Annotated in this window: 110 protein-coding genes, 1 tRNA gene and 1 pseudogene; 67 read left to right on the top strand and 45 right to left on the bottom strand. The window is 57.6% G+C overall.

From position 1 onward, the window contains the following. The first annotated feature begins 77 nt into the window (after positions 1-77). The 4 genes from rpoE (at position 78) to ACM6IN_RS02850 (ending at position 3,895) form a co-directional block, all read left to right on the top strand. Entirely contained in the window at positions 78-659 is a 582-nt protein-coding gene (gene rpoE, locus ACM6IN_RS02865) for an RNA polymerase sigma factor RpoE (protein ID WP_003172477.1), read from the top strand. 30 nt (positions 660-689) lie between these two features. Beyond that, on the top strand, positions 690-1,277 hold the full coding sequence (locus ACM6IN_RS02860; RefSeq protein ID WP_007911408.1) for a sigma-E factor negative regulatory protein: 588 nt from the start codon (positions 690-692) through the stop codon (positions 1,275-1,277). A gap of 8 nt (positions 1,278-1,285) precedes the next feature. Continuing rightward, complete coding sequence (locus ACM6IN_RS02855; RefSeq protein ID WP_007911407.1) at positions 1,286-2,251, top strand: MucB/RseB C-terminal domain-containing protein; 966 nt, start codon at positions 1,286-1,288, stop codon at positions 2,249-2,251. A 210-nt stretch (positions 2,252-2,461) separates the two neighbouring features. Continuing rightward, positions 2,462-3,895, top strand: a complete 1,434-nt coding sequence (locus tag ACM6IN_RS02850; RefSeq protein ID WP_007911403.1) for a DegQ family serine endoprotease — start codon at positions 2,462-2,464, stop codon at positions 3,893-3,895. Between the two features lie 81 nt (positions 3,896-3,976). Here the strand turns inward: ACM6IN_RS02850 and ACM6IN_RS02845 are convergent, their stop codons facing one another. Further along, positions 3,977-5,410, bottom strand: coding sequence for a M48 family metalloprotease (locus ACM6IN_RS02845; RefSeq protein ID WP_016984698.1), 1,434 nt, complete (start codon positions 5,408-5,410; stop codon positions 3,977-3,979). A 98-nt stretch (positions 5,411-5,508) separates the two neighbouring features. Between ACM6IN_RS02845 and ACM6IN_RS02840 the strand changes: the two genes are divergently transcribed. Then, positions 5,509-5,748, top strand: a complete 240-nt coding sequence (locus ACM6IN_RS02840; protein ID WP_007911399.1) for a sulfurtransferase TusA family protein — start codon at positions 5,509-5,511, stop codon at positions 5,746-5,748. 30 nt (positions 5,749-5,778) lie between these two features. After that, positions 5,779-6,849, top strand: coding sequence for an AI-2E family transporter (locus ACM6IN_RS02835; protein ID WP_034153151.1), 1,071 nt, complete (start codon positions 5,779-5,781; stop codon positions 6,847-6,849). 139 nt (positions 6,850-6,988) lie between these two features. Here ACM6IN_RS02835 and ACM6IN_RS02830 read toward each other — a convergent pair whose 3' ends face one another. Both ACM6IN_RS02830 and ACM6IN_RS02825 read right to left on the bottom strand, forming a co-directional pair. Further along, complete coding sequence (locus ACM6IN_RS02830; protein ID WP_414915370.1) at positions 6,989-7,462, bottom strand: peroxiredoxin; 474 nt, start codon at positions 7,460-7,462, stop codon at positions 6,989-6,991. A gap of 10 nt (positions 7,463-7,472) precedes the next feature. Then, on the bottom strand, positions 7,473-8,033 hold the full coding sequence (locus ACM6IN_RS02825; RefSeq protein WP_007911394.1) for a glycine cleavage system protein R: 561 nt from the start codon (positions 8,031-8,033) through the stop codon (positions 7,473-7,475). Positions 8,034-8,361: 328 nt separating this feature from the next. Here ACM6IN_RS02825 and dapA point away from each other — a divergent pair, with 328 nt between their 5' ends. The 5 genes from dapA (at position 8,362) to ACM6IN_RS02800 (ending at position 12,056) form a co-directional block, all read left to right on the top strand. Continuing rightward, entirely contained in the window at positions 8,362-9,240 is an 879-nt protein-coding gene (gene dapA / locus ACM6IN_RS02820) for a 4-hydroxy-tetrahydrodipicolinate synthase (RefSeq protein ID WP_007911392.1), read from the top strand. Between the two features lie 17 nt (positions 9,241-9,257). Next, on the top strand, positions 9,258-10,373 hold the full coding sequence (gene bamC, locus ACM6IN_RS02815; protein WP_095113787.1) for an outer membrane protein assembly factor BamC: 1,116 nt from the start codon (positions 9,258-9,260) through the stop codon (positions 10,371-10,373). A gap of 6 nt (positions 10,374-10,379) precedes the next feature. Beyond that, positions 10,380-11,141, top strand: a complete 762-nt coding sequence (locus ACM6IN_RS02810) for an MBL fold metallo-hydrolase (RefSeq protein WP_007911390.1) — start codon at positions 10,380-10,382, stop codon at positions 11,139-11,141. A 28-nt stretch (positions 11,142-11,169) separates the two neighbouring features. Continuing rightward, positions 11,170-11,883 carry a phosphoribosylaminoimidazolesuccinocarboxamide synthase gene (purC, locus tag ACM6IN_RS02805; RefSeq protein WP_007911389.1) on the top strand — a complete coding sequence of 238 codons (714 nt, stop codon included), beginning with the start codon at positions 11,170-11,172 and terminating at the stop codon, positions 11,881-11,883. Positions 11,884-11,966: 83 nt separating this feature from the next. After that, positions 11,967-12,056 (top strand) — tRNA-Ser (locus ACM6IN_RS02800). A gap of 551 nt (positions 12,057-12,607) precedes the next feature. Here the strand turns inward: ACM6IN_RS02800 and ACM6IN_RS02795 are convergent. Both ACM6IN_RS02795 and ACM6IN_RS02790 read right to left on the bottom strand, forming a co-directional pair. Beyond that, a complete protein-coding gene (locus tag ACM6IN_RS02795; RefSeq protein ID WP_414915369.1) occupies positions 12,608-14,605 on the bottom strand; it encodes an acyltransferase family protein in 1,998 nt (665 codons plus the stop codon). A 438-nt stretch (positions 14,606-15,043) separates the two neighbouring features. Beyond that, positions 15,044-15,235, bottom strand: coding sequence for a YegP family protein (locus ACM6IN_RS02790; RefSeq protein WP_007911387.1), 192 nt, complete (start codon positions 15,233-15,235; stop codon positions 15,044-15,046). A 276-nt stretch (positions 15,236-15,511) separates the two neighbouring features. Between ACM6IN_RS02790 and ACM6IN_RS02785 the strand changes: the two genes are divergently transcribed. The 6 genes from ACM6IN_RS02785 (at position 15,512) to ACM6IN_RS02760 (ending at position 21,192) form a co-directional block, all read left to right on the top strand. Further along, positions 15,512-16,477 carry a glycosyltransferase family 2 protein gene (locus ACM6IN_RS02785; protein ID WP_414915368.1) on the top strand — a complete coding sequence of 322 codons (966 nt, stop codon included), beginning with the start codon at positions 15,512-15,514 and terminating at the stop codon, positions 16,475-16,477. A 3-nt stretch (positions 16,478-16,480) separates the two neighbouring features. Beyond that, on the top strand, positions 16,481-17,191 hold the full coding sequence (locus tag ACM6IN_RS02780; protein ID WP_414893542.1) for a class I SAM-dependent methyltransferase: 711 nt from the start codon (positions 16,481-16,483) through the stop codon (positions 17,189-17,191). Further along, on the top strand, positions 17,188-17,574 hold the full coding sequence (locus ACM6IN_RS02775) for a GtrA family protein (protein WP_095113770.1): 387 nt from the start codon (positions 17,188-17,190) through the stop codon (positions 17,572-17,574). The genes ACM6IN_RS02780 and ACM6IN_RS02775 overlap by 4 nt, the downstream gene beginning before the upstream one ends. Next, the gene (locus ACM6IN_RS02770; protein WP_414915367.1) at positions 17,571-19,667 is read left to right on the top strand and encodes a DUF6311 domain-containing protein; all 2,097 of its coding nucleotides are present in this window, start codon (positions 17,571-17,573) and stop codon (positions 19,665-19,667) included. The genes ACM6IN_RS02775 and ACM6IN_RS02770 overlap by 4 nt, the downstream gene beginning before the upstream one ends. Before the next feature lie 73 nt (positions 19,668-19,740). Next, a complete protein-coding gene (locus tag ACM6IN_RS02765; protein ID WP_007911372.1) occupies positions 19,741-20,661 on the top strand; it encodes a LysR substrate-binding domain-containing protein in 921 nt (306 codons plus the stop codon). A 165-nt stretch (positions 20,662-20,826) separates the two neighbouring features. Further along, the gene (locus ACM6IN_RS02760) at positions 20,827-21,192 is read left to right on the top strand and encodes a 5-carboxymethyl-2-hydroxymuconate Delta-isomerase (protein ID WP_093438263.1); all 366 of its coding nucleotides are present in this window, start codon (positions 20,827-20,829) and stop codon (positions 21,190-21,192) included. 3 nt (positions 21,193-21,195) lie between these two features. Here the strand turns inward: ACM6IN_RS02760 and ACM6IN_RS02755 are convergent, their stop codons facing one another. Both ACM6IN_RS02755 and ACM6IN_RS02750 read right to left on the bottom strand, forming a co-directional pair. Continuing rightward, on the bottom strand, positions 21,196-22,131 hold the full coding sequence (locus ACM6IN_RS02755; RefSeq protein ID WP_007911368.1) for a LysR family transcriptional regulator: 936 nt from the start codon (positions 22,129-22,131) through the stop codon (positions 21,196-21,198). Positions 22,132-22,307: 176 nt separating this feature from the next. Beyond that, on the bottom strand, positions 22,308-23,501 hold the full coding sequence (locus ACM6IN_RS02750; RefSeq protein ID WP_095113767.1) for a cyanate transporter: 1,194 nt from the start codon (positions 23,499-23,501) through the stop codon (positions 22,308-22,310). Positions 23,502-23,906: 405 nt separating this feature from the next. Between ACM6IN_RS02750 and ACM6IN_RS02745 the strand changes: the two genes are divergently transcribed. The 4 genes from ACM6IN_RS02745 to ACM6IN_RS02730 all read left to right on the top strand — a co-directional run bounded on the left by ACM6IN_RS02745 (position 23,907) and on the right by ACM6IN_RS02730 (position 28,180). Next, a complete protein-coding gene (locus ACM6IN_RS02745; protein ID WP_414915366.1) occupies positions 23,907-25,556 on the top strand; it encodes a phosphoethanolamine transferase in 1,650 nt (549 codons plus the stop codon). A gap of 163 nt (positions 25,557-25,719) precedes the next feature. Continuing rightward, positions 25,720-26,853, top strand: a complete 1,134-nt coding sequence (rnd, locus tag ACM6IN_RS02740) for a ribonuclease D (RefSeq protein ID WP_414915365.1) — start codon at positions 25,720-25,722, stop codon at positions 26,851-26,853. Further along, the gene (locus ACM6IN_RS02735) at positions 26,850-27,143 is read left to right on the top strand and encodes a YcgL domain-containing protein (RefSeq protein WP_007911350.1); all 294 of its coding nucleotides are present in this window, start codon (positions 26,850-26,852) and stop codon (positions 27,141-27,143) included. The genes rnd and ACM6IN_RS02735 overlap by 4 nt, the downstream gene beginning before the upstream one ends. A 104-nt stretch (positions 27,144-27,247) precedes the next feature. Then, positions 27,248-28,180, top strand: a complete 933-nt coding sequence (locus ACM6IN_RS02730) for a D-2-hydroxyacid dehydrogenase (RefSeq protein WP_414915364.1) — start codon at positions 27,248-27,250, stop codon at positions 28,178-28,180. Between the two features lie 132 nt (positions 28,181-28,312). Here the strand turns inward: ACM6IN_RS02730 and ACM6IN_RS02725 are convergent, their stop codons facing one another. After that, the gene (locus ACM6IN_RS02725) at positions 28,313-28,906 is read right to left on the bottom strand and encodes a nitroreductase family protein (protein ID WP_007911345.1); all 594 of its coding nucleotides are present in this window, start codon (positions 28,904-28,906) and stop codon (positions 28,313-28,315) included. Positions 28,907-29,185: 279 nt separating this feature from the next. Between ACM6IN_RS02725 and ACM6IN_RS02720 the strand changes: the two genes are divergently transcribed. Both ACM6IN_RS02720 and ACM6IN_RS02715 read left to right on the top strand, forming a co-directional pair. Then, the gene (locus ACM6IN_RS02720; RefSeq protein WP_414915363.1) at positions 29,186-29,635 is read left to right on the top strand and encodes a YcgN family cysteine cluster protein; all 450 of its coding nucleotides are present in this window, start codon (positions 29,186-29,188) and stop codon (positions 29,633-29,635) included. Positions 29,636-29,669: 34 nt separating this feature from the next. Further along, the gene (locus ACM6IN_RS02715) at positions 29,670-30,899 is read left to right on the top strand and encodes a hypothetical protein (RefSeq protein ID WP_414915362.1); all 1,230 of its coding nucleotides are present in this window, start codon (positions 29,670-29,672) and stop codon (positions 30,897-30,899) included. Between the two features lie 169 nt (positions 30,900-31,068). Here the strand turns inward: ACM6IN_RS02715 and ACM6IN_RS02710 are convergent, their stop codons facing one another. The 4 genes from ACM6IN_RS02710 to ACM6IN_RS02695 form a co-directional block, all read right to left on the bottom strand. Beyond that, complete coding sequence (locus ACM6IN_RS02710; RefSeq protein WP_007911338.1) at positions 31,069-31,446, bottom strand: DUF2892 domain-containing protein; 378 nt, start codon at positions 31,444-31,446, stop codon at positions 31,069-31,071. Positions 31,447-31,527: 81 nt separating this feature from the next. Next, the gene (locus tag ACM6IN_RS02705) at positions 31,528-31,998 is read right to left on the bottom strand and encodes an RNA methyltransferase (RefSeq protein WP_007911337.1); all 471 of its coding nucleotides are present in this window, start codon (positions 31,996-31,998) and stop codon (positions 31,528-31,530) included. Positions 31,999-32,203: 205 nt separating this feature from the next. Beyond that, positions 32,204-32,575: a YajD family HNH nuclease gene (locus tag ACM6IN_RS02700; RefSeq protein ID WP_007911336.1), complete on the bottom strand. Its 372-nt coding sequence runs from the start codon at positions 32,573-32,575 to the stop codon at positions 32,204-32,206. 48 nt (positions 32,576-32,623) lie between these two features. Beyond that, complete coding sequence (locus ACM6IN_RS02695) at positions 32,624-33,310, bottom strand: spermidine synthase (RefSeq protein ID WP_007911335.1); 687 nt, start codon at positions 33,308-33,310, stop codon at positions 32,624-32,626. Positions 33,311-33,390: 80 nt separating this feature from the next. On the opposite strand from ACM6IN_RS02695, the gene ACM6IN_RS02690 reads away from it, so the two are divergent. Continuing rightward, positions 33,391-33,675 carry a hypothetical protein gene (locus ACM6IN_RS02690; RefSeq protein ID WP_414915361.1) on the top strand — a complete coding sequence of 95 codons (285 nt, stop codon included), beginning with the start codon at positions 33,391-33,393 and terminating at the stop codon, positions 33,673-33,675. Here ACM6IN_RS02690 and ACM6IN_RS02685 read toward each other — a convergent pair. Further along, positions 33,672-34,145, bottom strand: a complete 474-nt coding sequence (locus tag ACM6IN_RS02685; RefSeq protein ID WP_008085900.1) for a Crp/Fnr family transcriptional regulator — start codon at positions 34,143-34,145, stop codon at positions 33,672-33,674. The genes ACM6IN_RS02690 and ACM6IN_RS02685 overlap by 4 nt on opposite strands. A gap of 198 nt (positions 34,146-34,343) precedes the next feature. Then, the gene (locus ACM6IN_RS02680) at positions 34,344-36,398 is read right to left on the bottom strand and encodes a S9 family peptidase (protein WP_414915360.1); all 2,055 of its coding nucleotides are present in this window, start codon (positions 36,396-36,398) and stop codon (positions 34,344-34,346) included. Positions 36,399-36,623: 225 nt separating this feature from the next. On the opposite strand from ACM6IN_RS02680, the gene ACM6IN_RS02675 reads away from it, so the two are divergent. From ACM6IN_RS02675 to ACM6IN_RS02665, 3 genes are read left to right on the top strand one after another with little or no spacing between them, the layout of a single operon-like run. Continuing rightward, positions 36,624-37,121, top strand: a complete 498-nt coding sequence (locus ACM6IN_RS02675) for a hypothetical protein (protein ID WP_007911323.1) — start codon at positions 36,624-36,626, stop codon at positions 37,119-37,121. 15 nt (positions 37,122-37,136) lie between these two features. Then, a complete protein-coding gene (locus tag ACM6IN_RS02670) occupies positions 37,137-37,913 on the top strand; it encodes a class II glutamine amidotransferase (RefSeq protein WP_007911322.1) in 777 nt (258 codons plus the stop codon). 12 nt (positions 37,914-37,925) lie between these two features. Further along, positions 37,926-38,468 carry a DUF2937 family protein gene (locus ACM6IN_RS02665; protein WP_007911321.1) on the top strand — a complete coding sequence of 181 codons (543 nt, stop codon included), beginning with the start codon at positions 37,926-37,928 and terminating at the stop codon, positions 38,466-38,468. 109 nt (positions 38,469-38,577) lie between these two features. Here ACM6IN_RS02665 and ACM6IN_RS02660 read toward each other — a convergent pair whose 3' ends face one another. Continuing rightward, positions 38,578-39,492 (bottom strand): LysR family transcriptional regulator, encoded by a 915-nt coding sequence (locus ACM6IN_RS02660; RefSeq protein ID WP_007911319.1) that lies wholly within the window; start codon positions 39,490-39,492, stop codon positions 38,578-38,580. 159 nt (positions 39,493-39,651) lie between these two features. On the opposite strand from ACM6IN_RS02660, the gene ACM6IN_RS02655 reads away from it, so the two are divergent. From ACM6IN_RS02655 to ACM6IN_RS02630, 6 genes are all read left to right on the top strand, one after another. Beyond that, positions 39,652-40,938, top strand: coding sequence for an MFS transporter (locus ACM6IN_RS02655; RefSeq protein ID WP_007911315.1), 1,287 nt, complete (start codon positions 39,652-39,654; stop codon positions 40,936-40,938). A 62-nt stretch (positions 40,939-41,000) separates the two neighbouring features. After that, entirely contained in the window at positions 41,001-41,753 is a 753-nt protein-coding gene (locus ACM6IN_RS02650; protein WP_007911313.1) for a 5-oxoprolinase subunit PxpA, read from the top strand. After that, complete coding sequence (gene pxpB, locus ACM6IN_RS02645) at positions 41,750-42,454, top strand: 5-oxoprolinase subunit PxpB (protein ID WP_414915359.1); 705 nt, start codon at positions 41,750-41,752, stop codon at positions 42,452-42,454. The genes ACM6IN_RS02650 and pxpB overlap by 4 nt, the downstream gene beginning before the upstream one ends. Continuing rightward, complete coding sequence (locus ACM6IN_RS02640) at positions 42,451-43,368, top strand: biotin-dependent carboxyltransferase family protein (RefSeq protein WP_414915358.1); 918 nt, start codon at positions 42,451-42,453, stop codon at positions 43,366-43,368. Before pxpB ends, ACM6IN_RS02640 begins: the two co-directional genes overlap by 4 nt. A 118-nt stretch (positions 43,369-43,486) precedes the next feature. Continuing rightward, on the top strand, positions 43,487-43,627 hold the full coding sequence (locus ACM6IN_RS02635; RefSeq protein WP_414915357.1) for a hypothetical protein: 141 nt from the start codon (positions 43,487-43,489) through the stop codon (positions 43,625-43,627). A 54-nt stretch (positions 43,628-43,681) separates the two neighbouring features. Continuing rightward, entirely contained in the window at positions 43,682-44,035 is a 354-nt protein-coding gene (locus ACM6IN_RS02630; RefSeq protein ID WP_414915356.1) for a hypothetical protein, read from the top strand. A 64-nt stretch (positions 44,036-44,099) separates the two neighbouring features. Here the strand turns inward: ACM6IN_RS02630 and ACM6IN_RS02625 are convergent, their stop codons facing one another. After that, on the bottom strand, positions 44,100-45,278 hold the full coding sequence (locus ACM6IN_RS02625; protein ID WP_414915355.1) for a vWA domain-containing protein: 1,179 nt from the start codon (positions 45,276-45,278) through the stop codon (positions 44,100-44,102). 12 nt (positions 45,279-45,290) lie between these two features. Next, positions 45,291-46,136: an AAA family ATPase gene (locus ACM6IN_RS02620; RefSeq protein WP_016986801.1), complete on the bottom strand. Its 846-nt coding sequence runs from the start codon at positions 46,134-46,136 to the stop codon at positions 45,291-45,293. A 279-nt stretch (positions 46,137-46,415) separates the two neighbouring features. Here ACM6IN_RS02620 and ACM6IN_RS02615 point away from each other — a divergent pair. Continuing rightward, positions 46,416-46,673: pseudogene (locus tag ACM6IN_RS02615) on the top strand (DUF2442 domain-containing protein); the annotation flags it as partial. A 7-nt stretch (positions 46,674-46,680) separates the two neighbouring features. Here ACM6IN_RS02615 and ACM6IN_RS02610 read toward each other — a convergent pair. Beyond that, on the bottom strand, positions 46,681-47,757 hold the full coding sequence (locus ACM6IN_RS02610) for a DUF748 domain-containing protein (RefSeq protein ID WP_414915354.1): 1,077 nt from the start codon (positions 47,755-47,757) through the stop codon (positions 46,681-46,683). Between the two features lie 127 nt (positions 47,758-47,884). Here ACM6IN_RS02610 and cysK point away from each other — a divergent pair, with 127 nt between their 5' ends. Further along, positions 47,885-48,859, top strand: a complete 975-nt coding sequence (gene cysK, locus ACM6IN_RS02605) for a cysteine synthase A (protein WP_007911289.1) — start codon at positions 47,885-47,887, stop codon at positions 48,857-48,859. A gap of 184 nt (positions 48,860-49,043) precedes the next feature. Next, positions 49,044-49,982, top strand: a complete 939-nt coding sequence (locus ACM6IN_RS02600; RefSeq protein WP_007911288.1) for an aspartyl/asparaginyl beta-hydroxylase domain-containing protein — start codon at positions 49,044-49,046, stop codon at positions 49,980-49,982. 44 nt (positions 49,983-50,026) lie between these two features. Here ACM6IN_RS02600 and ACM6IN_RS02595 read toward each other — a convergent pair whose 3' ends face one another. Beyond that, positions 50,027-50,446, bottom strand: a complete 420-nt coding sequence (locus ACM6IN_RS02595; protein ID WP_414915353.1) for a hypothetical protein — start codon at positions 50,444-50,446, stop codon at positions 50,027-50,029. A gap of 470 nt (positions 50,447-50,916) precedes the next feature. On the opposite strand from ACM6IN_RS02595, the gene ACM6IN_RS02590 reads away from it, so the two are divergent. After that, positions 50,917-51,780, top strand: coding sequence for a DMT family transporter (locus tag ACM6IN_RS02590; RefSeq protein ID WP_414915352.1), 864 nt, complete (start codon positions 50,917-50,919; stop codon positions 51,778-51,780). An 88-nt stretch (positions 51,781-51,868) separates the two neighbouring features. Here ACM6IN_RS02590 and ACM6IN_RS02585 read toward each other — a convergent pair whose 3' ends face one another. Next, positions 51,869-52,777 (bottom strand): DMT family transporter, encoded by a 909-nt coding sequence (locus ACM6IN_RS02585; protein ID WP_123376303.1) that lies wholly within the window; start codon positions 52,775-52,777, stop codon positions 51,869-51,871. Between the two features lie 85 nt (positions 52,778-52,862). After that, positions 52,863-54,488: a methyl-accepting chemotaxis protein gene (locus tag ACM6IN_RS02580; RefSeq protein ID WP_095113752.1), complete on the bottom strand. Its 1,626-nt coding sequence runs from the start codon at positions 54,486-54,488 to the stop codon at positions 52,863-52,865. A gap of 398 nt (positions 54,489-54,886) precedes the next feature. Here ACM6IN_RS02580 and aceK point away from each other — a divergent pair, with 398 nt between their 5' ends. From aceK to ACM6IN_RS02555, 5 genes are all read left to right on the top strand, one after another. Beyond that, the gene (aceK, locus tag ACM6IN_RS02575; RefSeq protein ID WP_414915351.1) at positions 54,887-56,608 is read left to right on the top strand and encodes a bifunctional isocitrate dehydrogenase kinase/phosphatase; all 1,722 of its coding nucleotides are present in this window, start codon (positions 54,887-54,889) and stop codon (positions 56,606-56,608) included. A gap of 274 nt (positions 56,609-56,882) precedes the next feature. Then, on the top strand, positions 56,883-60,794 hold the full coding sequence (gene hrpA / locus ACM6IN_RS02570) for an ATP-dependent RNA helicase HrpA (protein WP_414915350.1): 3,912 nt from the start codon (positions 56,883-56,885) through the stop codon (positions 60,792-60,794). A 319-nt stretch (positions 60,795-61,113) separates the two neighbouring features. After that, the gene (locus ACM6IN_RS02565) at positions 61,114-62,235 is read left to right on the top strand and encodes a beta-ketoacyl-ACP synthase III (RefSeq protein WP_007914423.1); all 1,122 of its coding nucleotides are present in this window, start codon (positions 61,114-61,116) and stop codon (positions 62,233-62,235) included. 137 nt (positions 62,236-62,372) lie between these two features. Further along, positions 62,373-62,984: an RNA polymerase sigma factor gene (locus ACM6IN_RS02560; RefSeq protein ID WP_414915349.1), complete on the top strand. Its 612-nt coding sequence runs from the start codon at positions 62,373-62,375 to the stop codon at positions 62,982-62,984. Next, complete coding sequence (locus tag ACM6IN_RS02555; RefSeq protein WP_095113749.1) at positions 62,978-63,217, top strand: anti-sigma factor family protein; 240 nt, start codon at positions 62,978-62,980, stop codon at positions 63,215-63,217. Before ACM6IN_RS02560 ends, ACM6IN_RS02555 begins: the two co-directional genes overlap by 7 nt. 195 nt (positions 63,218-63,412) lie before the next feature. Here ACM6IN_RS02555 and ACM6IN_RS02550 read toward each other — a convergent pair whose 3' ends face one another. Continuing rightward, positions 63,413-64,735 (bottom strand): putative porin, encoded by a 1,323-nt coding sequence (locus ACM6IN_RS02550; protein WP_007914428.1) that lies wholly within the window; start codon positions 64,733-64,735, stop codon positions 63,413-63,415. Positions 64,736-65,018: 283 nt separating this feature from the next. Between ACM6IN_RS02550 and ACM6IN_RS02545 the strand changes: the two genes are divergently transcribed. Beyond that, positions 65,019-66,143, top strand: coding sequence for a GNAT family N-acetyltransferase (locus tag ACM6IN_RS02545; protein WP_414915348.1), 1,125 nt, complete (start codon positions 65,019-65,021; stop codon positions 66,141-66,143). Positions 66,144-66,198: 55 nt separating this feature from the next. Here ACM6IN_RS02545 and aqpZ read toward each other — a convergent pair whose 3' ends face one another. From aqpZ to ACM6IN_RS02520, 5 genes are all read right to left on the bottom strand, one after another. Further along, positions 66,199-66,894, bottom strand: coding sequence for an aquaporin Z (gene aqpZ / locus ACM6IN_RS02540; protein WP_064586473.1), 696 nt, complete (start codon positions 66,892-66,894; stop codon positions 66,199-66,201). 194 nt (positions 66,895-67,088) lie between these two features. Continuing rightward, the gene (locus tag ACM6IN_RS02535; protein WP_007914438.1) at positions 67,089-68,921 is read right to left on the bottom strand and encodes an ABC transporter ATP-binding protein; all 1,833 of its coding nucleotides are present in this window, start codon (positions 68,919-68,921) and stop codon (positions 67,089-67,091) included. Between the two features lie 88 nt (positions 68,922-69,009). After that, a complete protein-coding gene (locus ACM6IN_RS02530) occupies positions 69,010-69,567 on the bottom strand; it encodes a peptidylprolyl isomerase A (protein ID WP_007914440.1) in 558 nt (185 codons plus the stop codon). Positions 69,568-69,570: 3 nt separating this feature from the next. After that, the gene (locus tag ACM6IN_RS02525; RefSeq protein ID WP_095113747.1) at positions 69,571-70,374 is read right to left on the bottom strand and encodes an alpha/beta fold hydrolase; all 804 of its coding nucleotides are present in this window, start codon (positions 70,372-70,374) and stop codon (positions 69,571-69,573) included. Positions 70,375-70,388: 14 nt separating this feature from the next. Beyond that, positions 70,389-71,312, bottom strand: a complete 924-nt coding sequence (locus ACM6IN_RS02520; protein WP_007914443.1) for a LysR family transcriptional regulator — start codon at positions 71,310-71,312, stop codon at positions 70,389-70,391. A gap of 49 nt (positions 71,313-71,361) precedes the next feature. On the opposite strand from ACM6IN_RS02520, the gene ACM6IN_RS02515 reads away from it, so the two are divergent. From ACM6IN_RS02515 to ACM6IN_RS02505, 3 genes are all read left to right on the top strand, one after another. Continuing rightward, positions 71,362-71,676, top strand: coding sequence for a 3-phosphoglycerate kinase (locus ACM6IN_RS02515; protein WP_095113746.1), 315 nt, complete (start codon positions 71,362-71,364; stop codon positions 71,674-71,676). Between the two features lie 229 nt (positions 71,677-71,905). Then, entirely contained in the window at positions 71,906-72,505 is a 600-nt protein-coding gene (locus ACM6IN_RS02510) for an FMN-dependent NADH-azoreductase (protein ID WP_414915347.1), read from the top strand. A gap of 271 nt (positions 72,506-72,776) precedes the next feature. Next, positions 72,777-73,643: a carboxylate/amino acid/amine transporter gene (locus ACM6IN_RS02505; protein WP_007914446.1), complete on the top strand. Its 867-nt coding sequence runs from the start codon at positions 72,777-72,779 to the stop codon at positions 73,641-73,643. Positions 73,644-73,663: 20 nt separating this feature from the next. Here ACM6IN_RS02505 and ACM6IN_RS02500 read toward each other — a convergent pair whose 3' ends face one another. After that, positions 73,664-74,962 carry a mechanosensitive ion channel family protein gene (locus ACM6IN_RS02500; protein WP_414915346.1) on the bottom strand — a complete coding sequence of 433 codons (1,299 nt, stop codon included), beginning with the start codon at positions 74,960-74,962 and terminating at the stop codon, positions 73,664-73,666. 524 nt (positions 74,963-75,486) lie between these two features. Here ACM6IN_RS02500 and speD point away from each other — a divergent pair. The 12 genes from speD (at position 75,487) to ACM6IN_RS02440 (ending at position 88,404) form a co-directional block, all read left to right on the top strand. Next, positions 75,487-75,849, top strand: coding sequence for an adenosylmethionine decarboxylase (speD, locus tag ACM6IN_RS02495; protein WP_007914448.1), 363 nt, complete (start codon positions 75,487-75,489; stop codon positions 75,847-75,849). Between the two features lie 61 nt (positions 75,850-75,910). Then, positions 75,911-76,783 (top strand): spermidine synthase, encoded by an 873-nt coding sequence (locus tag ACM6IN_RS02490; RefSeq protein WP_007914449.1) that lies wholly within the window; start codon positions 75,911-75,913, stop codon positions 76,781-76,783. Positions 76,784-76,785: 2 nt separating this feature from the next. After that, positions 76,786-77,892, top strand: coding sequence for an amidinotransferase (locus ACM6IN_RS02485; protein WP_007914450.1), 1,107 nt, complete (start codon positions 76,786-76,788; stop codon positions 77,890-77,892). Positions 77,893-77,909: 17 nt separating this feature from the next. Next, positions 77,910-78,824, top strand: a complete 915-nt coding sequence (locus tag ACM6IN_RS02480; RefSeq protein WP_414915345.1) for a fatty acid desaturase family protein — start codon at positions 77,910-77,912, stop codon at positions 78,822-78,824. Continuing rightward, entirely contained in the window at positions 78,821-79,987 is a 1,167-nt protein-coding gene (locus ACM6IN_RS02475; RefSeq protein WP_414915344.1) for a diaminopimelate decarboxylase, read from the top strand. Before ACM6IN_RS02480 ends, ACM6IN_RS02475 begins: the two co-directional genes overlap by 4 nt. Further along, on the top strand, positions 79,980-80,891 hold the full coding sequence (locus tag ACM6IN_RS02470; protein ID WP_414915343.1) for a hypothetical protein: 912 nt from the start codon (positions 79,980-79,982) through the stop codon (positions 80,889-80,891). Before ACM6IN_RS02475 ends, ACM6IN_RS02470 begins: the two co-directional genes overlap by 8 nt. Positions 80,892-80,895: 4 nt before the next feature. Next, positions 80,896-82,320 carry a phenylacetate--CoA ligase family protein gene (locus ACM6IN_RS02465; protein ID WP_414915342.1) on the top strand — a complete coding sequence of 475 codons (1,425 nt, stop codon included), beginning with the start codon at positions 80,896-80,898 and terminating at the stop codon, positions 82,318-82,320. Further along, positions 82,307-83,791 (top strand): ABC-F family ATP-binding cassette domain-containing protein, encoded by a 1,485-nt coding sequence (locus tag ACM6IN_RS02460; protein WP_007914462.1) that lies wholly within the window; start codon positions 82,307-82,309, stop codon positions 83,789-83,791. Before ACM6IN_RS02465 ends, ACM6IN_RS02460 begins: the two co-directional genes overlap by 14 nt. After that, entirely contained in the window at positions 83,772-84,728 is a 957-nt protein-coding gene (locus ACM6IN_RS02455; RefSeq protein WP_007914464.1) for a fatty acid desaturase family protein, read from the top strand. Before ACM6IN_RS02460 ends, ACM6IN_RS02455 begins: the two co-directional genes overlap by 20 nt. After that, positions 84,725-85,552: a dimethylarginine dimethylaminohydrolase family protein gene (locus ACM6IN_RS02450; protein ID WP_414915341.1), complete on the top strand. Its 828-nt coding sequence runs from the start codon at positions 84,725-84,727 to the stop codon at positions 85,550-85,552. Before ACM6IN_RS02455 ends, ACM6IN_RS02450 begins: the two co-directional genes overlap by 4 nt. Next, positions 85,552-86,892 (top strand): MATE family efflux transporter, encoded by a 1,341-nt coding sequence (locus ACM6IN_RS02445; protein WP_414915340.1) that lies wholly within the window; start codon positions 85,552-85,554, stop codon positions 86,890-86,892. The genes ACM6IN_RS02450 and ACM6IN_RS02445 overlap by 1 nt, the downstream gene beginning before the upstream one ends. Before the next feature lie 171 nt (positions 86,893-87,063). Beyond that, positions 87,064-88,404: a DEAD/DEAH box helicase gene (locus ACM6IN_RS02440; RefSeq protein ID WP_007914470.1), complete on the top strand. Its 1,341-nt coding sequence runs from the start codon at positions 87,064-87,066 to the stop codon at positions 88,402-88,404. 54 nt (positions 88,405-88,458) lie between these two features. Here ACM6IN_RS02440 and ACM6IN_RS02435 read toward each other — a convergent pair whose 3' ends face one another. The 4 genes from ACM6IN_RS02435 to ACM6IN_RS02420 form a co-directional block, all read right to left on the bottom strand. After that, entirely contained in the window at positions 88,459-89,058 is a 600-nt protein-coding gene (locus ACM6IN_RS02435) for a hypothetical protein (RefSeq protein WP_007914471.1), read from the bottom strand. A gap of 12 nt (positions 89,059-89,070) precedes the next feature. Further along, positions 89,071-89,655 carry a papain-like cysteine protease family protein gene (locus ACM6IN_RS02430; protein WP_007914472.1) on the bottom strand — a complete coding sequence of 195 codons (585 nt, stop codon included), beginning with the start codon at positions 89,653-89,655 and terminating at the stop codon, positions 89,071-89,073. A 263-nt stretch (positions 89,656-89,918) separates the two neighbouring features. Then, on the bottom strand, positions 89,919-90,194 hold the full coding sequence (locus ACM6IN_RS02425) for a hypothetical protein (protein ID WP_007914473.1): 276 nt from the start codon (positions 90,192-90,194) through the stop codon (positions 89,919-89,921). Positions 90,195-90,265: 71 nt separating this feature from the next. Beyond that, positions 90,266-91,003 (bottom strand): DUF899 domain-containing protein, encoded by a 738-nt coding sequence (locus ACM6IN_RS02420; RefSeq protein WP_007914474.1) that lies wholly within the window; start codon positions 91,001-91,003, stop codon positions 90,266-90,268. 175 nt (positions 91,004-91,178) lie between these two features. On the opposite strand from ACM6IN_RS02420, the gene ACM6IN_RS02415 reads away from it, so the two are divergent. Further along, a complete protein-coding gene (locus ACM6IN_RS02415; protein WP_123376295.1) occupies positions 91,179-91,571 on the top strand; it encodes a transcriptional regulator in 393 nt (130 codons plus the stop codon). Positions 91,572-91,658: 87 nt separating this feature from the next. On the opposite strand, the gene ACM6IN_RS02410 is transcribed toward ACM6IN_RS02415, so the two are convergent. The 3 genes from ACM6IN_RS02410 to ACM6IN_RS02400 all read right to left on the bottom strand — a co-directional run bounded on the left by ACM6IN_RS02410 (position 91,659) and on the right by ACM6IN_RS02400 (position 93,718). Further along, complete coding sequence (locus ACM6IN_RS02410; RefSeq protein WP_007914478.1) at positions 91,659-92,528, bottom strand: DUF6279 family lipoprotein; 870 nt, start codon at positions 92,526-92,528, stop codon at positions 91,659-91,661. A gap of 78 nt (positions 92,529-92,606) precedes the next feature. Continuing rightward, positions 92,607-93,323, bottom strand: coding sequence for a TorF family putative porin (locus tag ACM6IN_RS02405; RefSeq protein WP_007914480.1), 717 nt, complete (start codon positions 93,321-93,323; stop codon positions 92,607-92,609). 206 nt (positions 93,324-93,529) lie between these two features. Continuing rightward, positions 93,530-93,718, bottom strand: coding sequence for a hypothetical protein (locus ACM6IN_RS02400; protein ID WP_016985943.1), 189 nt, complete (start codon positions 93,716-93,718; stop codon positions 93,530-93,532). A gap of 341 nt (positions 93,719-94,059) precedes the next feature. Between ACM6IN_RS02400 and ACM6IN_RS02395 the strand changes: the two genes are divergently transcribed. The 3 genes from ACM6IN_RS02395 to ACM6IN_RS02385 all read left to right on the top strand — a co-directional run bounded on the left by ACM6IN_RS02395 (position 94,060) and on the right by ACM6IN_RS02385 (position 96,543). Beyond that, positions 94,060-94,896, top strand: a complete 837-nt coding sequence (locus tag ACM6IN_RS02395; protein ID WP_007914483.1) for a S1 RNA-binding domain-containing protein — start codon at positions 94,060-94,062, stop codon at positions 94,894-94,896. Positions 94,897-94,942: 46 nt separating this feature from the next. Continuing rightward, positions 94,943-95,344, top strand: coding sequence for a DUF2177 family protein (locus tag ACM6IN_RS02390; RefSeq protein ID WP_007914485.1), 402 nt, complete (start codon positions 94,943-94,945; stop codon positions 95,342-95,344). 266 nt (positions 95,345-95,610) lie between these two features. Beyond that, a complete protein-coding gene (locus ACM6IN_RS02385) occupies positions 95,611-96,543 on the top strand; it encodes a DMT family transporter (RefSeq protein ID WP_095113742.1) in 933 nt (310 codons plus the stop codon). Here the strand turns inward: ACM6IN_RS02385 and ACM6IN_RS02380 are convergent. Further along, entirely contained in the window at positions 96,488-97,669 is a 1,182-nt protein-coding gene (locus ACM6IN_RS02380; RefSeq protein WP_414915339.1) for an MFS transporter, read from the bottom strand. The genes ACM6IN_RS02385 and ACM6IN_RS02380 overlap by 56 nt on opposite strands. Before the next feature lie 104 nt (positions 97,670-97,773). Between ACM6IN_RS02380 and ptrR the strand changes: the two genes are divergently transcribed. Then, complete coding sequence (ptrR, locus tag ACM6IN_RS02375) at positions 97,774-98,667, top strand: putrescine utilization regulator PtrR (protein WP_007914490.1); 894 nt, start codon at positions 97,774-97,776, stop codon at positions 98,665-98,667. 142 nt (positions 98,668-98,809) lie between these two features. Further along, on the top strand, positions 98,810-98,938 hold the full coding sequence (locus ACM6IN_RS02370; RefSeq protein ID WP_007914492.1) for a PA1414 family protein: 129 nt from the start codon (positions 98,810-98,812) through the stop codon (positions 98,936-98,938). A 105-nt stretch (positions 98,939-99,043) separates the two neighbouring features. On the opposite strand, the gene ACM6IN_RS02365 is transcribed toward ACM6IN_RS02370, so the two are convergent. The 6 genes from ACM6IN_RS02365 to speB all read right to left on the bottom strand — a co-directional run bounded on the left by ACM6IN_RS02365 (position 99,044) and on the right by speB (position 104,618). After that, on the bottom strand, positions 99,044-99,292 hold the full coding sequence (locus ACM6IN_RS02365; protein ID WP_095113740.1) for a phosphopantetheine-containing protein: 249 nt from the start codon (positions 99,290-99,292) through the stop codon (positions 99,044-99,046). 42 nt (positions 99,293-99,334) lie between these two features. Further along, complete coding sequence (locus ACM6IN_RS02360; protein ID WP_123376291.1) at positions 99,335-100,060, bottom strand: MBL fold metallo-hydrolase; 726 nt, start codon at positions 100,058-100,060, stop codon at positions 99,335-99,337. An 85-nt stretch (positions 100,061-100,145) separates the two neighbouring features. Then, positions 100,146-101,525 (bottom strand): sodium:solute symporter, encoded by a 1,380-nt coding sequence (locus ACM6IN_RS02355; RefSeq protein WP_414915338.1) that lies wholly within the window; start codon positions 101,523-101,525, stop codon positions 100,146-100,148. 151 nt (positions 101,526-101,676) lie between these two features. Then, on the bottom strand, positions 101,677-103,179 hold the full coding sequence (locus ACM6IN_RS02350) for a purine-cytosine permease family protein (protein WP_123376290.1): 1,503 nt from the start codon (positions 103,177-103,179) through the stop codon (positions 101,677-101,679). A gap of 55 nt (positions 103,180-103,234) precedes the next feature. Further along, positions 103,235-103,657 (bottom strand): YybH family protein, encoded by a 423-nt coding sequence (locus ACM6IN_RS02345; protein ID WP_123376289.1) that lies wholly within the window; start codon positions 103,655-103,657, stop codon positions 103,235-103,237. Positions 103,658-103,667: 10 nt separating this feature from the next. After that, a complete protein-coding gene (gene speB / locus ACM6IN_RS02340; RefSeq protein WP_003222717.1) occupies positions 103,668-104,618 on the bottom strand; it encodes an agmatinase in 951 nt (316 codons plus the stop codon). Between the two features lie 396 nt (positions 104,619-105,014). Here speB and ACM6IN_RS02335 point away from each other — a divergent pair, with 396 nt between their 5' ends. Together ACM6IN_RS02335 and ACM6IN_RS02330 are read left to right on the top strand one after the other, a co-directional pair. Further along, positions 105,015-105,908: a LysR family transcriptional regulator gene (locus ACM6IN_RS02335; RefSeq protein ID WP_007914510.1), complete on the top strand. Its 894-nt coding sequence runs from the start codon at positions 105,015-105,017 to the stop codon at positions 105,906-105,908. A 5-nt stretch (positions 105,909-105,913) separates the two neighbouring features. Further along, positions 105,914-106,510, top strand: a complete 597-nt coding sequence (locus ACM6IN_RS02330) for a tRNA-uridine aminocarboxypropyltransferase (protein ID WP_007914512.1) — start codon at positions 105,914-105,916, stop codon at positions 106,508-106,510. 144 nt (positions 106,511-106,654) lie between these two features. On the opposite strand, the gene ACM6IN_RS02325 is transcribed toward ACM6IN_RS02330, so the two are convergent. From ACM6IN_RS02325 to ACM6IN_RS02315, 3 genes are all read right to left on the bottom strand, one after another. Further along, entirely contained in the window at positions 106,655-108,016 is a 1,362-nt protein-coding gene (locus ACM6IN_RS02325; RefSeq protein WP_007914514.1) for an HlyD family type I secretion periplasmic adaptor subunit, read from the bottom strand. A gap of 10 nt (positions 108,017-108,026) precedes the next feature. Continuing rightward, the gene (locus tag ACM6IN_RS02320) at positions 108,027-110,186 is read right to left on the bottom strand and encodes a type I secretion system permease/ATPase (protein ID WP_007914521.1); all 2,160 of its coding nucleotides are present in this window, start codon (positions 110,184-110,186) and stop codon (positions 108,027-108,029) included. A 193-nt stretch (positions 110,187-110,379) separates the two neighbouring features. Beyond that, a complete protein-coding gene (locus tag ACM6IN_RS02315; RefSeq protein WP_095049304.1) occupies positions 110,380-111,738 on the bottom strand; it encodes a TolC family outer membrane protein in 1,359 nt (452 codons plus the stop codon). Positions 111,739-112,270: 532 nt separating this feature from the next. Here ACM6IN_RS02315 and ACM6IN_RS02310 point away from each other — a divergent pair. Continuing rightward, positions 112,271-113,470, top strand: a 1,200-nt coding sequence (locus ACM6IN_RS02310) for a retention module-containing protein (RefSeq protein WP_414915337.1), incomplete at its 3' end; no start/stop codon positions are given.

Raw genomic sequence — 113,470 nt, 5'->3', positions numbered from 1 at the left:
CGAAAAGCCCGAGTCTATGTTTGCAAGTCTGGTCGTTTAGTTATGCAAGTCTCCTTCGGGCTTATCGAGGAGTGTTCATGCTAACCCAGGAAGAGGATCAGCAGCTGGTCGAGCGCGTTCAACGCGGCGACAAGCGAGCTTTCGATCTGTTGGTGCTGAAATATCAGCACAAGATTCTCGGGTTGATCGTGCGTTTCGTGCACGACACCCATGAAGCCCAGGACGTGGCTCAGGAAGCCTTTATCAAGGCGTATCGAGCACTTGGAAACTTTCGCGGCGACAGTGCGTTTTATACGTGGCTGTACCGTATTGCCATTAACACGGCGAAGAATTACCTGGTTTCACGCGGCCGTCGGCCGCCGGACAGCGATGTAAGTTCCGAGGATGCAGAGTTCTACGATGGCGATCACGGCCTCAAGGATCTCGAATCACCAGAACGTGCACTGCTGCGGGATGAGATCGAAGGCACCGTCCATCGAACCATCCAGCAACTGCCAGAGGATTTGCGTACAGCTTTAACTTTACGTGAATTCGATGGTCTGAGTTACGAGGACATTGCGAGCGTCATGCAATGTCCGGTGGGTACCGTGCGCTCCCGGATTTTCCGCGCCCGGGAGGCCATCGATAAAGCCCTGCAGCCGTTGTTGCAGGAAAACTGAGACAGCGGCGACAGCCAAGAGAGGAACGCCATGAGTCGTGAAGCCCTGCAGGAATCGCTGTCCGCAGTGATGGATAACGAAGCGGACGAACTGGAATTGCGTCGGGTGCTCAATGCACTGGACGACGTAGAAACCCGTGAGACCTGGGCTCGTTACCAGATCGCTCGGGCAGCCATGCACAAGGATCTGCTGCTGCCACGTCTGGACATCGCTGCGGCAGTGTCTGCTGCACTGGAAGACGAAACGGCTCCGGCCAAAGTATCGCGCAGCCCATGGCGTAACCTTGGCCGTCTGGCTGTTGCAGCCTCGGTGACTGTTGCCGTTCTGGCCGGTGTTCGCCTGTACAACCAGGACGAAATCGCTGGTGTCGAACTGGCTCAGCAATCCAATCAGCCAACTCTGGCGACCCCACAGGTCAAAGGCCCGGCTGTTCTGGCAGGCTATAGTGAGAGTTCGGAAGCCACTGGCCCGATGGCCAACGGCGTACTGCAAGGTCAGCCAGGCTGGCACGATCAGCGTCTGCCAGGCTACCTGCGTCAGCACGCTCAGCAGGCTGCACTGAAAGGTACTGAAAGCGCGTTGCCATACGCACGTGCTGCAAGCCTGGAAAACCGTTAAGGAGGATCATGCGCGCCATACCTCTACTTTCGCTTCTGCTCAGTGGCTGGTTCATTGTTCCAGCCCACGCTGATGAGGCCCAGGACTGGTTGACCCGTCTGGGCCAGGCCGAGCAGCAGCAAAGCTTTCACGGCACATTCGTTTACGAGCGTAACGGTAGCTTTTCTACCCATAACATCTGGCATCGCGTCCAGAATGGCCAGGTCCGCGAGCGTTTACTTCAGCTCGATGGTTCGGCGCAGGAAGTCGTGCGCATTGATGGACACACTCAATGCGTCAGCGGCACCCTGATTGCCGGTCTGGGGGATTCTCCCAACTCGGCCGCTCGTCCTCTCGATCCGCAAAAGCTGAAAAACTGGTATGACCTCGCCGTGATTGGCAAGTCGCGTGTGGCTGGGCGGGACGCAGTGATTGTTTCGCTGACGCCTCGCGATCAGCATCGTTACGGTTTTGAGTTGCATCTGGACAAGAAAACGGGCTTGCCGCTGAAGTCGTTACTGCTAAACGACAAGGGGCAGTTGCTCGAGCGCTTCCAGTTCACCAGTCTTGATACTGATGAAGTCCCGTCTGACAAAGATTTGCAGGCTGACGCTGACTGCAAGGCAGTTACTTTGGACAGCGACAAGGCTTCGGCGGTCAAGGCCGCTCAGGTATGGCACTCTGAATGGTTGCCGCCGGGCTTCGAACTGACCAGCAGTACTTCGCACAAAGATCCGGAAACCAAGACTCAGGTCAACAGCTTGCTGTATGACGACGGTCTGGCGCGTTTTTCGGTTTTCCTTGAGCCATTGAACGGCGAAACCGTCACTGACACGCGGACACAGCTGGGCCCGACCGTTGCCGTTTCCCGCCGCCTGACCACGCCTGAGGGCGAAATGATGGTCACCGTGGTCGGTGAGATCCCGATTGGTACTGCCGAACGAATTGCTCTGTCGATGCGTAATACCGATGGCACTGCAACCAGCAAGCAGTGAGCTGATTTCAGTCGTTACCACTTCTTTGTCGAGACGTAGATGAAATGTTTGCTGAGCATTTTCATTTGCAAATACCCTGAAAATTTTTTATAGGTCAGAGCCTCACGGCTCTGGCCTTGTTTGTTGTTGCCGGAACAAAAATGCCGGTCGGTGGTTTCCGGTGTTCCTTGCTCCATATCGCTTAACCCTGCTCGTCGTAACGGGAGCTGTATGTCGATACCAAGTTTGAAATCTTATCTCTCCATTTTCGCCACCGTGCTGTTGCTCGGTCAGGCTGTACCTGCTGCGCAAGCAGCCGATCTGCCTGACTTCACCCAATTGGTCGAACAAGCGTCGCCAGCCGTGGTGAACATCAGTACCACGCAGAAACTGCCGGATCGCAAAGTGAACCAGCAGATGCCTGATCTGGAAGGCCTGCCGCCGATGCTGCGCGAGTTCTTCGAACGTGGCATGCCGCCTCAACAGCGTTCGCCGGGCGGTGGTGGTCGTCAGCGTGAAGCGCAGTCGCTGGGCTCGGGCTTCATCATCTCTCCGGATGGCTACATCCTGACCAACAACCACGTGATTGCCGATGCCGACGAAATTCTCGTCCGCCTCGCCGACCGCAGCGAAATGAAAGCCAAGCTGATCGGCACCGACCCACGTTCCGACGTGGCGCTGCTGAAAATCGAAGGTAAGGATCTGCCGGTATTGAAGCTTGGCAAATCCCAGGACCTGAAAGCCGGCCAGTGGGTCGTCGCTATCGGTTCGCCGTTCGGCTTCGACCACACCGTGACCCAAGGCATCGTCAGTGCCGTCGGTCGTAGTCTGCCGAACGAAAACTATGTGCCGTTCATTCAGACTGACGTGCCGATCAACCCGGGCAACTCCGGTGGTCCGCTGTTCAACCTGAGCGGTGAAGTGGTCGGCATCAACTCGCAGATCTACACCCGTTCGGGCGGCTTCATGGGCGTATCGTTCGCGATTCCTATCGACGTGGCAATGGATGTGTCCAACCAACTGAAGAGCGGTGGCAAGGTCAGCCGTGGCTGGCTGGGCGTGGTCATCCAGGAAGTGAACAAGGATCTCGCCGAGTCGTTCGGTCTGGATAAACCGGCCGGCGCGCTGGTTGCCCAGATTCAGGATGACGGCCCGGCAGCCAAGGGCGGTCTGCAAGTCGGTGACGTGATCCTGAGCATGAACGGCCAGCCGATCGTCATGTCTGCTGACCTGCCACATCTGGTCGGCGCGCTGAAGGCTGGCGCCAAAGCCAATCTGGAAGTGATTCGTGAAGGCAAGCGCAAGAACGTCGAACTGACGGTTGGCGCGATCCCGGACGAAGACAAAGAACTGGATGCACTGCCAAAGTCTGGCGCTGAAACCACCAGCAACCGTCTCGGTGTTGCCGTGGGCGAACTGACTGCCGAGCAGAAGAAAACCTACGACCTTAAAGGTGGTGTGGTGATCAAGGAAGTGCAGGACGGTCCTGCAGCGTTGATCGGTCTGCAACCAGGTGACGTGATTACTCACCTGAACAACCAGGCCATCGGCTCCAGCAAGGAGTTCGGTGAGATCGCCAAAGCGCTGCCGAAGAACCGCTCGGTGTCGATGCGCGTGCTGCGTCAAGGCCGTGCCAGCTTCATCACCTTCAAGCTGGCTGAATAACCCAGCGGTAAGGTAAAAAAGAAACCGCCTCGAAAGAGGCGGTTTTTTTATGCCTGAAGCTTTTGTCTTGGTGGGTAACGATCAGCCCATCATGTCCTTGATCATCCGCTCCTGCTCCATCAGCTCACGCTGACGGGCGTCAATCCGCGAGGACAGCGGGAAGTTGCTGCCAGCCTTGCGCTTGGCGAAGTCCAGTTGCTGGATGGCTTGGCGGTAGTCGCCGACCAGTGCGAAGTATTCTGCGCGCGCCTGGTGCAGGCCGATGATATTGCCCGACAAGCCACGAGTCTCTGCGACCTGATACCAGACGTCCGGATCATCCGGACGTGACTTGAGTAATGCTTCCAGTGCTTTCTCGGCATCCGGCGCGCGATTCTGTTTCAGTAGCAGATCCACCCGAACCTGATTCAGGGGATAGTTGCCCGGATATTGCGTGAGCATGCGGTCAACCCGCGATTGCGCATCCGGCAAACGATTATTGGTAATGTCCAGATCGACCTGAGCAAGGTTGTAGATGATTTCGTTAGGCGATGTTGCCAGCAATTGCTTGAGGTTCTCACGCGCCTCATTCAATTGGCCGCCCTTGATCTGTGCAATCGCCAGACCGTAGCGCGCCACATCGTTTTTCGGATTCTCATCCAGCTGCGCACGGAAACGCTTGGCGCCCAGGCCCGGGGTTTCTTCGTAGATCAACTGCACGCGCGCGCGGATCAACTGATAGCGCTTGGAGTCTTCAATGCCGCCCGGTTTGGCCTGTTCGGCGCGGTTGCGGGTGTCGGCGATACGCGATTCGGTCACCGGGTGAGTCAGCAGGAATTCCGGTGGCTTGGCGTCGAAACGATATTGACGCATCAAGCGTTCGAACATGGTCGGCATCGAGCGCGGGTCATACCCGGCCTTTTCCAGATTGAGAATGCCGATACGGTCGGCTTCCTGTTCGTTCTGACGGGAGAAGGTCCGCTGCGATTGAATCGCCGCCGCCTGAGTGCCGGCGATGGTCGCGATACCGGCGTCACCGCCGCCGGCTGCCGCAATGACGATCCCGGCCAGCAGCGCGGCCATCATCGGCACCTGCATCCGTTGCGAAGCCTCTACACCACGAGCAAAGTGGCGTTGCGACAAGTGCGCCAATTCGTGGGCAAGAACCGAGGCATATTCACCCTCGGTCTGCGCGTTGAGGAACAAGCCGCCGTTGACCCCGACCACACCACCCGGCGCGGCAAAAGCGTTGAGCTGCGGGCTGTTGATCAGAATGAATTCAAGGCGCCGGTCAGTGACCTGGCTGGTCTCCACCAACTTGTACACGCTGGATTCGACGTAGTCTTTGAGCTGTGGATCGTTGAGCTGTGAAACCTGGCTGCGCAACATCGCCAGCCAGGCGCGGCCGAGCTGGTATTCCTGTTGCGGCGAGACAATGGCAGAACTGGCGTCGCCGAGTGACGGCAGATCGTCGGCAAAGCCTGGTGAGGCGAGCAGGCAAGCGAGCGTCAGCAGGGTAGGGCGCAGAAAAGTCATGCACAAAGCCTTAGAAGACAAAGACCTTACTGTAGCCGGACACCGGAGCTGCGACCAGATATTCTAGGCAGCTCGACGACCCGAACCGGAGTGACGCAATGACTGACGCTGTAGCCCATGACGTGGAACTGGACGCCAGTGGCCTGAATTGTCCGTTGCCGTTGCTCAAGGCAAAAATGGAACTCAACAAGCTCCAGAGTGGCGCTGTTCTCAAAGTCATCGCGACTGATGCGGGTTCACAGCGCGACTTTCGCACCTTTGCCAAGTTGGCCGGTCATACGCTGCTGCGCGAAGAAGACGAAGCAGGCGTCTATCGTTACTGGTTGAAAAAGGCCTGAAACCGACAGCGTTAAATCTAAGGATTATTGATGTTCAAAGTGTTACGCGACTGGATTCAGCGCTACTTCTCCGATGAAGAAGCCGTGGTGCTGGCGGTGCTGCTGTTTCTCGCCTTCACGGCCGTGCTCACGCTTGGCGGCATGCTCGCGCCAGTGTTGGCGGGGATGGTGCTGGCGTATCTGATGCAGGGCCTGGTGGTCACGCTGGAACGTCTGCGCGTGCCGGGTGGCGTGGCGGTAGGGTTGGTGTTTGCGCTGTTCATGGGCGTGCTGATGCTGTTTATCGTCGTGGTGCTGCCGTTGCTCTGGCATCAGTTGATCACGCTGTTCAACGAGCTGCCCGGGATGCTCGCCAAATGGCAATCGCTGCTGTTGCTGTTGCCCGAGCGCTATCCGCATCTGGTGTCCGACGAGCAGGTTTTGCAGGCGATCGAGGCCGCGCGCGGCGAGATCGGCAAGTTCGGCCAGTGGGCGCTGACATTCTCGCTGTCGAGTCTGCCGCTGCTGGTGAACATCATGATCTACCTGGTGCTGGTGCCGATTCTGGTGTTCTTCTTCCTGAAGGACCGGGCGATGATCGGCGAGTGGGTGCGTGGTTATCTGCCACGTGAGCGCGCGCTGATCACTCGGGTTGCGCAGGAAATGAACCGGCAGATCGCCAACTACATTCGTGGCAAGGTCATTGAAATCGTGATTTGTGGCGGTGTGACCTACATCGCCTTTGTCGCCCTTGGGCTCAACTATGCCGCACTGCTGGCGTTGCTGGTCGGTGTGTCGGTGGTGGTGCCGTATGTCGGCGCTGTGGTCGTGACCGTGCCGGTGCTGTTGATCGCATTGTTCCAGTGGGGCTGGAGTGATCAGTTCATCTATCTGATGGCGGTGTACGGCATCATTCAGACACTGGATGGCAACGTGCTGGTGCCATTGCTGTTCTCGGAGGCGGTCAACCTGCACCCGGTGGCAATTATCTGCGCGGTGCTGTTGTTTGGCGGGTTGTGGGGATTCTGGGGCGTGTTCTTTGCGATCCCGCTGGCGACGCTGTTCAAGGCGGTGCTGGATGCGTGGCCGCGCCAAGAGCCGGCGGTGGCGCCACTGCTGTAGCGGTTGATGCAAATTGTTTGGTGACACTTAGGGCCCATTCGCGAGCAAGCTCGCTCCCACATTGGACTTGTGAGCGCCACAGATCCAATCTGGGAGCGAGCCTGCTCGCGAAGGCGTCAGTAAAAATGACGCAAAACCATCAGGCTTTATTCAGATCCTGAGCAGCAGCCAATACGGCATCCACATGCCCCGGCACTTTCACACCGCGCCATTCCTGACGCAGCACACCGTCCTTATCAATCAGGAACGTGCTGCGATCAACGCCCAGGTATTCCTTGCCGTACAGCTTTTTCAACTTGATCACGTCGAACAATTGGCAGACAGCCTCGTCCTTGTCACTGATCAGCTCAAACGGAAATTCCTGCTTGCACTTGAAGTTCTCGTGGGACTTCAGGCTGTCGCGGGAGATACCGAATATCTCGGTATTGGCTGCCTGGAACGCGGCGTACTGATCACGAAAGCCCTGACCTTCAGTGGTGCAGCCCGGCGTGCTGTCCTTAGGGTAAAAGTAGATCACCACTTGCTGGCCCTTCAGGGCAGACAGGCTGACGGTCTGCCCGCTAGTGGCAGGCGCTTCGAAATCGGCAACCGGTTGGTCGATGACAACGGCCATGAAAGCTTCCTTACATTGGGTTTTGTGGGCGCCAAGGCTCGATCAGTGCATCCAGGTTCATCGCATCGGAGAAATCGAGGAACTGGTCGCGCAGCCAGCTGATCTGGGTGCCGGCCGGCAGGGTCACGGTGAACGTGGCGTTGAGCATGGTGCCGCCGGTCTGCGGCGCCTGATAGGTGTCGCAGGTCAGGTTTTCCAGTTCGACGTTGTGATCCATGAAGAACTGGCACAGCTCATTGATGATGTCCGGGCGATACGCCGAACTCACATACGCCACGTACGGCAGCGCCTGCGGACGATTTTCCAGCGGCGCGCTGCGCACTACGTTGACGGTGAAAGCATGTTTCTTGGACAGGCCCGACAGACTGCCTTCCAGGCGAGCAAGGGCGTCCCAGCTGCCGGAGACCTCAAGGATCAGCGCACTGCACTCGCCATGGCGAGTCAGGCGCGAAGTAACCACGGCGCAGCGATTTTCATGGCTGGCGCGGCACAGGACGTTAGTCAGCTCCATGGGGTTGGCGCCGAGGGCACTGATGACAAGGAATTGTTCGCGAACTGTGGGGGTGGACATGCAGCATTCCTAAAGCGATGAGCGGTCGGTAGGTTTACGGGCGTTGGCTGCCGTGGAGTGCCTGTTCTGGCGGTCCGTACAAAGAGGCCCGGCAAGCTCGCGGCTCGCTCCACTATAGCGGGAGCGCGCCGATGCGACGCAGGAACGGGGTCTGGGAGGCCGAAAAGGGAGGCTGGAACCCGGCGTACAAGCTGATCAGTACCGATCAAAGTCTGAAGGGTAGCGAAAAGCGGCGCCAAGGGGAATGGCGGCAGCGCAGTACTTCGCTTGTGCAAGCATCTTGGCGCCAGTACCATTACCGCTCTCTTTTTCCGGCAGGAGCGGTTTCATGATTGCGGGCAGTATGGTGGCACTGGTCACTCCCATGGATGCACAAGGGCGTCTTGACTGGGACAGCCTCAGCAAACTCGTGGACTTCCATCTCAAGAACGGCACCCATGCCATTGTCGCGGTCGGTACTACCGGCGAGTCGGCAACCCTTGATGTAGAAGAACACATCGCCGTCATCAAAGCCGTGGTCAAACAGGTTGCCGGGCGCATCCCGGTCATCGCCGGCACCGGCGCCAACTCGACCCGCGAAGCCGTCGAGCTGACCCGCAACGCCAAAGAAGCCGGCGCCGATGCCTGCCTGCTGGTCGTTCCGTACTACAACAAGCCGACTCAGGAAGGCCTGTACCAGCACTTCAAACACATCGCCGAGTCTGTCGACATTCCACAGATTCTCTATAACGTTCCTGGCCGCACCTCTTGCGACATGCAGGCCGAGACCGTGATCCGCCTGTCCACCGTGCCGAACATCATCGGTATCAAGGAAGCCACCGGCGACCTGAAACGTGCCAAAGCGATCATTGATGGCGTGAGCAAGGACTTCATCGTGCTGTCCGGCGATGATCCGACCGCCGTTGAACTGATCCTGCTGGGCGGCAAAGGCAACATCTCGGTGACCGCCAACGTCGCTCCGCGCGAAATGGCTGATCTGTGCGAGGCCGCGCTGAAAGGCGACGCTGACACCGCACGGGCGATCAACGAAAAACTGATGCCGCTGCACAAAGACCTGTTCATCGAAGCCAACCCGATTCCGGTGAAGTGGGCTTTGGTTGAAATGGGCCTGATGCACGAAGGCATCCGCCTGCCACTGACCTGGCTGAGCACCCCTTGTCATGAAACGCTGCGCTCGGCCCTGCGCCAGTGCAGCGTCCTGGTTTAATTGAGGAAGTACAACGCATGAAGCGAATGGCCGGACTTTCCGCACTTGCCTTGATTATCTCCAGCACCAGTGGCTGCGGATGGGTCTGGGGCCCGGAAGGTTATTTCCGTGACCGTGGTAGCGATTACCTGGAAGCGCAACAGACTGCACCGATGCAACTGCCACCGGATGTCAGCACTTCCAAGCGTCTGGATCCGCTGTTGCCGATCCCGCGCAACGTTGCTGATGACACCGCCAAGGGCGAATACATTGTGCCGCGTCCTCAGCCGCTGTCGGCCGTTGCCGATGCCAGCGATTACTCGCTGCAGAAGAGCGGTGATTCGCGTTGGGTCGTAGCCCAGCACCCACCGGCCGAAGTCTGGCCAGTGGCGGTGCAGTTCTTCCAGGACAACGGTTTCCGTCTGGATGAACAGCGCCCGCAAACCGGCGAATTCACCACCACCTGGCAGCATTCCGACGAACTGTCCGCGTCCATGGCCAAGCGCCTGAGCGCAGCCGGTATCGCCAGCGACAGCGAAACCCGCGTACGTGTGCGTATCGAGCCGGGCGTGCAGCGCAACACCAGTGAAATCTACGTGGTCAGCGCCGAGCGTCCTGCCGGTAGCACTGCCGATGTGGCCTTCACCAACCGTTCGGTCAACACGGGTCTGGACGCGGCGCTGGTCGATGACATGCTCGCAAGCATGAGCCGGATCTCCGAGAAGGGCGGTTCGGTGTCGATGCTGGCCTCGCGTGATTTCGATACGCCGAGCCGTGTCAGCCTCAGCGAAGACGGCAGCGGTAACCCGGTGTTGAACGTCGGTAACGATCTGGACCGTGCCTGGTCGAGCGTTGGCCGTGCACTGGAACAAGGCGAATGGCGCGTTGAAGACATCAACCGCAGCCTCGGCCTGTACTACATCAACCTGGCCGAAAAAGCCGAGAAGAAAGACGACAAGCCTGGTTTCTTCAGCAGCCTGTTCGGCAGCGCGCCGAGCAAGGAAGAAGTTGAAGCCCGTGCCGAGCGTTATCAGGTTCGCCTGAGCAAGGTTGGCGAGAACATTCAGGTCACCGTCGAGAAAAACATCAACACCGTCGCGCCGGCTGAAGTGGCACGCAAAGTGTTGAGCGTGATTCAGGACAACCTGGGCTGATCAACCATGCGTTTTGCCGTTCTCGGCAGCGGTAGCCAAGGGAACGGCACGCTGATCGCCAGTGCTGATACGTACGTGCTGGTGGATTGTGGTTTTTCCCTGCGGGAAACCGAAAAACGCCTGTTGCGCCTGGGTGTAAACCCGGCGCAACTGAGCGCGATACTCGTAACCCACGAACATGCCGACCACGTGCATGGCGTGGGTTTGCTGTCTCGGCGCTACAATCTACCGGTCTACCTCAGTCGCGGCACACTGCGCGGGATGCGCAAACCGATTGAACCCGCGGGCTTTCTGGCCGGCGGCGAGCAACTGCAGATCGGCGCACTGAACATCGGGGTCATTGCCGTGGCCCATGATGCGCAGGAACCGACCCAGTATGTCTTCAGTGATCACGAGCAGCGGCGTTTCGGCCTGCTGACGGACCTGGGGTCCTACTGCGAGCGGGTGCTGGACGGTTATCGGGACCTCGATGCGTTGATGATCGAGTCCAACCATTGTCGTGACATGCTGGCCCGTGGTCATTACCCGTACTTTCTCAAGCAACGGGTGGGCGGCGAGCTGGGACATTTGAACAACCATCAGGCGGCATTCCTGGTGTCCGAGTTGGGCTGGCAGGGCTTGCAACATCTGGTCCTGGCCCACCTGAGCAGCAAGAACAACCTGCCGCAGCTGGCCCGGCAATGTTTTGTCGACACCCTCGGGTGCGACCCGGACTGGCTGCAACTGGCCGATCAAGATTCAGGGCTCGACTGGCGCCACATCGCCTAGCCCACCTACTTAGCAAGCGGAGCCCATCATGGAAAAACGTGAAGAACTCTACCGCGGCAAAGCCAAATCGGTTTACAAGACCGACGACGCTGACCGCTTGATCCTGCTGTTTCGCAACGACACCTCGGCGTTCGACGGCAAGCGCATCGAGCAGCTCGACCGCAAAGGCATGGTCAACAACAAGTTCAACGCCTTCATCATGCAGAAACTCGAAGCGGCCGGCGTACCGACCCAATTCGACAAACTGCTGGCCGACAACGAAGTCCTGGTGAAGAAGCTCGACATGATCCCGGTCGAGTGCGTCGTGCGCAACTACGCCGCCGGCAGCCTGGTCAAGCGTCTGGGTGTCGAAGAAGGCCTGAAGCTCAACCCTTACACCTTCGAACTGTTCCTGAAGGACGACGCCAAGGGCGACCCGTTCATCAACGAATCCCACGTTGTGGCATTCGGTTGGGGCACCGCCGAGCAACTGGTTCGCATGAAAGAACTGTCGCTCAAGGTCAACGAAGTCCTGACCAAGCTGTTCGACGACGCCGGCCTGCTGCTGGTCGACTTCAAGCTTGAATTCGGCGTGTTCAGCGACGGCTCCATCGTCCTCGGCGACGAGTTCAGCCCGGACGGCTGCCGTCTGTGGGACAAGGACACCAAGAAGAAGATGGACAAAGACCGCTTCCGCCAGGGCCTCGGTGATGTCATCGAAGCCTACGAAGAAGTCGCCAATCGTCTGGGCGTACCGCTTTAATCGACGCAAGCATCTGATAGCACGAAGAAATTTTCGAAAGAGGGTTTGCTTTCGGTAAAAGTGTTGTTATGATGCGCGCCGTTGGAGAGATGCCAGAGTGGCCGAATGGGACGGATTCGAAATCCGTTGTACCTTCACCGGTACCTAGGGTTCGAATCCCTATCTCTCCGCCATTATTGAACAAGACGAAGCCCCCGTAATCATTGCTGATTACGGGGGCTTTTTCGTTTTCGGGCTTTCGTTCAGGGCGTTTCCAGGGCAAAAGGAACCGTAAGGGCGCTTTGGGGTGTTGCGCGGTTCCCTACACTGCAGCCTGGCTCTGTTCGGCAATGAGCGACTGCTGCGCATCCCTGAGCTGCTTGAGCGGCTGCAAGGGGGGCTCTGAGTCGGTCGCGTATATTGGGTGGCGTTCGAGCTGCACTCGCTGGCAGATCGGGAGGGGGCGAGGTTATCGCTCGTAAGACAGTGGTGGCCCCAATGGGCTGGCAGATTGACTGGAGTTATGGGGCATCAGAGACATCGGCGAACGGGGGCTGATTGCACCCCGTCTGTGCCAAGCTTTTATCAATGTAATCCGTTTGCGCTCGCATTGATCATGTCAGTGCTGTCCTGGCCAAAGACGGCGTGCATTCAGCAATCTTTCCCGAGTGCATGAAGTTTCATATTGTCATCCTTGAATTCAGCCAGTTCAGCTCTGCCCGGGTCAATCATCCATCCATATCGACTAAAGCTGCGTGGTGCGCTCATTTTTCTCGTGGCGCAGGGACTTTAGAATGTACGGAGCAACGTATTGCGAGCCGTACATAGATAGGTGGTTTCTGTCGTTGTATAGAACTTTTCCGCCCTTCGCAGCGTAGCAACTGTCGGAATCGCAGAACAACGACGCTAAGTCGATTATTTTTACGTTGGTAAAGTCTTTTGCCACGCGTTGAACAATTTCGTTATAGGCGGAATTTACGCTGTCCTGATCGTAAACTTTCCTTGGGAATGAGCAGCCATCATTCTTTTCAGTAATTCGGAAAGGGCGTGTGACACATGCCGATGGGTCAAACGGCAGGGTTGGGTTGTCTAGCACCACCACAATATTCTTCTTGGCGTCAGATAGCATTTCGAAGGATCTCCTCATGCCTGATTCCAGAACTTTTCTGAAATCCTTCTCGCCAGGATTTCGAATGTCTACAGCGTCCTCCCAAGAACATTTTGGGTTATGCGCAAGAAGTACGTTTACTACGCTGCTGTTTTTTGAGGCGTAATCATATGCCTCATTGATGAGGCGATAGGCATTCGCGCGAACCTTCGCGGCGGCTTTGTCCTTTTGTGCAGTAGATGTATCGTAAAATGGCGCAGCGCAACTGGCCGGAAAAACAGCTAAACCCTTGTCGGCCTTAGAGTAGGTGCTTAGACCTGCAAACAGGTGTGCCGCATGTGAGTCGCCTATGACTGCGCTGGTAATCAAGCCATCCTGAATCAGGCACGGGTTATCAGTCATGGTGTTCCAGTCGGGAAATCTGGTTGCGCAGTTCGTCAGCGAAATTGCGGTATTTATCTCGATGGCTCGGGCTACTTCGTTTTTGGTCTCCAGCGGGGTAGCGGCTGGGTGTTTATAGGTTGCAAATCCGCCAATCGCGATAACTATCATCAACCCGACAAAAGCCGGGGTTTGGCGCGGCTGCTTTACTATTCCGGCGCGAAGCGGCTTCTCGATTAATGAATAAGTAATCCATGCTAGTAATATTGATGCTGCGACCGCCGCCGATCTTATCTCGATACTGGTTTCTTCACTTTGGACTATGCGGGCGAACGCAAGCAGAGGCCAGTGCCAGAGGTACAGCGGAAAGCTGATCAAACCTATGGCGACAGCCACCCGTGTTGAGAAAATTCTTCGGTTAATTACAGATGAAGGTCCTGCTGCTATTAGGAGTACCGACCCCAGCACAGGAAGTATTGCGCGCCAGCCGGGGAATTGATCGCTCGGCTTGAAGCTAAATAGTGCGAAGAATATGAGTGCGAGCCCGGCAGCGCTGAGCGCGTCATTGAGTCTGGATTGCTGTCCTTCGAACTTCGACGCCCACCACGGCTGTAAACAGGCCCAAGCCAGCAAGGTGCCTGCCAGCAGTTCCCATGCGCGGGTCGGCAGTAGGTAGAATGTGGCGTTTGGATCTACACCTATGAAGTAGAGATTCAAAATCAGTGATACTAATCCAATAGCCAAAATTAGCTTGATAGCGCTAAGTCTTACCTTCCAGGCCGCCCAAAGTATCATGGGGAAAAGCAGGTAGAATTGCTCTTCAATTGCGAGTGACCATAGATGCAGTAATGGTTTTAGTTCTGCTGCGGTGTCGAAATATCCACTCTCGTACCAGAATGCAAAATTTGCTACAAATCCTGCGCCTGCTGCGATGTGCTTGGAGAGTTCGGTCATCTCATTCGGTAACAAGACAAGCTTTCCAACAACCCAGCAAGTTATTAGCACCAGGGTCAGGGCTGGAAAGATTCGACGTATCCTTCTGGCGTAAAAATCTGAAAAACTGAAAGTGCCTCGGTCAATGCTTTTAAGTAGTATGGTGCCGATTAAAAAGCCGGATATGACAAAGAATATATCAACGCCTACGAATCCCCCAGGCACCAGAGTCGGGAATGCGTGAAAAATCACAACAGAAATAACAGCCAGCGCGCGGAGGCCGTCTATGTCTCTTCTGTATTTTAAATTGGGGTTTGTCATTGACGTTGGCTCATTTTCTTGCTAGTTGCAGGGTGAGGGCGGGAGGTCGCGATAGTGCCATTATTTCGTTGCCAAGGAAACTCCGGTCGAATTGCCGCGACGAGCAGCAAAAGGAAAACAGCTTAGGCGTTTAGTGAAATCTGCTGCGAAAGGGAGATTTCGTCAGGGGGTTAATAAGGGCGGCGAATCCCTACCTCTTCGCCATTACACGGAAAAAGCCCCGTAGATGAAAATCTATGGGGCTTTCTCATTTCAGCAGAAGCAACATCGCCTCCACATCAGGCATTCACGACTGCGAATGCACCAGCTTCCGTTTGATCAAGTCATACACATCGCTATGCGTCGAGTTATGCAGCGCCTTGTCCTTGCATACCGATCTTAATAAGTTTTTTCACTTCTTCCCTGGCATGGGGACTAAGACTGCATCGACCCGCGCGGTTAAATCTCCTTAACCGGCGTCTCCCCCTGCACAGCCTTGATCAGTCCGATCACATGCAAACAATCCGCCTTGTTCACATAAGACTCGCCACTGGCAATGGTCTCGTGGTTGCCCGCCCTCAACCTCCAGCGCCATTGTCCTTTGCCGGTGCTCGGGGTGCCTTTGGATTGCCTGTAAATCTCGAAATACATTCAGTTCGCTCCATGCGATTCATTGTGCGACAGCCTGTGTGGCGCATGGTCGCAAGCCTAGCGCAGACGGTTTTTTTGGCTATCGGACATTTGTTTCCAATCGTTGGCGGATGTTTCTGAAGAGCGCGGGCTAGAGCGCAGCAATAGGCCGGTGGATTGGCCAAAATGACGCCGTCTGATCCTTGCAACGTTGTCGACGCTGCTGCTTAATACGGAACGGCTCATGGCGTCGAATATCGTTCGGCGACCGACAATCACTATAAAAAGAGCACTCCTTTGACTGAGCACGGAACGCAGCAGGCCGGGCAGGTGACGTTATCGCTGGTGGTCCCCGTTTTTAACGAGGAGGACAGCCTCGACACGTTTTTGCGGCGCATCAATGAAGTCTTTCAGACGCAGACGTCAATCGATCTTGAACTGGTGTTCGTCAATGACGGCAGCACCGATACCACGCTCGAACGCCTGCTCGAGCATCAGCGTCAGGATGTGCGCCTGCGTATCGTCGACCTGAGCCGCAACTTCGGCAAAGAAGCGGCGCTGTCCGCCGGTTTGCAGATCGCGACTGGACAGATCGTGGTACCCATCGATGCCGATTTGCAGGACCCGCCGGAAGTCATTCTGCTGATGATCGAGCTCTGGCGAGAAGGCTTTGAAGTGGTGCTCGGTCACCGCATCAGCCGCCGCAGCGACACCTGGGCGAAGCAGACTTCCGCCCACTGGTTCTATCGCCTGCACAACAAAATTGCAGAACAGCCTTTACCCGAGAACGTCGGTGATTTTCGCTTGATGGATCGCTGCGTGGTCGATGCCTTGCTGACCTTGCCCGAATCCCGACGCTTCATGAAAGGCCTGTTCGCGTGGGTCGGCTTTCGCACCACCCACGTCGATTACGAGCGTCCGGAGCGGGTGGCGGGGCAGAGCAAGTTCAATGGTTGGCGGTTGTGGAATTTCGCGCTGGAGGGCATCACCAGTTTCAGCACCGAGCCATTGCGGGTCTGGACGTATGTCGGTGCGCTAGTGTCGCTGGTGTCGTTTGCCTTCGCCATTTTCATTGTCTTGCGCACATTGATCCACGGTGTCGACATGCCCGGTTATGCCTCGCTGATGGTGGCCGTGACCTTTCTCGGTGGGCTGCAATTGATCGGCATCGGAGTGCTCGGCGAGTACCTGGGCCGCACGTATATCGAATCCAAACGCCGGCCGGTTTTTCTGGTGCGTCGCGTCTACGACCCCAAGGACTGATACATGGATCTCAAGGAAACCGACATCCTCGGCGACGCCATCAACGAGCATTGGTATTACTGCTCGAAAGCCGCAGCCACCACACGGATGCTCGGTGAAGCACCGATCAAGCGAATCCTCGATGTCGGCGCCGGTTCGGGATTTTTCTCCCACCATTTGCTGACGCACACCGATGCACGCGAAGCGTGGTGCGTGGATATAAGTTATCCCGCCGACTCCAGCGCGACCACCGCCGGCAAACCGGTGCACTACCGTCGCGGGATCGAAACCATCGATGCCGATCTGGTGTTGTTGATGGACGTACTGGAGCATGTCGATGACGATCTCGGTTTGCTCAAGATGTACGTCGATAAAGTGCCCTCGGGCAGTCGATTCCTGATGACAGTGCCGGCGTTCCAGTTCTTGTGGAGCGGTCACGACGACTTTCTCGAACACAAACGCCGCTACACCCTGGCGCAGTTTGAAACACTGGCGCGTGACGCGGGTTTGACGGTGCAGCGCGGTGCCTATTATTTCGGCGCGGTGTTTCCGATTGCGGCGGCGTTGCGCTTGCTGCCGCAAGGCGCGCAAGCCCAGCCGCCGCGTTCGCAACTCAAGCGTCATCATCCGCTGGTGAACGGTGTCCTCAAGGCCTTGTGCCGCCTCGAACTGCCGTTGCTGGGCATGAACCGCTTGGCCGGGTTGAGCGTGTTCGTGCTGGCTCAAAAACCGTGACCTCGGCGCAAAAATCAGCCTTGATCCAGCGTGGTGTGCGCTTTGCCGTGACCGGGCTGTTCGTCACCGCGCTGCATGCGCTGGTGGCGGTGCTGTTCATCAACTTCATCGCCGCGCAACCGCCGCTGGCCAACGGCGTGGCATTTGCCGTGGCGACGGTGGTGTCCTACGTGATCAACACCACCTGGAGTTTTTCTGCCCGTTTGCACGGCCGAACGCTGCTGCGCTTCCTGCTGGTATCCGTGGGCGGTTTTTTCCTGGCGATGTTCGTTGCCTGGGCTGCGCAGATTGCCGGGTTGCACTATCTGCTGGGTATTGTTGCGGTGGCACTGACGATTCCAGCGTTCACCTTTGTCTTGCACAATTTCTGGACGTATCGATGAAGGCTTCACCAAACCATCCGGTGCTCGGTCTTTTGCCGTTGTTGCTCGGCGTATTGGCGTTTTTCTGCGTAATCGGGCCGCAAGCGCTGGATCCGCAAAACATTGCCTGGCTGGAGCAGGGCGATCCGGCGACGCATTATCTGGGCTGGGCATATTTCCGGCACTCCCCCTGGACCTTTCCGCTCGGGCTTAACCCGTTCTATGGTCTGGAGTTGGGCAATTCGATTATTTTCTCCGACTCCAATCCGCTGCTGGCGTTGCTGTTCAAACCGTTCAACGCGTGGTTACCGGCGACCTTCCAGTACTTCGGCCTGTGGCTGCTGGCGTGTTTCGTCTTGCAAGCGTGGTTTGGCTGGAAACTGCTGGGGCTGATGACGGGGAATCCGCTGATTCGCTTGCTGGGCACAGGTTTATTGGTGTTTTCGCCGCCGATGTTCCTGCGTATGGGCGGGCACCTTTCCCTGTCCGGGCATTTCCTGATTCTGGCGGCGCTGTACCTGGCGTTATTACCGAACCCGTATCGACGTCGTCTGGCCTGGGGTGCGCTGTTGGCGGTCACCGCCATGGTGCATGCGTACCTGCTGGCGATGGTGGCGCTGATCTGGGTGGCGGATCTGCTCGGCAAGACCTTCAGCCAACAATTGACGCGGCGACAGGGTCTGCTCGAAGGCGTTTCGCTGTTTGCCGTGGTGAGTGTGTGTTGCTGGCAGGTCGGTTACTTCGCTATTGCCGATGGCGCGCAATCCGGCGGTTTCGGTTTGTACCGGATGAACCTGCTGTCGCCATTGGATCCGGCCGGCTGGTCGTTGATTTTGCCGGACCTGCCAAAAGCCAGCGGCGATTACGAAGGCTTCAATTATCCGGGCCTTGGCGTGTTGTTGCTGGTGCCGTTGGCGCTGATTGCCTGGCTGAGAAACCGCCAACCGCTGAAGGATGAGCTTCGCGTTCGCCCTTGGCTAATGCTGGCGTTGATCGGTTTATCGTTGTTTGCGCTATCGAACCAGATCGGCGTCGGCGCACACACGTTCAGCTACCCGCTACCGAAAATCGCCATCAAACTGGCGAACGTTTTTCGCGCCTCGGGGCGGATGTTCTGGCCGGTGTTGTACGCGCTCATCCTGATGGTGATGTTCCTGCTGGTGCGCGGTTACCGGCCACGCATCGTCGTCGCGCTGCTGGCGCTGGCGTTGACGTTGCAGGTCGTCGACACGCGCAACGGCTGGATGGGCTTGCGCAACGGCAAGATGATGACGCCGTCCGCAGAATGGGCAACGCCGATGCGTGATCCGTTCTGGGCGAGTGCGGCGGCGCATTACCCGAATATCCGCAGTCTGATGCCGCAGAATCAGTCTGAGCGCTGGCAAGTGATCGCCGATTTTGCCGCGACTCACGGCCTGAAAACCGACGCCGTTTATCTGGGGCGCATGAGTTCCACTGCGCTTGAGCAGGCCCGGCAGAAAACGCAGCGCATGCTCGAATCAGGGCAGTACGATGCCGACTCGTTGTACATCCTCGACGATACGGTGCTGGCCGATGCCGCCAAAAGCGTCAACAGTGAAACGGATCTGCTGACCCGAGTGGATGGTCTGGTGGTGCTCGCGCCGGGCTGGAAGCGTTGTTCGCAGTGTCTGAGCATGCCGGATGAAGGGCGGCGGATGTCACTACTGGCATTGATGTGTCCCGGTCAGACGCTGATCTTCAACTACTCCGCCCGGCAGTTGGTCAGCGGCTGGTCGACCGCGGAAAACTGGGGAACATGGTCGGCGGGGCAGCAGGCGCAACTCGACTTACGGGTGACACCCGAGGCGCGCTCGATTGCGCTGGATGTCATGGCATTCGTTTTGCCGCAACACCCGGCGCAGCGAGTGATCGTCAGTGTGAATGGCGAGCAGGTGCTGACTACGCGCCTGGTGCAACATCAGGGTAATCATCTGGACATACCGATCAGTCCTGCGATCCGTCAGCACCTAGCGGACGATGATCGCCTGACGATCGAGTTTCATTTGCCCGATGCCATCAGTCCGCAACAATTGGGCCTGAACGACGATTCCCGGGTCATGGGGCTTGGCTTGAAGCGCTTGACGGTGAACTGACGCACCGTGGCGATGGACGCCGGGGCTTCGGCCTTTCTACACTGCCGGTATTCCGGGGGGCAGGGGGCAATGGATGAACCGCAATGAACTTCGCAAGGCCGACATCAACCTGATGGTGGTGTTCGAGACCTTGATGCTCGAACGCAACGTGACCCGGGCGGCCGAGAAGCTGTTCCTTGGCCAGCCGACCATCAGCTCGGCGCTCAATCGTTTGCGCACGATGCTCAACGATCCGCTGTTTATCCGCGTCGGCCATCGCATGGAACCGACGGCCCGTGCCGAAGATATTTTCCGCCACCTCAAGCCGGCGCTGGATTCACTTTCGGTCGCGCTGAGTCTGACCCGCGATTTCGACCCGGCCGTCAGCACCATGACCTTCCGCATTGGCCTTTCCGATGACGTCGAGTTCGGCCTGCTGCCGCCGCTGTTGCGTGCGCTGCGCCAGGAAGCGCCGAACGTGGTGTTTGTGGTGCAACACGTTGATTACTGGCGCATCCCCGACCTGCTCGCGGCGGGTGATATCACGGTCGGCATCAGCCAGACCCGAGGTCTGCCGGCCAATGCCAAACGCAAATTGCTGCGGCACATCCAGCCGAGCATCCTGCGCGCCGACGCTAGCGATACGCCGCTGACGCTGGATGAATATTGCGCGCGGCCGCACGTGCTGGTTTCGCACACGGCCAACGTCAGTGGGTTTGCCGATGAGTGGCTGGCAGAGCTGGGGCGCACGCGTCAGGTGGTGCTGTCGGTGCCGCAATACAGTGCGTTGCCGGCGCTGCTGGCCGGCACCGACCTGATTGCCAGCCTGCCGGATTACACCGCAGCGGCCATGGCCACTTCGGGGCTGCTGTTCAAGGAACCCTTTCCGTTCAAGACGCCGACGCTGGATTTGTCGATGGTCTGGCTCAGCCATGTGGATAGCGATCCGGCCGAACGCTGGTTGCGTTCGCGGCTGGAGCAATTCATGAGCGAACGACCACTGACCCCATCCTGAGCCACAACACCGTGTAGGAGCTGCGGCACGCTGCGATCTTTTGATCTTCAAATCTCAAGATCAAAAGTTCGCAGCCTCGTTTCACTCGACAGCTCCTACAGGGATTGGTAATGAGCTGCATGTGCTATATGTACGACCTTTCTGCCAACTCACCGGGGATCTGCAATGCCACACCTGCACATGGAATACACCGCCAACCTGCCGCAGTTGAACGCCGACGTCGCGTTGATGCGGCTCAACAACACCTTGGTGGGCTCCGGTCAGTTCGCGGCGGAGTTCGATATCAAGAGCCGTGCGGTAAAAGTCGAGACCTTCAAGGTCGGTACCGCTATGGCCGAGCGCGCCTTCGTCTATGTGAAGCTAGCGCTGCTCAGCGGGCGTTCGCCGCAGATCAAGAAGCAGTTGTCAGAAAGCCTGTTGGCAGTCTTGCAGGACCTGTGCGAATGGCCGGCCGGTGTCGAGGTGCAGCTGTGCGTTGAGCTGGTCGACATGGATCGCGAGTCCTACAGCAAAACCGCGATTGGCGTGTAGGACTCAGGCCGCTTCGAGTTCGCTGCACACCTTGACCACCTGCTCACGCAACCACAGGTTGGCGCTGTCCTGATCAACGCTCTGGCTCCACTGCATGTCGAGGGTGAAGCCCGGCAAGCCGTTCGGTGCCTCACAGTGATTGAACACCGCTTCGTTGGTCAGCAAGCGCTGGATGCGGCGGGGCAGGGTGAGGATGAAGTCAGTCCCGGTGATCATTTTCAATGCCGCGCTGTAGCTGTTCGAGCGCGCGACGATCTGGCGTTTTTGCGCCTGCCGAGCGAGCCAGCCGTCGACCATGTTGGTGGTCGATGTCCACGGCGTCGGAAACACATGCCGACGTTCGGTAAAGGCCTGCAGGCTCAGGCGCGGTTCCAGTGGCGTGGCGCGTTTGTCGAAAACGCAGACCAGATCATCCTCCAGCAGCATCCGTGATTTCAGGTCAGTGTGATGGCGGTGGAAATTGGGACCGAAACTGATCACCAGATCAAGGCTGCCGTCGCGCAGTTCATCCGCCGGGACGTCGGTCTCGAACTTGTGCATGTTGACCATCACCGGTAAGTCATCGAAATCGAAACGTTTCAACAGGCGCGGCAGAATCAGTTGCTCGAAGTATTCCGGCGCGCAGATGTTGAAGGTGACGGCTTGCCGGGTCGGGTCGAACGTGGGGGCGCCGGCGTGGCACAGGTTGATGCTTTCGAGGATCTTCTGCACATGGCCATACATGGTGCTGGCCTTGTAGGTCGGACGCATGCCGGTGCGGGTGTTGATGAACAGTTCGTCTTCGAAACTGGTGCGCAGTTTTTTCAAACAGTAACTGACGGTGGACTGGCTGACGAACAGGGTTTCTGACACATCGGTAACGCTGCTTTGCTCATAAACAGCGATAAACACCATGAGATCCTGCATGTCGAGCTTTCGAAGCAAGTTACTGTTCAGCATCCGTTCTGTCTCGCTGTGCTCCTTGCGCTGAATCCGCGCAAACGTGTGCGAACGATCCTAACGGAACGATGGTGCCAGGACAAAGCCCTGTAGGACGTTTCACAGTCAGTTGTGGGACAGAAAGTTTTAGTAACACGACGTCGCTACTCAAACCGCTGAAAGATGGCCAGAAGCCTTTAGCTCGACGAGGGAAAGTGTCGGGCGTAATGCCTGGGATCGAAGCGCCACACCATCAACAGCATCACTCCCATCACAACGGTCAGCGACCACCAGGCCCACTCGAAACTCCCGAGCCAATCGCGGATCATTCCGGCCAGCAGCGGCGAAAGGCCGGCGATCAAGTAACCGATGCCCTGCACGAATGCGGTCAGCCCACCGGCACGTTGCGGGTTGTCGAGGTGATCGAGCGAGACGATCAGGCTCATCGGAAACAAACCGCCAATGCCCAGCCCTAACAGGCAGGGCCACAGCAGGCTGAGCTGTTGCGGGCTGAGGATCAGGCCGCAAAACCCGGCGATGATCAGCATCAGTAACGCCATCAGCATCACCCGCCGATCCCGGCTGCGATTGGCGATCGCGGGCACCACCAGGCCGGAAATCACCTCCATGGCCGTCAGAAAACCTAACAACAGCCCGGCGTCTTGTTCGCTCCAGCCTTTTTCCACGTAGTACGGCGCGAGCCAGGCCAGCACGCAGGTATAGGACGCCGTCCCCAGACCAAAGAAGATGGCCAGTAACCAGGCGCGGGAATGGGCAAACAACGAATCTTTCCTGGTTGCCGCCATCACCGTGGATGACAGTTGGCTGCGTTGCGACCACCAGAACAGCAACGCGAGCAATGCCAGAATCGCCCAGATGGCCAAACCGCTGCGCCAGCTCCCGGTCTGCACCATCACCAGCGGTGCGAACGAGGCCGCAATGGCGGCGCCGCCCATGATCGACGTGACATACAAGCCCATGCACAGAGCGACGTTGTCGGCGAAGCGCGATTTGATCAGCGCCGGCATCAATGCCTGAATCAGCGCAATGCCGAGGCCGGCGAACACGGCGCTGACGATCAGTTCGGCTGCCGATTCGATAAACAGCCGCGACAGCGTCGCCAGGCCAATGATCAGCAGTGACAGGAAAACCGTCCGTTGCTCGCCCAGCCGCTGACTGATGCCAATGCCGAAAAACATCGCCAGCCCCATGGCCATCACCGGCAGCATGGTCAGCAGTGACGCGACGCTGAAACTCAGCGGGATGTCAGCGCGAATGGCCGACAGTAACGGGCCGACCGCCGCCATCGACGGACGTAGATTGAGGGCGACGAGCATGATCGCGAGCATCAGCCAGACAGCGGGGCGAGCAGTGGCGCGGACGTTTTCCATCATCAGACCTTTGAGCGGGGCCGACGATTAGGCGCGGAACCGTCTGCTTCGGGCAAACCAGAAAATCCACAGCCCTTTCTAAAAATCAAATACCGATCCCTGTAGGAGCTGTCGAGTGCAACGAGGCTGCGATCTTTTGATCTGGCTTTAAAGATCAAGATCAAAAGATCGCAGCCTGCGGCAGCTCCTACAGGGGCCGCATTGTTTACTGAATAAAAGCTGAACCATTCTCAAATACTTCGCAAGTTTAAGCGCATTGCCAAAAGCCAACTATTCGTTGGCGTCTTTTTCACAAAAAATTGATGCTTGCCTGCTTAAAGTTTCTCGTGCCTTAGTTAATGAAATTTTCACAATTGAAATTTCTTTCATGGACCGAGGCTCTTCTTTTCAGGAATCGCCCTTTCTATGTTGAAGTTAAAAGCCGTGCGCCCGGAATGGGTGACGTTGATTGCCAGTGCCTTTCTTTTAATCGGCTGCAATGTTGTCCTTTGGCAACATCTGTTCGAGATTACCGGCGCCGATGGCAAGGGCATCGCCATACGCGTGGCGTTCGGGGTAATGATCCTCGCGGCATTCAACATTGTGCTGACGTTTCTGGCCTTTCGTCCGCTGCTCAAACCGCTGTTGACGCTGATATTCCTGGTCAGCGCCGGCGTGGCTTACTTCATGAGTCAATATGGCGTCATGATCGATGCCGGCATGTTCCGTAACTTTGCCGAAACCAATGCAACGGAAGTGCGAGATCTGCTCTCGTTAAAGTTGTTTGCTTATCTTCTGTTGCTCGGTGTCTTGCCTTCATTTTTGTTGTGGAAGTTACCGATTAATTATCGTCGCTGGCACCGTGAGTTGCTCAGTAAAGTTATTGTCAGTGTCGCCTCGGTCGCGGTAATTGGCGGCGTAGCCCTGGCCAACTATCAGGGCTTGTCTTCATTGTTTCGCAACCATCACGAAATTCGCCTGATGTTGGTGCCCAGCAATTACATTGGCGCTTCGGCTGGTTACCTGCGTGAGCAAGTGGTTTCGGCGCAGCAACCGTTCGTCAAGATCGGCGAAGACGCCCAGCGTAATCCCGATCTGAAACTCCAGCCGCGCAAATCCCTGACCGTGCTGGTTGTGGGTGAGAGCGCCCGTGCGGAGAACTTCGGCATTCTTGGCTACAACCGCGATACAACGCCGCAACTCGATAAGGAAGCCGGGTTGATTGCCTTCACCGATGTACATTCCTGCGGCACGGAAACGGCTGTTTCGGTGCCGTGCATGTTCTCCAACATGGGTCGCAAGGATTACGACGCCAGCAAGGCGAAGAATGAAGAAGGTCTGCTCGACGTGCTCAAGCGTGCCGGTATCGACGTGATCTGGCGTGACAACCAGTCCGGCTGCAAAGGCACTTGCGATCGCGTCACCCTGCAAGATGTCAGCAACGTGAAAGACCCGGCGCTGTGCGCCAACAGCGAGTGCCGCGACGAAATCCTCCTGCAAGGCCTGCAGAGTTTTATCGATCATCTCGACAAGGACACCGTTCTGGTTCTGCATCAAATGGGCAGCCATGGCCCGGAATACTTCAAGCGTTATCCGAAGGAATACGAGCACTTCACCCCGGTATGTGAAAGTAACGCGCTGAATAACTGCAGCCGCGAAAGTATCGTCAACGGTTACGACAACACGCTGGTGTATACCGACCATGTGCTGTCGAGCCTGATCGATGTATTGCGCAGCAATCAGGACAAAGTCGATACCGCCATGTTGTACCTGTCGGACCACGGTGAGTCGCTTGGTGAATACAACCTGTTCCTGCACGGCACGCCTTACATGCTGGCGCCGGAGCAACAAAAGCATGTCGCGATGCTGGCGTGGTTCTCCGATAACTATCAGAAGGCTTATTCGGTCGACACCCATTGCCTGCAGATGAGCCGCGACAAACCGCTGAGCCAGGACAACCTGTTCCACTCGATGCTGGGTCTGCTGGAGGTCAAGAGCAAGGTCTATCAGCCGGATCTGGACATGTTTGCCGGTTGCCGTGGCGCGGTGATCGACGGCGTGCTCGCCAAGGAATGAGTCCAATCAACTCCGTCGTGCTGACGCGTCGGGCCTGTCTGTTTCCACTGTCAGACTATTCTTGCTCTCTGGCAGGACATTTCGTTACAGCTCTTGCCCTTCACAGGCGCGTAAATCGCCGGTGGCGATATATACTGCGCGCCATTCTTCAAGGGAGAGCCGTGTGGCCATCGATATTCACTGGATTCGCGACAACGAAAGCCTCGCGCAGTTTTGCGCCGAGTGGCAGCAGCTGCCGTTCGTTGCCCTCGACACCGAATTCATGCGGGTCGACACCTTCTACCCGATTGCCGGCCTGCTGCAGGTGGGCGACGGCAAACGCGCCTACCTGATTGATCCGCTGACCATCAATGCCTGGCAACCGCTGGCCGCGTTGCTGGAAAACCCGGCAGTGCTCAAAGTCCTGCATGCGTGCAGCGAAGACCTCGAAGTGCTGTTGCGCCTGACCGGCAGCCTGCCGGCGCCGATGTTCGACACACAACTGGCCGCGGCTTACCTGAACCTCGGTTTCTCGATGGGCTATTCGCGGCTGGTGCAGGAAGTGCTCGGCATCGAACTGCCGAAGGGCGAGACTCGCTCCGATTGGTTGCAGCGTCCGTTGTCCGACACGCAAATCAGCTACGCCGCCGAAGACGCCGTGCACTTGGCGGAGGTTTTCGAACAGCTGCGGCCGAAACTGTCTGACGACAAATTCGCCTGGGTGCTGGAGGACGGTGCCGAACTGGTCGCCAACCTGCGCCGCGAAACCGATCCTTACGAGGTTTATCGCGAAGCCAAACTGGCGTGGAAACTCTCGCGTGCGCAACTGGCCGTACTGCGTGAACTGTGCGCCTGGCGGGAAACCGAAGCCCGCGCCCGCGATCTGCCGCGCAACCGCATTGTCCGCGAGCATTCGCTGTGGCCGCTGGCCCGCACGCAACCGGACAACCTCGCCGCCCTGGGCAAGATCGAAGACATGCACCCGCGTACCGTGCGTCAGGACGGCCAATTTCTGCTTGATCTGATCAAGCGCTCTGGCAGTGTGGGGCCTGATCAATGGCCGCCGGCCGTACCGGAGCCGTTGCCGATCGAAGCCGCTGCGTTGATCAAACAACTGCGCGCATTGGGTCAGGCGGAGGCCGAGCGTCTGGGCATTGCCCCGGAACTGATGCTGCGCAAGAAAACCCTCGAAGCCCTGGTCAAAAGCGGTTATCCCGAGGGTCCTTACCAATTGCCTGAGTCGTTGCGTGGCTGGCGCCGCGAACTCATGGGTCAGAAGCTGCTCGACAGCCTGGCCACCGCCGGAGAACAGCCTTGAAACGTATTTGTTCCATCTACCAAAGCTCCAAGCGCAGCGGCATGTACCTTTACGTGCTCAAGAGCGATGCGCTTGAGCGTGTGCCGGAAGCGCTGATGCTGGCGTTCGGCAAGCCGAAGCATTCCTTCGATCTGGTGCTGTCGCCCGAGCGCAAACTGGCCAGCGAAGACATCGTCGTGGTCCTGGAGAACCTCGACAAGCAGGGCTACCACCTGCAGATGCCGCCGGCCGAGGACGAGTACATCGAGCACTTGCCCGAAGAGTTGTTGCGACGCAACGACCCGGTCTGATCTGCGAGGCTCTGTTCTGAGTCTCGGTTTACCCTGGAACTGTTTTTACCGCGATGGCCGCCCGAATCCGGCGGCCGTTTGCACGGTTTGCGAAAGGTTTGAAGATGCGCGTTCTGATTGCTGAACACGACCACGCGATATACGCCCGGCTGCTGCGTCAGGCAGCGCCCGAGCTTGAAGTACTGACCAGCGGCGACTCCGCCGAGCTGGCCCGGCAGGCGGCCGATTGCCCGGTGTGGCTTGGGCAACCGGATCTATTGGCGACCCTGCTGCGCCAAGGGCACCAGCCACAGTGGCTGCAATCGACCTGGGCCGGCATTACGCCGTTACTCGCGGACGGTTTGCGCCGTGATTACCGCTTGACCCGTGCAGTGGGGATTTTCGGTCAGGTGATGGCCGAGTACGTGCTGACCTATATCCTCGGCCATGAGCGCGAAGTGCTGGCGCGCCTGGTCAGCCAGGTCGAACGCAAGTGGGACAATCGTAGCGGCCAGAGCCTGGTCGGACGCAAAGTGCTGATCGTCGGCACCGGTGACATCGGCCAGAGCGTGGCGCGGTTCCTGCTGCCGTTCGGCATCGAGTTATACGGCATCGCCAGCACTGCCCGCGAGCAGGCGCCGTTTGTCGAAGTCGGCTCGATGGCCGATCTGCCACGGCTGGTGGGCGAGGTGGATTACGTGGTCAATCTGCTGCCGAATACCGAGCTCACCCACGATATCTACGATGCGGCGCTGTTCAAGCAATTCAAACCGACCGGGTTGTTTATCAATGCCGGGCGCGGGGTTGCGGTGGTCGATGCCGATCTGGTGGAAGCGTTGAAGGAAGGGCATCTGGCGGGGGCGGTGATCGACGTTTGCCGTCAGGAGCCACTGCCGCAACGGCATCCGTTCTGGACGGCGTGGGGCTTGCTGCTGACCGGGCACAGCTCGGCACCGACGTCACCGGCGTTGATGGTGCAGCTGTTTGTCGAGAACCTGAAGGCGTATCAGGCGGGTGAGGCGTTGCGCGGGGAAGTGGATTTCAACCGCGGCTACTGATCTCCTTGCTTCAGATCGTTCCCACGCTCCGCGTGGGAATGCAGCCGGGGACGCTCTGCGTCCCATTGGAACGCGGAGCGTCCCTTGAGTCGTTCCCACGCGGAGCGTGGGAACGATCATTTGCGCTGTGGCTTAGAGGGTGAAGTCGCCTTCCGCCGCCAGTTCGCTCAGCGGGCGACGCGGGCTCGGCTCTTCACGGGCCTGCAGGTATTCAGCCAGCGTTGCCTTGTCACCGAGTTTGCCAACGGCCACCGCTGCGTGCAGTGCATAACCTTCAGGAATGTTCAGCTCCTTGCGCGTCAGCTCCTGATCGAACCCGGCCATGCCGTGGGTGTGCCAGCCGCTGAGGCTCGCTTGCAGCGCCAGATGACCCCACGCCGAACCGGTGTCGAAGGTGTGCCACAACGCTGGAGTTTCTTCGCTGGCGCCCGGTGCAGTGAACGTGGTTTTCGAAATCACGATCACCAGCGCCGACGCATGCTGCGCCCAGCTACGGTTGAACTCATTCAACAGGCCCAGATAACGCTCCCAGTTTGGCGTATCGCGACGCGCGTACAGAAAGCGCCAAGGTTGCGAGTTGTACGCCGAGGGCGCCCAGCGTGCCGCTTCGAAGAAGCTCAGCAGGGTTTCTTCTGGAATCGCTTCGCCGGTAAAGGCGCGCGGCGACCAGCGGTCGGTGAATTGTGGGTGAATGGCGTAATCGGCAACGCGAGGGTTGGCACTCATCGAGAGATTCCTTGCTACGTTTGAGTCAGGGATTTGAATGAAAACCCGGCGGGATCAGTTGCGCTGAACGATGGGGTTTTCCGAGCCTGAGGGTTCACCACAATGCAACGCGGTCGAGCGTTAATGGCTTGCGGGCAAGGCTCCTTGCGACTGGCAAAGCTACGCGCCGCCACAAAAACTGACAAGTCCCGCATAACCGGCAGTCGCCAACGCTTGGCCCGCAAGGCCTTGAGCACTAGACTGGCGGCCTTTTCACCACCTGATGTTGATGCTTGAGCCATGGTCGCCAAAGTCGAACCGTTCTGGATACGCAAAACCCTCGATCAACTGGATCACCAGGAATGGGAATCGCTGTGCGACGGCTGTGGTCTGTGCTGCCTGCAAAAGCTCGAGGATGAGGAAGACAACAGCGTTTACTACACGCGCATCGCCTGCAAACTGCTGGACCTTGAAACCTGTCAGTGCAGCGATTATCCGAATCGCCTGAAGTTTGTCCCGGATTGCATCCAGCTCACCCCGGGCCAGGCTGAAGAATTCAAATGGCTGCCGCCGACCTGTGGTTATCGACTGGTCAGCGAAGGCAAGGATCTGCCGCTGTGGCACCACTTGGTGTGCGGTGACCGCGATGCGGTGCACCATGAACGGATCTCCCAATCCGGGCGCATGCTCGCTGAAGGCAGCGTGCCAGAGGATGACTGGGAAGATCACCTGATTTTCCGCGCAGGCTGATCCCTGCGCACGCAAGCTTTACCAGGGAGTGTGTATGGCTGTCGGATTGCAGCGGGCGTTGATGATCGCGCTGCTGGCACTGAGTGCGCCGGTCTGGGCGGCGAAGAAAGTCGATCTGGATTATCACGTGCGCCTGTTGCCACAAAGTGATCAGGCCGAGGTGCGTCTGACCCTGGCCAAAGGTGAGGCGGTGCGCAGTCTCGATTTCGATCTTGGCGACGGCAGCCATTACAGCGACTTCAAGGCTGACGGCCAGTGGCTGCTGAGCCCGGGTAAACAGGCGCGCGGGGTCTGGCGTCCCGCCAGCGAAAAGTCCAGCCTGAGCTACCGCGTGCGCATCAGCCACGGCCGCAAGAACGGTAGTTTCGACACGCGCATGACCCCGACTTGGGCGTTGATGCGTGGCGACGAACTGGTACCGCCAGCCAAACTCGATCAACAGGACGGCACCGAACTGGTCGCGCGTCTGCAATTCGAATTGCCCGACGGTTGGAAGAGCATCGAAACCGCTTGGCCGCGCATCGGCAAAAACAAATTCCGCATCGACAACCCCTCACGCCTGTTCGACCGCCCGACCGGCTGGATGCTCGCCGGCCACCTCGGCAGCCGCCGCACACGTTTGGGCGAAACCGAAGTCACCGTGGCCTCGCCGCAAGGGCAGGGCATGCGCAGGATGGACGTGATGACGTTGCTGACGTTCGTCTGGCCGCAGGTGCAGGCGGTTTATCCGCGCCATCCGACCAAACTGTTGATCGTCGGCGCCAACGATCCGATGTGGCGCGGCAGCCTCGGTGCGCATGAATCCATCTACGTGAACACACGGTTGCCGCTGGTCAGCGAAAGCGGCAGCAGCGCTTTGGTGCGTGAGCTGGCGCAGGTGTTCGGGCGGATCAACGACGAGCAGCGCAGCGACTGGATCAGCGAGGGTTTTGCCGAGTATTACGCCATTGAACTGGTGCGCCGCGCCGGTGGCATGAGCGATGAGCGTTATCAAAGTTTGCAGACGAAACTGGCCAGGGACAGCCTGAAAGTCACGACGTTGCGCGGCGAACAGATCAGCCCGGCACAGGTTTCGAAGGCGGTGGTGGTATTGCAGGAGCTGGATCGCGAGATTCGCTTGAAGACGCGAAACAAGCGTTCGCTGGATGATGTGTTGCGTGGGGCGATGCATCTGGGGACGGTGAGTACCAAGGAGTTTGTGCAACTGGCCGAGAGCGTGCTTGGCGAGTCGTCCAAAGTGCTTGATACCGCATTGCTACAGTGACACCGCTATCGCTGGCAAGCCAGCTCCCACAGTGTTTTGGGATGAGCACAAAATCAGTGCACAACCCATAAGCCGATTTGGGGCTGGGCAAAAATTCTGTGGTCTCCACAGAACCTGTGGGAGCTGGCTTGCCAGCGATGAGGCCGTCAGCCCCACCGCAAATCTCGGATCAAACCCCGGCTTTCGGCGATTTAACCGAATCATTGCCGGTCACGGTGGCAGTGCTGGTCGCCGCCTCGGCATTCGCCTTCAGCTTGCTCAACTCTTCCCCAGCCCGCTCGATCTTCGCCCGCACATTGTTCATGTCCTGACGACTCTTCTCGATCAGGCTCTTCACCGAACTGTGCCCGGTAATCCCACGCGCCATCGCCACGCCGCCAATCGCCACCTGAATCAAGCCGAACACCCCGCCGCGGCGCAGGCCTTTGCCGACCATGATCACGCCGCCAGCCAGCGAGCCGATGCGCTCCCAGCCTTCGACGTTCTGCTCGGAACGGCTCTGGAACGGGGTGGATTCGATACGTTCGACGCGTTTGAGCTCGGTCATGATCTTTCTCCAGGCAATGAGTAATGGATAAATTAGCTGACTGCCGGAGCGGTCAGCTCGTTCCATCGAATGTGCGATGTTTTAGCGGAATTTTGGCCCGGAGCGGGTGTTCAAGCCCTTGGCCATGCGGTCATAGAGCACGACGTTGACCGTCGCGGCGAGGTTCATGCAGCCGGTGGTCGGGATGTACACGACGTCTTCGCACCAGTCGCGAATCTCTTTATCCAGCGAGCCGTCTTCGGGGCCGAAGATGTACAGGGCGCGATCCGGGTGAGTGTATTCCGGCAGCGGGCGGGCGCCCTCGACCAGTTCCACGGCGACGGGCACGCAGTTGAGCGGGAGAATCTTTTTCAGATCGTCGATGCCGATCAGCGGGATGTCGTAGTGCACGCGTTTGGTGTCAGTGACGAAGTCGGCGGCGCGTTCATAACGCTTGCCGGTGTAGAACACCGACGCCACGCCATAGCAGCCTGCGGCGCGCATCACCGAACCGACGTTCTCCGGTGATTTGGGGTTATACAAACCAATGCAGCTGTACCGTTTGTCTGCCACGAGCGGGGTGCCTTCGGGAAAAAGAGCGCGATTATACGGGGATTGGGAGAGGGCGGGCAGATTCGAGATCTGCGGTGTCTGCTCTGGCCCTATCGCTGGCAAGCCAGCTCCCACAGGGATCTCGGGTGTTCACAAAATTTGTGAGCGATCAAAATCATTGTGGGAGCTGGCTTGCCAGCGATGAGGCCAGTTCAGGCAATGAAGATCAGTCTTCTTTCTTCATCAACCCGGCCAACGCGGCAAACGGGTTGTGCGTTGCCTTGGCAATCTTCGGCGTGCTCAGCGAGCCTTCGCTGAAATACTGCTGGTCGGTATAGCGCGAGTGTTCGTTGTCGTGGCAGTACAGGCAGAGCAGCTCCCAGTTCGAGCCGTCCTGCGGGTTGTTGTCGTGGTTGTGGTCGCGGTGGTGCACGGTCAGTTCGCTCAGGCGCTTGCCGGAAAATTCACGGGTGCAGCGGCCACAGACGTGCGGGTACATCTTCAGGGCTTTGTCGCGGTAGCCCATTTCCTTGTCGCGCTGGTTGTCGGCGAGGATGCGATCCAGCTTCGACGTATTGGTTGGGGTGGACGAACTCATGGGTTCACCTTTGTAAAAGACTGATGACGGTTATGGGCAGAGTTTAGCTCAGCCCTTGAGCTTCTCGGCAATCCAGATCGTGTGGCGCGTGCCCTTGTTGCCGTGGGCGAAGACCTGGACTTCTTCGGCCTTGAAACCGGCCTTCTTCAATTTGTCGGAAAACAGCCGGTCGGCGCTGGCCGACCATACGGCGAGCACGCCTTTGGGGCGCAAGGCTTTGGCGCAGGCATTCAGACCAGCGGCGGAGTACAGCCAACTGTTGGCCTTTTGCGTCAGGCCTTCGGGGCCGTTGTCGACGTCGAGCATGATCGCGTCGAAGCCGTTCGGCTCGCTTTGCAGCACCTTGGCCACGTCTTCCTGGCGGATCACCGTGCGCGGATCGAGCAGCGGACGACCGGACTTTTCCCCGAGCGGGCCACGGTTCCACTCGACCACGCCGGGCACCAGTTCCGCGACCACCACTTCGGCAGTTTTACCCAGATGCTTGAGCGCGGAGGCGAGGGTGAAACCCATGCCCAGACCGCCGATCAGTACCCGCGAATCCGGACGCCCGGCGACCTTGCGGCAAGGGATCTCGGCCAAGGCATCTTCAGAGCCGTGCATGCGCGTGTTCATCAATTGCCCGCCGTCGCCGCCCTGGATCTTGATGACAAAATCCTCGCCATACTCGAACAGGCACAGGGCACCGCCGCTTTCAGGGATCGGGGTGGTGTCGAGCAGAACGAAACGTTTCATGGAAATCTCTACAAGGGGGAAGGCAAGCAGGCCCGTTGGGAGTAGCCTGAGTGCAGACTAGAGGCCAAACGGAGCCCTTGATGAAGCGCACCATTCTAACGGTCATTGCCCTGGCCGCGCTCTCGATTACTGCAGTGCAGGCGCAACAGGCCATTCCGGTCAGCCCGGCGCCGCAACCCGGCTCGCCCGGTACCGCAACGCCGACGCCGTATCCGCAGATCACGCCAATCAACATTCCCAAGTCCGGTGCCGGCAGTGGCAGTCCGCCGCTGGTGCCGATCGAAATGCCCAGCCCACCGAGCAAGGATCAACCGGTGCCGGGCATTGAACCGAGCGGCAGCAAGGCAAAATCTCCCGGCGGTTAAACCTGTTGCGCCGCCAGTTGGCCGTCGGCCATGCGCAGGCGTTTCGACAGGGAAACGGCGAGGGCGCGGATGATCTTCGCGGCGATCTTCGGCGCGTCGTTGAGCATTTTTTCCAGCGAATCCTTGCCGAGGTTCAGCAACTGGCAGTTGCTCGCGGCAATGCAGGTGGCGGAACGTCGCTCACCGTCGAGCACGGCCATTTCGCCGAACGCGCGACCGCTGCGCAAGGTGGCCATGGTGATCACCTGACCATCGGGCCCGGTTTTCTGCACGGCGACCTGGCCGGTGTGGAGGATGCACATGAAACTGCCGGCATCGCCCTCGCGGAAAATCGCTTCGCCTTCAGCCACGGTGCTGATGCTGAAGTAGCCGGAAGCGGCCGCAAAGTCGGCCAGCTGCAATTGATCGAACAGGCCGCAGTCCATCAGCCAGTCGCGGATTTCGTTGTTCAGGAAGGTCGGTTCTGACATGTCGTCACGGTCTTTTTGTTTTCACTGTTTCAGGCTTCACACGTCCCTGGTAGGAGCTGCCGAAGGCTGCGATCTGTTGATCTTGCCTTTGAAAAAATCAAAATCAAAAGATCGCAGCCTTCGGCAGCTCCTACAGGGATCTGTGGGGTATCGGCCTCTCGGGTCTGCAATTAAGACCCAAGTGACCGACGGAGTTCCTCAGGCCAGGCCCAAAACCTTGAAAACAAATGCGTATTCGAGTGCTACGTCACGTAATCCCTGATAGCGCCCGCTCATCCCGCCGTGCCCGGCGCCCAGTTCAGTCTTCAGCAGCAGGACGTTGTCGTCGGTCTTGGTCGCGCGCAATTTCGCCACCCACTTGGCCGCCTCCCAATACTGCACGCGACTGTCGTTGTAGCCGGCGATTACCAGCGTCGCCGGATAATCCTGCGCGCTGACGTTTTCGTAGGGCGCGTAAGCCTTGATCCGCTCGTAGACTTCCGGCTCCTCGGGATTGCCCCACTCGTCGTACTCAGTGACGGTCAGCGGCAGTTCCGGGTCGAGCATGGTATTGAGCACGTCGACGAACGGCACTTCAGCAATCGCCACGCCGAACAGATCCGGACGCTGGTTGAGCACGGCACCGATGAGCAAACCACCCGCGCTGCCGCCACTGATTGCCAATTTGTCCGCTGTGGTAATGCCGTTGAGGATCAGAAACTCGGCGCAGGCAATGAAGTCGCTGAAGGTGTTGTGCTTGTGCTCCTGCTTGCCGGCGCGATACCAGGCTTCGCCCAACTCGCCGCCGCCACGCACGTGGGCGATGGCGAAGGCCATGCCACGATCCAGAAGGCTCAGGCGCGCATGGGAGAACCACGGATCAAGGCTCGAACCGTAAGCGCCATAGCCATAGAGATAAAGCGGCACCGCTTTGCCGACCATTTCGCGCTTCATCACCAGGCTGATCGGCACTTGCGTACCGTCCGGCGCCGTCGCCCACAGGCGTTGGCTAACGTAGGCATCGGCGTCGAACGGGCCGAGCACCGGGGTTTCTTTCAACACCGTTTGTTCGTCGTTGGCGAGGATCAGTTGGCGAACTTGTGCCGGGCGGTTCAACGCCTCGTAGCGCAGACGAATACGGTCGCTCTCGAACTCCAGGCTGTTTTGCACATAGAGGCTGTAGGCCGCGTCCGGCAATTGCACGCGATAAGGCGTCAGACCGTGTGGGTGAACTTCGATGATCGGCAGGCCACCCTCGCGCAGGCTCAGGGTCATGGCCTCGGTGTTAAGGCTGACGCCATCGAGCATCACCGTATCGCTGTGGGGGATCAGGTTTTGCCAGTCGGCTTCGGTCGGCGCGATGCCAGTGTCCGGGGCCTGATACAAGGCATAGTTGATGCCGTCGCGGTTGGTGCGGATAAACCACGTCCACACGCCATCGAGCAGGCCGTGATCGACATCGTATTCATGGTCTTCGACACGCGGGGCCAGGCAAGTAAACGGCAGGTGCGGTTGATTGGCATCCAGCGCCCAGACTTCACTGGTGGTCTTGCTGCCCAGCGAGAGCAGCAGTTGCTGCTCGGAGCTGGAACGGTAGCAATGCAGGAAGAAACGCCCGTCTGCCTCGTGGAAAACTTCTTCGGCAGCAGTGCCATCGAGGCGATAGCGGAACAACTTGTGTGGACGATGGGTGTCGTCGAGCACGCCGAAAAACAGGGTCAGGCTGTCGTTGGCCCAAGTCATGCTGCCGTCGCAGTCTTCGAATTCCAGTTCGCTGACTTTGTCGTTGGCCAGTTCCTTGACGAACAGCGTGTAAATCTCATCGCCCGAGGCGTCGACACTGTAGGCCAGACGCTGGTGATCGGGGCTGATGCTGAACGCACCGAGTGAGAAGAACCCGCCGTTGGCCAGCACATTCGGGTCGAGCAGCAGTTGTTCGCGGTTTTCATCGAGGGTCAGGCTATCGTCCGCCGGTCGCGGGCAACGGTAGTGCCGGGCGTATTCGTCGCCCGCTGTAGTGCGCGTGTAATACAGATACGGGCCCCAAGGTGAGGGCAGGGACAGGTCGGTTTCGAGGATTCGGCTCTTGATCTCTTCGAACAGGGTTTCACGCAGTTCGGCCTGATCGGCGGTTTGCGCCTCTTGCCAGGCGTTTTCGGCCTTGAGGTAATCGAGCACCGCGTCGGTGTCGCGTTCCTGCAGCCAGGCATACGGGTCGGCACCGGGCGCCTTGTGGGCAATCGGAGCACTGATGACGTTGGCGGATTGGGGCATGGAAGGCTCTCGGACAAATTACGGAATGGGGTTTTCGCAGCTTTTGAAACCGTCGCAGGCCCTGTAGGAGTGAGCCTGCTCCCGATAAGGCCGGCACATTCAACATCAATGTTGTCAGGCTGTCCGTCATCGCGAGCAGGCTCGCTCCCACAGGTCGCATGTCTATTGGGACAAGCCGCACGGGCGAAAAGTCGTTACTATAAGCGCCTCTTTGCCTGCCTTGCCATGGACACCATGACCGAGAACGACTATCTGATCGCCTGGGGCCTCTACGCCTTTGCCGCTGTGGGCTGCCTGTTGGTATGGATGCGCCTGACCACCTGGATGTGGCGCTGGTTGCGCGAACCGCTGCGTGTGCTGATGGCGGTGTTGCTGTTCAGCCCGACCATCATCGACCCGGTGAAAGCCAAGGTTGCGCCGTCCATTGCCATCACCGCGCTGGACCTGGCCTTCAAGGTCGGCAACAACGCCTGGCGGGCGATCTCCGATCTGTTCATGTACAGCATGATCGCGTTCGGCATCTACCTGATTTTCGTGCTGATCCGCTTGCCGATCGAGCGTGCTTCGCGTGCGCGCCGCGAGCAGGCCGAAGCCGCGAAAGCTGCCGCCCGCGCCGATGACCGCGATGACGATCAACCGTTTGGCGGCGCCGGTGATGACCGCTACGGTCGTCCACCCTTGCCGAACAACCCGCAGCGCATGCGGGTCGAGCCGCGCCTGTAACCCGAGAGTCCGCACATGTGTGAATTACTGGGCATGAGTGCCAACGTGCCGACCGATATCGTGTTCAGCTTCACCGGCCTGATGCAGCGTGGCGGTCGCACCGGCCCGCACCGCGACGGCTGGGGCATTGCCTTCTATGAGGGCCGGGGTTTGCGTCTGTTTCAGGACCCGGCGGCGAGTTGCGAGTCGGAAGTCGCCAATCTGGTGCAGCGCTATCCAATCAAAAGCGAAGTGGTCATCGGCCACATCCGCCAGGCCAACGTCGGCAAGGTCTGCCTGTCCAACACCCACCCGTTCGTCCGCGAACTGTGGGGACGCAACTGGTGCTTCGCGCACAACGGCCAGTTGGCCGATTTCACCCCGATCAAAAGCTTCTACCGCCCGGTCGGCGATACCGATAGCGAAGCGGCGTTCTGCGATTTGCTCAACCGCGTGCGTGCAGCATTCCCGGAACCGGTCGATATAGAAGAGCTGCTGCCCGATCTGGTCGCCGCCTGCGCTGAATATCGCAGCAAAGGCGTGTTCAACTGCCTGCTCAGCGACGGCGACTGGCTGTTCTGCTATTGCTCGACCAAACTCGCACAGATCACCCGTCGCGCCCCGTTCGGCCCGGCGCGCCTGAAGGATGTCGACGTTATCGTCGATTTCCAGGCGGAAACCACGCCCAACGACGTGGTCACGGTGATTGCCACCGAACCTTTGACCGAAAACGAAACCTGGACCCGCTACGAACCGGGCCAATGGAGCCTGTGGCGACGCGGCGAATGCGTCAGTCAGGGCAAGACCGAATAAGGATTGCACCCCATGTTGCTCAGTTATGTACGGCTGGTGTTGTTTGCGGCGGGCCTGTTGATCGGTGTCCAGGTGCCAGGCTTCATCAACGATTACGCGAAACGCGTGGAGGCGCATCTGATCGAAGCGCAGACTGGCTTGCGCGGTTTTCAGGGCACCGCCGAGCAGTTCTTCAAGGGTGATATGCAGGCGCTGGTCGCGCATTATCGCGCCAGTGAAGACCCGGTATTTCGCAGCGATGCTGACAGCCTGAGCACCTTGCTCAGCCGCCAGATCGCGCTGGACAAGCAGTTCCAGGCGATGCAAGGGCCGTGGTACATCCGCTTCCTGCAAGTGGTGTTGGCCGCGGATCCGGATATCCGCAAGGAAACCTGGAACGGTTACAGCTATCAGATCCTGCTGACGCCGGAAGCGATGATCTGGGGCATGAGCGGCGCGTTGCTGCTGTCGTTCGGCATTGAATGCCTGTTCCGCTTGATCGACTGGGTCGTACTCGGTGGCCGGCGTCTGCGCCAGAGCCGGCCGATCGAAGACCGCGATGTGCGCGGTCTCTGATGATCGTTCCCACGCTCTGCGTGGGAACGCCTCAACGGACGCTCCGCGTTCGGCTTTCGAGGGACGCGGAGCGTCCCGGGCTGCATTCCCACGCGGAGCGTGGGAATGATCACGGTGTCAGGGCGATATAGTCAGTGCCCATCTTGATCGCATACCCCTCCAGCACCTGCTGACACAACGTCACAATCTCCTCGACCCACTCAACCCCCACCCGCCACGACACCACCACCTGCAGATTCGGTGGCCGTTGATCGATGTTGAGCAAGGTCAATTCGCCCCGCGCCAGCTCCTCCGCAACCAGCACCGGCGGCAGCACACCAATCCCAAATCCATCGCGTAACAAGCGGGTAATCGCCGACACCGAGTTCACGCAATTCAAGCGTGGCGCGAGTACGCCACTGGCTTGCATCAAAGCCAACAGATCCTGATGCGGTCGGGAGTTTTTCGAGTAGGTGATGATCCGTTCCTGCGCCAGTTCGGCAAGGTCGGCATAGTCGCGGTTATAGATCGAATTGCTGGCGACGATCCAGCCGAGCGGATGGCTGGCCAGCTCCAGACTGCGCACGCTTTCATGGCGGATCAGATCGGTTTGCAGAACGATATCGAGAAAGCCTTTTTGCAACTGATCGCAGAGGTTCAACGAAGTATCCGCCACCAGCTCGATTTCCACCCGTGGATACAGGTCCGTCATCTGTGCCACCAACGGGCTGAGCCAGGTGTGAATCACCGTGTCCATCACGCCGATGCGCACGCGGCCGACTTTGCTTGAGCGGGTCTCGATCGACTGTTTCAGCGCCGACATGGTGTCGAGCATCTGCTCGGCGTACTCCAGCACTTTCAACCCTTCGGGCGTCAGGCTGACACCGCGTGAATCGCGCAAAAACAGCTTCACCCCCAGCTCGCCTTCCAGTACCGCGATGCGGCTGGAAATCGACGCCTGGGTGGTGAACAGCTTGTCGGCGGTCAGGCGAAAACTCTTCAGTCGGGCGACCCAGACAAAGGTCTCGAGAAACTTCAGGTTCATGGGCAAGGCTCGGGTGACAAATTTTTCTTATGGCTAAGGCGGGTTTTTATTCGTTGGACGCAGCGGGGCCGCGCGACGAAAAATCGACGCATCCGGTCCCCACGATAGGCGTCGTCGGGGCTACGAACAAGACCAATAAAAAACCTGCGGAGATAAGCCATGCGTGCTCCCGACACCCTAGAAGCATCCACGGCAACGGCGCGCCCCGGGCCGTTCGACTGGTATCGCAACATCAATCAGCAGGAGCGCCGTACGTTCTGGAGCTGCAAGATCGGCTACGGTCTGGACGGCATGGACACGCAAATGCTCAGCTTCGTCGTGCCGACGCTGATTGCGATGTGGGGCATCACCACCGGCGAAGCGGGGCTGATCCACACCAGCACGTTGATCGCTTCGGCCATCGGCGGCTGGGTCGCTGGGATTCTCTCAGACCGCATCGGTCGCGTGCGCACCCTGCAACTCACGGTGTTGTGGTTCGCCTTCTTCACCTTCCTCTGCGGCTTCGCGCAGAACTACGAACAACTGCTGATCGCCCGGACCTTGATGGGCTTCGGTTTCGGCGGCGAATGGACGGCTGGCGCGGTACTGATCGGCGAGGTGATCCGCGCCAAGGATCGCGGCAAAGCGGTGGGCATGGTGCAATCCGGTTGGGCGCTGGGCTGGGGACTGACGGCGATTCTGTATGCGTTGCTGTTTTCCGTGTTGCCACCGGAAGATGCCTGGCGCGCGCTGTTCATCCTCGGCATTGTGCCGGCGATTTTCGTGATTTTCGTCCGTCGTCTGGTCAAGGACCCGGAGATATATCGCGAGGCTAAAGCCCAACAAACGCCGGAGAATCAATCGAAGTTCTACGAGATCTTCGCGCCGGGCATGCTCTTCACCACGTTCCGCGCTTCACTGCTGACCACTGGCGCCCTCGGTGGTTACTACGCGATCACTTCCTGGCTGCCGACCTTTCTGAAAAACGAACGCGGTTTGAGCGTGCTCGGTACGGGCGGTTATCTGGCGATGGTGATTGTCGGCTCCTACGTCGGTTACGTGATCAGCGCTTATCTGACAGACCTGCTCGGGCGGAAAAAGAACTTCATCCTGTTCGCGGTCGGCTCGTTCACCATCGTTCTGCTCTACACGCAACTGCCGGTCAGCAATGGCGTGATGCTGTGGCTGGGCTTCCCGTTGGGCTTCTTTGCTTCAGGGATTTTCAGCGGCATGGGCGCGTTTCTGACTGAATTGTTTCCTACGCGAATTCGCGGTTCGGGGCAGGGCTTTTGCTACAACATCGGTCGGGCACTGGCGGCTTTGTTTCCGCTGCTGATCGGCTTGCTTAGCCAGAAGGTGCCGTTGAGTGTCGGCATTGGCGCGTTTGCGGCGGTGTCTTACGGCGTGGTGATTATCGCGGCATTGAGCCTGCCGGAAACCCGTGGCAAGCAACTCGATGCGCAGTAACTGATAACCTGCTTAGCACAGTCCTACAGATAAAAAGACAAGCACCTACAGGAGTGTTCACCGTGAGCCGCCTGCTATTGAATTGCGACATTGGCGAGAGCTTCGGCAGCTGGACCATGGGTCTGGATGCCGAGGTCATGCCCTTCATCGATTGTGCCAACGTGGCTTGCGGTTTCCATGCCGGCGACCCGAGCATCATGCGCAAGACCGTCAGCCTGGCATTGAGCCACGGCGTGCAGATCGGTGCACACCCGGCCTATCAGGATCTGGTCGGTTTCGGTCGCCGCTCCATGGCGTATTCGGCGCAAGAGCTGCAAGACATCCTGCATTACCAGATCGGCGCGCTCGACGGCATTTGCAAAGCCCAGGGCGGGCGCGTCAGCTACGTCAAACCACACGGCGCGATGTACAACGACATGATGGCCAACCCGGCGCAATTGCGTGCGGTGATTCAGGCAGTGGCCGCTTATGACCGCAGCCTGCCGTTGATGCTGATGGCCACCCGCGACAACTCGGCGGCGCAGCAGATCGGCGATGAATATGGCGTGACATTGTGGTTCGAAGCCTTCGCTGACCGCGCTTACGACAGTGCCGGCAAACTGGTTTCACGACAATTGCCGGGCGCGGTGCATCACGATCCGGAAAAAATCATCGAGCAAGCCCTGACCATTGCCCGTGGCGACAACCTCAGCGCCAGCGACGGCAGCGCCTTGCGCCTGCACGCCAACACCCTTTGCGTGCACGGCGACAACGCCAGTTCGGTAGCGGCCGTGCAGCGCATTCGCGAGGCCCTGAATCAGCAGAGCGCCTTATGAACCCAAGGATTGAAGTGGTGGCACTGGATTGCCTGATGCTGCGTCTGTTCGATGAAATCGCCGAAGCCAACATGCCGTGGATGCTCGCTGCCAGTGAGCGTTTGCATGCGGTATTCGGTGAGCAACTGATCGATCTGGTGCCGTCCTATACGACGCTGATGGTGCATTACGATTTGACTGCACTGAGTCCGAGTCAGGCGCGGGAATTGATCGCCGAAGCGCTGATCGATCTGTCACCGAATGCGCGAACTGGCGGCCAATGTCATGTGTTGCCGGTCTGGTATGACTTGAGTGTCGGCCCTGAGTTGAGTTTGCTGGCCGAGCGCAGCGGTCTGGCGGTGGATGAAGTGATCCGTCGCCACAGCGGACGTGAGTATCAGGTATTCGCCCTTGGTTTCGCGCCGGGTTTCGCGTTTATGGGGTTGGTCGAAGAAGTGCTTGCCGCGCCTCGCCTGAACACACCACGCAAAAAAGTGGCTGCCGGTAGCGTCGGCATTGCCGAACGGCAGACGGCGGCTTACCCCGTGGTCTCTCCCGGCGGCTGGAACCTGATCGGCCGCACCCCGGCCAAGTTGTTCGACCGCAATCGCGACGGCTACAGCCTGATGCAACCGGGCGACACGGTGCGATTCGAAGCGGTCAGTCATGCCGAGTTCGTCAATCTGGGTGGTGATGACACACCACTGGAGGCGCAGACATGAGCCGACTGACGATTGAAGCCAGTACCCCGTTGTGCCTGTTGCAGGACGCGGGACGGTTTGGCGTGCGGCACCTGGGCGTCACCCAGGGCGGTGCGGCGGATTGGTGTTCGATGAGCTGGGCCAACTGGTTGCTCGGCAATAACCTCGATGCAACGGTGATCGAAATCACCCTCGGCGGGTTTGCCGTCTTCGCTGCAGAGGATTGTTTGCTGGCACTGGCCGGAGCTGATCTTGGCGCACAGATAGATGGTCAACCGCTGGCGCCGTGGCGCAGTTTCAAGTTGCGTAAAGGACAGAAGTTGCTGTTCACGCAACCGTTGCTCGGTGCCCGGGCCTATCTGGCGGCGCCCGGCGGCTTCGAGGCCCCCAAGGTCTTGGGCAGCAGCGCGACGGTGGTGCGTGAAGAGTTCGGTGGGCTGGACGGTATGGGCTTGCCGTTGGCCAAGGGCGCGACGCTGAGTTATCACAGGAAATCGCTATGTGTTCGCGAAGTGCCTTTGGATTTACGACCGGATTTGAAAGCGAATGCACCGCTGGATCTGGTGCTCGGCGCACAGATCGGCCAGTTCAGTGGGCAGAGTTTGTTTGATGCCTTCAACAGTGCCTGGACGCTGGACAGTCGCGCTGATCGCATGGGCATTCGTTTGCTGGGCAAGGCGTTGGAATATCAGGGGCAGCCGATGATTTCCGAAGGCATTCCACTCGGGGCGGTGCAGGTACCGCCGGACGGGCAACCGATCGTGTTGCTCAATGATCGTCAGACCATTGGTGGTTATCCACGCTTGGGGGCGCTGACACCCTTGGCGCTGGCGAGGCTGGCGCAATGTCTCCCGGGTGACAGGGTGCGGTTCACGCCAGTCATGCAAGAGCGTGCATGGCATGACCATATCAACTACCTGAAGTCCTACTTGTAATTGTCCGTACTTCGGACGGAAGACCGAGATTTTTCCTGGCGCATCAGTACGTCGCCCTACATCGCTTGTCGAGCATGTATGGAACTATCGGTCTTCATCTTTTACAAGGAAGTTACAGATGCGTTTTATGACAGTAATGGCCCAATCAAAGGGCGAATGTGCGAACAGTGTCGATGGGCACATTGTCGGTTTTTATGAGGGTGTGGACTGCGTGCCGGTTTATCGGGCGAGCATCGATCGTTTCTACAATGTGCAATGACTGGACGCCGACCGGGCCGGTCATCAGGACATCGTTGCGCGTATTGAGACATTTATGTCCACCGCAACCGTCGACATGATGCGTATGTTTCACTGGAATCACCGCACGGAGGCGAGTGGTAACGCCATGGAGCTGATGACCGTGGAGACCAACGCGGGTGCTGAGGTGAAAAGCGTAAGGTTTCGCTTTCTGGCGCCAGAGGGCGAAATGAAGAGTGAAGTGACCCTGAGTCCTGAAACGGACATTGAAAAAAATCGCAGGGTAGCGCTGGAAAATGGCGGGGCGAAAGTTGTCGCCAGAGGGAAGAAAAAACGCCGCGGGCAAAAAACGACTGCTGTCGGCCCCGCGATTCTGGACACCTCTTTCATGGACCGGCTCTGCAAGTCTTATCTCGCGACAGATTGGTAAATTCGCGAGCCTGAAAGGCAGCCGCTTTCATACGGTCTGCCTTTCAGTATTTACCTTCGCAATCTTACTTGGACAAAAACCGCATCCCTTCCTCAAGCCCGCGCAACGTCAACGGATACATCTGATCCTCGATCAGATCGCGCACGATATTGGTCGACGAGGTATAGCCCCAGGTGTCTTTCGGATACGGATTGATCCAGATGAGTTTCTTGTACTTCTCCATGAAGCGCTGCATCCACACGTAACCCGGCTCTTCGTTCCAGTGCTCGACACTGCCGCCGGCCTGGGTGATTTCATACGGCGCCATGGCGGCGTCACCGATGAAGATCACTTTGTAGTCGGCGCCGTACTTGTGCAGCAGGTTCTGGGTCGAAGTGCGTTCCGAGGTGCGGCGCATATTGTTCTTCCACACCGATTCATAAACGAAGTTGTGGAAGTAGAAGTACTCCAGATGCTTGAACTCGGTCTTGCAGGCCGAGAACAGTTCCTCACAAATCTTCACGTGGGCGTCCATCGAACCGCCGATGTCGAACAGCAACAACAGCTTCACCGTGTTGCGGCGTTCAGGGCGCATCTGGATGTTCAGCAGACCGGCGTCCTTGGCGGTGTGGTCGATGGTGCCATCGATATCGAGTTCTTCCGCTGCGCCCTGACGGGCGAATTTACGCAAGCGGCGCAGGGCAACCTTGATGTTGCGCGTGCCCAGTTCCACCGAATCATCGAGGTTCTTGTACTCACGCTGATCCCACACTTTCACCGCTTTGCCCTGGCGCTTGCCGGCATCGCCGACCCGAATGCCTTCCGGGTTGAAACCGCCGGAACCGAACGGACTGGTGCCGCCGGTGCCGATCCACTTGTTGCCGCCGGCGTGGCGTTCCTTCTGTTCCTCCAGACGCTTCTTGAACTCTTCGATCAGCTTGTCGAGGCCGCCAAGGGACTGGATCTGCGCGCGCTCCTCGTCACTCAGCGAACGCTCGAATTCCTTGCGCAGCCAGTCTTCGGGAATCAGCGCCTGCAAGTGATCATCGAGCTTTTCGAGGCCATTGAAGTAGGCGCCGAACGCGCGGTCGAACTTGTCGAAATGGCGTTCGTCCTTCACCAGAATCGCCCGCGACAAGTAATAAAACTCGTCCATGTCGGCGAAGGTCACGCGCTGTTTCAGCGCGTTGATCAGGTCGAGCAGCTCACGCACCGACACCGGCACCTTGGCTGCACGCATTTCATTGAACAGGTTGAGCAACATGGCATCAGCCTCTTAGCGGGTGCCGCGACGGCTCATGAACGCCAGGCGCTCAAGCAGTTGCACGTCCTGTTCGTTCTTCACCAAGGCACCGGCCAGTGGCGGGATCGCTTTGGTCGGATCGCGTTCGCGCAATACCGCTTCGCCGATGTTGTCGGCCATCAGCAGCTTCAGCCAATCGACCAGTTCCGAGGTCGATGGCTTCTTCTTCAGACCCGGCACCTTGCGCACGTCAAAGAACACGTCCAGCGCTTCGCTGACCAGATCCTTCTTGATGTCGGGATAGTGCACGTCGACGATTTTTTGCAGGGTGGTGCGGTCGGGGAAGGCGATGTAGTGGAAGAAGCAGCGGCGCAGGAAGGCGTCCGGCAGTTCTTTCTCGTTGTTGGAGGTAATGATGATGATCGGGCGCTTCTTCGCCTTGATGGTTTCGTCGATCTCGTAAACGTAGAACTCCATCTTGTCGAGTTCTTGCAGCAAGTCGTTGGGGAACTCGATGTCAGCCTTGTCGATTTCGTCGATCAGCAAAATAACCCGCTCCTCGGACTCGAAAGCCTCCCAGAGCTTGCCCTTCTTCAGGTAGTTGCGCACATCGTGGACTTTCTCATTGCCCAGTTGCGAGTCGCGCAGACGGCTGACCGCATCGTACTCGTACAGACCCTGATGGGCCTTGGTGGTGGACTTGATGTGCCAGGTGATCAGCTTGGCATTGAACGATTCGGCCAATTGCTCGGCGAGCATGGTCTTGCCGGTGCCCGGTTCGCCCTTGACCAGCAGCGGCCGCTCCAGGGTGATGGCGGCGTTGACCGCCAGCTTCAGGTCATCGGTGGCGACGTAGGCCTGGGTGCCTTCGAACTTCATCTGCTAATCCTCGAACGGTAACGCCGACCTGACGGGCAGGGCGGGGGCGAAATAATCGGATGCCCGACTATAACGCGCAGTCCGGTCGACTGTGAACGCAGACGGCTTATTCAGTCTCTGAATGGGGCGTCACATGTTGACTCAGTCTCGGCCGATGGCCAGTATTCAGGTATCGCCGATTTGGCGATAGCCTTCAGGATGTCCACTGAATCTGTGGCGAGGGAGCTTGCTCCCGCTGGGCTGCGAAGCAGTCCCCATCTGCCCGGAGGCGCTGAATTGATGTTATCCATGAAACGACCACGCTTGGCGGCAGTTACTGCGCTCTCTGATAGTCGGCTTGCACTCTGCTTTGTTGATGGTCGCGCGCTGACACTCGATTTGAGTCGAGATATTCAAACGTATAAGCAGTTGCAGCCCTTGCTTGATCCCCAAGTCTTTGCGACTGCCATCTTGGGCGATAACGGTTGGACCGTTGAATGGCCGGCCCCGGATATTCAGATTGGCGCCGATACTCTATATCTGGATGCTTTTCCAGAAATGAACCCTAACCCGCATCTGGCTTCGGCCGCTCATACCGGGCATTGAATGCCTGTACGAAACCATTGCGCAAAATCTGCAAAAATGCTTCGAACGCGCTGATGTTTTGCTGATGCACGTTGCCGCTGAGTTCGACCTTGGTGGCGAACTGGTTTTTCGCCTGATTCTTCAGCACGGTTTCAGTACCACCGACCAAAGCCTCCCAGACTGAGCGGAAGATGCTCTTGTTCTTGTTTTCCACGTCCTGCTGCCAGTTGAACACTTCGACGTCACGCAGCAGGGGTTTGATGTAGCCGTTGACCTGGGCTTTTTTGGCTTGGGCTTCGATCACCACATCACCGTGGCCGGCGTTGAAGTCGAATTTGCCGTAGGCCGAGGCGAAGTCGTTCATGCGTTTAAGTTCGATGTCTTTGGCGCGCAGGCGGAACTCGAAGTCTTCGAAATTGCTCAGAGGGTCGAACGTTGCGGTGGTTTCCAGCGGTGCATGACCCAGCAGCAGGGCTTTGCCTTCGAAGCGGGCGTCGCGCTTGCCCTGTTTGTCGACCACGTTGGTCAGGTTGTAGATGCTCGCGTCGACATCGGTCGCGTTCATGTTCACTGGAGGTTTTGAATTGAAGTTGCGGAAACTGATCTTGCCGTCCTGAATCTGTACTTCGTCGAGAGTGATCGGCAGCAATTTGCCCAGTTGCGCGCGCCAGTCGGTGCCTTGACCTGTTTGTGAGTTCTGTTTGTTAGCGCCACCATCGACGAAATTGACTTCAGGATTTACGAAACTCACCTGCGCCACGACGGCATGGTCGTACCACAGCGAATGCCAGCTGACTGCCAGATCGATCAGCGGTGCGTTGACGAACGGTACCGGTACCTTGCCGTCGACCTTGACGATCTTCAGCCCATTGATCTTGTAGGCGCCGCGCCATAGGGCCAAGTCGACATCAGTGATCTGGCCCCGATAGTCACCCATGTCCGCCAGTTTGCCGTTCAGGTAGTCGCGCACCATGTAGGGCAGGGCGATGTGCAGCGCGATCAGCAGCACAACGACGACGGCGAAAATCCCTAATGGCCAACTGTAGCGACGCTTCATGACGGCAATTCCCTGACGATGTAAGCGATTGACTGTTACGTCGCGCAGACGTTCGACCCGACTGGACTGTGATGGGCAACAGGCATACCTTTGAAGGCTGAATTCAATGCTGCATAAGGACCCAGCCATGAGCCGTATTTTCGCTGACAACGCCCATTCCATCGGTAATACGCCGCTGGTGCAGATCAACCGCATCGCGCCGCGTGGCGTGACCATTCTGGCCAAGATCGAGGGGCGCAACCCCGGTTATTCGGTCAAGTGCCGGATCGGCGCCAACATGATCTGGGACGCCGAAAGCAGCGGCAAACTCAAGCCGGGCATGACCATTGTCGAGCCGACGTCGGGTAACACCGGGATCGGTCTGGCGTTTGTTGCCGCTGCCCGTGGTTACAAGTTGATGCTGACCATGCCGGCTTCGATGAGCATCGAACGCCGTAAAGTACTCAAGGCTCTGGGCGCCGAGCTGGTGTTGACCGAGCCAGCCAAGGGCATGAAAGGCGCCATCGAAAAGGCTGCCGAGATCGTTGCCAGCGATGCCGACAAATATTTCATGCCGGCGCAGTTCGATAACCCGGCGAACCCGGCGATTCACGAAAAAACTACCGGTCCGGAAATCTGGAACGACACCGATGGTGCGGTGGATGTACTGGTGGCTGGGGTTGGCACGGGCGGAACCATCACGGGCGTTTCGCGGTATATCAAGAATACCCAGGGCAAACCGATTCTGTCGGTGGCGGTGGAGCCGATGTCGTCGCCAGTGATCACCCAGGCGCTGGCGGGTGAAGAAATCAAACCGAGCCCGCACAAGATTCAAGGGATCGGTGCCGGTTTTGTGCCAAAGAACCTCGATCTGTCGATGGTCGACCGGGTTGAGCAGGTCACCGACGAAGAGTCCAAGGCGATGGCCCTGCGCTTGATGCAGGAAGAGGGGATTTTGTGCGGCATCTCCTGCGGTGCAGCGATGGCGGTAGCAGTGCGTCTGGCGGAGACGCCGGAGATGCAGGGCAAGACTATCGTGGTGATTCTGCCGGACTCGGGTGAGCGTTATCTGTCGAGCATGTTGTTCAGCGATCTGTTCACTGAGCAGGAGACTCAGCAGTAATCCAGTTGATTCAGGTCAGCCGGGGTTCAGGATCGTTATGCTAATAAATGCTTTGTTGCGCAATGCTTAACACTGAATCTTGTGTAAGGCGGGTTTTGTCCGAAGCCGGTAGTGTTTATCATGGCCGGCTGCCATGTCGGGTAAAGGGCATTGCGCAGCGTTGTCTTTATTCAAGGAGTCGTTGATGAGCTTTTCGTTAGCCGCCAAGGTGTCGGTGCTGCTGCTGTTTGTGGGCAGCATCCTCTATGTGCATTTGCGCGGCAAGGCGCGTTTGCCGGTTCTGCGCCAGTTCGTCAACCACTCGGCACTGTTCGCTCCGTACAATGCCTTGATGTACCTGTTCTCCGGCGTGCCGTCCAAGCCGTATCTGGATCGCAGCAAATTCCCGGAACTGGACGTACTACGCGACAACTGGGAAACCATTCGCGACGAGGCCATGCATCTGTTCGATGAAGGCTATATTCGCGCGGCGGAAAAGAACAACGACGCCGGTTTCGGCTCATTCTTCAAGAAGGGCTGGAAGCGTTTCTACCTCAAGTGGTATGACAAACCGCTGCCGTCGGCTGAAACCCTGTGCCCGAAGACCGTGGCACTGGTCAGTGCGATTCCCAACGTAAAAGGTGCGATGTTTGCGTTGTTGCCGGGTGGCAGCCACTTGAACCCGCATCGCGATCCGTTCGCCGGCTCCCTGCGTTATCACCTCGGCTTGTCGACGCCGAACTCCGACGATTGCCGGATTTTCGTCGATGGTCAGGTATACGCCTGGCGTGACGGCGAAGACGTGATGTTCGACGAAACTTACGTGCACTGGGTCAAGAACGAAACCGAACAAACTCGCGTGATCCTGTTCTGCGACGTCGAGCGTCCGCTGAGCAACCGCCTCATGACCCGCATCAACCGCTCGATCAGCGCCTGGCTCGGCCGCGCCACCGCACCGCAGAACCTTGACGACGAGCGCGTCGGCGGGATCAACCAGGCTTACGCCTGGAGCAAGAACTTCAGCGACAAGTTCAGTGGAGTGGTCAAACAGTGGAAACGCCGTCATCCGAAGGCCTACCGCGTGATGCGACCGGTGCTGGCGGTGGTGGTGTTGACGTTGTTGGGGTATTGGCTGTTTGGTTGAGGCTGGATGTTGTAATAAAAAACCGCTCGTTGTGAGCGGTTTTTTTATGAAGAGAAGGTGAACGAAGCGCCAGCGAGGACGCCTCCTGGCTCTTCCGCGGCTGGATTCACCAATGCTTCTCTGATTCGATGCAACTCCTGTTCAGACAACTTTCCAGAAGAGCGTTTTCTATCAGCTTTTATCGGTCTGGCGCCTGGCGCCTTTTTTTCAACGGCAGCCTTCATGGTGCCTCCGGCGTTGAAGCTAAGGGGTTCTTTGGCCTTCCACCTGACAACATCTCGCCAAGAGAAATGAGGATCAAACCATTCTTCATAGGCTCTCAGCGCTTGAGCATCGATTGCTTCGAAACGAACTCTGGAGTGATCAACATCCACTATCCCTTGCTGCAACAAGTCTTTGTGCAGCTTTGCGAAAGTAACCCCAGCCTGTTTTCTGGCCTGTGATTTATACACTTGGTAGCGCAAATACGTCCGTTCCCTTGGCATGTGATCCCGTGCATTCCTTGTCCTCAATGGTGGGGTGTCGCAATTGCGATCCAGCCTATTCACCTTGCGGCCAACTGTCCCTGCCGGCCCTTTGCCCAAATCATTGCAATCGATGTCGCCCGCTGGTTATAGTCGGCGCTCGTGAGCCCCATGGTTCACCTTCCAGCCCTTCAAAAAAGATCTGCCCCAATGCCTGCATCCCTCATCAACGCGGTAGTCGATTCAGCGGTCAACGCTGGCGTCTTGCCGTGCGGGAATCAGCAGCCCAAGCAGATCAGTCATTACCCTCCACCTGTCAGTAGCACGCCGGTGTGCGCAGTCGTATCACCGCCGGGCGTTGGCGTTTCGGGCTGATCGGCAGTTTTTGCTGACCCCTGCGCCCGCCAGAAAAACCTACTGAATTTCAGCTTCGGCTGAGTTGGCTATTTGCCTGACTACAGGTGGTATTCATGTTTGTCCTGTCGAAAAAAACCGCGCTCGCGGCTGCGTCCACGAGCCTGTTCGTCCTGCTGTGGAGCAGCGGTGCGATCTTCTCCAAATGGGGCCTGGCCCATGCTTCGCCGTTTGCCTTTCTGTTGATTCGCTTTGTGATTGCCTTGTGCGGGCTGGTGCTGCTGGCGCCGCTGCTCAAACTGAAGTTGCCCAAGGGTCGACGGCCGATGCTGTTTGCGATCGCCACCGGCGTGGTGTTGTTGGGGGCTTATCAGATTTTCTATCTGCTGGCGCTCAACACCAAAGTCACCCCGGGGGTGATGGCAACCATCATGGGCGTGCAGCCGATTCTCACGGTGGTGTTGATGGAGCGGCAGCGCTCGGCGAGCCGGATGTTTGGTCTGGCGTTGGGTCTGGCGGGGCTGATCATGGTGGTTTACCAAGGCATCGGTCTGGCCGGGATGTCCTGGGCGGGGATGCTGTTTGGTCTGCTGGCGCTGGCGAGCATGACGCTGGGCTCGATCATGCAGAAGCGCATCACCGACAATCCCCTCGGCACACTGCCGGTGCAGTATCTGGCCGGGCTGTTGTTGTGCGGGATTTTCGTGCCGTTCCAGCCGTTCCACTTTGAACACAGCACAGGCTTTATCGTGCCTGTTTTGTGGATGGGGCTGGTGGTCTCGGTGCTGGCGACGCTGTTGCTGTATCGATTGATCGCGCGAGGCAATCTGGTGAATGTCACCAGTCTGTTCTATCTGGTGCCGGCGGTGACGGCAGTGATGGACTACTTGATTTTCGGCAATCGCCTGGCGGCATTGAGCGTGCTGGGTATGCTGTTGATCATTGTCGGTCTGGCGTTTGTCTTCCGTAAAACTGACTAGCTGACAGGCGGGCTCGCTCCCACATTGGAATGCATTCCCCTGTAGGAGTGAGCCTGCTCGCGATAGCCATTTCAGCAGCGCCAGAAGTCTAGCGGGCTGTCGCCTGCGCAGGTTTCACCGACGCCGGCTTCAACACCAGCCACAACGCCAGCGCAATCAACACCCCGCCATAAATGTGCGCCATCGACAACGGCTCATCCAGCAACAACGCCCCCCACAAAACCCCGAACGGCGGAATCATGAAGGTCACGGTCATCGACTTCACCGGACCGATCGAACTGAGCAGGCGGAAATAAATGATGTAGGCAAACGCCGTACAGCCCAACCCCAGGCCCAACAGCGACAGCCAGACATTCCAGCCGCCCCAGCTGACTGGCGGTGCAGTGATTACGCTATAGCCGAACAGCGGCAACAGGAACAACGTCGCACCGAGCATGCTGCCCAGCGCCGACAATCGGCTGTCCAGTCCACCGGCCTGATCCAGCCAACGCCGCGCGAGGAAACCGGCGAAGCCATAGCAAGTGGTCGCGAGCAGGCAGGCGACGGCGCCCATCAACAACTGTAAGTCGAACGCCACGGGGCCGGCGCGGGTCAGCACGCCAACACCGAACAGGCCGAGGAACACCCCACCCAACTTGGCAGCAGTGAGTTTTTCACTGAAGAACAACCCGCCAATCAGCACGCCCATCAACGGCGTGGTGGCATTGAAAATCGCCGAGTAGCCGGCTGGCAACACCTGAGCCGCAACGGAATACAGCGTCGCCGGAATCCCCGAATTGATCACGCCCAGCAGCATCACGGTTTTCAATTTGCCTTTGAAATCCCAGCGCACGCGCATCAGCCCGAGGATCACCAGCAGGCCAACGGCCGCAATGGATACGCGAAAGAATCCAGTCGGAATCGTGCCGATCACTGGCGCAATAATGCGCATGAACAGAAAACTCGCGCCCCAGATGGCCGCCAGCGACAACATACGGAAAATATCGACAGGGCTCACGGCGGGTCTCCTTCCTTGATCGGGACGAGAGTGTTGCCGAGCGCTCTGACGATGGCAACCGCTATTCGGGCATTCAACTTTGCGCTCAGATCACAAAGCGTGTCACCAGACCGTTGAGATCGACCGCCAGACGCGACAGCTCCTGGCTCGCCGCCGAAGTCTGAGTCGCCCCGGCGGCGGTCTGCGTCGAGAGGTCACGAATGGTCACCAGATTCTGATCGACTTCGCGCGCCACCAGTGCCTGCTGCTCGGCCGCGCTGGCGATCACCAGGTTGCGCTGGTTGATCTGCGAGATCGACGCGGTGATTTTCTCCAGCGCCTGACCCGCGCTGTTGGCTCGGCGCAACGTCTGGCCAGCCTGCTCGGCACTGCTCTGCAACGCGCCCACTGTTGCCCCGGTGCCTTGCTGGATGCTGCTGATCATCAGCTCGATTTCTTCGGTGGAATTCTGCGTGCGTTGTGCCAGCGAACGCACTTCGTCGGCGACCACGGCAAAACCGCGCCCGGCTTCACCGGCGCGCGCCGCTTCGATCGCCGCATTGAGCGCCAACAAGTTGGTCTGCCCGGCAATCCCGCGAATCACCTCCAGCACTTTGCTGATGTCCTGTGCCTGAGTGGCCAGGCCCTCGGCTTGTTCGGAAGCACCGAGTACCGCATCGACCAGCTCCTGAATCGAACTGATGGTTTCGCTGACCTGTACATGACCGTGCTTGCTGTCTTCGTTGGATGCAGCGGACGCTTCGGCGCTGGACACCGCATTGGCCGCGACCTCATCCACCGCCGTGCTCATCTCGGTGACTGCTGTAGCGGCTTGTTCAATCTGATCGTTCTGTTGTTGCAGGCCGCGGGTGCTTTGCTCCATCACCGAACTCATTTCCTCGGCAGCGGAAGCCAGTTGCTGTGCCGATTCGCTGATTCCTCGAATGGTCGAGCGCAAATTGCCCTGCATCTCGGCCAAGGCGTCGAGCAGGTGCGCAGCCTCATCTTTACCAGTGCTGACGATCTGGCCGCTGAGATCACCGGCAGCAATGCGTCGCGCTACACCCAGTGCCTGATTGATCGGGGTGGTGATGCTGCGCGTCAACTGCCAGGCCAACAGCAGCGTGGCAATCAGGGCAATCACGATGATGGTCGCGACGATCCACAATGCCCGTTGGTACATGGCTGCGGCGGCATCGGCAGCGGCGTCGGCACCTTGTTGATTGAGGCTGATCATCTGCTCCAGCGTCTTGTCGAGCACAGTACCCTGAGGTGCCAGCTCGTTGCTCAAACGGGTGGCCGCCTGCTCGTTCTGACCGGCGTCAATCTGGCTGACAATCTGATCGAGAATGCTCAGGTATTTGCCGACGGCTGCGTTCAAGCCGTCGAGCATCGCTTGTTCCTGATCGTTGGCAATCAAGGCTTTGTGATCGTTGAGGCGTTTGAGCAACTCATCGCGTTGGGCTTTGAGGATGCCTTTGCTTCTGTCGCGCACTGCGGGTTGAGTGATGGCGATCAGACGCAAGGATTCGAGACGGATGCTGGCGATATTCGCCGCCGCGTCATGAATGCTCTCGATGCTGGGCATCCATGACTCTTCGATCACCGCTGCACTTTCGCGCAGGGTTTTCATCTGGCCCAGCCCGAACAGGCCGACCACCACCAGCAGAGCGGCCAAAACGGCAAAGCTCAAACTGGCGCGCAAACCTATGCGCAGATTCCGGATAGACATCAGTGTGCTCCTTGATCTTTGAGGGGAGAGGTCGTCCTCGTCAGCGAGGATCTTGTTATGAGGCGGGTAATGGTGGGCTGTATATCAAAGTGCCACTATTTTGGTAAGACCAATCTGGAATCGGCACTGACGGTAAGTGCATTGGCAGCAAAGCCACGAACTAGACGCACCTGATGAGTATTGGATCCGAAGCCCAGAGAATTCGCGGGCTGGCGCAGGACGGCCAGAAAGACCGGTAAGGTGATTAACTGACCGAACGGTCGATTTAAAAAACTTTGCTAAAAACTGTGTCGCTGTACAACCCTGACGCAGATTTGGCAGAAATTGCACTTCACCTGCGCGCGTATCCGTGGCTAAGCTCAGGCACAGATTTCCCAATGCACGCCGAGGTCTCATCTATGCCGCAGCAATGGCCAGCCACCGACATCGCCCGCATGATCCTCGATGGCTTTGACGATTACCGCGAGCATTTCCGGCGCATCACCGACGGTGCTCGGGAGCGCTTCGAGCAGGCGCGCTGGCAGGAGACGCAAACGGCGTCGGCAGCACGGATCAACCTTTACGAAGAAAAGGTCGGCGAAACCATCGCCCGCCTGCGCGAATACTTCGACGACGAAACGCTGATGAATGTCAGCTGCTGGCCGCTGGTGAAAAGCGCTTACATCAGCGTCATCGACCTGCGCTTCGACGATGAGCTGTCCGAGACCTGGTACAACTCGATTTTCTGCGGGCTGTTCAGCCACGACCTGATCAGCGACGGCTGCATGTTCATCCACACCACGCGCCCGAGCCTGCGCCGCGCCCGCGCTGCGCAAACCCGCACATACAAGCCGCAGGGACAACTGTCGGGGATGCTCGCGAGCATTTTTGCCGACTACCGTTTCAGCGAGGACTACGCCGATTTGCCGGGTGACCTGCGCCGGCTCGAAGCGCAACTGCGCGAGAACCTGCCGGACTGGGTGTGCAAGGACCCGGAACTCAGCGTCGAGCTGTTTTCCTCGGTGCTGTACCGTAACAAGGGCGCGTATCTGGTCGGGCGCATCTACACCCGCGACGAGCAATGGCCGCTGGTGATCCCGCTGTTGCACCGCGAAGGGCGCGGGATTCAGATCGACGCGCTGATCACCGACGAAGCTGACGTGTCGATCATCTTCTCGTTCACCCGTTCGTATTTCATGGTCGACGTACCGGTGCCGGCGGAGTTTATCGGCTTCCTGCGGCGCATTTTGCCGGGCAAGCACATTGCCGAGTTGTACACCTCGATCGGTTTCTACAAGCACGGCAAATCCGAGTTTTACCGCGCGCTGATCAACCATCTGGCCAACACCGGCGACCAGTTCATCATGGCGCCGGGTGTGCGCGGCATGGTCATGAGCGTGTTCACCCTGCCGGGCTTCAACACCGTGTTCAAGATCATCAAGGACCGTTTTTCGCCGTCGAAAAACGTCGATCGCGCCACGGTGATCGAGAAGTACCGATTGGTGAAAAGTGTCGACCGGGTAGGGCGCATGGCCGATACCCAGGAGTTCGCCGACTTCCGTTTTCCGCTGAGCAAGTTTGATCCGGCCTGTCTTGAAGAACTGCTGGAGGTGGCGCCATCAACGGTGTCAGTCGAGGGCGACACGGTGCTGATCCGTCACTGCTGGACCGAGCGGCGGATGACCCCGCTCAATCTGTATCTGGAGAACGCCAACGACGCGCAGGTGCGCGAGGCGCTGGAGGATTACGGCCTGGCGATCAAGCAACTGGCGGCGGCGAATATCTTTCCCGGTGACATGCTGCTGAAGAACTTTGGCGTCACCCGGCACGGCCGTGTGGTGTTTTATGACTATGACGAGATCTGCTTTCTGACCGAGGCCAACTTCCGTCACATTCCTGCGCCGCGCACGCCCGAAGATGAGATGGCCTCCGAACCATGGTATTCGATCGGGCCGCTGGATGTGTTTCCCGAGGAATTTCCGCCGTTTCTGTTTGCTGATTCGGGGCAGCGCAAGTTGTTCGATCAGTTGCATGGCGAGTTGTATAACGCTGATTACTGGAAGAGCCTGCAAGAGGCGATTCGCGCCGGTAAAGTCATCGACGTCTTCCCGTATCGGCGCAAAGGCCTCGATAACGAGTAACTCTTTTAAAAGCCCCTCACCCCAGCCCTCTCCCAGAGGGAGAGGGGGCCGACCGAGGCGTCTCAAGTCAAACGCCGACCTGAAATGCCTTGGCGATTATGGGTTCGGCAAAGCTCTTTCAGGTCGATGTACCTTTGAAGCATCCCCCAATTGGTCCCCTCTCCCTCAGGGAGAGGGCTAGGGTGAGGGCAGCAATCCCCCTGACACGCCACAAATCCCCCAAATCTGCGACAATCCGCCCCCTGCACATATAGACGACCGAATTGCCTACCCGATGACCGACGAATCGCCCTCCATCGACAAACTGCTGAAAAACCTCGATCACGCCATGCTTGCCGACCGTCACCGGCTGCGGCGGCAGTTGCTTGAGCTGCGCAAGAAGCCTGACGAGGACAAACTGGCCCAGTGGGTGACGCGCATGCAGGCGTCCTGTGATCAGGTGCTGGCGCGCAAGGCCAGCCTGCCGGTGATTCGTTATGACGACAGTCTGCCGATTGCGGCTAAGCGCGACGAGATCAAGAAGGCGCTGGAAAAGCATCAGGTGTTGATCATCGCCGGCGAAACCGGCTCGGGCAAAACCACCCAGTTGCCGAAAATCTGCCTGGAAATCGGTCGCGGTCAGCACGGTCTGATCGGCCACACCCAACCGCGCCGAATCGCTGCTCGCAGCGTCGCCAGCCGCGTCGCCGAAGAACTCGGCACGCCGCTCGGTGCGCTGGTCGGCTATCAGGTGCGGTTCGAGGATCAAAGCGATTCCAACACCCTGATCAAGCTGATGACCGACGGCATCCTGCTCGCGGAAACCCAGAACGACCGCTACCTCGAACGCTACGACACGATCATCGTCGACGAAGCCCACGAACGCAGCCTCAACATCGATTTCCTGCTCGGTTATCTGAAAACCCTGCTGCCGCGTCGTCCGGATCTGAAAGTCATCATCACCTCGGCAACCATCGATCTGGAGCGCTTCTCCAAGCACTTCGATGATGCGCCGATTGTTGAAGTGTCGGGTCGTACCTTCCCGGTAGACACTTGGTATCGCCCGCTGACGCTGGAGCAGGACGAAGAGGGCAACCGCGTCGAGGATGACCTGACGGTGGATCAGGCGATCCTCGCGACCCTCGACGAAATCGCCGCTTACGAGCGCAGCGAGCGTCGCAGTCCCGGTGATGTGCTGGTGTTCTTGCCCGGCGAGCGCGAGATTCGTGACGCCGCCGACATGCTGCGCAAAGCGCAAATCAAACACACTGAAATTCTGCCGTTGTACGCGCGCCTGTCGCCGGCCGAACAGCAGCGTATTTTCCAGTCGCACCCGGGCCGTCGCGTGGTGCTGGCGACCAACGTTGCCGAGACTTCGCTGACCGTGCCGGGCATCCGCTACGTGATCGACAGCGGCACCGCGCGCATCAGCCGCTACAGCTATCGCGCCAAAGTCCAGCGCTTGCCGATCGAGGCGATTTCCCAGGCCAGCGCCAATCAACGTAAAGGTCGCTGCGGCCGGGTCGAGCCGGGCATCTGCATTCGGTTGTACAGCGAAGAAGATTTCCTCGGTCGCCCGGAATTCACTGACCCGGAGATTCTGCGCACCAACCTCGCCGCGGTTATTTTGCAGATGCTGCATCTGCGCCTCGGCGAGATCACCGCGTTCCCGTTCATCGAGCCGCCGGATGGCAAGGCGATCAGCGACGGTTTCAACCTGCTGCAAGAACTCTCGGCAGTCGATCGCAACAGCCAGCTGACGCCGCTCGGTCGCCAGTTGGCACGCTTGCCGGTCGACCCGCGGATGGGCCGTATGCTGCTCGAAGCGGCGAAACTCGGTAGTTTGCAGGAAGTGCTTATTGTCGCCAGTGCCATGTCGATTCAGGATCCGCGCGAGCGTCCGCCGGAGCGTCAGCAAGCGGCCGATCAGGCTCACGCACAGTGGAAGGATGTCGATTCGGACTTCGCCGGTCTGGTGAATCTGTGGCGCGGTTTTGAAGAGCAGCGCCAGGCGTTGACCGCAAGCCCATTGCGCAATTGGTGCCGCAAGAATTTCCTCAACTACCTGCGTCTGCGCGAGTGGCGTGATTCTCACCGCCAGTTGAGCCTGATCTGCCGCGACATGCAGTTGAGCCTGAATAAAGAGCCGGCGGATTATCCGAAACTGCACAAAGCCGTGCTGGTCGGGTTGCTCAGCCAGATCGGCCAGAAAACCGAAGACGGCGACTACCTCGGTGCGCGTCAGCGACGCTTCTGGATTCATCCGTCGTCGGGCATCGGCAAGAAGCGTCCGCAATGGCTGATGACCGCCGAACTGGTGGAAACCACCAAGCTTTACGCGCGCATGGTCGCCAAGATCGACGCCGACTGGATCGAGCCGCTGGCCGGGCACTTGATCAAGAAAAACCATTTCGAACCGCACTGGGAGAAGAAGCGCGGTCAGGTCGTGGCGTTTGAACAGATCACCCTGTTCGGGCTGATCGTGGTCGGCCGCCGTCCGGTGCATTACGGCCCGGTCGATCCAGTGGTTTCCCGTGAGTTGTTTATTCGCGAAGGTCTGGTACGTGGCGAGATTCAGTCGAAAGCCAAGTGCCTGACCGCCAACCAGCAACTGCTGGAACAGCTCGACGAACTGGAAGCCAAGGCTCGTCGCCGCGACATTCTCGCCGACGAAGAAACCTTGTATGCGTTTTACGATGCGCGGCTGCCGGCGGAGATTCACCAGACCGCGACCTTCGACAGTTGGTACCGGATCAACAGCCAGAAGAATCCGCAGCTGTTGATCATGCGCGAAGAAGACGTGTTGGCCCGCGAGGCCAGTGAAGTAACCGCGCGGGATTACCCGGACACTCTGCACATCGGCGATCTGGAGCTGGCGCTGACCTATCACTTCGAACCCAATCACCCGCGTGACGGTGTGACCCTGCGCGTACCGGCACCGCTGTTGCCGATGCTGCCGCCGGAACGCCTGGAGTGGTTGGTGCCGGGGCTGATCGAGGCCAAGTGCATCGCACTCGTGCGCAACTTGCCGAAAGCGCTGCGCAAGAATTTTGTGCCGGTGCCGGACTTCATCAAGGCTGCCTTGCAACGCATGACCTTTGCCGACGGTTCGTTGCCGCAGGCGCTGGGCCGCGAATTGCTGCGCATGACCGGCGCGCGGGTCAGCGATGAGGCGTGGGCGGAAGCTGAGCAAGGCGTCGAGGGGCATCTGCGGATGAACCTGGAAATCGTCGACGGCCAAGGCAAATTCCTTGGCGAAGGCCGCGATCTGGCCGAACTGACCGCGCGGTTTGCCGAAGCCAGTCAGGCCGCGTTGGCGGTGCCGCAGAGCGCGAAAAGCCAGCAACCGGTGGAGGCGAAAGTCTTCGCCCCGGTGGCGGAAAAGACCCAGCAGAAGATCGCCGGGCTGTCGATGACGGTGTATCCGGCACTGGTCGAAGAGGGCGGTACGGTCAAGGAAGGGCGCTTCTCGACCCCGGCCGAGGCTGAGTTCCAGCATCGTCGCGCCTTGCAGCGTTTGTTGCTGCAGCAATTGGCGGAGCCGGCCAAATTCCTGCGCGGCAAGTTGCCGGGGCAGACTGAATTGGGCTTGCTCTATCGCGAGCTGGGCCGGGTCGATGCGCTGGTCGAAGACATTCTGCTGGCCAGCCTCGACAGCTGCATTCTTGAGGGTGAAGACCCGTTGCCCCGCGACGGCGCCGGGTTGGCAGCATTGGCTGAACGCAAACGCGGCAACTGGACCGAGCACGCCGAGCGCGTGGCGCGCCTGACGCTGGAAATCCTCAAGCTGTGGCACGGTCTGCAAAAGCGCTTCAAGGGCAAGATCGATCTGGCGCAAGCCGTGGCGCTGAATGACATCAAGCAGCAAATCAACAATCTGGTGTATCCGGGGTTTGTTCGTGAAACGCCGATGCAGTGGCTCAAGGAGTTGCCGCGCTACCTGAAAGCGGTCGAACAGCGCTTCGAAAAACTCGGCGCGCAGGTGCAGAAGGATCGCGTCTGGAGCGGTGAGCTCGCCGGCCTCTGGGCGCAATACCAGACCCGTGCCGCCAAACATGCGCAGGAAGGCAAACGCGACCCGCAGCTTGAGCTGTATCGCTGGTGGCTGGAGGAATACCGCGTGTCGCTGTTTGCCCAACAGTTGGGCACCAAAGTGCCGATTTCCGACAAACGCCTGAACAAACAGTGGAGCCAGGTCGAACCGTAACGCTGATCGTTCCCACGCTCTGCGTGGGAATGCCTCTGGGGACGCTCCGCGTCCAGTGACGCGGAGCGTCACGGGCTGCATTCCCACGCAGGAGCGTGGGAACGATCATCCGTGTTGATCTTGAGAAAGGCGCCAAAATCCTGCGTTTATGGCAAACTTCGCGACCATAAACGCCGGTTTCGCGACCCAGAGCCTTCGGCCGTGGTGCGAGATGGAATAAAGCGATGCCAGGTTTGCGTCCCCCGGATGGGAATAGACCCTTTGTGTGTTGGTACGACGGTTCCAGCACTTTCTGCCTGAACAGATTAGAGAAACGACCATGCATAACGTCGTCATCAGCGGCACCGGCCTGTACACCCCGGCCAACAGCATCTCCAACGAAGAGCTGGTGCAGTCTTTCAACGCCTACGTCGCCCAGTTCAACGCCGACAACGCCGAGGCCATTGCCAGCGGCGAAGTCCAGGCCCTGACCGAATCCAGCGCCGCGTTCATCGAAAAGGCTTCTGGCATCAAGAGCCGCTTTGTCATGGACAAGGACGGCATCCTTGATCCACAACGCATGGCCCCACGCCTGCCGGAGCGTTCCAACGACGAATGGTCGGTGCTTTGCCAAATGGCCATTGGCGCTGCCGAACAGGCCCTGCAACGCGCCGGCAAAACTGCCGCTGACATCGACGGTGTGATCGTTGCCTGTTCCAACCTGCAACGCGCTTACCCGGCCATCGCCATCGAAGTCCAGGAAGCCTTGGGCATTCAAGGCTTTGGTTTTGACATGAACGTGGCCTGCTCCTCGGCGACCTTCGGCATTCAGGCAGCGGCCAACAGCGTGCAACTGGGCCAGGCCCGGGCGATCCTGATGGTCAACCCGGAAGTCTGCACCGGTCACCTGAACTTCCGCGACCGCGACAGCCACTTCATCTTCGGCGACGCCGCGACTGCGGTGATCATCGAGCGTGCTGACACTGCGACGTCCAAGCACCAGTTCGACGTGGTCAGCACCAAACTGCTGACCAAGTTCTCCAACAACATCCGCAACAACTTCGGCTTCCTCAACCGCGCAGCGGAAGAGGGTATCGGTACCCGCGACAAGCTGTTCGTGCAGGAAGGCCGCAAGGTGTTCAAGGATGTCTGCCCGATGGTTGCCGAACTTATTGGCGAGCATCTGCAAGAGAACCAGCTCAATGTCGGCGATGTGAAACGTTTCTGGCTGCACCAAGCCAACCTGAGCATGAACCACCTGATCGTGCGCAAACTGCTCGGCCGCGAGGCCACCGAAGAAGAAGCGCCGGTGATTCTCGATACTTATGCCAATACCAGCTCCGCCGGTTCGGTGATTGCCTTCCACAAATATCAGGACGATCTGGCTGCCGGTTCGCTGGCTGTCTTGAGTTCGTTCGGTGCGGGCTATTCGATCGGCAGCGTGATTCTGCGCAAGCGTTGAAAAGAGGTTTAATTTCCTCTTAATCGCGCCGACCTTTCCTACATCCGAATCGGCTCGAACGCTGTAATTTTTCGGAAATGGCGGCAGGTGAAGACCTGCCGCTATCATTTTCGGAATCGGCACAAGGAAATTTCTGGATGGCGGCTGACGACACCCAACTGCTTGCGCGCCTGCTGGCGGGCGAGCAACAGGCTTTCAAGGAACTGGTGACGACGTATCAGAGCGCCATGCGCGCTGTGGCGTATGCGATTGTCGGCCAGCGTCACGTCGAAGAAGTGGTGCAGGACGCCTGGTTGTCGGTGGTGCGTCACATTGCCAGCTTCGAAGGCCGCTCCAGTCTCAAGACCTGGCTGTTGACCATCACGGCCAACTCGGCCAAAAGTCGTTATAAGCAAAATCGCCGGGAAGTGTTGATGGATGATTTGCCATCGCCCCACGGCACGATCGACGACGACCGCTTTTCTCCCGGTGACGGCCATTGGCTGGTCGCTCCATTCGCCTGGCACCAGGACACCCCCGAAGCGCTGCTCACTGAAGGCGAATTGCGCGACTGTCTCGAGCACACACTGCTGAGCCTGTCGGAACTGCAAAGCAGCGTTTTGCTGTTGCGCGAGCGCCAGGGGCTGAAGCTGGAGGAGATCTGTAATCTTCTGGAGATCTCGCTCTCCAATGTCCGTGTGCTGCTGCATCGTGCGCGGCTGAAAGTCTTCGCGACCGTGGAGCATTTTGAGGAGACCGGAGAATGCTGACCTGTAAGGAACAAGTGGCGCGCTCCAGTGATTATCTCGATGGCCAATTGAGCTTTCGCGAAAAGCTGATGGTGCGTCATCACCTGATGTTTTGCCCGAACTGTCGGCGTTTCATTCGTCAGATGCGTTTGATGCAAGCGACCTTGAAGGCGCTGCCGGAGAATCCGGAAGAAGGCGTCGAAGAACTGGCCGAACGTCTGGCCGAGCAACGACGAAAAGATAATCCCCTGTAGGCGCTGTCGAGTGAAACGAGGCTGCGATCTTTTGATCTTTTTTAAGATCAAGATCAAACGATCGTCCGATCGCGGCCCGAGCCTTCGGCAGCTCCTATAGGGGATTTTTGCATCCTGCAGAAATAGCCCGGCGCGAGCGAAACGAACGGATGATGGGGATCGTCCCGCCCGCACCGGGCTAAAGGGTGAAGCGTTTTAGAACTTGGCTTCCGCATCCAGCTGCAGGGTGTTGGCATCAGCGTCACGCTGTGTACGGCTGGCGAAGTCGGCCTTGGTCAGGAAGTACGTCGCGCCAATGGCGAAGTTCTTGTCGATGTCGTAACCGACCTTGAACTTGTGGCCACGCGAACCGGTGGTGCCGTTGGCGAAGTCAGAGTCGGTGAAGGCGCCGACCACAGCGTTGCGCTGCACGTCACGATAGTTGTAATCGAGGTTCAGGCCGAAGACTTTCGACTTGGCACCCAACAGCCACGCGGTGTCCTGATCGGTTACGGCATCGTTGTTCTTCACGTACTGACCGTAGAACGACAGCGGCATCGGCAGACCGCCGATATCAACCTGGCTGAACCCTTCATACAGACGGAATTCGTTGTTGGCCGAGTTGCCGTTGACTGCCAGCGCACACGGTGTGGAAGTGCCGGTGCAGCGGCTGTCTTCGTCGTTCTGGTAGGCGTAGACACTGCCGCCCAAGGTGACTTTCAGGTTGTCGGTGATGTTGAAGCGGCTACCCAACTGGCCAGCGGTCAGACGCAGGTCGTGACGGAATTGCACGCCATCGCCGTCGACGTTGTCCTTGAGGTTGTAGTTACCCAGGCTGCCGAACAATTCGGCGCTGCTGCCCAACGGGTATTTGTAGGTAACGGCCAGACCTTCCGGGTTGATGTCGCTGTCCCAGATCACGTCGCCCATGCTGACCCACGGCTGGAGCATCTTGCCGCCGATGATGTGCAGGTTCTTGATCTGGTCAGGGTGGTAGTCGATGTAACCCAGGTCGAGCCAGATCTGCTTCTTGTCGAAGTAGTTGTCCTGGTCCTGGTTGGTCGAACGGGCATCATCGCCGCCGCCGGTGGCGATACGGATGCCGGTGTCGACTTGCGGGTTGATCTCGGTGTAGGCACCCAGACGGGCACGGATGCGCTGACGATCCTTGTCGCGGCCACCGTTGTTCGGTTCGCCGTCGATCTTGATGGTTTCCTGACGGATCCGCACATCGCCCTTGAACTGGGTCTTTGCGGCCCAAGCGAGTTTCTGGTCGAAGACGCTTTGCTCGTTGGTCTTCTTCGCAACAGCAGCGACTTGTTCGTTGGTCTCTTGCTGCGCCTGCTGCGCGATTTGCTGAGCCTTCTGATCCTTGGCCAGTTCAGTTTGCAGTTCGATGTACTGCGCCTGGGAAATGGAACCGTTAGCCTTGAGCATGTCGAGCAGTTTGGCGTCGACTGCAGCACTGGCCGGAACACTCATGGCCAGCAACAAGCCACCGCACAGGGCCGCCGCAGTTTTCGTGGAAGCAAGACGCATAGCAATCTCCGAAGATGAGAGGGGATGGCACAGCCATCCGGGGCACAACCGACGATTCGAGCGTCGGAAAACAGTGTCCGGGTAGAACCCGGCGCTCTAAAAACAGGCGCCAGTATCGCGATGGTTTATGACAGAGCAGTGGCACAGTGATGGCAGGTTGATGACGATATCGATTCGCCCTGAACTATTGATCTAGAGCGCTGTCGGCCGATTGCGGGTGTGCAATGCCGCGCAATCGGCGATACTCGCCGGGCGCTGAAGTCCTGTTGTGGAGAGCTTTTTGATGCCGTTGCAACGCCTGCAAAACCTGTCGCAAATCGCTCCCGCAAGCTGGGATGCGCTGGTGCCTGAAACCCAGCCATTTCTGCGCCATGCCTTTCTCAGCGCGCTGGAAGACAGCGGCAGCGTCGGTCCCCACACTGGCTGGCAACCTGAGCATTTGCTGCACATCGAAGATGATCGTCTGATCGCCGCGTTACCCAGTTATCGCAAGTGGCATTCCTACGGCGAGTACGTGTTCGATCATGGCTGGGCCGACGCCTGCGCCCGCGCCGGCATCGATTACTACCCCAAACTGTTGAGCGCCGTGCCATTCAGTCCGGTCAGCGGCCCGCGCTTGTTGGCGGCCAATGTCGAAGACGGTTTTGAACTGCTCAAGAGCCTGCCTGGTTACCTGGAGATCGAAGGGCTTTCAAGCGCGCACATCAATTTCACCGACCCGTTTACCGACGCGGCGATGGCCGAACAACCGGGCTGGCTGCAACGCATCGGCTGTCAGTATCACTGGCAGAATCGTGGGTATCGTGACTTCCAGGATTTCCTCGACGTGCTCAGTTCGCGCAAGCGCAAGCAGATGCGCAAGGAACGCGAGCAGGTGGCGGGGCAGGGCTTTGAGTTCGAATGGCTGGAGGGGCGCGAGCTGGACGAGGCGCAGTGGGATTTTGTCTACGCCTGTTACGCCAATACCTATGCAGTGCGTCGGCAAACGCCCTACCTGACGCGGGAGTTCTTCAGTCTGCTGGCCGAGCGCATGCCCGAGGCGATTCGCGTGGTGCTGGCCAAACAGGGCTCACGGCCGGTGGCAATGGCCTTCAGTCTGGTCGGTGGCGACAGTTTCTACGGCCGCTATTGGGGTTGTCTGGCGGAGTTTGATCGACTGCACTTCGAGACCTGTTTTTATCAGGGCATGGATTACGCGATTGCACAGGGTTATCAGCGTTTCGATGCTGGCGCTCAGGGCGAGCACAAGCTGATTCGTGGGTTTGAACCGGTGATCACCCACTCTTGGCATTATCTGCGGCATCCAGGTCTGAAAGCAGCAGTGAAAGATTTCCTGCATCAGGAACGCGCCGGCATCCTCGCCTACGCCGAAGAAGCCAAAACAGCCTTACCCTACCGTCAGACATAAATCCCCTGTAGGAGCTGCCTTCGGCAGCTCCTACAAAGGGATCTTAGGCACCCCCTCAGGTTTCTTCCTTGCCCAACCAGCGATAAATCCCGCCACCGACCACCGCGCCAATCAACGGCGCGACCCAGAACATCCACAACTGCGCAATCGCCCAGCCGCCGACCATCAATGCCGGCCCCGTGCTGCGCGCCGGATTGACCGAAGTGTTGGTGACCGGAATCGAGATCAGGTGGATCAGCGTCAGGCCCAGGCCGATGGCGATCGGTGCCAGTCCTGGTGGTGCGCGTCTATCGGTGGCGCCGAGGATGATGATCACAAACATCGCGGTCATCACCAACTCAGTGACAAACCCGGCGGCCATCGAATACTTGCCCGGCGAGTGTTCGCCATAACCGTTGGACGCCAGGCCGGCGGCGATATCGAAGCCCTCTTTGCCGCTGGCGATGTGCGCAATCAGCGCTGCCGCGAGAATTGCGCCGAGCACTTGGGCAATGATGTAAGCGGGCAGCTCTTTGGCCGGAAACCGACCGCCGACGAACAGACCGACCGAAACGGCCGGGTTGAGGTGACATCCGCTGATGTGGCCGATGGCGAACGCCATGGTCAGCACCGTCAGACCAAACGCCAGGGCCACCCCCAGCACCCCGATTCCCAACGGTGAAGACGCGGCGATCACCGCGCTGCCGCAACCACCCAATACCAACCAGAACGTACCCAACAACTCAGTGACTGAACGTTTGAACAGAGACATGAGAGGCGTCCTTGATAGCCCTGCTATCGAGACTGCATCGAGTTGTGCGTCCTTGCAGACTTACGACAGGCTCCGTTCCGGAGCCTTGGCTGAGTACAGCAGGCTTTTTGCCGATTTCCAGCGGCCACAAAAAAACCGCCAGCGCCCGTGGTTGGCGGGCTGTGGCGGTGATCGTTCCCACGCTCTTGGAGGGGTCAGTCGATGCCGACAAACCCCCCGGTCTGATGCGCCCATAGCCGTGCATACAGACCACGGTGGGCGAGCAATTCAGCATGGGTGCCGCTCTCGGCAATCTTGCCGTTCTCCAGCACCACCAGCCGATCCATGCGCGCAATGGTCGAGAGACGGTGGGCAATGGCGATTACGGTTTTGCCCTGCATCAGGGTTTCCAGACTTTCCTGAATCGCCGCTTCAACCTCCGAGTCCAGCGCCGAGGTCGCTTCGTCCATGATCAGGATCGGCGCATCCTTGAGCAGTACCCGCGCAATGGCGATGCGCTGGCGCTGGCCACCGGACAATTTCACCCCGCGCTCACCGACATGCGCGTCAAACCCGGTACGACCTTCAGCGTCCGACAACAGCGGAATGAACTCATCGGCGCGCGCCTTGTGCACCGCATCCCACAACTCTGCATCCGTGGCGTCAGGCTTGCCATATAACAAGTTGTCCCTGATCGAACGGTGCAGCAGCGAGGTGTCCTGCGTGATCATGCCGATCCGCGCGCGCAGGCTTTCCTGGCCGACTTCGGCGATGTTCTGACCGTCGATCATGATCCGCCCGCCCTCGACGTCGTAGAGGCGCAGCAACAGGTTGACCAGCGTTGATTTGCCGGCACCGGACGGCCCGATCAAACCGATTTTTTCGCCCGGTTTGATGTTCAGGTTGAGGTCGCCAATGATCCCGCGCTTCTTGCCGTAGTGAAAATCCACGTGCTCGAAACGCACTTCGCCACGGGCCACGTCCAGCGGTTTGGCCTGTTCGTGATCGGTGACGCTGACCGGTTGCGAGATGGTGCGCAAACCGTCCTGGACCATGCCGATGTTTTCGAAAATGCCGGTGACCACCCACATGATCCAGCCGGACATATTGACGATGCGAATCACCAGACCCGTGGCCAGGGCGATCGCACCGACAGTGATCAACGACTGCGTCCACAACCACAGGGCCAACGCGGTGGTGCCGACGATCAGCAGGCCGTTCATGGCAGTGATCGCCACGTCCATGCTGGTGACGACGCGGCCGGCCATTCGCGCTTTGACGGTCTGTTCTTCGATGGCTTCCTTGGCGTAGTGCTGTTCGAAGTTGGTGTGGGCGAACAGCTTCAGCGTGGCGATGTTGGTGTAGCCGTCGACGATGCGGCCCATCAGTTTCGAGCGCGCATCGGAGGCTTCCACCGAGCGATCTTTCACGCGCGGAACGAAGTAATACAACGCGCCGATGTAGGCGACGATCCACGTCAGCAGCGGGATCATCAGGCGCCAGTCGGCCTCGGCGAACAACACCAGCGAACTGATTGCGTAGATCACTACGTGCCACAGCGCATCCACCGCTTGCACCGCCGAATCACGCAGCGAGTTGCCGGTCTGCATGATGCGTTGGGCGATGCGCCCGGCGAAGTCGTTCTGGAAGAAGTTCAGGCTTTGCTTGAGCACGTAGCTGTGGTTCTGCCAGCGGATCATGCTGGTCATGCCGGGGCTCAAGGTTTGATGCACCAGCAGGTCGTGCAGGCCGAAGAAAATCGGCCGCAGGACGAGGGCAACCACCAGCATCCACGTCAGTTCGAGGGCGTGGTCGCTGAAGAAATTCGGGTTCGGTGTACCTTGGGCCAGATCAATGATACGGCTCAGGTAACTGAACAGTGCCACTTCGATCAACGCGGCGAACAGGCCGACGACGAGCAGGGCGGCAAAACTTGGCCAGACTTGTTTGAGGTAATAGGTATAGAAGGGCCAGACGCGATCTGGAGGGGACGCCGTCGGCGCCTCGCGGAATATGTCGATCAGTTGTTCGAAACGGCGATAGAGCATCAGATAACCGCCCGGAGTACGGGCTCTCCTTTTATCGGTGTGAGCGGCGCGGGATCAGGCCAGCGCCGCTCGATACGCCCTGTACAGCTTAGTCGATGACTTTGGCCGACTTGATGAAAACAGGGTCGGCAGGTACATCTTTCATGCCGCTTTTGGTGGTGGTTGGCGAGTTGACGATGATGTCGACAACGTCCATGCCTTTGACCACTTTGCCGAATACTGCGTAGCCGTCGCCTTGGTCGAGGAAGTCGTTGTCCTTGACGTTGATGAAGAACTGGCTGGTCGCCGAGTCAGGTACAGAGGTGCGGGCCATGGACAGTGTGCCACGGACATTATGCAGGCCGTTTTTGGATTCGTTCTTGATAGGGGCCTTGGTTTCTTTTTGCTGCATCTGTTGAGTGAAGCCGCCGCCCTGGACCATAAAGCCCGGGATCACACGGTGGAAAATGGTGTTGTTGTAGAAGCCGCTGTTGACGTAATCGAGAAAGTTTTTGGTACTGATCGGCGCCTTGACCGGGTCCAGTTCGATTTCGATCTGGCCGTTGGTGGTGTCCAGCAGCACGTGCGGTGCTTTGGCCGGCGTGGCAGCCATCAGGTTGGCGGCAAACAGCACAGTACCAGCGGCGAGGGCGAGTTTTTTCAACATGGGTCAGTGATCCTGAGATTGAGTATCGGCTGCGGCGAGGAACTCCAGCAGCGTTTGGTTGAAGCGTTCGGGTTGATCCAGCGGGGTGGCGTGGCGCGAATCGGCGATCACCACCAGCCGCGCATTCGGCAGCAGTTTTACATAGGTTTCTTTCAGCGAGACAGGCGTGTAGTCACGGTCGGCGCTGATGACGAGCGTTGGACAGGACACTCGGGAAAGTCGTTCCTGAACGCCCCAGCCAACAATCGCATCGAAGCTGGCGAGATAAGCACGTTTGTCGTTTTTTGCCCAGCGTTCGGCCATTTTCTGCCGCAGATCGGCTTGTTCCGGTTTCGGAAAAAGTTTGCCGCCAAGGGCTTTGCCGATGCTGGAGAGGCTCAGCAGTCGCATCAGACTCCAGCGTTTGAACCATTGCCAATAATCGTCGCGGCTGCGGATTTTGACTTCGGGTGCGCTGTTGACGATGGTCAGGCTTTTCAGCATTTGCGGCTGATCGACGCCGAACTGGAAGCCGATCATGCCGCCCATCGACAGCCCGACGTAGTGCACCGGGCCGAGGTTCAAGTGCTCGATCAGCGCGAGCATATCGGCACTGAAACCGGCGATGCTGTAGCGCTCGCGCGGTTTGTCCGAGCGCCCGTGGCCGCGAATATCCGGGACGATCACCCGGTAATGCGCGGCCAGTGCCGGGATCTGCATTTCCCAGTCCAGTGTGCTCGAACCGAGCCCGTGAACCAGCAGCAACGGCGTACCGTGGCCATATTCCTCGTAGTGCAGGTTGCAACCTTCGTGCTCGAAATACGCCATCGGTGAACTCCGTGTCAGGCTTGTTCAGGGGCGGCGAACGGTGCGTCCAGCGGCAAAGTGTCGAAGGTACGCAGCAGTTCGATGAGGATTTGCGTGGCCGGGCCCAAGGGTTTGTCCTTGTTCGAATACAGATAGAAGCTGGAATTGCGGTTGCCGCCCCTGTCCAACGGTAGCAGCTTGAGCGAGCCATCTTTCAGTTCGCGCTCGATCATGTGCCGTGGCAGCCAGGCAAAACCGAGGCCGCTGCTGACAAACGTGGCCGCCGTGGCAAGGCTACCAACGGTCCAGCGCTGCTCGGCGCCGAGCCAGCCGACATCACGCGGCTGCTGGCGGCCGGAGTCGCGAATCACCACTTGCATCTGGGTCTCCAGATCCTGAAAGCTCAGTTCGCGATTGAGTCGATGCAGCGGGTGATCGGGATGGGCGACGGCGACGAACTCGACGTCGCTCAATTCCGCACCGAGGTAACCGGGAATGCTCAGGCCAGTGATGGCCAGGTCGGCCACACCTTCGAGCAGCACTTCCTCGACACCCGACAACACTTCCTCGCGCAGACGCACGCGGCAACCGCGACTTTGCGGCATGAACGCGGTCAACGCGCGGACAATCCGCGCACTTGGATAGGCGGCGTCGACCACCAGCCGTACCTCGGCTTCCCAACCCTGTTCCATGTGATGGGCGAGGTCTTCCAGTTGGCTGGCCTGTTTCACCAATTGTCGCGAACGACGCAGCAACACGCCGCCGGCCTCGGTGAGCACGGCTTTACGCCCATCGATGCGCAGCAACGGCACGCCGAGCTGGTCCTGCATACGGGCGACGGTGTAACTCACCGACGATTGCGAACGGTGCAAGGCCTCGGCAGCCTGGGCGAATCCGCCGTGGTCGACCACGGCCTGCAATGTTCGCCATTGATCCAGGGTCACGCGGGGCGCTTTCATCAATAGCTCCTCTTGTCCTAAGCTGGCCGTCCCTCATGGAGACTGCCGAATGAAAAAATTCTGTTGTGTGCTGCTGGCGTTGCTTCCGCTGACTGCTTTTGCGTACCCGATCGATGTGCAGAAAGATCTCAATGGCATGAAGATCGATTACGAAACCTTCGACACCGATAACGACATCGGCTCGATTCGGGTGGCCAACTACGGTGATGTCGATGCATCCTGCAAAGCGGTGTTCAGCAATGGTCCGGAAGCACCGCGCACCCGCACAATCGAGGTACCGGCCGGCAAACATAAAAACGCCACGGCCAAGTTCACCCGCGAGATCATCAAGCTGCGCATCAAACTGACCTGCAGCCCGAAATAACACCGATCCCTGTAGGAGTGAGCCTGCTCGCGATAGCGGTGTTTCAGTTAACACAGATGTAGCTGACACACCGCTATCGCGAGCAGGCTCACTCCTACAGGAGCATGGTTCAGCATCTAAACGAATTATTCGATACTTTGCAGCAATTATTTGCGCTTTTTCATCGATTCGACTCTGTTTAACCTTCACTCCATCGACCTACAACATTCTCGGATGGAGGCTACACACCATGTCCCGCGTTCTGATCATTGAAAGCAGCGCCCGCCAACAAGATTCGGTTTCCCGTCAACTGACCCAGACTTTCATCAGTCAGTGGAAGGCGGCGCATCCTAACGATCAGATCACCGTACGTGACCTCGCCGCGAACCCGGTGCCACACCTGGACAGCAACCTGCTGGGCGGCTGGATGAAGCCGGCCGAGCAGCGCAACGACAGCGAACAAGCCTCGCTGAACCGCTCCAACGAATTGACCGATGAATTGCTCGCCGCCGACGTGCTGGTCATGGCCGCGCCGATGTACAACTTCGCCATCCCGAGCACCCTCAAGGCCTGGCTCGACCACGTGCTGCGTGCCGGCGTGACCTTCAAGTACACCGAAACCGGCCCGCAAGGCTTGCTCAGCGGCAAACGTGCCTACGTACTCACCGCTCGCGGCGGCATCTACGCCGGCGGCCCGGCGGATCATCAGGAACCGTACCTGCGTCAGGTCATGGGTTTCATCGGCATCAACGACGTGACATTCATTCACGCCGAAGGCATGAACCTCGGTGGCGACTTCCAGGAGAAAGGCCTGAATCAGGCCAACGCCAAGCTGTCCCAGGTCGCTTGATAGGTTAATCGCCAGATAATCCCCGATTGTTTAAGTGACCTGGCGCAACCCCTTCAAGGCTCTACGCGCATCGAACCTCCCTTTGCACTTGTTGCTCCTGAGTGCTGTAGCCCGATTGAACGCATTAGCGAGATCGGGCTTTTTTTTGCCCGTAACTCACCGATCCCCTGTAGGAGCTGCCGCAGACTGCGGCAGCTCCTACAGGGGGATTTTTGTTGGTTGCGGGGTGGAAAAACCGCTATCGTCGCCGCCATTCGATTTCGAGGCGAGCATGGGCTATCTACTTTTTGTCACGCTGATCCAGGCGTTTTCCTTCAGTCTGATCGGCGAATACCTGGCCGGTCATGTCGACAGCTATTTCGCGGTGCTGGTGCGTGTGGTGCTGGCCGGGCTGGTGTTCATTCCACTGACCCGCTGGCGTTCGGTGGAACCTTCATTCATGCGCGGCATGCTGCTGATCGGCGCCTTGCAGTTCGGCGTGACCTACGTCTGCTTGTACCTGAGCTTCCGGGTGCTGACGGTGCCCGAAGTGTTGCTGTTCACCATCCTCACGCCGCTGCACGTGACGCTGATCGAAGATGCGCTGAACCGCCGCTTCAACCCATGGGCGCTGATCGCCGCGCTGGTGGCGGTGAGTGGGGCGGCGGTGATTCGCTTCGACAGCATCAGTCCGGACTTCTTCATGGGCTTCCTGCTCCTGCAACTGGCCAACTTCACCTACGCCGCCGGGCAGGTGATGTATAAGCATCTGGTGGCCAAGCACCCGAGCGATCTACCGCACTATCGGCGCTTCGGCTTCTTCTACCTCGGTGCACTGGCGGTGGTGTTGCCCGCATTCCTGATGTTCGGCAAAGCGAATTTCCTGCCGGAAGCACCGTTGCAGTGGGGCGTGTTGCTGTTCCTCGGCCTGGTCTCGACCGCGCTGGGCATGTATTGGTGGAACAAGGGCGCGTGCATGGTCAACGGCGGCACGCTGGCGGTGATGAACAATTTGCATGTACCGGTGGGGTTGCTGCTGAATCTGCTGATCTGGAATCAGCATGAGGAACTTGGAAGATTGTTCCTCGGTGGCAGCGTCATCCTTGCCGCCGTATGGATCAGCCGACTGGGCATCCGCAAATCCCCAGCCACTGCATAACCCCTGTAGGAGTGGTGGGGTTACATGAGGTGTTTCTGTGGTTCAGGAATGCTGGCTGCGCCGAGCACCGCCGGCAGCAATCCAGAGCGCAAATCCCCACCACTCGGCTGCTGATACAGACTCAGCCCGAACTCCGGCAATACCGCCAGCAGATAATCAAAAATATCCCCCTGAATCCGCTCGTAATCGGCCCACGCCGTGGTGCGGGTGAAGCAGTAGATCTCCAGCGGAATGCCCTGCGCAGTGGTCTGCATCTGCCGCACCATGCAGGTCATGTTTGGCTGAATCTCCGGATGACTCTTCAGATACGCCAGCGCATAGGCGCGGAAAGTGCCGATATTGGTCATGCGTCGACGGTTGGCCGACATCGCCGCGACATTGCCCTGGGCCTCGTTCCACGCTTTTAATTCGGCTTTCTTGCGGCTCATGTAATCGGTGAGCAGATGCACCTGGGAGAGCTTTTCCTCCTCGTCATCACGGATGAAACGTACGCCGCTGGCGTCGATGAACAGGCTGCGCTTGATCCGTCGCCCACCCGATTGCTGCATGCCGCGCCAGTTCTTGAATGACTCGGACATCAGCCGCCAGGTCGGGATCGAGACGATGGTCTTGTCGAAATTCTGCACCTTGACCGTGTGCAGGGTGATGTCGACCACGTCGCCGTCAGCGCCGACCTGTGGCATCTCGATCCAGTCGCCGACACGCAGCATGTCGTTGCTGGTCAACTGCACGCTGGCAACGAACGACAGCAGCGTGTCTTTGTAGACCAACAGAATCACCGCCGACATCGCACCCAGACCGGAGAGCAGCAACAGCGGTGAACGGTCGATCAATGTGGCGACGATGATGATCGCGCCGAACACATACAAGACCATCTTCGCCAGTTGCACGTAGCCTTTGATCGAGCGCGTCCGGGCGTGTTCGGTACGTGCATAGATGTCGAGCGACGCATTGAGCAGGGCGCTGACCGAGAGCAGCAGGAAAAGAATGGTGAACGACAACGCCACATTGCCAAGAAAGGTCATGGCGGTTTTGCTTAATTCCGGCACCAGATGCAGGCCGAACTGGATGACCAACGACGGCGTCATCTGCGCCAGGCGCTGAAACACCTTGTTATGGCGAAAGTCATTGATCCAGTGCAGCGCCGGCTGGCGGCCGAGCATGCGGCTGGCGTGCAGGATCAGGTAGCGCGCAACTCGTCCGAGCACTAGCGCGATGACCAACAGCAACATCAGGGCCAGGCCGGATTGCAGAAACGGATGCTGTTCCAGGGTGCCCCAGAGGTCTTGGGCTGTAAGCCAGAGCTGTTTGAAATCCATGGGAGAACGATTCTTCTGTGAGACGCGATGAGTAATTAGAGCATTTAAAACGCGCGGTATTGCCGTTGATGATAAATCAGGCAACAAAAAATGCGCCTGCATTGGTGTGTGGGGGACTCGGCGTAGCACTGTCCGGGCGCGCCGTACAAGGTGTGAATGATCGCTGTTCGCATAGATGAATTTGTGAATCAACGTCTTTTTTTAGATTGATTAATGACGTCAGAAAGTTGTCGGTTGGCGCGAAACCTGTAAAGCGCCTGGGAACTCGAAGCGTATCTATCCAGAACGTTAATTTTGGCAGGTCACAATAAATAAGTTTTGCACTGATAGAGGTCAGCAAAATGGACGTCGCACCATCCTGACTAATCGTTAGTTATGGGTTTTTAGCGCCTATTAATAGTTTTAAGTTGATGATTTTGAAGTGCTTTAAATAATGTAACATTCAGTTACACTTCTACGGATTTACTTATCGTTCAACGCAAATGTAGTCTGCAAAAACTTTCTACCTTGCAGACGGAACTTGCATGGAAAACAACTCTGGAGCTTTCTTCGGAAAGCACACTCTTGGCGAGCTTTATAATGTCGCTCCGAAAAAACTAAACGACCTAAGTTTTCTGACTGAGCTCTTGTGCGCTGCGGCGACTAAAGCGGGCGCAACAGTCTGTGGAACTGTGTCCAAACAGTTTGATCCGCAAGGCGTTACAGTTCTGGTTTTACTGGAAGAGTCTCATGCTTCCTTTCATACCTACCCGGAACTCGGCGCGCTATTTCTCGATATTTTCACTTGTGGGACGCAGTGCGATCCGGATAAGGCTTTCGAGTTTATCTGTGCTGCACTCGATTGTGATGAGCATCAAATAAAGACTGTGAGGCGTGGCTGTCAGTAAGTAAAGCTCAATGTAAGTCATCAATGGATGAGGATGTTACAGCATGAGGAGGGTAGTGAGGATGAGCGAAGTTTCTGAACCTATGTTGTTGCAAGAGCCTATATCGGATGGGGTCAGCAGAACGTGGCAGATATACAGAACGCATTTCCAGGGGCGCACGAGATTTCAGGATATCCTTATTGCGGATACCGCCCACGGTAGAACCCTGTTCTGTAATAACGAGCGGCAAAGCTCCGAGTTAAGCCAATTGGCTTATCATGAAGGGCAAGTAATGCCAGCGCTTCTCAGTATGCCAAATTTACCGCAGTCGGCGTTGGTTATTGGCTCGTCCGAGGGGGTGGCGGTAAAAATTCTTCAGGAAGCAGGGGTGAGTCAAATCACTCATGTAGATATCGACGAAGAGTGCATGCGAGCCTGCGGTGAACACCTTCCGTATGGGTACACCGAAGAAGAAATAAAAAGGTATGTCAGTGCCAATGATGATAGCGCCATAAAAATAATTATCGGTGATGGCAAGGAGTACATAACGAACTTGCTCGGCAAGGGAAAAACCTACGACCTCATCGTGATGGATATACCCGATGAAGGGCCGGAAACAGAAGGGCTTTATAATGAGTCTTTTTGGGCCGATGTAAAATCCTTGCTGAGTCCGGATGGCGCATTCATTACCCAGGCAGGTAACTCTTGCTTATGGCGATGCAAGACCCTGAAAGAGTCTTACGAGCGGATGCAGAAGGTATTTCACCACGTCACCTACTTCGAAGTTGATGAACAGGATTGGGTCTGGCTGGTTGGCCATGCGGGGAAAGTAGAACTGTCTACTGAACAAATGCAGCGAAAACTCAGTAGCAGCAAATACGATCCACAGTACATCGACGCGGTATCGCTATCGAGATCGGTGATCGCCCCCAAAGTAATGCGCATGGATTATTGAAAATGGAATTTCAAAGTATTCAAAAGAGTGAATTGATCGAACAGGAAGTCACTCAATCACCTGTGAGTGTTTACACCGAGTGGGATCCGCTGGAAGAGGTCATCGTAGGTATTATTGATGACTTCAGGATTCCAGAGTGGGACACGAACCTGAAGGCAGTGATACCGCAAAGAACCCAGCAGTTTTTTATTGATAACTCTGGCAAGCGCTTTGACAAAGAACACGTGACGCGCGCTCGAAAAGAGGTTGATGGGCTGGCATCACTGCTCGAAGGATTGGGTATTACGGTCAAAAGGCCTAACGAACACGATCATTTCAGACCCATTGTCACGCCATTCTTCTCTACGAATGGAGGGTATTACAGCGCCATGCCTAGAGATGGCATGTTTGCGTTGGGCAACAAGATTATCGAAACACCCATGGCCTGGCGCAGTCGCTACTTTGAGACTTTTCCATTCAGGGATATTCTGAACGATTACTTTAAACGCGGTGCGCACATTACATCCGCGCCGAAGCCAATGCTCAGGGATACGATGTGGAAACAGGGGCACTCCTTTCCCGAGGAGTACTTTGATCAAGTGATCGAAGAGCATGAGCCTCTCTTTGACGCTGCCGATTTTCTTCGGATTGGTGCAGACATCGTCGGGCAACGCAGCCATGTCACTAACATGTTGGGGGTGCAGTGGCTGCAAAGAGAGCTTGGAGAAAACTATAAAATACATATTTATGAGTTTGATGACGCCTCACCCATGCACATCGACACCACAATCATGCCGCTGTCTCCCGGTCGAGTGCTGGTCAATAAGGCATGGGTAAGCAAACTGCCGGAGTTTTTCAAGGATTGGGAAATTTTGGTCCCGCCTCCCAGTACGATTCCAGACTCGCACCCGCTATATATGACCAGCAAATGGATTCACACCAACGTGCTCTCGCTGGATGACCGCACTGTTATTGTCGAACGGCAGGAAGCCGATTTTATTGCCGCCTTCAGACGTTGGGGATACGAGGTGATTCCTTGTGACTTCCGAAACTTTCAGTCATTCGGTGGCTCGTTCCATTGTGCAACACTGGATGTGAGAAGGTCAGGCAAATATCAACGGTACACTTGAATAGCGAAGGATCGCTTATGAATACTCAATGGGAAATGCTAGAACAGGGAATTGCTCAGTTCAAAGGAGGTAAAGTCTCTAGGCTGATGGCATGCGGTATTGCAATTATGCATATCTCCGCCGGTATCGTGGCTGCGGCGTTAAGTTATTTTGTCTTTACCTATAGCCTGATGCTGGGCATGGTCTTGTATTTCCCGTTGATATTCTTCATTGGTACTCGATGGCGGGCAATAAATAACATGTCGCACGAGTGTTTTCATTTGTATTTCACTCGGGAAAGAAAATGGAACGAACGGATTGGAGTCATTCTCGGGATTATCGAGTTTGGCTCTTACTATGACTTCAGAGAGGAGCATGCCAGCCATCACAGATATTTGGGAGACTACCAAGCGGACGGGGATTTCCGTGGCTTTGAAAAGTTTGGGTTCTCTCAGGCGGTTACGCCCGTCGCGGTATGGAAGCAATTGTTGTTTGCCATGTCGTTGCGACACGTGCGTGAATATATATTTGTGAAGATCTATGTGAAGCGAGATCCATTGTGGGCGAAAATTGTCCGGGGCAGCTATATCGTACTTCTCATTATCTTCGCAACCTTTTCCCCGCTGGTATTTTTTGCCTATTTCCTTGTGCCATTTGCCACTGCATACCAAGTTATAAAATACCTGACAGATTATCTTGATCATGGTGGCCTCCTTGATAATGTGGATGCTCTCTATAAATCCAGGAATTGCTATATCAAGAACCCGGTTATGCGATCTATAGCATTTCCACGACATGACTGTTTTCACCTGGTACATCACTTGTTTCCTGCTATTCCGAATAAAAGAATGCAGGAAGCTCATAACTGGTTGGCAGAAATGTGGCCAGAGTATGGACAGATGGAACATGGTTTTTATCATAAACTTGTCAAGCTGGGCGGGCATGCGACATGAAAGATGTCTTGATGGCCATGAATACTGAAGTTAAGACGCCTTATTATTTATGTGATTCGTCATTGCTCGAGCGCAATGTATCCATTATGAACATGATTGAGCAACGTGCAGGATGTACGGTGCTGTTTTCGATGAAGTCCTTCAATGCTGTCGGTATCCTCAATGAGTTTTTTGATGGACGTGTGTCTGGTTACTCAACAGGTTCGTCATTCGAATTCAGAAGTGTCACTGAAGGCGGGTTGAGAAAACCAGCGGTGCTGAGTATTTATAAGCCCGCATTCACCCAGGCGGAAATTCTGGAATATTCCGCGAAAGCTGATTTTCTGGTATTTAATTCTGCAGAGCAACTTAAGCTTTTCCAGAGCTTGCAAGGGAGTCACGACATAAAGCTACATGCCAGAATCGGCGTGCGGGTTAATCCGGAAATATCCGTCGTGGAAAAGGATTTATATAATCCTTGCAGACCCAACTCTCACTTGGGAATCAAGCTTGCCGAACTCGATGCTTTGGACACTGCCTACAGCGGGATCCTAATCCATAATATGTGCCAGTCAAGAGATGCACAGGAGTTCTGTACTAATCTGGACCTCATCGAGCAAAAACTCGACGTGGTCATACGAGGCGGGAATTTGACGTGGATAAACTTTGGTGGAGGAAGTTTATTCACCTCGCCGGGTTACGATCTGGATCGGATCATTTACCGACTAAAGACGTTTCGCGATAAGTATAATCTGGACATTTACTTGGAACCGAGCGAAGCATGGGTGCTGGACGCCGGGTACCTGGTAGCAGGGGTGCTGGATATTAACGGAAGGGAAAATAAAAACGCGATATTGGATATTTCCGTACCTGCGCACATTCCAGATGTGCTCGAGATCCCATATAGCCCGCGCGTCATCAATGGAAAAGTGGCTGCAGTGAGTCAGTTTTCATACACGTTATGTGGCTTGTCCTGCATGTCGGGTGATGTAGTGGGTACCTATGAGTTTGATGCCGAGCTCCATGTCGGCTCCAAAGTCGTGTTTGAAGACATGCTCCCTTATTCTATGGTTAAAAGCAGTTTTTTCAATGGTGTAGCCAAGCCGGATATTTACCTGTGGTCTTCGGATAACAAGATAAAAAATATCAAGGCTTATGCATTTGAGGATTACGTTAATGCATAGACTACCGTCGATAGTAGAGAATTATGAACTTTGTCATTCCAGCGAGAGCGTGATTGTCGATGGCGATTATGCAGCGTTGTCTGAACGCGACGGTGCACGGGGTCATCAGTCGGCATTGCTGGTCTGGAAAGAAGGGTTCTTGAACGAAGGGTTGAAGCGTCACTTCGCGCGCGCCGATTGGCCTATTGAGCTAGTCAAAGCGTTCGCACCTTCTGAATGGCGTTGGGTGATGAAGTATCCGGAGGAGGGCGATCTGGTCGCAGAATCAATGTCGATTCTGGAAAAAGCGGCAGGACTTAACGGCCGACCTGACGGGAATATTCATCTTACGCTGGAGTTGAGGAGTTACGATGTCCGCGACTCAGAGGTGGGAGGTCTGAGTTGGTGGCAAAGTCGTGCGCATTCTGTTCGCGGTAAAACTGAACTTGGCGACCTGTTCGTCAACAGGCTCCTTGACGTTTTGGCGGAGGTAGAACGTTCTGGAGCAAGCTTCTTCGTTGAGCAACTGTCGATCATCATCTCTAAAGACGAAATGGCGTCACAAGGAACACTAACGCCATTCCTCCATTCGGATATGTATTACGGTGTTCGCGAAACAGCCATTACTTCACTTCTCGAGACTGGCTGGGAAGGGCATGGCGGGGCGTTGTTCATGCCTGACGTGAAAATGGCTCATTTTGGCGAAGACGATGAATCGATAGGCCTGCAGGAAACGTTTGAACTTGCCTTTGAACACGCTCTGTGGAAGACATATTCGGGCGATATCCTGATCTACGATGGACAGATCAAGGACGGTGAGGCTTGCGGTAGCAGAGGCATTCCGCATATCTCCCCGGATCAACCTGGACGCTCATCCAGGCTGTGTGTACTGATGCATCATAAATCTTGCACGGTAGAGGATTAGTAACTTGAGCATGGATGCCGGATTGATGACATACGATTGTCAGAAGTTTACGAATGCGATTGAACAGATTGAAGAACTGGCGAAGAGCGTTTCGAAACCGGATACCGATTCCCGGGTCATACAACTTGATGCGTTGCGTTTTTGGTCAGCCAACGCGCAGGCGATGAAGAAGTTCCAGCATTTTTCTAAAGAAGATATCAATCAGTTCAAACTTGAACGATTGAAGCGCCTGGTTGATTTCGCTTATGAAAAAGTACCGTTCTATCGGCAGCTCTACACGAGCGTAGGGTATGAACCCGGGGCGATTGCTAGCCTTGAGGATTTTTCCAAGTTGCCGATCGTGACAAAAAGGCAGTTGCGGGAATTTGAGATGGTCGAACGAGTCTCCTCGCCAGATAAAATAATCAGTACACCCTCCACGAGGACTTCCGGCTCCAGCGGCACACCGTTTATCAGCTTTCACGATCAACCGGATATCTTGCGGGACTACTCGGAGGTGTTGCGGTTTTATAACAGCTGTCTGAAACGTCCGCTGGAGTCAGGTGACTGGATCTATTTGATCCACCACGCCGGGTTGTGGGTTTCTTCCTTTGACGGAACGTATCGAACATTTCAATTGCCCGATCTCTTCCCGGCCACACCGCTGGGTCAACACCTCGAGTTTCTCCGGCCACGCGTAATATCGACGTTACCGAGTTACCTGCCACTCATCAAAGAAATGGGCCTGCGGCTGAGCGACTATGGTGTAGAGGCAATAGTGACAAACTCTGAATACAGCCCGCAATCCGAGCGTGATTTTTACGCTAGGGAGTTGGGTGTCGCCGTGTTTGATGAGTACAGTTCCGAGGAGTTTGGTTTAATCGCCACTCAATGCAGTCACGGTATGTATCACGTGGTTGAGGACGGTGTGCATGTCGAAATTATTGATAAAGATGCCAGCGAGTTGGGGACGGTCATCTGTACAGATCTGAACAACTGGTTCATGCCCTTGATTCGATTTGAACACGGTGATCTCGCTCGCGAAGTTTCTGCTCATGAAGCTTGCAGTTGTGGGCGTCATGGTGCGCGGATTTCTGAAGTCAACGGCAGAAGTGATGATGCGTTTCTGACTGCGGATAATCGCGTAGTGCCCAGTGCATCGATTCTCGCAGCTGTCGATGATGTCCTGGTGGAACACGATCTTAATCTGAATGAGTTTCGCGTTATTCAAACCAGCGCTACCGACGTTTTATTGCAGACGATTTACAGCGGCCCGACATACTGCGAAATGCCGAAGTTGCTTGGTCATTTCAACGAAAGACTGATCGCTCTGTTTGGTTACTCTGTAAATCTGCATCATCAGGAAGTCGCAGCTTTGGCCGATGTGAAATCATATAAAAGAAAGTGCCTGGTAAGAGACTGGAGTAAATCTAATCATGTCCCTGGTTAAACTAGAAGATTTATCTTTGGGTTACGGCGCAGAACCGGTATTTGAAGGCGTGGCGCTGTCTCTTGCCGAGGGTGACCGATTAGGCCTGGTGGGTAGCAACGGTTCCGGCAAGTCGTCCCTGCTCAAATGTATCTCCGGTAGTTCAGATGATTACAGCGGATCACTGACCAGACAAAAAGGTCTGAAATCCTTCTATGTCCATCAAGGTTTGATTGAGCTCGCTCAAGGTAATGTGACATGCGACGTTTTTCTGCGTGGTTATCTCACGGATGCCGTGGATGACTGGAAAATTGACTACACTTTTGAGTCATTGAAATTTCCGAAGAAGTATCGGGAGTTGCAAATCCGTGAGTTAAGCGGTGGCTGGAACAAAATGTTGATGTTTGCAGCTGCTCTGATATCCGAGCCTGATCTGTTGATCCTTGATGAACCGACCAATCACTTGGATATGTACAGGACAGATATTCTCGTTGATGTTTTGCAAACCGTTGGCTGGGTCAATACGTTGTTGGTTGCCAGCCATGATCGTTTTTTTCTCGACGCTGTGACTCAGCAAACACTTTTCCTTGATCGGATAGGGGTATACAGATTTCCCTACTCGTATTCTCGTGCAAAAGGCTTTATGTATGAGAAGGAACGCGAACTCGAGAACTCCCTGCAGGACCGAAAGTCAGAAATTGAAAGATTGACTCAAAGTGCGAAATTACAACGTCAGTTGGGTGTCAATAATTTTTCTGACAAGGCCTCTCAGAAAGCCAAGCAGATCGAAAAAAAGATAAGAGTGCTAAAGACGACGTTACCCGATCGGCAGACCGTTGATACTGTGCAAATCAAATTGGAAACCGAGTCGATCGAGGCGAAGTATCTGATCAAACTCTATGATTTCAAGGTGAATAATCCTTCGGGAGAGTTGTTGTTCACGGTTCCAGAGTTGGAAATAAAACGAGGTGACAGGATTGTTATCACCGGCGCCAATGGGTCTGGCAAGTCATCTTTTCTTCGTGTTATCGCGGGATTGTCGAGCGACGCGCTGGAACTGACTCCTAGCGCTCGAGTCGGGTACTTCGAGCAGAGCCCGTCCAGGCTATCAGTTGATAAGTCCATACTCGATTTTGTTTTAGAAAACGCTGAGCCCGATTCAACTAGGGCTGTTGCACTGCTGGCTTCGGCGGGCTTCACCTATCTTGATACAAAAAAAAGCATGCTGCGAACCAGCTTCGGCGAGAGGGCGCGACTGTCTCTGTTGGCGCTACGGCAGACCAAACCAAATTTTTTGCTGTTGGACGAACCCACGAACCACCTTGATATCAAGTCCCAGGAAATGTTGGAGGATGAAATCAGGCGCATGAACTCTGCGGCATTAATTGTTTCTCACGATCGACGTTTTGTTGAGAATGTCGGGAACAGATTTTTTTCAATCAAAGGTGGTGTTCTGGTGGAGGGGGCCTTTCATGGAGAGGAATCTTTTTGAGGATAAGATCAGACTGGATTTAAAGAAGTTAAGATCAGATTTGGACGCGTTGAAGTTGCGCGAGGATATCTCTGCTCTCATGCGTCAGTCGACTCTGAAAAGCATCTGCTATATCGCTTTGGAATATTTCATCATTGCGTTTTCGGTTTGCCTGGTGTTGAATTTCAGTTATTGGTTTATTCCGTTAAGCGTCATTCTTATGGGCGCGCGGCAGCGTGCACTCGTCGTATTGGTGCACGAAGGTTCACACCGTAATCTTTCCGCTAGTGCTTTACTGAATGACGTCATGACCAAGTTGTTTTGTGCATTGCCGATGATCATATCGCTTGATTCATATAGAAGTATTCACGGGCAGCACCATCGATATCTCGGTGATCCGGAAAAAGACAGTGACTATCTGCATGATCCCCAGTTGGTTGAAAAGGGCTGGATAAAGCTTTACTGCTCGGAGCTATTAAGCCTGGAGTCGTGGTTGGGTAATGCTTTTGGTTTGCCGGTGCAACTGAAGTTGGCATTGAATTGTTTGCTATGGTGGAGTGCAGTTCTTGGATTGATATTTTATTTTTCTGGTCTGGAGGCCGTTGCTGTTTTCGTCGGGCTCTGGATTATTTCCAGAGCAACCGTTTATCACGCGATCATCAGCTTTGTGATCATATCGGATCATGTTGGTCTTGTTCCCGGTGGAATCATGAGCTTCGCCAGAAACCATCCTTCCACGGGGTTCCTGAGGAAAATGGTTCATCCGCATTTCAATGGTTTGCATTTGACTCACCATTTATTGCCGACGGTGCCGTATCACAATCTCAAGAAAGTTCATGAGGTACTATTGGTGGTGCCGGATTATAACAAGGCAGAACACTGCTATACTTATTTTACCGGGACGCATAGCGTAATTGAGTCTTGGTGCAGGAAGATATCCAAGGGAGCGGAATCTTGATTACACCATGTATAGATAACGAATACGAAAAACTCGAAGCGGTTTTGTTGTCTCAGCCTTTGCTCAGTCACGCCTGTCCTGAGTTTCCGACCGAGAAGTCCTTGGGCCAGTACGCCAGGTTAGTCAGTGAGTTGGAAAAGCGGGATATTCACTGCCTATATGTAAAGTCTGAGCTTGATTTGCCCTATCAATGTTATACCCGAGATAGCAGCATTTTTACGCCGTTCGGCGTCTATGTAAATAACATGGGTTTTTGTGAGCGAGAGAAAGAGACGCAGTTGATCAAAGAGTTTGCATCTGATCATGGATGGCCTCTAGCACATGAGGCTCAACAAGGGACGTTGGAGGGCGGAGACGTCATCGTTGTACGAAACGGTCTGGTTGTCATCGGGACGAACCAATTGAGGACATCCCATTCAGGTGCGACTGAAATTCAGGATTTATTCATAGACAACGGCTGGAAGGCATTAATAGTCAATTACGACGTCACACTGAGGCATCTCGACGTCGCCTTGGGCGTTATTGATAAGCATACGATTGTCTATGCTGCTGGAAAGATTGATGAAGAGGAAATAGACCGATTAAGGACGGAAGGGATTGACTGCATTCCAGTGGACGTAACCGAAACGCCGTTTGCCTGTAATTTTGTCAATCTCGGCGACGGTGTGCTATTGACAACTGTACTTTGCCCCGCAACCAGGGCAGTGTTCCAGACGCTCGGCTGTACGTTGGTCGAAGTAGATCTGTCTGAATTTATAATGGACGATGGTGGCCCTCATTGTTTAATACAGTGCATTGCCAGAAAGACGCTAAAGGACTATTGATGATTCGCTTGAGTAATATATTAGGTGTTTACCGACTGGCGCTGCCTCTGGCTGTTTCGAATTTGATCGTATTTGCCTCGGGAGCGATCGATTATTTTTTTATTGGGCGACTGGGGGAGCAAGAACTTGCGGCCGCTTCCCTGGCGTTTAACCTGTATTTTTTTATAAAAATTCTCGGGGATGGAATTATTCTTGCGATCATCCCGATGCTAGGGAAGTTGGTTGAGGCCGGCGCGTATAAAGAGGCCACGCAGGTTGTCCTGAACAGTGTAATCGCGTTGGCGGTTGTGTCATTGCTGGCGAGTCCCTTTTTGATAGGCGGCGAATGGTTGCTCAATGTTCTCGAGCAGCCGCGTGAACTGACCAGTCTTATGTTTCCGCTTTTTCTCTCACTCACGATCAGTTTGCTGCCGTCTTTTGTATTTACCATTCTGGTTACTTATCTTTCTGTGCTGCATGCACCATGGGAGGTTTTCAAGCAATCGCTGCTGTATTTGTTGGCGAAGTTGCTCGTTGGCTACTGTCTGTTCATGGTGTTCGACGTGGGGCTTCCGAGTGTCGGGATTTCGACATTGCTCTGCAGCTTCATGGCGATTTTGGTGGCGGGTGATCATCTGTATCGAAAGCGGCGAATCGTGTTCTCCGCGAATAGATTCAAATTCAGTCGGCACTTGGTATCGCAGGTTCTTGCTATTGGCACACCGATCGGGCTGCTCGAACTCTCGACTATTGCCTCGACCATGGTTGCTGCGTTTTTCATGTCACCCTTCGGCGAGTCGGCGATTGCGGCCAATGCCTTGGCTGTGCTCTCTATAGAAATCGTCATCGTTTTGATGTTCGGCTTCAGTGACGCTTCTGCGATATTGGTTTCAAAGTCTATTTCGTTGTCGGAATCACGGCGCAACATCATTTCTGTCCTGTTTGCTGGTTTGTTGTTTTCGATCGTATTGCTGTTGGTTATGTTTGCTTTCAAAGGGGATATTCCCATTTTGTTTTTACCCGATTCCTCTGGGTCAGCTGATACCTTGCAGCTCACCGAAGACTTCATCGAGATTGCATTGTTCTTGTTTGTCTTTGATTCGGTAGCCATTATTTTGCGCGGAGTTATGCAGGGCTATGGTGAAACCGGAAAACAGCTTTTTATCAGCCTCTTGGGTAACTGGCCGATAGGTCTCGGTTTGGGACTTGCGCTGGCTTATGCGGGAGGTTTTGACGCCAAAGGGATATGGTATGGCATGGCAGCCGGCCATTTATTCACGTTTGCAGGCATGGTTTTGCTGGTGATTTTTCGTGATAAGGAACAGCGACTTGACTCAAAAGCTCGCTCTCTGACTTCCTGAGGTGTGCTGACAGATAGAAGATGTGTCGGTGGCTCGGAAGGCGTTTTCAGGACGCAGTTGAGTCCACCCGATGGCGTTATTTTTTGCCGTTTGTATAAAGAAACTCGGCCTGAGCGCTCGAAACCGGTAACCTATGCAGCTGTTTTTTTGCATATCTTCGAGGTAGCACCCGTGTTTTCCCAATTCGCCCTGCACGAACGCCTGCTTAAAGCTGTGGCCGAGCTGAAATTTGTCGAGCCAACGCCTGTGCAAGCCGCGGCCATTCCGCTGGCGCTCCAAGGGCGTGATCTGCGGGTGACGGCGCAAACCGGTAGCGGCAAAACCGCCGCTTTCGTTCTGCCAATCCTCAATCGCCTGATCGGCCCGGCCAAGGTTCGCGTCAGCATCAAGACGCTGATCCTGCTGCCGACCCGCGAGCTGGCCCAGCAGACGTTGAAGGAAGTTGAGCGCTTTTCGCAGTTCACTTTCATCAAGTCCGGCCTGATCACCGGCGGTGAAGACTTCAAGGTCCAGGCTGCGATGCTGCGCAAAGTGCCGGACATCCTCATCGGTACCCCGGGCCGGATGATCGAGCAACTCAACGCCGGCAACCTCGACCTCAAAGAAGTCGAAGTGCTGGTGCTCGACGAAGCCGACCGCATGCTCGACATGGGCTTCGCCGAAGACGTCCAGCGTCTGGTGGACGAATGCCCGAACCGTCAGCAGACCATGCTGTTCTCGGCCACCACCGGTGGTTCTGGACTGCGCGACATGATCGGCAAGGTGCTGAACAACCCTGAGCACTTGCAGCTCAACGCGGTCAGCCAACTGAACTCGACCACCCGCCAGCAAATCATCACCGCCGACCACAATCAGCACAAAGAGCAGATTGTGAACTGGTTGCTGGCCAACGAGACCTACCAGAAGGCCATCGTCTTCACCAACACCCGCGCCATGGCCGACCGTATCTACGGCCGCCTTGTGGCTCAGGAATACAAAGCGTTCGTGCTGCACGGTGAGAAAGACCAGAAGGATCGCAAACTGGCGATCGACCGTCTGAAGCAGGGCGGCGTGAAGATTCTGGTAGCGACCGACGTCGCGGCCCGTGGTCTGGACGTGGATGGTCTGGATCTGGTGATCAACTTTGACATGCCCCGCAGCGGCGACGAATACGTGCACCGCATCGGTCGTACCGGCCGTGCCGGTAACGACGGTCTGGCGATCTCGCTGATTTGCCACGGCGACTGGAACCTGATGTCGAGCATCGAGCGCTACCTGAAGCAGAGCTTCGAGCGCCGTACCATCAAGGAAGTCAAAGGCACCTACGGCGGACCGAAAAAGGTCAAGGCTTCGGGCAAAGCCGTTGGCGTGAAGAAGAAAAAGACTGACGCCAAGGGCGACAAGAAAAAAACCGCTGCCAAGACGCCGACCAAGCGCAAGAGCGCCAACCGTCCGAAGCCGGACTCGTTGGTGAGCAGCGATGGCATGGCGCCGCTGAAGCGCCGCAAGCCGGCAGAACCTGCGGCTGAGTAAGGCGTTTCAGGCGCACAAAAAAACCCGGACACTGTCCGGGTTTTTTTTCGTCCATCAGTTGCCGAGCTGGCCACTGGTGTCGGCGTCAAAGCGCCGTTTAGCCTGATCGGCCGCTGGTTTCAATGCGGCAAGCAGTGCTGCTTCGCTGTACAACCCGGTACCCGCCAATTCCTTGGGCGTCGGCTCGATCGGGATCAGCACATCTTCCCCATCGGCATGCAGCCAGATCGCCACAACGTGCAGTGCCGAGACAAACAGCACGCGCAGCTCAACGGTTTTGCCCTGTAATTGCGGCGCTTGTTCCGCCAGTTTCAGCGCACCCACCGTAGCTGCGGCGTGATCGCCGTGATTCAGCGAGGCGAATTCAACATGCCCGCGCACCTCGGCCAATTGCGCATCGGCAATCGTTACGCCGTCGGCAAACACCAGGTAATGCCAGTCGCCGAGGCGGGCATCTTTCAGGCCTTTGCCTTGGCTCAGGTCATCCAGACTCAGCGAGTAGCCACGATAGGCCTCGCTCAGGCTGATCTTCGCAGGTGCTGCATTGGCGAACTGGCGATTGGCGCCAAAGCCATGGGTTTGCAAAGCGGCTTGCAGCGCCGGACGCAAGGTCTGTACGCCGTTGGAAGGCGCCTTTGGATAAGTCAGTTGCATGATGTCGCCCTCCTAGTTTTTCACGGTGAAGTAAGTGTGGGTCCAGTTGCCGCCGCCGTTATAGGCACGGGGGAACGCGTTCAGCGCGCGGGTCGAATAGCCGTAGATCGAGTCTGCAACCAATACGTAATCGCCATTGGTGCCGTAGATCGTCAGAAAGTGCGCACCGCCGCCGTACCAGGCGCAGCGCAAGCCGACCGGGCGGCCCATGCTGATCTGGTTCTGAATGGCCGACATCTGTAGCGAGCCCTGATTCATGCCGTTGTAACTGCGGGTGGTTTGCAGAGCGGAATCCAGATAGCCGTAGACGTTGCACGGTCCCGGCTGATTGCAGCAGTTGCGGTCGAGCTGGGTGCTGGCCACGCCGCACTGCGTCCAGTTTCCGGTGCCGTAATAGTTGCCAACCGAGGCGGACACGGCGGCCCAGCACCAGTTGGTCTGGGTCTGTTTCTGCATGTTGAAGTTGAGGCTGCCAGCGGCGAGGGCGCTGATCTGTTCAGCGGCCTCGACTTCGACCAGTTGCGGGTCGAGCAGATGGCTGGCCAGGCACCTTGGCAGTGATTCGCCGGTGAATCGTGTTGCTTCTGTGGTTAACATTTTTTCAATCCTCCATGAATGAAAACAAGCATCTTGCTTGTGAGGGTGTTGCGGTATTGCTGAGCGATCGGTGCTTAACGGTTGCCATCTTCTGTGGCCGGTTCCGATCTCCTTGCTCGAGGTAACCCTAGCCAGAGATATGCGTTTATGCAAATAAATAAATGCATTAATGCATTTTCAGGCGCAAAAGATCGCAGCCTGCGGCAGCTCCTACAGCGATCGATGCAGGAGTTGCCGCAGGCTGCGATGTTTTGACCTGGCTTTTAGCTTTCGGCTTTTTTCTCAGCCGTACTCAATTCTTTCAACCGCTGATCTATTAATTGGCACTTGTCCGGCAGGTCCTTGCTGGCCGTACCAAGATCCATTTTCTGCAACTCGGCATTGATCTCTTTGGCCTTGGCCGGATTCTGTTCGGTGAGCTTGGCAACTTCCTTGGCCAGTTGTTCACGTTTGGCGGTGGCCTCCTCCGGCGTACAGGCCCAGACGGGCAGGGCGCAAGCGAGGGTGGCGGCGAGGGTGAGCTTGATCAGGGTTTTCATCGGGGCAGGCCTCAGTTCCGGTTAAGGCGGGTTAACCGGTTGAGGCCTTGAGCGCGGGAAAAGTTCAGTGCTTATTGCTCTTCGTGGCAGCAACTCGATTTAGCACCTTGCTCATAACGATCATGATGCCGAACCCATTCCATGATCTCGTCTTCATTCCTGCCTTTGGGCGTGAGATCGAGGTAGTTGTAGGCACCGACCAGCATGTCGAGACCGCGAGCATAGGTTGAGTAGGTGTGGAAAATGTCGCCATTCGCATTGCGATAAAACACGCTCAGCCCGGGCATTTCTTCCTCGGCGCTGTCAGTTTTTTCGTAGTTGTACGTAGCCTTTCCCGCCGCGACATCTTCTGCCCGGGCGCAAACACCGAAGTCGTAGTTGAAGTCACAACCCTCTGACGACACCCAATCAAACTTCCAGCCCATGCGCCGTTTAAAGTCCTGGAACTCATTGAATGGGGCGTGAGAAACAGCCACAACGGCGATGTCGTGATGGGCCAGATGCTGATTGGCGCCATCGATATGGTCACTGAGGAACGAGCAACCCTGGCACCCTTCCTCCCAATCCTTGGCAAACATGAAGTGGTAAACCACCAGTTGGCTGTGTTTGCCAAACAAGTCAGTGAGTTTCAATTCACCGTTCGAACCCTGGAAGTGGTAGTCCTTGTCGACCTTCACCCATGGCAAAGCGCGACGTTCCGCGCTCAGCCGGTCGCGTTCCTTGGTGAAGGCTTTCTCGTGAATCAGATGTTGCTTACGGGCGGCGAGCCATTCTTCGCGCGATACCACCGGATGATTCTCAATGTTCATGATGATTTCTCCTGCGGGGTTGAAACCGTCTGTTTCAGACTAGTCGTTTAACCCTGCTGAAAATCGACAGACCGCCGGTCGGTCGGCTCGGGAAATGCGGCTGAACGGCTGACAGCTACTCCGGTCACAACCTATGAACGCGCCATAAATCACGCGCACCGGAGGTTGTATCAGGATGACGACTTATAACTGGGATTTGATTGAACGCTTGCTGCACGAAGTGCAGAACAGCGCCGGCCACAGTTTTGCCCCACGGGCCTACGCCGAAGACTATGCCGCGGCGAAAGCCAGCGCTGGCGAGCCGATCGAGAATCTGGATCATCTGAAAACGCTGGCTTGCGACTATGAAAGGTTGCTGCTGTTGCGCGGCTACATCGCACCGCGTCCGGATGAGGAGGGCAGCACGGGTAACAATTTTGTCCTGACGCCGCGCGGTTCCAGCTTGCTGAGCCTGATCGACAGCAGCATTCCCGGCAACGATCACCCGCGTCAGGTGCTGGATGAGCAGGAGGATGCGCTGGCTGAGGCGACGTTTGATGGAGTGGCGTCAAAAGCCCAGATCGCCTGATTTTCCACAGGGCAAAAGATCGCAGCCTTCGGCAGCTCCTACAGAAATCGGTGTAGGAGCTGCCGAAGGCTGCGATGTTCTGATCTTCTAATTCTGCTTCGCGGCCTTGAGGCATTTGAGGTCGTTGAAGTCTTTGCGCACCCCTTCGATCTTCTTCAACAACCGCTGCCGCTGTTGCGGCGTGCTTTCGGCCATCAGATCCACTGCTAGCGAGCGTCCCTGCGCCTCAGTATCGGCAAAGGCCTTGCGGTAATCCGCTGTCCATAAGGTCTCGCGATTGACCAGAAGCGTCTCGATTCTCTGTGGGAATTCGGGACTTTTGCGTTGTGCGACTGCGGCACTGAACTGCTTCTGCCAATGGGCGCGATTGGCGATCCATTGCGTGTACTGATCGCCCAGCGCGGTCGACCACGCCATGACCCGCTGCTCCTGCGTGGCGCTCAGTGGCCCCAGCCAATCGTTCAGACGTTTAACCATTCGCGCGCCACGTTCGGCAATTTGCTGCTTAAGCGGTGGTTTCAGGTATTCCTGCTGACGCTTGCGCAAATCCTTGGCAAACGCGTCATTCATTTCCGCCACCTGTTTGTCGTCCAGACCTTGCAACAGCTCGACGGCGGACGGGGTGATTTCCCGCGCTGTTTCGGCGATGGCCTGCTTGGCCTCCACCGTGCGGGCCTGCAGCGCGGCATCGGTGACCTGATTGGTTTCGACCATTGTCTGCAGGCGATCAAGCCAGTCCAGGTAGCCCGGCAATTGCGTGGTGCAATGCCAGCTCAGGTGGTCCTTGAGGCGTTCGTTGAACCAGTCTTTCTGCTCGCCGTTCATGTCCAGGTAATCGCCGAGCGTCCATGGAATGATCACATCGAGATTGCGATAGGCCAGGCCGACGCGACTGCAGGCGCCGAGGGCGAGGGTGAAGATCAGTAGCGCGGCGATGTGTTTGAACCAGCGAGACATGGGCGAATCCTTGCGTGAGCCTGGCTTCGAGGGACTGATTCCTATGTGAACGCAGAATGAACCCGGCAGTTCAGCCGATCAATAGAACGCGCGTTCAGCCTTGAGGGTGACGAGGCCGTCGCACTGACTGTTGTGCCCGGAGTAGGCCGAGCAATCGCTGCCGCTGAGGCTGGAGTTGCTGTAGATCAGGTCGAGATCGACGCCCATGAATGGCCGGGACAATTTCACTGACCAATCGGTAAAGCTGCCGACATAACCACCGTCCACAGCTACCGGCGTGTTCAGTTGGTGGGTGGTGTATTTCATGCTGACGCCGATGCCGAACGGTTGATTGCCGCCAAGATCGGCAAACAAGGTGTTGTTCTGTTTATCCGGGTCGTTGCTGAAGGCCACGCCGAAGCGGCTGCCGAGCAAGGTCAAACCACCGAACAGCTCCTGGCTGTCGAGCGTTTCTACCTTGGGATAGCTGTAGTGGATCATCCCGACTTCGTAACCAAGGGTTTGATCGAAAGGCTGTTTAAAGCCGACGTAGGAGTCGATCTCGAGGTTCTTGCCCGGCGTGATGCCCATGCTCGGCGCGTACTGGCCAACGTAGAGGCCACTGTCGTGGCTCAGGTCGAGGCCGCCGTGGAAGGAACCGATTGCCGCGGGTTTGACCAGACCCTGGGCCATGCTGCGCGTGGGGGTGGTGCCAAGTTTGAGATCGAAGTCGCCCAGTTCACGCTGGAAAATCTGCGCGTGCGCGGTCGCACTGGCCAATAGGCCTACGAGTAATAAACAGGATGGTTTGCGCATGCGTCACTCCATGAACAGCGAGGGCAGGTCGGCGGGCCTGCTGAAACGCTTGATCTAGACGCGTGCAAGGATACCGGCGAATGCTCGGCGTTGAAGGCCGTTCGTCGATTTAAAAGGATTTTTGTTTAATGCGGAGGGTATGTTGCGCGGTGCCAGTCCAGACGCTTCGAAGCTCAAAGCGCCTCTGGACGGGTGTAAACCGGGTATTACTTCTTGCCCAGGCTGATCTGCTTGGACGGGCCGAATGTCTGGCCACTGACGCCTTTGGCAATTTGCTGAATCTCGCCGCCGGACTTGAGGAACGCTGCGATCTGATCGTTGATCGATTCGCTGGTTTCAACGGCTGGAGCTGGCTTTGCTTTGCTGGTGGATGCTTTTACACGCATGGCGGCCATTAACCTGTAGAAAAGTAACTCGGCCAGGCATCGTACAGGAATAACTTGACAATTGCTTGGTAAATATCCCCGGGAATAACCAACCTCATTGCTGCATTATTCTCGATTAAATGTTCGAAATATTCGGCTAACCTGCTGTTTTAAATAAGAACATTCAGGTGTTGCGGCATTCAGGTTTTCACCCGCGAGCGCTTGTGCCTGCCTGACGAGCGGCACTCAAGCACTGGCGCGAGCAAGGAAAATCAAGGCGTTGAGCGGGTTTCAACAGCGTGCGGATCTGCCGCCCGACGGGCACGCCAAAAACGGGTAGAATGCCGCCCACGCAATGAGGGTTTCGGAAAATGGCTTTAGTCGGGCGTTACAACAGTTTGCAAGTGGTGAAACACACTAACTTCGGTTTATATCTGGACGGCGGTGCTGACGGCGAGATTCTTTTGCCTAATCGTTATATTCCGAAAGATATTCCTACCGAAGATGAAGATTGGCTCAACGTATTTGTTTATCTGGACAGCGAAGACAAACTTCTCGCCACCACGGAAAAACCAAAAGTTCAGGTCGGCGAATTTGCCAGTCTGAAAGTCGTTGAAGTCAACAGCATCGGTGTGTTCCTCGACTGGGGGCTGCCGAAGGATCTGTTGCTGCCGTATTCCGAAGAAAAGCGCCAGATGACCGCCGGCGAATACTGCGTGGTGCATGTCTACCTCGATAAGCACACCCGCCGCATCACCGCGACCGCGCGTCTGGATCGCTACCTCGACAAGACCCCGGCCAACTACAGCCAGGGCCAGGAAGTTGATCTGCTGGTTGCCGAAGCCACCGACATGGGCTTCAAGGCGATCATCAACAACAAGCACTGGGGTTTGATTCACAAGAACGAAATCTTCAAGTTCATGCGCGCCGGCATGATCGAGAAGGGCTATATCAAGGAAATCCGTGCCGACGGCAAGATCGCTCTGAGCCTGCAACCGGTTGGCCAGGAAGCGGCCAGCAGCCTGAACTCGAAGATCCTCGCCAAGTTGCGCGACAACAGCGGCACATTGCCGGTCAGCGACAAGAGCGATCCGGCATTGATCAGCAGCCTGTTCGGCGTCAGCAAAGGCAACTTCAAGAAGGCCATCGGTGCGCTGTACAAGGAAGGCAAGATCGTCATTCATGCCGATCGCATTGAACTAACCTGAGCCTTGGGTGGCCCATGTTGCATGGGGCACACACGAGGTCGGGTCGATGAAAAAAGCGCTGATTGCCTACGTTGCCACGCTGGTGACGTTTCTGTTGCTCGACGGTATCTGGCTCGGCCTGTTGATGGCGCCGACCTATCGCGAACTGCTCGGTCCGCTGATGCTCGAAAAACCGCTGCTGGTTCCGGCAGCGGTTTTTTATTGCCTGTATGTTTTTGGTTGTGTGGTGTTTGTGGTGCTGCCGGCCGTGACGTGGCAATGGGCGGCGAAGCGGGGGGCGTTATTGGGGCTGGTGGCGTATGGCACTTACGACCTGACCAATTGGGCGACGTTGCGCGGGTGGTCGGTGCAGGTGTCATTGATGGATTGGGCGTGGGGGACGTTTGCCACGGCAGTGGCTTGTAGCGTTGGGTTTTTGTTGGCTAAACGACTGCATTCAGATCCATGAGCAGGGTTGATTGAACTGACGCCATCGCTGGCAAGCCAGGCTCCCACAGGGTTTTGTGTCGAACAGTGGAATAGCGGACAACCTGTCACTGTGGGAGCGGGCTTGCCAGCGAATGGCGGCGCAGCCGACAGCCATTCACCCCTGCCGCCACTGAAGAACTAAATGTCTTTTCCAGACGGCTTTTTCCCTCTGACTGATTGATAATCCCCGGCATTGTTTTTGACCATTGGATGGCCTGCCATGTTGTGTGTGTTCGAGGTGTTGCGGTGAGTGTCGAGCGGCGCAATGCCGACAGTTTTGCCCTGCAAGTGATGATCGGTCTGTGCCTGATCTGGGGTGTGCAGCAGGTGATGATCAAATGGGCGGCGCCCGACATCGCGCCAGTCATGCAAGCGGCCGCGCGCTCGGGGATCTCTGCGTTGCTGGTGGGATTGCTGATCTGCTGGAAGGGCGGCTGGGATCAGGTTGGCGTGACCTGGCGTGGCGGGCTGCTGGCCGGTGCGTTGTTCGGTCTGGAGTTCTTCTTCATCGCCGAAGGGTTGCAACTGACTACTGCCGCGCACATGTCGGTGTTCCTCTATACCGCGCCGATTTTTACCGCGCTGGGCGTGCATTTCCTGTTGGCCAGTGAGCGACTGCGACCGTTGCAATGGTTGGGGATTCTGCTCGCGTTTATCGGCATTGCGATTGCTTTCGCTGGCGGCGTGTCCTGGAATGACCTTGATCGGCGCATGCTCCTGGGCGATGCCTTTGGTGTCTTGGCCGGTGCCTGCTGGGGCGCAACCACGGTGGTGGTGCGCGCCTCGCGATTGTCGGAAGCGCCGGTGACGTTGACCCTGTTTTATCAGTTGATCGTCGGTTTCCTCGGCCTGCTGTTGATCGCGCTTTTCAGCGGCCAGATCACTCATGTCAGTCTCACCACTGTGGCCGTCGCCAGTGTGCTGTTTCAGGGGCTCGTTGTGTCGTTCTTCAGTTACCTGATCTGGTTCTGGTTGCTGCGCCGTTATCTGGCGGCGAACCTTGCGGTGTTCTCGTTCATGACGCCGCTGTTCGGCGTGACCTTTGGCGTGTTGCTGCTCGGCGAACAACTGAGCGTGAACTTCATCATCGGCGCGGTGCTGGTGTTGCTCGGTATCACCTTTGTCAGCGCCGAGCAGTGGTTGCGCCGGCGTTTGCGCAAAGCGCTCGGCCAACGTTAGTCGATTGCATCGCCAGGCCGCCGGCCAGCAGCAAACCGCTGCCGGCGATCACTAATGCGGGCTGCAAACCGCCGCTGAAATGGCTGCTCAACGCGGCCAGCAGCGGGCCGCTGAGCTGGCCGACCGCAAAGCAGGCAGTGAGCATCCCGGCGTTGCGCTGGGTGGCGTGCGGCGCCAGTTCCCGCGAGCGCTGCATGACCAGTTGCATGCAAGCCAGAAACGGCATGCCACACAGGATCACGCCCAGTGCCAGGCCAAGTCCGCTGCCCAGCAGACAGGCAAACACCCCGGCCGCTTGCAGCCACAGCGTCGCCATCAACCAGTGACGGGTCGTTGCGCGATCGTGACGCCGCAGGCTCACCAGCAACACGCCAATCGCAGCGCCAAGACCGAAGCAGGGCCAGAACAGATCCGCCTGCCATTGCCCGTGAAACTGCGCATTGGCCATTTGCGAGAGGAAGGTCGCCGGAATGATGTAGCCGACGCCGTACAGCGCATAGATCACCGCCAGCCGGCCAATGCCCCGATTCGACGGACTGACCGGCGCAGCAACCGCCGTTGTCGTTGCGACAGGCGTTGGCAGCAGACGCCAGACACACAACATCATCACCAACGCCGCTGCGGCATAAATCAGCCACAACGTTGCGGACGTCTGATTCAGCAGATGTGAGACCAGCGCCAACACCCCCGTCAGAAAAATCCCCAGACCTGGCCCGGCAAATACCAGAGCACCCAAACCTGGGCGACCCGCCGCCGCCGCCAAGGGTTGGCTTAAAGACGTGATCATCACCAGCACCCAGGCGCTCGCCACCCCGGTGCCGAAGCGCAACAGCAAGTGCGACCAGAAGCCATTGGCCCAGAACGACGCCAGGGTCAGCAGCACGCACAACCACAAGCCGCCGTGCAGCCGCCGTTGCACCTGCTGCGGGCGATGCGCAAACATCGCGTCCACCGCGCCGAGCAGATAACCGAGGTAATTGGCCGCGGCAATCAGACCAGCGGCCGTCAGGTCGATCTGCCCTTCGCTGAGCAGGTGTGGCATTTGCGGGGTGAGGGCGAAACGCCCGATGCCCATGGCCATCATCAGGGCCACGAAGCAGGCGGATAAGCGAATCAATGGCGACATGGTCGGGATTCCGTTGAAGGATCAATGACCGTCAGGCTAGGACTGATTGACTTTCTTTAAAATTGAATAATAGTGAGTAACTTGTTCTGTTCTGGAGAAAGGTTGTGGAGTTCAGCCAACTGCGGATCTTTCAGGCCGTGGCCGAAGAGGGGTCAATCACCCGCGCCGCCGAACGCCTGCACCGCGTGCCGTCGAATCTATCGACCCGGCTCAAGCAACTGGAGGAGCAGCTCGGTGTCGAGCTATTCGTCCGTGAGCGTCAGCGTTTGCAACTGTCGCCTGCAGGAAAAGTCCTGCTGGACTACACCGCCAAACTCTTTGCCCTGCGCGATCAGGCCAGCGCGGCGGTGATGGGTGGCAAGCCGGCCGGTGATTTTGCTCTGGGCACCATGTACAGCACGGCGGCGATTCATCTGCCGGCGTTGCTGGCGCGTTATCACAAGCAATATCCAGCGGTGAATCTGCAGGTGCAGTCGGCACCGAGTGGTGAGTTGTTGGAGGGGTTGCTGACCGGACGCCTGGATGCCGCGTTGGTCGATGGACCGCTGGAGTTGGCTGGCCTCGACGGTGTGCCGTTGTGCGAGGAACGACTGGTGTTGATCACCGAAATTGATCATCCGCCGGTGCGTGGCGCCCGAGATGTCGAAGGGCGGTCGGTGTTCACCTTTCGTCGCGGGTGTTCTTATCGCATGCGTCTGGAGGCGTGGTTTTCGCACTACCAGGCGACGATGGGCCGGGCGATGGAGATCGAGTCCTATCAGGGCATGCTCGCCTGTGTGATCGCCGGCAGTGGTGTGGCGCTGATGTCGGAGTCGATGCTGGCCAGTCTGCCGGGGCGCGAGAGCGTCGCCGCGCACCCGTTGGCCGAGCCATTCGTGGGTGCGACAACATGGCTCATGTGGCGCAAAGGCATGGTCGGCGCCAACCTCAATGCCTGGATCGAGGTGCAGCAGGCTGTCTATCCTGCGGCTCAGATCGAAACCCGCGAAACCGCCTGAACCAATGCCGGCGATTCCTGTTCAATTCAGTAACAGATCATTGCGGATTTGGCCGAGCATTGCGTAGGACTTCGGACTATTATCAGTGCGAAGCGGCCTCAGAATTCCGGCCGCTCAGCACCACCCTGAAGGGGGCATGACGATGAAAGAGAAAATTCAAAACTGGCTGCACGACTTGGGTGTTGCCCTCGGCTTGATCGAACCGCCTCTGCAACCTGTACCGATCCGCACTGATGACGAGCAGCGCCGCCGTCAACAACGGCGCCGGTAACGCCCCCGATCCGAGATCAAAGGATTCAAGGTCAAGAGATCGCAGCCTGCGGCAGCTCCTACATGGATTAATGCAGGAGCTGCCGCAGGCTGCGATCTTTTGCTTTTAATGACGGCCGATCTCCAGCAAAAACCGGCTCAAGTCATTCGCGGTCTTCGCGGTCTTGAGCATGCGGTCTTCCTCGGCGGTGAACGCCGTCAGTCCGAATTCATCTTCCAGATGAAAGATCAAATCTTCTATATCAGCTTTCTCCAGGCCCAATTGCACGAGGCTGGTGTTGTCGTTGAATTCATGGGTTTCCAGCAGACGCCGGATATATCGATGCACGGCGGCACGCACGGCTGCTCTTCTCATGGCAGATTTTCTGATTGTTGTTGTGCTTGAGTGAAGCAGGCCTCAGGCGTGGCCGCGTAACCACTCGTCAATCATCGAGCGCAAATGCTCCCCGGAAAAGCTGTCGAAGTGCCCGCCATGCACCGTGCGGATCGGCAACGCCCGCAAACGTCGCAGACTGGCGGCGTAATTCTCAAGATTGGAGTGGTAGGCGTCTTCGATCAGCGGCCCGTCGTAAATGATGTCGCCGCTGAACAGGGTTTGCGTCGCCGCCTCATACAGGCTGATGCCACCCGGCGAATGCCCCGGCGTGTGCAGCACTTGCAGTGTGCGATTGCCCAGATCGAGCACATCGCCGTCCTCGACAAACCCGGTGGCCGGCGCGGCTTTGACCCGGTATTCGGCGTAGCACAACGGGCAGTCCGGATGCGCTTCAAACATGTCGTCGCCGACGAAGGCGCGGCTCAAATCGTTTTCGCCATCCGGCGCCGCCAGAATGTCTGCCTCGGCGGGATGCACCAGTCGTTCGGCAAATTCATGGTGGCCGGCGATATGGTCGAAGTGGCAATGACTGGCCACTGCCACTAACGGGCGTTCAGTCAGCCACGGCAACTGCTCACGAAGGCTGACCAGCCCTGAACCGCTATCCAGCAACAAGTCTTTGTCACGGCCCTGAACGTGCCAGAGGTTGCATCGGTAAAACGGCCGAATATACGGCTCGTGAATCAGCCGAATGCCGTCACTCAGGTGTTGTACTTCGAACCATTTATCGCGAGAAACAATCTTCATCAGCACTTTCCTTCAGACGAAAAAAACGGGTGTGGCAACCGACGCCACACCCGTCGAAGAAAGCATCAAGTCGTTACATCAGAGCTTAGATCGCACTCGCCACGGTTGCCGGGCGAGGAGAGACCAGGCTCACCACCACAAAGCTCACCAGACCTACAGCCAGGCTGTAGTAGATCGGCGTGTTCGCATCCAGACCGTCCTTGAACATGAACAGCAGCGCGGTGGCAAAACCCAGGCCCATGCTGGTGATGGCGCCGGCGGTGGTCGCACGTTTCCAGAAAATCGCACCGATCAGCGGGACCAGCATGCCGCCCACCAACAGGTTGTACGCCAGCGTCAGGGCGCTGATCACGTCATTCACCACCAGCGCGATACCCAGCACGACCACACCGGTCAGCAGGGTGAACAGGCGGTTGATGCCCAGGCTCGACGGTTTACCGCCACGCAGTTTCGGCAGCAGGTCTTCCGTCAGCGTGGTGGCTGCGGCGAGCAGGCCGGCGCTGGCGGTGGACATCATTGCAGCGAGTGCCGCAGCGATCACCAAACCACGGATGCCGTCCGGCAGCGACAGTTTGACGATGGCGGCGAAAGCGTTGTTGACGTTGTCCAGATCCGGGATCAGCACGTGTGCAGCCATGCCGATCAGCGCGCAAGCCAGGCCGTAGAGGATGCAGTAGATACCCGCGATGCTGCCGGCGTATTGCGCGACTTTGGCGGTCTTGACGGTGAACACCCGTTGCCAGATGTCCTGACCGATCAGGATGCCGAAGAAGTAGATCATGAAGTAAGTGATGATCGTGTCCCAGCCGATGGTGGTGAAGCTGAAGGCAGTCGCCGGCAGTTTCAGCACCAGTTCGTCCCAACCGCCGACGCGGTACAGGCAGATCGGCAACAGGATGAACATCAGGCCCACGGTCTTGATGATGAACTGGACGATGTCGGTCAGGGTCAGCGACCACATGCCGCCGATCGCCGAGTAGATCACCACGACGCCACCACCGACGAGTACCGAAACCCAGAATGGCAGGTCAAACAGCACTTGCAGGACGGTGCCGATCGCCAGGATCGAGGTCACGCCGATCATCAGCGCGTAAGCCAGCATGATTGCCGCGCTCGCCGAGCGGGCCATCGGGTTGTAGCGTTTTTCCAGAACCTGGGTGACGGTGTAGATCTTCAGTTTCAGCAACGGTTTGGCGAGGAACAGGTTCAGCGCAACGATGCCGCAACCCAGTGCCGCGCACAGCCAGAAACCAGAAATGCCATGCACGTAACCCAGACGTACAGTGCCGACGGTGGACGCGCCACCGAGAACGGTCGCGGCCATGGTGCCCATGTACAGGCTCGGGCCGAGGTTACGACCGGCAACGAGAAAGTCCTCGTTGGTCTTGGCCTTGCGCATGCCGAAGTAGCCGAGCAAGAGCATGCCGGCAGCGTAGATGAGGACGACGAATAAATCCAAAGCCATGATGGCGTGTCTCCGATTGTCTTTTTTATGTTGAGGCCAAAATCATTTCCCTTGTAGGCCTTCGCCTGCTCGCGATAGCGGTCTGTCAGTCACATCTTTATTGGATGTGCTGAAGTCATCGCGAGCAGGCGAAGGCCTACAGGGATCTGCGTCAGGCGGCCTGACGCAGTTGAGGTTTTACTGCGGCTTCACGCCGGGCATCCTTCGGGCCGAACACTTCGCGCGGTTCCGGGAACAGGCTCAGCAGCGTCAGGTACACCACCGAGGCCAGGCCCAGGGTCACCGGCAAACTGATGTCGATGCCGCCGGCCATTTCACCCAGCGGGCCAACGAACTGCCCCGGCAAATTCACGAAGCACAGGCCAACCGCCGCGCTCGGGATCCATGCACCCAGACCGCGCCAGTTCCAACCGTGGCTGAACCAGTAGCGTCCGCCCTGTTCGCCGCGAGTGAACACTTGCAGGTCATCCGGGCAGTAGAAGCCGCGACGCACCAACAGGCCGATGATCATGATCACCATCCATGGCGTGGTGCAGGTGATGATCAGCACGGCGAAGGTCGACACGCTCTGCACCAGGTTCGCCGCAAAACGGCCGATGAAGATGAAGGCAATCGACAGCACGCCGATCAGCAGCGTCGCCTTAACCCGTGACAGCACCCGTGGGAACACGCTGGACATGTCCAGCCCGGTGCCATACAGCGAGGTGGTGCCGGTGGACATGCCGCCGATCACCGCAATCAGGCACACCGGCAGGAAGAACCAGCTCGGAGACACCGCCAGCAAACCGCCGACATAGTTGTTCGCCGCGATGTAGTCCGGCGCCTTGATCGCGACGATGGTCGCGGTAGTCAGGCCGAACAGGAACGGGATGAACGTGGCGATCTGCGACAGCACCACGGCCGCCATGATGCGTTGCTTGGAGGTTTCACGCGGGATGTAGCGCGACCAGTCGCCGAGAAACGCACCGAAGGAAATCGGGTTGCTCATCGCCACCAGCGCAGCACCGATGAACGCGGCCCAGAAGCCCGGCTGACCGAGGCTGACGGTGCCAGCGTAATGCGCGTCGAAAGGACCAGCGAAGGCGAAGATGCCCAGCAGGAATAGCAGGCTGGCGCTCCACACCGCGATCTTGTTCACCCACAGCAAAAAGCGGAAGCCGTAGATGCACACGGTCAGCACCAGAATCGCGAACAGACCGTAGGCCAGGCCCAGAGTCAGATCAGTTTCCGGCAAGCCGATCAGGCGTTTCGCACCACCGATCAGCGCATCGCCCGAACTCCACACCGAGAGCGAGAAAAACGCGATAGCGGTCAACAGCGACAGGAACGAACCGACGATCCGCCCGTGCACGCCGAAGTGTGCGCCGGACGACACGGCATTGTTGGTGCCGTTGAGCGGGCCGAACAGGCCCATCGGTGCGAGGATCAGTGAGCCGAGCAGCACGCCCAGCACAATCGCCCAGACGCCGGCCTGAAAAGACAGACCGAACAGCACCGGGAAACTGCCGAGCACGGCGGTGGCAAAGGTATTCGAACCACCGAAGATCATCCGGAACAAGTCCGTCGGACCTGCGCTGCGTTCGTGGTCCGGGATCTGTTCGACCCCGTGGGTTTCAATCTGCGTAAGGCTTTGGTCGTTGTTGTTGTTATTCATGATCTGCTCCGATCATAAAGGCGCGCTCATCGTGCGTGAGCGTCACCTGTCTTGGCTAAGGGGATGGCAGCCCTTCCGGCATTGCGGACAAATGTTCGTGGCAGGCCAGCCAATGGCCTTGTTGTTCTAGGCTCGACGCGTGTTTCTTGAACACAATCGTCTCGCGCTCCTGGCTGAAGTGTTGCTCCCCTTGCATGCGCAGCTCGGTGGCCACGTCATGGATGAAAATCGCCACGTCACCCTGCAGGCTGACGAAGGCGTTGCTCGACGTGCACGCAAGCACCTCGAAGCCATCCTCGGCGCGCCAACTGTCCCACAAGGCCTGATAGGCATCGCGCGACAGCAGCGGCTGTTCGAGGGTGTAGAAGACGAAACTCGCATCGGCGCTGAACGCGCCGAAGTAAGCTTCGCGATCGTTGCGGGCGAAGGCGGCCACCAGCTCGGCGGCCGCTCGCAAAACCTGATCACGTTCGTTCATGACCCGACCCTCAGCGATGGACCACGCCAGGCAGTACGCAGAGCATTTCGTACAGCAGGTTGGCGGCCAGCAGCGAGGTGTTGCCGGTGGTGTCATAAGCGGGCGAGACTTCTACCAGATCGCAACCGATCAGGTCGAGGCCTTGGCAGCCACGGACGATTTCAATCGCCTGAATGGTCGTCAGACCACCGATTTCCGGGGTGCCGGTGCCAGGCGCCCAGGCCGGGTCGATGCCGTCGATGTCGAAGCTCAGATACACCGGACCACCGCCGACTTTCTCGCGTACTTCAGCCATCAGCGGCGCCAGCGACTTGTGCCAGCACTCTTCGGCTTGAACTACGCGGAAGCCCTGATCGCGGCTCCAGTTGAAGTCGTCAGCGGTGTAACCCTGCGCGCGCAGACCAATTTGCACCACGCGGTCGCAATCCAGCAGACCTTCTTCGACGGCGCGACGGAAGGTCGTGCCGTGAGCAATCTTCTCGCCAAACATGTGATCGTTGACGTCAGCGTGGGCATCGATGTGCACCAGACCGACCTTGCCGTGCTTTTTATGAATCGCGCGCAGGATCGGCAGGGTGATGGTGTGGTCGCCACCCAGGGTCATCGGGATCACGTTGTGCTCGAGGATGTTGTCGTAGGCTTCTTCGATGATGCGCACGGCGTCGAGCAGATTGAAGGTGTTGATTGCCACGTCACCGATGTCGGCGACCGACAGCGAGTCGAATGGCGCCGCGCCGGTGGCCATGTTGTACGGGCGGATCATCACCGATTCGGTGCGGATGTCGCGAGGCCCGAAGCGGGTGCCGGGGCGCAGCGAAGTACCGATGTCCAGGGGCACGCCAACAAAGGCAGCGTCCAGGCCGGCAGCGGTCGGTACATGGGGGAGTCGGAGCATGGTGGCGATGCCGCCGAAGCGCGGCATTTCGTTGCCGCCCAGTGGTTGGTGAAGAATCTTGTCCACGGGTAGGGCCTCATCGTCTTTGTTTTATTTATGTCGGCGCGCCGTAGAGCAGGGGGCGGACGCCGCTGTGGGGCCGATGATGCGAAATGTAGTGCGGCGGAAGAATCGCTACGGGCAAAAACTTAGTTCAGATTTTTCTAAACTAATGGCGAGGCTGGGATTAGACTTTGCGATCTTGAGATTCTTGCCTGGCTGAACATCGCGGCCCCCTCACCCCAGCCCTCTCCCGGAGGGAGAGGGGGCCGACCGAGTTGTCAGCGGAATCTGCAGCGACCTGAAAAAACGAGTCGAACTCAGGATTTGAAAGCCATGGAGATCAGCTCCCTCTCCCTCGGGGAGAGGGCTGGGGTGAGGGGCTTTTCCCACAGACACACAGTTGCAAAGCCCGGAGTAGACATGGCCAACGCTTTACCCGACCTGAAACTATTGCGCATCTTCGTCAGCGTCGTCCGTCATCAGGGTTTTGCCAACGCGCAACAGGAACTCAACCTGTCGACCTCGGCCATCAGCACCTACATGAGCCAGCTCGAAGCCGCGCTCGGCCTGGTGCTGTGTCATCGCGGGCGCGGCGGGTTCAGCCTGACCAGCAAAGGTGAGCTGTTCCATCAGGAAACCTTACGCCTGCTCGCCGAACTCGAAGGTTTCGAGCAATACGCCGCCGCGCTCAAGGGCGAACTGCGCGGCACGCTCAACCTCGGTGTGATCGACTCCACCGTCAGCGACAAGGCCTTGCCGTTCGCCGAAGCCATCGGCGCCTACAGCCAGGAACACCCGGCGGTGCATTTGCACCTGTCGGTGATGAGCCCCTACGAGTTGCAACTCGGCGTGCAGGACAACCGTCTCGATCTGGCCATCGGTGCGTTTTCCACACGCATGAGCGGTCTGATCTACATGCCGCTGTACCGCGAACAACATTGGTTGTATTGCAGTAGCCGGCATCCGTTGTTCAACGAGCGGCGGATTCCCGAGCAAGTCATCACCCAGCAGCGCATGGTAGGGCGTGGGTACTGGAGTCAGGCCGAATTGGCCCGCCACGGCTTCAAACACAGCGCCGCCACCGTGGAAAGTATGGAAGCGCAACTGATTCTGGTGCTGTCCGGCGCCTACATCGGTTACTTGCCAGAACACTACGCTCAGGCGTGGGCCGACAAGGGCGATTTGCGCGTGCTGCTACCGGCGACGTTTGGTTATCAGGCACCGTTTTCGATGATCATGCGCCGCGGCCGTAGCCGCGAACCGCTGATCCAGACCTTCCGTGATTTGCTCAAAGCACAGCTCAATCAGGCTTAAGACCGATGTCCAGAATTCAATGCCCGCGCTGCCTGCGCCCACAAACCCATTGCCTGTGCCCGTTGATCCCGAGCCTCGACAGCCGCACGCGGGTGTTGCTGTTGCAGCATCCAAGTGAAGTTAATCATGCGTTGAATACCGCGCGGTTGGCGGCACTCGGGTTGAGCAATGCCGAGATGATTGTTGGCGAAGTGTTCGAGGATTTGCCGGCGCTGCTGAACCGTCCGGGCTATCGGGCGCGGTTGTTGTTTCCCGCTGATGATGCGCAGCCGATGCAGGCTTACGGCGAGTCCGATGAACCCCTGTTGCTGGTCGTTCCGGATGGCACCTGGCGCAAGGCGCGCAAGATGCTGCACCTCAATCCGCTGCTGGCAGCGTTGCCACGGGTGACGCTGGCCGAGGGTGGCGTGTCGCGCTATCGCTTGCGCAAGGCACCGGGGCCGGGGGCGTTGTCGACCATTGAGGCGATTGTGCAGGCGTTGCAGACGCTGGAAGCACCGACGTCATTCGAGCCGTTGCTCAAGCCGTTCGAGGCCTTGATCGAAGGGCAGATTGCGGCGATGGGGGAGGAGACTTTCCAGCGTAATCATGCTGAAAAATAGTCGGTATTCTTGCTGGCCTCATCGCTGGCAAGCCAGCTCCCACAGGTTCTGAGGTGTTCACAGGTTTTGTGGCCGACACGGACACTGTGGGAGCTGGCTTGCCAGCGATGGGGCCAGTCAATTCACCACAAAATCCGGATATCTCTAGCGTTCGCGCATCGCCTCGGTCCGCGCTTTCAGCACCGGTTTCAACAGGTAATCGAGGACGCTTTTCTCCCCGGTAATAATGTCCACCGTTGCCACCATCCCCGGAATGATCAGCAGCGGTTTCACATCCCCGCCCAAATGGTTTTTATCGGTGCGCACCTGAATCAGATAGAAGCTGTTGCCCTTGTCATCGGTGATCGTGTCAGCACCGATCAGCTCAAGCTTGGCGCTCAGCCCGCCGTAAATCGTGTAGTCGTAAGCGCTGAACTTGACCATGGCTTTCTGGCCCGGATGCAGGAACGCGACATCCTGCGGACGCACCTTGGCTTCGATCAGCAGGTTGTCTTCCAGCGGTACGATTTCGACCATGTCACTGCCCGGCTGGACCACGCCGCCGATGGTGTTGACCTTCATTTGCTTGATCACACCGCGCACCGGTGAAGTGACCGTGGTGCGGGTCACACGGTCATCGATGGCGATGCTGGTGGCGGTGATTTTCGACAGGTCGGTGCGTTTCTCATTCAGCTCTTTCGCCGCCTCGGAACGGAAGGTCTGTTCCGACTCGTCGATCTTGCTGCGGATCTCGGCAATCGCCGATTCGGCGCGGGGAATCGCCAGGGTCGTGGCGTTCAACGAGCCTCGGATTTCTACCGCGCTGCGCTTGAGCCGGAGAATTTCCACCGGTGACACCGCGCCGGTTTTTACCAGCGGTTCGGACATGTTCATCTCTTGTTGCAGCAACGCCAGGCTGGAACTGAACTGGCCCTGCTTGGAGCGAAACTCCGCCAGCTCTTGAGTCTTCTGTCGCAGTTGCTCGCTCAGCGTACGCTGCTCGCTGGCCAACCGACGCTGGCGCTGTTCGTACAGCGAACGTTCGTCTTCGGCGACTTGCGGCGCCTTGGCAATCACTTCATCAGAGAGCTTGAACGGCCGACCTTCGGCCTCTGCCGACAGCCGCTCGACCTGCGCCGTCAGCGCATAACGATCAGCCTCGCTCTCACCCTTGTTCGAGCGAAAGCGTGTGTCATCCAGGCGCAGCAAGGTATCGCCCTTGTTCACCATTTGCCCTTCGCGCACAAAGATCTCGGTGACGATCCCGCCTTCAAGGTTCTGGATCACCTGAACCTTGCTCGACGGAATCGCCTTGCCTTCACCCATGGTCACTTCTTCGAGCACGGCGAATTTGGCCCAGACCACCGCGCTGATCAGCAACGCTGCGGCCAGCCACACGGTGATCCGCGACCAGCGCGGCGAATCCTGCAAGGACGCGCCGGCGGTTTCCGGCATGAATTCGGCTTCGGCGCTTTTGCCGAAACTGTCGAAGTAGCCGCGATCTTTGCTATCGGAGGAAGCAGACATGGGGCAACTCCTAGACCGCCGCCGAGCCGACACGGCCCTTGCGCAGTGCATCGATGACCGCTTCTTTCGGGCCGTCAGCGACGACCCGGCCGTTGTCCAGCACCAGCAAGCGGTCCACCAGGCTCAGCATCGAGGTGCGGTGGGTGACCAGCAGCAGCGTCTTGCCTTGCACCCAGCCGTGCAGCTTCTGCCGCAGCAAGTCTTCACTGCTGTTGTCCATGGCACTGGTCGGTTCGTCGAGCAGCATGATCGGCGGATCAAGCAACAAGGATCGCGCGAGCAACACCGCCTGACGCTGGCCGCCGGAGAGCAATTGCCCGCGTTCGCCTACCGGCCGGTCGAAACCTTGCGGATGCTGACGAGCGAGTTCGGTAACGCCGGTCAGTTCGGCGACTTCGAGCATCCGCGAATCGCTGATGTAGCGTGCGCCGAGCGTGAGGTTGTCACGCAGACTGCCGGCCAGCAGCGGCAGGTCGTGGGCGACGTAACCGATCTGCTGGCGCAGGTCAGCGACATCGAGTTGGCGCAGGTCGAGGCCGTCGAGCAGGAGCTGACCTTCCTCAGGTTCGTAAAAGCCCATGAGCAATCGCGCCAGGGTGCTTTTGCCCGAACCGCTGCGGCCGATGATGCCGACCCGCTCGCCGGCTTTCAGGCTGAAGCTGACATTGCTCAGCGCCGGCGCGTTCTGGCCGTTGTAGTGAAAGGTCACGCCGCTGACGTCCAGCGCGCCTTGCAGTTGCGTGCGTTCCAGCGGCCGCTGTTTGCCGTCGCGTTCCTGCGGCAGGGCCATCAATGCGTCGGTGCTTTTCATGGTCAGTTGCGCTTGCTGATAACGGGTGATCAGCCCGGCAATCTGCCCCAGCGGCGCGAGCACGCGGCTGCCGAGCATGTAACTGGCGACCAGCGCACCGACGCTGAGATTACCGGCGATGATGCTGTAGACCCCGGCGACAATGGTCGCCATCCCCGAAAACTGTTGAATGAACAGTGTGCCGTTGGTGGCCAGCGCCGACAGATTGCGCGCGTGGCTGTCGAGGCGGGTGAGGGCGCCGTGGGTGCTTTCCCATTTGTGCTGGCGCTCGCTTTCGGCGCTGCAGGCTTTGAGGGTCTCCAGGCCACCGAGGGTTTCGATCAGCACCGCTTGGCGTTCAGCGCCGAGGCTCAGGCTCTTCTGCACGGTGTCACGCAGACGTACCTGAATGATCATCGCGAAGACGATGGTGATCGGAAACGCCAGCAGCGGAATTACCACCAGCCAGCCGCCGAGCAGACCGATCACCACCAGCATCAGCACCACGAACGGCAGGTCGATCAGGCTGGTCAGGGTCACCGCCGTGAGGAATTCACGCAGGCCCTGGAAGTCATGAATGCTCTGGGCAAAACCGCCGATGGTTGCCGGCCGCGCTTTCATCGACATGCCGGTAATGCGCTCGAATAAAGTCGCGGAAAGGATCACATCGGTTTTCTTGCCGGCAGTGTCGAGCAGGTGCGCACGCACCACCCGCAACACCAGTTCGAAACCGGTGCCGATCAGCAGTCCGATCGACAGCACCCATAAGGTCGACGTGGCCTGATTGGGCACCACGCGGTCGTAGGTCTGCATGACGAACAGCGGCACCATCAGGCCTAACAGGTTGATCAGGAAACTGGCGAGGATCGCATCGCTGTAGAGCCATTTCGACAGCTTCAAGGTGTCGCGAAACCACGCATGTACCCGTGGCACCAGCGGCGAGCGCAGGTCTTCGAGTTCGTGGCGCGGACGGGCGAACAAGGCTTGGCCGCTGTAGTGCTCGGCGAGTTCTTCACGGTTGATCCATTGTTCGCCGCCATCGGCTTCGCTGGGCAGAATCAGCGCTTTGCCGTCGTCGCCGAAACGCCGCAGAACAGCGGTGCGGCCGTCGTTGAGCAGCAGCAGAATCGGTAGATTGAGCGGCGAGATGTCTTTCAGATCACGCCGCAGAATCCGCGCCTGCAACCCGGCCCGGGCGGCGGCGCGGGGCAGCAGATCGAGGCTCAGGCGTTGTTTGTTGAGGGGCAGCCCGGCACTCAGGCTGGCCCGGCTGACCGTCGCGCCATGCAGTTTGCAGAGGATCAACAGACCGTCGAGTAACGGATCATCGAAGCTCAGCCGCGGATCGACCCCGGAATGGCCGGGTTCCATGCTGGTCATATTGATCGCCTCTGTTGAACGGACTCAGGTTGATCGTTCCCACGCTCTACGGTCGATGCGTGATCGTTCCCACGCTCTGCGTGGGAATGCAGCCCGTGACGCTCCGCGTCACTGGACGCAGAGCGTCCCTAGAGGCATTCCCACGCAGAGCGTGGGAACGATCAGGTCAGGGCAAAGTCAGCTCCTGCACCGTTTATTTCAGCTCGGGCAGGCGCGCTTCGTTTTTCACTTCGGTCGCGGCGATCGCATCGGCCGGCAGCACCACCCGTTGCTTGCTCAGCAACTGGCCCATGTTCGCCAGCACGCGATACATCGAATATTCCTCGGTGTAGCGGATTTCGGTGTAACGACGGTTGGCGTTGTAGAGCTCGTTTTCACTGTCGAGCAGGTCGAGCAGGGTGCGTTGGCCGAGGCCGAACTGATCCTGATAGGCGGCGCGCACACGCTTGGTGGTTTCGGCGTATTCGCGGGCGGTCGGGGTCTGTTTCTTTGCGTTTTCCATGGCGTTCCACGCCAGGCGGATGTTCTCGTTCAGCTGGCGCAGGGCGTTGTTGCGGATGTCCATGGCCTGATTGATCTGGTGCGCATCGGAGGCCAGGCGCGCCTTGTCGCTGCCACCACGGAACAGGTTGTAGTTCATCACCACACCCACACGCCATTCGTTGTCGTGGCCTTCGTCGCCCTGCACGTTGTTGTTCGCGCCGACGGCGGCTTCGGCATCGAAGCGCGGGTAGAAGGGTGATTTGGCGACTTCATACTGGCTCTCGGCCGACTGCACGTCAGCCTGGGCGGATTTCAGATACGGGTTGTTGTCGACCATGCTCTGCTGGGCTTCACGCAATTCGGTCGGCAGTTCGCCACGGGTCGAGGCCGGCGTTTCCAGCTCATCGGGCATGCGCCCGACCACGCTGTAGAAATTGGCTTCGGCGTCAGACAGATCGACCTCGGCGGTATCGAGGTTGTTTTGTGCCAGCGCCTTACGCGCGACCGATTGATCCGAGTCGGCGGTGCTGCCGACGCCACGCTCGGTGCGCAGGCCGATCTGATCGTTGACCCGCAAGTGCGCTTGCAAGTTGTTGCGGGCCAGGGTCACCAGTTCGCGGCGCTTGAGCACTTCGAGGTAAACCTCGATGGTGCGCAGGGCCAGATCCTGAGCGGTGCCTTGCGCGTAGTAAGCGCGCGAATTGGACACGCCTTTGGTGCGCTCGACCTCGTTGGCAGTGTTGAATCCGTCGAACAGCATTTGCCGCAGGCGCAGCTCGGACTGGGTGTAATTGAGGATTTCGGTGTGGTGATTACCGAAGGCCCGGGTGTTGGTGTTGTCGCTGTAGCCACGGCCATACGCAGCGTTCAAATCGACGGACGGATAGAAGCCGCCCTTGGCCACTTTGACCTGTTCATCAGCCGACAGGCGGGCGTCCACTCGCGAGGCCAGTTCCGGGTGAGTGGCGATGGTGCTTTGAATCGCCTCGGTGAGGTTCATGGCCTGGGCTTGTGAAGTGCAAGCCATGGCCAGCAAAACCGCGCTGCAGAGGGGGGTTAGAACGCGCATGGGTGCATCTCCCTGAGTCCTGATGGTGTGTTACTGTCGCCAAATATTTGACGATATTTTTAGGTGTAGGCGTTTCACTCTTGTAACAACAGAGCTAAGAACATCCTGAAGCGTAGCTAAGAAAAAATTTTCATAAGGCTTATGCCGAAAAAAACTTATGCGCTTCGTAAAAACCAGCACATTGTTCAGCATGAAAGCCTTTGTTTTATGCGCTTTAGGGAGTGCAAAAAGGCTTGAGGAAAGTTCCATTCACTTTGCGACATACGGCGAAGTACTGCTGAAGGGGAGGGACGCGTAACCGCTGATGAGCGACAGATTTTTGTCACTCGAGTGATTCACCAGCGTTACGTAGCGTTAGCGGGCGTAGTGCTTTGATCAGGATGCGGAAGTGCTTGATAGCACTGATGTTTCCAGAAGAAGCCACCTGCGAAACGAACTGTTGAAGGTGCGAGCGTCACCTGCAACAACCCGATTGAGCCATGGGCTGCTTCGCTTACCAGTGCCGACGGTGGTCGGCAGCGGAGGATTTCACATGGCAACGCTCATCGGCACAGTCACTAAAGTCATCGGCCAGGTTTTCGCCCAGTCAGCCGACGGTACTAAACGCGCACTGGTTGAAGGGGATCGCCTGTTTGCCGGCGATCAACTGATCACCGGCGCAGAAGGCGCCGTCGCCGTTCATCTGCAAAACGGCCAGGAACTGACTCTCGGACGCGGCAGCAGCATGACCATGACCGGTGAACTGCTGGCGGGTCAGGCGGCGCATGTCAATGCCGCGGAGGCCGTGACCCCGAGCGACGCGCAACTGACCGACGTCGAGCAGATCCAGAAAGCCATCGCCGCCGGTGATGACCCGACTAAAAGCGCCGAAGCCACCGCCGCCGGTCCGAATGCACCGGGTGGTACACCGGGTGAACTGGGCGGTGGTCACAGTTTTGTCTTGCTGACGGAAGTTGGCGGTCGGGTCGACCCGATCATCGGTTTCCCGACTGCCGGGTTTGGCGGTATTCCTGAATTCCCCGAAGAACGCCATAACGCGGTCATCGACAACGGTGACGACACCCCGCCAGTCGTGGTGCCGCCACCGGTCAACAATCCTGTAACCCTCACTGGCCTGAACGTGGCGGGCGGCGAACTCAGTCTCAATGAAGCCAATCTGCCTGCCGGCTCGGCGGCCAACCCTGGCGCACTCACGCAAAGCGGCAGCTTTACCGTGTCGGCGCCGGACGGTCTGACCAGCCTGAGCATTGGTGGCATCAACGTTATCGTTGGCGGTGTGGCGATCGGCTTTCCGCAATCGATCACCTCGCAACTGGGCAACACCCTGACCATCACCGGGTACAACCCGGCGACTGGCGTTGTCAGCTACAGCTACACCCTCAACGGCAACGAAAACCACGCGGCCGGCGACGGCGCGAACAATCTCAGCGAACAGTTCACAGTGATTGCCGGCGACAGCAATGGTGATACCGCGACCGGCACGCTCGACGTCAACATTACCGACGACGTGCCGAAAGCGTTCGATGACAGCAGTGGCACGGCGTCAGAGACTCAGCTGACCCTGACCGGCAACGTTCTGACCAACGATGTGCAAGGCGCCGACCGCGTTCCCACCGGACCGGTCACCCCGGGCACGTTCACCGGCACTTACGGCACGTTGGTGCTCAATGCCAACGGCACTTACACCTATACGCTGAACACCAGCGATGCCGACTTCAAAAACCTGCACGGC

The organism is Pseudomonas sp. IT-P395 (genome assembly GCF_949767675.1).
In the GTDB taxonomy this organism is placed as follows: Bacteria; Pseudomonadota; Gammaproteobacteria; order Pseudomonadales; family Pseudomonadaceae; genus Aquipseudomonas.
The sequence above is the reverse complement of the archived record's forward strand: the minus strand, read 5'-3'. Positions and strand labels throughout refer to the sequence as shown.

Bases quoted from the DNA above. Each gene is read 5' to 3' on its own strand.
- ACM6IN_RS02670 (WP_007911322.1), top strand. From the start codon at position 37,137: ATGTGTGAATTACTGGGCATGAGTGCCAACGTGCCGACCGATATCGTG.
- ACM6IN_RS02850 (WP_007911403.1), top strand. From the start codon at position 2,462: ATGTCGATACCAAGTTTGAAATCTTATCTCTCCATTTTCGCCACCGTG.
- ACM6IN_RS02825 (WP_007911394.1), bottom strand. From the start codon at position 8,033: ATGTCCACCCCCACAGTTCGCGAACAATTCCTTGTCATCAGTGCCCTC.
- bamC (WP_095113787.1), top strand. From the start codon at position 9,258: ATGAAGCGAATGGCCGGACTTTCCGCACTTGCCTTGATTATCTCCAGC.
- ACM6IN_RS02845 (WP_016984698.1), bottom strand. From the start codon at position 5,410: ATGACTTTTCTGCGCCCTACCCTGCTGACGCTCGCTTGCCTGCTCGCC.
- ACM6IN_RS02855 (WP_007911407.1), top strand. From the start codon at position 1,286: ATGCGCGCCATACCTCTACTTTCGCTTCTGCTCAGTGGCTGGTTCATT.
- ACM6IN_RS02430 (WP_007914472.1), bottom strand. From the start codon at position 89,655: ATGTTAACCACAGAAGCAACACGATTCACCGGCGAATCACTGCCAAGG.
- ACM6IN_RS02390 (WP_007914485.1), top strand. From the start codon at position 94,943: ATGAAAAAAGCGCTGATTGCCTACGTTGCCACGCTGGTGACGTTTCTG.
- ACM6IN_RS02420 (WP_007914474.1), bottom strand. From the start codon at position 91,003: ATGAACATTGAGAATCATCCGGTGGTATCGCGCGAAGAATGGCTCGCC.
- ACM6IN_RS02405 (WP_007914480.1), bottom strand. From the start codon at position 93,323: ATGCGCAAACCATCCTGTTTATTACTCGTAGGCCTATTGGCCAGTGCG.
- ACM6IN_RS02835 (WP_034153151.1), top strand. From the start codon at position 5,779: ATGTTCAAAGTGTTACGCGACTGGATTCAGCGCTACTTCTCCGATGAA.
- ACM6IN_RS02720 (WP_414915363.1), top strand. From the start codon at position 29,186: ATGGTCGCCAAAGTCGAACCGTTCTGGATACGCAAAACCCTCGATCAA.
- ACM6IN_RS02730 (WP_414915364.1), top strand. From the start codon at position 27,248: ATGCGCGTTCTGATTGCTGAACACGACCACGCGATATACGCCCGGCTG.
- ACM6IN_RS02830 (WP_414915370.1), bottom strand. From the start codon at position 7,462: ATGGCCGTTGTCATCGACCAACCGGTTGCCGATTTCGAAGCGCCTGCC.
- ACM6IN_RS02795 (WP_414915369.1), bottom strand. From the start codon at position 14,605: ATGACAAACCCCAATTTAAAATACAGAAGAGACATAGACGGCCTCCGC.
- ACM6IN_RS02580 (WP_095113752.1), bottom strand. From the start codon at position 54,488: ATGTCTATCCGGAATCTGCGCATAGGTTTGCGCGCCAGTTTGAGCTTT.
- ACM6IN_RS02410 (WP_007914478.1), bottom strand. From the start codon at position 92,528: ATGTCTCGCTGGTTCAAACACATCGCCGCGCTACTGATCTTCACCCTC.
- ACM6IN_RS02665 (WP_007911321.1), top strand. From the start codon at position 37,926: ATGTTGCTCAGTTATGTACGGCTGGTGTTGTTTGCGGCGGGCCTGTTG.
- ACM6IN_RS02445 (WP_414915340.1), top strand. From the start codon at position 85,552: ATGATTCGCTTGAGTAATATATTAGGTGTTTACCGACTGGCGCTGCCT.
- ACM6IN_RS02370 (WP_007914492.1), top strand. From the start codon at position 98,810: ATGAAAGAGAAAATTCAAAACTGGCTGCACGACTTGGGTGTTGCCCTC.
- aqpZ (WP_064586473.1), bottom strand. From the start codon at position 66,894: ATGTCTCTGTTCAAACGTTCAGTCACTGAGTTGTTGGGTACGTTCTGG.
- ACM6IN_RS02555 (WP_095113749.1), top strand. From the start codon at position 62,978: ATGCTGACCTGTAAGGAACAAGTGGCGCGCTCCAGTGATTATCTCGAT.
- ACM6IN_RS02315 (WP_095049304.1), bottom strand. From the start codon at position 111,738: ATGCGCGTTCTAACCCCCCTCTGCAGCGCGGTTTTGCTGGCCATGGCT.
- ACM6IN_RS02715 (WP_414915362.1), top strand. From the start codon at position 29,670: ATGGCTGTCGGATTGCAGCGGGCGTTGATGATCGCGCTGCTGGCACTG.
- ACM6IN_RS02360 (WP_123376291.1), bottom strand. From the start codon at position 100,060: ATGAAGATTGTTTCTCGCGATAAATGGTTCGAAGTACAACACCTGAGT.
- ACM6IN_RS02320 (WP_007914521.1), bottom strand. From the start codon at position 110,186: ATGACCAGCATGGAACCCGGCCATTCCGGGGTCGATCCGCGGCTGAGC.
- ACM6IN_RS02860 (WP_007911408.1), top strand. From the start codon at position 690: ATGAGTCGTGAAGCCCTGCAGGAATCGCTGTCCGCAGTGATGGATAAC.
- ACM6IN_RS02350 (WP_123376290.1), bottom strand. From the start codon at position 103,179: ATGAATAACAACAACAACGACCAAAGCCTTACGCAGATTGAAACCCAC.
- ACM6IN_RS02760 (WP_093438263.1), top strand. From the start codon at position 20,827: ATGCCACACCTGCACATGGAATACACCGCCAACCTGCCGCAGTTGAAC.
- ACM6IN_RS02470 (WP_414915343.1), top strand. From the start codon at position 79,980: ATGCATAGACTACCGTCGATAGTAGAGAATTATGAACTTTGTCATTCC.
- ACM6IN_RS02640 (WP_414915358.1), top strand. From the start codon at position 42,451: ATGAGCCGACTGACGATTGAAGCCAGTACCCCGTTGTGCCTGTTGCAG.
- ACM6IN_RS02490 (WP_007914449.1), top strand. From the start codon at position 75,911: ATGAGCGAAGTTTCTGAACCTATGTTGTTGCAAGAGCCTATATCGGAT.
- ACM6IN_RS02700 (WP_007911336.1), bottom strand. From the start codon at position 32,575: ATGAGTTCGTCCACCCCAACCAATACGTCGAAGCTGGATCGCATCCTC.
- ACM6IN_RS02680 (WP_414915360.1), bottom strand. From the start codon at position 36,398: ATGCCCCAATCCGCCAACGTCATCAGTGCTCCGATTGCCCACAAGGCG.
- ACM6IN_RS02790 (WP_007911387.1), bottom strand. From the start codon at position 15,235: ATGTATTTCGAGATTTACAGGCAATCCAAAGGCACCCCGAGCACCGGC.
- ACM6IN_RS02505 (WP_007914446.1), top strand. From the start codon at position 72,777: ATGGGCTATCTACTTTTTGTCACGCTGATCCAGGCGTTTTCCTTCAGT.
- cysK (WP_007911289.1), top strand. From the start codon at position 47,885: ATGAGCCGTATTTTCGCTGACAACGCCCATTCCATCGGTAATACGCCG.
- pxpB (WP_414915359.1), top strand. From the start codon at position 41,750: ATGAACCCAAGGATTGAAGTGGTGGCACTGGATTGCCTGATGCTGCGT.
- ACM6IN_RS02545 (WP_414915348.1), top strand. From the start codon at position 65,019: ATGCCGTTGCAACGCCTGCAAAACCTGTCGCAAATCGCTCCCGCAAGC.
- hrpA (WP_414915350.1), top strand. From the start codon at position 56,883: ATGACCGACGAATCGCCCTCCATCGACAAACTGCTGAAAAACCTCGAT.
- ACM6IN_RS02330 (WP_007914512.1), top strand. From the start codon at position 105,914: ATGTCCAGAATTCAATGCCCGCGCTGCCTGCGCCCACAAACCCATTGC.
- ACM6IN_RS02480 (WP_414915345.1), top strand. From the start codon at position 77,910: ATGAATACTCAATGGGAAATGCTAGAACAGGGAATTGCTCAGTTCAAA.
- ACM6IN_RS02455 (WP_007914464.1), top strand. From the start codon at position 83,772: ATGGAGAGGAATCTTTTTGAGGATAAGATCAGACTGGATTTAAAGAAG.
- ACM6IN_RS02380 (WP_414915339.1), bottom strand. From the start codon at position 97,669: ATGTCGCCATTGATTCGCTTATCCGCCTGCTTCGTGGCCCTGATGATG.
- ACM6IN_RS02395 (WP_007914483.1), top strand. From the start codon at position 94,060: ATGGCTTTAGTCGGGCGTTACAACAGTTTGCAAGTGGTGAAACACACT.
- ACM6IN_RS02460 (WP_007914462.1), top strand. From the start codon at position 82,307: ATGTCCCTGGTTAAACTAGAAGATTTATCTTTGGGTTACGGCGCAGAA.
- ACM6IN_RS02345 (WP_123376289.1), bottom strand. From the start codon at position 103,657: ATGAACGAACGTGATCAGGTTTTGCGAGCGGCCGCCGAGCTGGTGGCC.
- ACM6IN_RS02770 (WP_414915367.1), top strand. From the start codon at position 17,571: ATGAAGGCTTCACCAAACCATCCGGTGCTCGGTCTTTTGCCGTTGTTG.
- rpoE (WP_003172477.1), top strand. From the start codon at position 78: ATGCTAACCCAGGAAGAGGATCAGCAGCTGGTCGAGCGCGTTCAACGC.
- ACM6IN_RS02500 (WP_414915346.1), bottom strand. From the start codon at position 74,962: ATGGATTTCAAACAGCTCTGGCTTACAGCCCAAGACCTCTGGGGCACC.
- ACM6IN_RS02525 (WP_095113747.1), bottom strand. From the start codon at position 70,374: ATGGCGTATTTCGAGCACGAAGGTTGCAACCTGCACTACGAGGAATAT.
- ACM6IN_RS02840 (WP_007911399.1), top strand. From the start codon at position 5,509: ATGACTGACGCTGTAGCCCATGACGTGGAACTGGACGCCAGTGGCCTG.
- ACM6IN_RS02475 (WP_414915344.1), top strand. From the start codon at position 78,821: ATGAAAGATGTCTTGATGGCCATGAATACTGAAGTTAAGACGCCTTAT.
- ACM6IN_RS02780 (WP_414893542.1), top strand. From the start codon at position 16,481: ATGGATCTCAAGGAAACCGACATCCTCGGCGACGCCATCAACGAGCAT.
- ACM6IN_RS02710 (WP_007911338.1), bottom strand. From the start codon at position 31,446: ATGACCGAGCTCAAACGCGTCGAACGTATCGAATCCACCCCGTTCCAG.
- ACM6IN_RS02750 (WP_095113767.1), bottom strand. From the start codon at position 23,501: ATGGAAAACGTCCGCGCCACTGCTCGCCCCGCTGTCTGGCTGATGCTC.
- ACM6IN_RS02425 (WP_007914473.1), bottom strand. From the start codon at position 90,194: ATGAAAACCCTGATCAAGCTCACCCTCGCCGCCACCCTCGCTTGCGCC.
- ACM6IN_RS02510 (WP_414915347.1), top strand. From the start codon at position 71,906: ATGTCCCGCGTTCTGATCATTGAAAGCAGCGCCCGCCAACAAGATTCG.
- ACM6IN_RS02755 (WP_007911368.1), bottom strand. From the start codon at position 22,131: ATGCTGAACAGTAACTTGCTTCGAAAGCTCGACATGCAGGATCTCATG.
- ACM6IN_RS02560 (WP_414915349.1), top strand. From the start codon at position 62,373: ATGGCGGCTGACGACACCCAACTGCTTGCGCGCCTGCTGGCGGGCGAG.
- ACM6IN_RS02400 (WP_016985943.1), bottom strand. From the start codon at position 93,718: ATGGCCGCCATGCGTGTAAAAGCATCCACCAGCAAAGCAAAGCCAGCT.
- purC (WP_007911389.1), top strand. From the start codon at position 11,170: ATGGAAAAACGTGAAGAACTCTACCGCGGCAAAGCCAAATCGGTTTAC.
- ACM6IN_RS02415 (WP_123376295.1), top strand. From the start codon at position 91,179: ATGACGACTTATAACTGGGATTTGATTGAACGCTTGCTGCACGAAGTG.
- ACM6IN_RS02635 (WP_414915357.1), top strand. From the start codon at position 43,487: ATGCGTTTTATGACAGTAATGGCCCAATCAAAGGGCGAATGTGCGAAC.
- ACM6IN_RS02355 (WP_414915338.1), bottom strand. From the start codon at position 101,525: ATGGCTTTGGATTTATTCGTCGTCCTCATCTACGCTGCCGGCATGCTC.
- ACM6IN_RS02765 (WP_007911372.1), top strand. From the start codon at position 19,741: ATGAACCGCAATGAACTTCGCAAGGCCGACATCAACCTGATGGTGGTG.
- ACM6IN_RS02660 (WP_007911319.1), bottom strand. From the start codon at position 39,492: ATGAACCTGAAGTTTCTCGAGACCTTTGTCTGGGTCGCCCGACTGAAG.
- ACM6IN_RS02590 (WP_414915352.1), top strand. From the start codon at position 50,917: ATGTTTGTCCTGTCGAAAAAAACCGCGCTCGCGGCTGCGTCCACGAGC.
- aceK (WP_414915351.1), top strand. From the start codon at position 54,887: ATGCCGCAGCAATGGCCAGCCACCGACATCGCCCGCATGATCCTCGAT.
- ACM6IN_RS02535 (WP_007914438.1), bottom strand. From the start codon at position 68,921: ATGCTCTATCGCCGTTTCGAACAACTGATCGACATATTCCGCGAGGCG.
- speD (WP_007914448.1), top strand. From the start codon at position 75,487: ATGGAAAACAACTCTGGAGCTTTCTTCGGAAAGCACACTCTTGGCGAG.
- ACM6IN_RS02515 (WP_095113746.1), top strand. From the start codon at position 71,362: ATGAAAAAATTCTGTTGTGTGCTGCTGGCGTTGCTTCCGCTGACTGCT.
- ACM6IN_RS02325 (WP_007914514.1), bottom strand. From the start codon at position 108,016: ATGTCTGCTTCCTCCGATAGCAAAGATCGCGGCTACTTCGACAGTTTC.
- ACM6IN_RS02625 (WP_414915355.1), bottom strand. From the start codon at position 45,278: ATGTTGCTCAACCTGTTCAATGAAATGCGTGCAGCCAAGGTGCCGGTG.
- ACM6IN_RS02620 (WP_016986801.1), bottom strand. From the start codon at position 46,136: ATGAAGTTCGAAGGCACCCAGGCCTACGTCGCCACCGATGACCTGAAG.
- ACM6IN_RS02695 (WP_007911335.1), bottom strand. From the start codon at position 33,310: ATGAAACGTTTCGTTCTGCTCGACACCACCCCGATCCCTGAAAGCGGC.
- ACM6IN_RS02565 (WP_007914423.1), top strand. From the start codon at position 61,114: ATGCATAACGTCGTCATCAGCGGCACCGGCCTGTACACCCCGGCCAAC.
- ACM6IN_RS02365 (WP_095113740.1), bottom strand. From the start codon at position 99,292: ATGAGAAGAGCAGCCGTGCGTGCCGCCGTGCATCGATATATCCGGCGT.
- ACM6IN_RS02600 (WP_007911288.1), top strand. From the start codon at position 49,044: ATGAGCTTTTCGTTAGCCGCCAAGGTGTCGGTGCTGCTGCTGTTTGTG.
- ACM6IN_RS02530 (WP_007914440.1), bottom strand. From the start codon at position 69,567: ATGTTGAAAAAACTCGCCCTCGCCGCTGGTACTGTGCTGTTTGCCGCC.
- ACM6IN_RS02685 (WP_008085900.1), bottom strand. From the start codon at position 34,145: ATGTCAGAACCGACCTTCCTGAACAACGAAATCCGCGACTGGCTGATG.
- ACM6IN_RS02610 (WP_414915354.1), bottom strand. From the start codon at position 47,757: ATGAAGCGTCGCTACAGTTGGCCATTAGGGATTTTCGCCGTCGTCGTT.
- ACM6IN_RS02655 (WP_007911315.1), top strand. From the start codon at position 39,652: ATGCGTGCTCCCGACACCCTAGAAGCATCCACGGCAACGGCGCGCCCC.
- ACM6IN_RS02630 (WP_414915356.1), top strand. From the start codon at position 43,682: ATGTCCACCGCAACCGTCGACATGATGCGTATGTTTCACTGGAATCAC.
- ACM6IN_RS02745 (WP_414915366.1), top strand. From the start codon at position 23,907: ATGTTGAAGTTAAAAGCCGTGCGCCCGGAATGGGTGACGTTGATTGCC.
- ACM6IN_RS02520 (WP_007914443.1), bottom strand. From the start codon at position 71,312: ATGAAAGCGCCCCGCGTGACCCTGGATCAATGGCGAACATTGCAGGCC.
- ACM6IN_RS02550 (WP_007914428.1), bottom strand. From the start codon at position 64,735: ATGCGTCTTGCTTCCACGAAAACTGCGGCGGCCCTGTGCGGTGGCTTG.
- dapA (WP_007911392.1), top strand. From the start codon at position 8,362: ATGATTGCGGGCAGTATGGTGGCACTGGTCACTCCCATGGATGCACAA.
- ACM6IN_RS02810 (WP_007911390.1), top strand. From the start codon at position 10,380: ATGCGTTTTGCCGTTCTCGGCAGCGGTAGCCAAGGGAACGGCACGCTG.
- ACM6IN_RS02675 (WP_007911323.1), top strand. From the start codon at position 36,624: ATGGACACCATGACCGAGAACGACTATCTGATCGCCTGGGGCCTCTAC.
- ACM6IN_RS02725 (WP_007911345.1), bottom strand. From the start codon at position 28,906: ATGAGTGCCAACCCTCGCGTTGCCGATTACGCCATTCACCCACAATTC.
- ACM6IN_RS02485 (WP_007914450.1), top strand. From the start codon at position 76,786: ATGGAATTTCAAAGTATTCAAAAGAGTGAATTGATCGAACAGGAAGTC.
- ACM6IN_RS02690 (WP_414915361.1), top strand. From the start codon at position 33,391: ATGAAGCGCACCATTCTAACGGTCATTGCCCTGGCCGCGCTCTCGATT.
- ACM6IN_RS02435 (WP_007914471.1), bottom strand. From the start codon at position 89,058: ATGCAACTGACTTATCCAAAGGCGCCTTCCAACGGCGTACAGACCTTG.
- ACM6IN_RS02335 (WP_007914510.1), top strand. From the start codon at position 105,015: ATGGCCAACGCTTTACCCGACCTGAAACTATTGCGCATCTTCGTCAGC.